Here is a 113141-nt window from a genome sequence, read left to right on the forward strand (position 1 = left end):
CGGACGAAGTGGCCGGAAGAGGTTGCAGTCGTGACGAAGGGCCCCCGGACCGGACGGTCCGAAGGCCCCTGAGAGGTACGGGAAAGGCCTTACTTATGGCTTCGTCGTGTCCACCACCTCATCCTCAGGCTCCCGTCCCGGAGTCTTGAGGTCGAACTTGGTGATCGCGAAGCGGAAGATCGCGTAATACACGACCGCGAAGCACAGTCCGATCGGGATGATCAGCCACGGCTTGGTCGCCAGATGCCAGTTGATGACGTAGTCGATCAGACCCGCCGAGAAACTGAACCCGTCGTGCACCCCCAGCCCCCAGGTCACCGCCATCGACACACCCGTGAGCAGTGCGTGGATCACGTAGAGCATCGGCGCGATGAACAAGAAGGAGTACTCGATCGGCTCGGTGATGCCCGTGATGAACGATGTCAGCGCGACGGAGAGCATCATGCCGCCAATCTCCTTGCGGCGGTTGGGCTTTGCGCAGTGCGCGATGGCCAGCGCGGCGGCCGGCAGCGCGAACATCATGATGGGGAAGAATCCTGAGGTGAACTGGCCCGCGTTGGGGTCACCGTTCAGGAACATGTTGATGTCACCGTGCACGACCGTCCCGTCGGGCTTGGTGAAGCTGCCGAACTGGAACCAGATGGGCACGTTCAGGAACTGGTGCAGACCGATCACCAGCAGCGCCCGGTTGGCCACACCGAAGACACCCGCACCCCACGCGCCCAGACTCACCAGCCAGTCGCTGAATGTCTGCAGAGCGTCACCGATCGGCGGCCAGATCCACAGGCACAGCGCGGCGAACGCGATGGCCACGAACGACATGATGATCGGCACCAGCCGGCGCCCGTTGAAGAAGCCGAGCCAGTCCACCAGCCTGGTGCGGTGGAATCGCTGCCAGAAGTACGCGGTCATCAGCCCCATGATGATTCCGCCGAAGACCCCCGGATTCTGGTACGTGAACGCCGCCACGGAGAAGTCGGGCGCCTGGCAGCCGATGTCCTGGATGACCTTCGCCTGCTGTGCGCAGCTCTCCGGGAACTCGTGCAGTACGCCGAAGTAGACGAGGAACCCCGCGACCGCCGCGAGCGCGGTGGACCCGTCCGCCTTCTTCGCCATGCCGATGGCCACGCCCACGCAGAACAGCATCGGCAGCCCGAGCTCGCCGTCCAGCAGCGCGCCGCCCGCGCCCTTCATCACCTTGGAGACGTTGTCCCAGCCGAGCCCGTCGGAGCCGAACACGTCGGGCTGGCCAAGCCGGTTGAGGATGCCGGCGGCCGGCAGCACCGCGATGGGGAGCTGAAGGCTGCGGCCCATCTTCTGCAGGCCCTGGAACAGAGTGTTCCAGCGGGCGCGTGCGGGTGAGACGGCGCTGTCGGCACTCATCGGCGTCCTCCCGGCAGGGCCGGTTTGGCGACTGCCCGCACACTGGTGTAGACCAGTTGGCGACCGGTCGCTCTGTCGTGACCGCCATCATTCGGTACGTACGACATGACCGCTCGCGAAGATGGGCCAACTGTGGGTTACTGCGACAAAGCGGTTCGGATCAGGGAGTAGGACATGGCCACCAAGGCTGAGAAGATCGTCGCCGGGCTCGGCGGCATCGACAACATCGAAGAGGTCGAGGGCTGCATCACCCGCCTGCGCACCGAGGTGAACGACCCCTCGCTGGTCGACGAGGCCGCCCTGAAGGCCGCCGGCGCCCACGGAGTCGTCAAGATGGGCACCGCGATCCAGGTCGTCATCGGCACGGACGCGGACCCGATCGCCGGGGAGATCGAAGACATGATGTGAGACCGGGGCTCTTCGACCTCCGGCTCGCACCTGAGGGGCTGCTTCCGTTACCGGCGGCAGCCCCTCAGCCGTATACGGCTAGGCTCATCCGCATGTCTCGAATCGACGGCCGCACCCCCGAACAGCTGCGCCCCATCACCATCCAGCGCGGCTGGAGCAAGCACGCCGAGGGCTCCGTCCTCGTCTCCTTCGGCGACACCAAGGTGTTCTGCACCGCCTCCGTCACCGAGGGCGTCCCGCGCTGGCGCAAGGGCAGCGGCGAGGGCTGGGTCACCGCCGAGTACTCCATGCTTCCCCGCGCCACCAACACCCGCGGCGACCGTGAATCCGTACGCGGCAAGATCGGTGGCCGTACCCACGAGATCAGCCGCCTCATCGGCCGTTCCCTGCGCGCCGTCATCGACTACAAGGCGCTCGGCGAGAACACCATCGTCCTCGACTGCGACGTCCTCCAGGCCGACGGCGGCACGCGTACGGCGGCCATCACCGGCGCGTACGTGGCGCTCGCCGACGCGGTCACCTGGGCGCAGGGCAAGAAGCTGGTGAAGGTGGGCCGCAAGCCGCTGACCGGAACGGTGAGCGCCGTGTCCGTGGGCATCGTCGGCGGTGTCCCGCTTCTCGACCTCTGCTACGAGGAGGACGTGAAGGCCGACACCGACATGAACGTCGTCTGCACCGGCGACGGCCGCTTCGTCGAGGTCCAGGGCACCGCGGAGGCGGAGCCCTTCGACCGCAAGGAGCTCAACGCGCTGCTGGACCTGGCGGTCGCGGGCTGCGACGAACTCGCGGCCATCCAGCGCGCGGCCCTGGAAGCGACGATCGAGGCAACCGCGCGTTAACCCTTCGCGTTCTTAGGGGTACGGGCGTACGGTCCAGCCGTGCGCCCCGCCGATCACGTCACGGGGCGAGCCGACCGCATCACCGGTCGAGCCGACCGCACCACGGGGTCGGACCACATCATGCCCACGGGGAGGGACCGTTCCATGGCCGCGCGCCACCGCCGCCGCACCGCCGCATTCGCCGTCGTCGCCGCACTCGTCGCCCTGCCGGCGGCCGTCGGCTGCGACGCCGTCAACAAGGCCCTGGACTGCGTCCAGACCGCCGACTCCATCGCCGACAGCGTCACCGACCTCCAGCAGGCCGTCGAGAACGCGGCGAATGACCCGACGCAGACCGACGAGTCCCTCAACTCGATCGAGAAGAACCTCGACAAGATCGGCGACAAGACCGACAACGCCGACGTCAACAAGGCGGTCGACGACCTCAACAAGGCCGTCGGCAATGTCCGTACGGCCATCAAGAACGGCGACAACACCCCCGACATCAGCCCGGTCACGGACGCGGCGGGCGAACTGACGAAGGTCTGCACGCCGTAAGAGCCGACGGGCGGACTCGGAGATACTGGCGACCATGACCCGCCTGATCCTCGCCACCCGCAACGCCGGAAAGATCACCGAGCTGAAGGCGATCCTCGCCGACGCAGGTCTCACCCACGACCTCGTCGGCGCGGACGCCTACCCGGACATCCCCGACGTCAAGGAGACCGGCGTCACCTTCGCCGAGAACGCCCTGTTGAAGGCCCACGCCCTGGCCCAGGCCACGGGCCTGCCCGCCGTCGCCGACGACTCTGGCCTCTGCGTCGACGTCCTGAACGGCGCGCCCGGCATCTTCTCCGCCCGCTGGGCCGGCCGCCACGGCGACGACAAGGCCAACCTCGATCTCCTCCTCGCCCAGCTCGCCGACATCGAAGAGTCCCACAGGGGCGCCCACTTCGCCTGCGCCGCGGCCCTCGCCCTGCCGGACGGCACCGAGCGAGTGGTCGAAGGCCAACTGCGAGGCACCCTCCGCCACACCCCCACCGGCACCAACGGCTTCGGCTACGACCCGATCCTCCAGCCGGAGGGGGAGACACGCACCTGCGCGGAGCTGAGCGCCGAGGAGAAGAACGCGATCAGCCACCGGGGGAAGGCGTTCAGGGCGTTGGTGCCGGTGGTGCGGGAATTGTTGGGCTGAGGCCACGCACGAGAACGGCCTGCGGATCCTTCGATTCGCAGGCCGTTTGCTGTGCGGCGGAAGGGATTCGAACCCTCAAGCCGTTTCACGGGCCACAGATCCTAAGTCTGCTGCGTCAGCCGTTGCGCCACCGCCGCTAGCCGTCTGACATCGTACCGGTCACGAGGCTGCTGGTGAGCAGCGGTTTCTGTCACGCCGTTTCCCGGCTTCGGCTGCCTCCCCTGCACCAGGTGCTGGTGATCGCATGACAGTTGGGGCACAACAGCCGTCGCCCCTCCTTCGACCGGCGGGGCGAGAGGTGAAGTGCGAAGTGTCGAGACCGTACTCGCTGATCCTGCGGCTGATGTTGGTGTGGTGGCCGCCGACAACTTCGAGGCCGAGGTGACGGAGTACGTCGTTCATTGACCCGCATGCCGCCACGGCGGGTGCGAGTACCTTTCTCCTCCAGCGCGTTCTTTCGCGACGAACGGGCTGCCTCCTCCAGTCGCTCGGGTGGTCAGGTCCCTTGGTATCCTGCTGATGAGCAGTCAGGCCTTCCGGGTCCGGACACATGTCCGCCGGGAGGCTTTTTTCATGCCCGAAAACCACAGGAGGAGGACCATGCTCGACATCACCGTGCGCCGCGCGAACGCTGCCGACCGTCCCGTACTGGAGCGTCTCTGGCCGCTGTTCCAGCACGACATGTCCGGGTTCCGGGGCGCGCTGCCCAATCCGGACGGGACGTTCCGCAGCGAACGGCTGGAGGCGGCGTTCACCGACGCCGACCGGGCGCCGTATCTGGTGGCGAGCGGGGAACATCCGGTCGGCTTCGCCTTCGTGCGCGGCCTGAACGGCCCGACCCGCGTACTCAACAGCTTCTTCGTCGTGGGCGGAGCCCGGCGGCAGGGGGTCGGACTGCGGGTTGTCCGGGAAGTCGTCGCCCGGTACCCGGGCCCCTGGGAGGTCGCCTTTCAGGACAACAATCCGGCCGCCGTGTGCTTCTGGCGCCGTGTCGCCGTCGAGATTGCCGGCGACGACTGGACCGAGGAGCGCAGGCCGGTGCCGGGGCGACCGGACCTGCTTCCCGACGTGTGGATCTCCTTCTGACCCCGGATCCCCGGAGCCGGACCTCAGATCCCCAGATCCTTGATGATCTTCGCCACGTGGCCCGTCGCCTTCACGTTGTACAGGGCCCGCTCGACCTTGCCCTCCTCGTCCACGACGATCGTGGAGCGGATGACGCCGACGTACGTCTTGCCGTAGTTCTTCTTCTCGCCGTAGGCGCCGTAGGCCTCGATGACGCTCGTGTCGGGGTCGCCGACAAGCGTCACCTTCAGGTTCTCCTTCTCGCGGAACTTGGCGAGCTTCTCGGGCTTGTCGGGGGAGACGCCGATGACGTCGTAGCCGGCGCTCGCGAGGACGTCGAGGTTGTCCGTGAAGTCGCAGGCCTGCTTCGTGCAGCCGGGGGTCAGGGCGGCCGGGTAGAAGTAGACGATGACCTTGCGGCCCTTGTGGTCGGCGAGGGAGACCTCGTTGCCGTCGGCGTCGGGCAGGGTGAAGGCGGGGGCGGTGTCGCCGGGCTGAAGTCGCTCGCTCATCGGTACCTCACGTGACCGGGGGATGGATACGGATACGGAACGAGCGTAATGGGGGGTGCCAAGGGGTGCGGCCCGGTCCGAGCTGACAGACTGTCGACTGTAGGACTCAGACACGACCACGGAGGCAGCGCGGTGTCGGATACGTCGAGAACGTCGGATACCAGGACTCCGGCGCAGATCGAGGCGGACATCAAGCGCCGCCGCGAAACGCTCGCCGAGACGCTCGACGAGATCGGCGTGCGCGTGCACCCGAAGACGATCGTCGGGGACGCCAAGGCAAAGGTCGTCTCCAACATCGATCACACATTGGGGCGCGCCTATGTCGGCGTCAACCGTGTCGTCAGCGATGTGAAGGGCCAGTTCGTGACGGAGGACGGCGCGCCGCGGCTGGAGCGCATCGTGCCGGTGGCCCTGGTCGTGGTGGGGGTCGTCGGACTGCTCGCCGTGGGCTCGCGGCGACGCAAGGGCTGACCCACCGACGTACGAAAGCGGCCGAGGCAGGTAGGTTCGGGGCGTGAGCGCCAATCGGGAAAAGCACAGCACCCAACACGACAAGTTGCCCATCCGCATGCTGCACGACCGCGTGCTGGTGCGGCAGGACGCCGCCGAGGGCGAGCGGCGTTCCGGCGGCGGCATCCTGATCCCCGCGACGGCGGCCGTCGGCCGGCGTCTCGCCTGGGCCGAGGTCGTCGCGGTCGGGCAGAACGTCCGGACCGTGGAGCCGGGCGACCGCGTCCTGTACGACCCGGAGGACCGCGCGGAGGTCGAGGTGCGCGGGATCGCGTATGTGCTGATGCGTGAGCGGGATCTGCACGCGGTGGCCGCGGACCGGTTCGAGGGGTCCGAGGACTCGACCGGGCTGTACCTGTAAAACGACTGACTTTGCCTGTGGATCGCAGGTGAAAGGGGCTGGTGACCCTCGCCACCAGCCCCTTTTGCCGTTTCTTTGCTACCTTTGAAGGACCCCGACGAGACGCGCCGTACCGGGCGGAGAGCCGAAGAGCCTCCGGGCAAAGACGACGCACCCCTGTTGATCGATCACGGAGGTGCCGCTCATGGCCTGGGTCCTGTTGCTCGTCGCCGGTCTGCTGGAAGTCGGCTGGTCGATCGGTATGAAGTACACCGACGGATTCACCCGGCTCGTCCCGAGCGTCCTCACGGGCGCGGGCATCGTCGCGAGCATGGTCCTGCTGTCGTACGCCGCCAAGTCCCTGCCCATCGGCACCGCCTACGGCGTCTGGGTCGGCATCGGCGCGGCCGGGGCGGCGGTGCTCGGCATGGTCGTGCTCGGTGAGCCGGCGACCGCCGCCCGGATCTTCTTCGTCTGTCTGCTGCTGGTGGCCGTGGTGGGGCTGAAGGTCACCTCCGGCCACTGATCGGCCGGGCCCGGCCTTGCTCAGTGTCCCCGGCCGTCCTCAGTGTTTTCGTGAGGTGAGCCCGCTGAGCGGCCCCGCCCCGGCGGTGGTCCCCGTCGTCCCGCCGTCCGTGCTCCCGCCGTCCGTCGTCCCGCCGTCCGTCGTCCCGCCGTCGGTGGTCCCGCCGTCCGTGGTGTCCCCGGTGGTGCCGCCGTCCGTCTGTCCCTGGGTCTGGCCCTCGGACTGCCCCTGGGTCTCGCCCTGGGTCTGCCCCTCGGTCTGTCCCTGCGTCTGCCCCTCGGTCTGTCCCTGGGTCTGGCCCTCGGTCTGTCCCTCGGTCTGGCCTTCGGTGTCCTGGCCGCCGGTCGCCGTGCCGCCGTCGTCCTGGCCGTAGGTGGGGGGTGTGCTGGGTTCGAGCGTCGGGAGCTGCTGCTGCTCGGCGCCCGGCTGGAGCTGGAGGTCGAAGCCCGTCGCGGGGGTGCCCTGGAGGGCGGCCTTCGTGAACTGGGCCCAGATCTGGGCGGGGTAGCCGCCGCCGTTGATGCGGTTCTGGCCGAGCGCGCCGTACAGGGACTTGTGGGCGCCCGTCTCGGGGTCCTGGCCCATGACGGAGACGACGGTGGCGAGGTCGGGGGTGTAGCCCGCGAACCAGGCGGCCTGGTCCTCCTCGGCCGTGCCGGTCTTGCCCGCGGCGGGGCGGCCGGCGGCCAGCGCGGCCGTGCCGGTGCCGCCCTCGACGACGCTCCGCAGGATGGACGTGGTCGTGTCCGCGGCCTCCCGGCTCACCGCCTGCTTCGTGTCCTTGTCCGGCAGCTCCGCATCCGCCGCGCCGTCCTTGCTGATCTTCTCGATGAGGGTGTACGTGCCGTGCTTGCCGTGGTTCGCGAGCGTGGCGTACGCCTCCGTCATGTCGAGGACGCTGGCGGTGGCCGAGCCGAGCGCGATGGAGGGGGAGGCGGTCAGGTCGGGGGTGTTGGACGGGATGCCGAGGCTGACGGCCGTCTGCTCGACCTTGTCCGAGCCGACGTCCACGGCCATCTGCGCGTACACCGCGTTCACCGACTTGTCGGTGGCGGTGCGCACGGTGATGTCGCCGTACGAGCGGCCGTCCTCGTTCTCGGGCGCGTAGTAGCCGCCGCTCCAGCCCTGCACGGGGCGCTTGTTGGTGCCGTCGTAGATGGTGTTCGGAGTGATGGTGCGGCCGTCCTGGGTCGTCGAGCCGTTCTGCACGGCCGAGGTGAACACGAACGGCTTGAAGGTGGAGCCGACTTGGTAGTCGCGGCGGGTCGCGTTGTTGACGTACTGCTTGGTGTAGTCGATACCGCCGTACATCGCGACGACCTTGCCGCTGGACGGGTCGATGGCGACACCGCCCGCGCGGACGTAGTTGTCGACCTTGCGGTTCTTCTTGTCGAGCTTGTCCATCACCTGGTCGTTGACGGCCTTCACGAAGGCGTCCTGTCTGGGCTTCTGCAGGGTGGTCGTGATGCGGTAGCCGCCGGTGGCGAGGGTGTCCTCGTCGAGGATCTTGTTGCTCGTCAGGTAGTCCTTGACGGCCTGCACCAGATAGCCGCGCTGCCCCGACATGCCCGCCGAGCCCTTGGCCTGCTTCGGCATCGGGAACTTGACGTTGTTCCGGTCCGACTGGGTCAGCCACTTCTTCTTGACCATGCCGTCGAGTACGTAGTTCCAGCGGGCGACGGCCGCGGACTTGTTCTCGGGGTGCGCGATCACGTCGTACTCGCTGGGCGCGTTGAGGAGCGCGGCGAGGTAGGCCCCCTGGCCGACCGTCAGGTCCTTGGCGTCGACGCTGTAGTACGCCTGGGCGGCGGCCTGGATGCCGTACGCGTTACGACCGAAGTAGCTGGTGTTGAGGTAGCCCTCGAGGATGTCGTCCTTGCTCTTCTCGCGGTCGAGCTTGATGGAGATGAAGAACTCCTTGAACTTCCGCGTGGCGGTCTGTTCCTGGCCCAGGTAGTAGTTCTTCACGTACTGCTGAGTGATCGTCGAGCCGGACTGTTTGCCCTTGCCGGTGGCCGTGTTCCAGGCGGCGCGGATCATCGCCGTCGGGTCGACGGCCGACTCGGAGTAGAAGTCGCGGTCCTCGGCGGCGAGGGTCGCGTGCTGGACGTCCTTGGAGATCTGCGCGAGCGACACGTTCTCCCGGTTGACCTCGCCGTCGCGGGCGAGTTGGCTGCCGTCCGCGTACAGGTAGACGTTGCTCTGCTTGGTTGCGGCGGCGTTCGCGGGCGGGATCTTCACCAGGTAGTAGCCGAGCGCGAAGAGGCCGAACAGGAGCAGTGTCACGCCGAGGAACGTGCCGAGCACGATCCGCCAGGTCGGGACGAGCCGGCGCCAACCGGTGCGCTTCCGCTTCTGCTTCTTGCCGGGCTTGCCCGGTGCACCCTGCGGTCCCGGTGTCGGGGCCGGTCCCGGTTCCGGTCCCGGTGCCAGATCCCTGGGTGCCCAGCCCTGGCTGGTCGGCTGCGGCTTGTTACTCATTTGTCGCCGGACTCCTGTTTCGCGTGCGTACGTTCCAGTACGCCCTCTTACGCCTTGTGCGCCCCCTCTTGAAGACTGTCGCACCAAGCGTTCCGTTCCCTCGGCCCGGCGCGCGTCGCGCCCGGAAAATGCTTGGCGGACCACGTCAACTCGGGGCTAGGCTCCTGCGCTTTGGCTCAACGCGGCGAACAGGGGCGGAGTTGTGGGCACAGGGCGGTTGTACGCGGCCGTCGCGGCGGGCGGGTTCCGGCGCTTCGCCACCTATCGGACGGCCACCGCGGCGGGGGTGTTCACCAACACGGTCTTCGGGCTGATCCTGGCGTACGTCTTCATCGCGCTGTGGGACACCAAACCGCACCTCGGCGGCTACGACCAGGCGCAGGCGCTCACCTATGTGTGGCTGGGCCAGGCGCTGCTCATGGTGGTGGCGGTGATGGGCGGCGGCTTCGAGGACGAGCTGATCGAGAGAATCCGTACGGGTGACATCGCGATCGATCTGTACCGGCCGGCCGACCTCCAGCTGTGGTGGCTGGCCCAGGACGCGGGCCGGGCGTTGTTCCACCTGCTGGGGCGCGGGGTGGTCCCGCTCGCCTTCGGCGCGGTCTTCTTCGATCTCGCGCTGCCCGCCTCCCCGTTGACCTGGATCGCCTTCCTCCTCGCGGTGGTCCTCGGGGTGATCGTCAGCTTCGCCCTCCGGTTCCTGGTGGCGCTGTCCGCGTTCTGGCTCCTCGACGGGGCGGGTGCGGCGCAGCTGGCCTGGATCGCGGGGATCTTCTGCTCGGGGATGCTGCTGCCGCTCAACGTCTTCCCGGGCGCGCTCGGCGAGGTCGTACGGGCCCTGCCCTGGTCGTCGTTGATCCAGGCACCGGTGGACGTCCTGCTCGGAACCGCCGACCCCCTGGGCACGTACGCCTTCCAGGCCGCCTGGGCGGTCGGGCTGCTGGCGGCCGGGCGGCTGGTCCAGTCGGTGGCTACGCGCAGGGTGGTGGTGCAGGGTGGCTGAGCGTTCCCTGGAGCCGCTGAGCCCGGCGGACGAGCGGTACGCGTCATGGGCCCGGCAGGGGGCGTACGCCCGCCTACGGGACGGAGTGCGCGCCTACCGCATGATCGCCGCCATGTGGATCCGCTCCACGATGGCCTACCGCGCCTCCTTCGCGATGACCACCTTCGGCAACTTCGCGGCGACCGCCCTCGACTTCGTCGCGATCCTGCTGATGTTCTCCCAGGTCGACCGGATCGGCGGCTACTCGCTGCCCGAGGTCGCCTTCCTGTACGGCGTCGCGGGCACCGCCTTCGGGCTCGCCGACCTGGCGCTCGGCTCGATGGACCGGCTCGGGCGCCGGGTGCGTGACGGCACGCTCGACACGCTCCTGGTGCGCCCCGTGCCCGTCCTCGCCCAGGTCGCCGCGGACCGCTTCGCGCTGCGCCGCCTCGGCAGGATCACCCAGGGACTGCTGGTCCTCGGGTACGCCATCGCCGTACTCGACATCTCCTGGACACCGCTCCGGCTGCTGATGATCCCGCTGATGCTGCTCAGCGGCGGCGTCATCTTCTCGGCCGTGTTCGTGGGAGGCGCGGCCTTCCAGTTCGTCGCGCAGGACGCCTCCGAGGTGCAGAACTCCTTCACGTACGGCGGCAGTACGCTCCTGCAGTACCCGCCGACCGTCTTCGCCAAGGACCTGCTACGCGGGGTGACCTTCGTGCTCCCGCTCGCCTTCGTCAACTGGCTGCCCGCGCTGTACGTGCTGGGGCGGCCCTATCCGCTCGACCTGCCGACGTGGGTCGCCTTCACACCGCCGCTGGTGGCGGCGGGCTGCTGTGCGCTGGCCGGGGTCGCCTGGCGCGCGGGGCTTCGGTCGTATCGGAGTACGGGGAGTTAGGGGAGTTGGACGTGGTAGTCGGTGCGGACAGTGAATTCAGTGGCGTGGAGGACGACTTCATCGCGCTCGACGGTGTCGAGAAGGTCTTCGACGTGCGCAAGAAGACCGGCTTCCTGCGCAGTGAGCGGCGGCAGGTGCGTGCCGTCGACTCCCTCTCCTTCACCGTGCCGCGCGGTGAGATGGTCGGCTACATCGGCCCGAACGGCGCGGGCAAATCCACCACCATCAAGATGCTGACCGGCATCCTCACCCCGAGCGGCGGCCGGCTGCGGGTCGCCGGCATCGACCCGTCGCGCGAGCGGACGCGGCTCGCGCGGCGCATCGGGGTCGTGTTCGGGCAGCGTACGACCCTGTGGTGGGACCTCCCGCTGATCGACTCGTACCGTCTGATGCACCGCATGTACCGGATCCCGGACAGGCGTTACCGCGAGAACCTCGACCGCTGTGTCGAACTCCTGGAACTGGCCGACCTGTTGGACGTGCCCGTACGCCAGCTCTCCCTGGGCCAGCGGATGCGCGGCGACATCGCGGCCGCGCTGCTGCACGACCCGGAGGTGCTCTACCTCGACGAGCCGACCATCGGCCTCGATGTGATCAGCAAGGCGCGGGTCCGGGAGTTCCTGCGCGAGCTGAACGCCGAGCGCGGCACGACCGTCCTGCTCACCACGCACGACCTCACCGACATCGAGCAGCTGTGCCGACGGGTGATGGTCATCGACCGTGGGCGGCTGATGTACGACGGCCCGCTGACCGGGCTGCACGAGGTGGGGGAGAGCGAGCGGACGCTGGTCGTGGACCTGGAGCGGGAGCTGCCGCCGATCGAGGTGGAGTCGGCGAAGGTGGTGAAGGTGGAGGGGCCGCGGCAGTGGCTCGCCTTCCCCGCGGCTCGCTCGGCGGCTCCGCTCGTGGCGCGGATCGCGGCGGAGTATCCGCTGGTGGATCTTTCGGTGCGGGAGCCGGACATCGAGGCGGTCATTGCCAAGATGTACGCACAGGGCGGCGCGGAGAAAGCGGTCTCGTAGCGAGGTCTTCGCGGATTGGCGGGCCGCATGGCCCGCTGGCCGGGGAACTCGTAGGCTGCTGTACATGACCGACGACGAACTTCCGGAGCTGCGTGCCTCCGACGCCGATCGTGAACGAGTCGCCGAACAGTTGAGGGACGCCCTCGCGGAGGGCCGCCTCGACATGGAGGAGTTCGAGGAGCGGCTGGAGGCGACGTACAAGGCACGCACGTACGGAGAGCTGACGCCGATCACCCGTGATCTGCCGGGCCCGGCGGCCGCGGCTCCCGTCTCCATGGTCAAGGAGCCTGTGCAGAGCGGGAGTTGGGCGGGGCGGATCGTCGGCGGCGAGGGTTCGTCGTCGTGGGGTGTGGCGATCCTGTCGGGGTTCGAGCGCAAGGGGCGCTGGACCGTGCCGCGGCGCTTCAACTCCTTCGCCTTCATGGGCGGCGGCGAGATCGACCTGCGCGAGGCGAACTTCGCGGACCGTGAGGTCGTCATCAACTGCGTCGCCGTCATGGGCGGGATGAACGTCGTCGTACCGCCCGGCGTCGAGGTCGTCGTGCGCGGCATCGGCATCATGGGCGGCTTCGACCACCGCGAGGAGGGGCAGCCCGGGGAGCCCGGCGCCCCGCGCGTGATCGTCACGGGCTTCGCCTTCTGGGGCGGCGTCGGCGTCGAACGCAAGCTGACCCGCGCCGAGCGGCTCCGCATCAAGGAGGAGCGCCGCCAGGAGAAGCTCGAACGGAGGGCGGCCCGCAAGGAGTTGCAGGGTTCCCAGGGGGCTCGGAGCGACGGTATGGACGACATGTACGACGCGCTTGACGAGGCCCGCGACCTGATCCGCGAGCGCCACGAGGAGCGCCGCGAACGGCACGAGGAGCGCAGGGAGCGCCACCGGGAGCGCCGGGAGGAGCGCCACCGCAGGCACTTCGGCGACCATTGACTCCCGGCCGGCCGGCGCGCTCCGTCGGGGGCGTGGGGCTGGAACATCATGCGGCTCCGCCGCGTGGGCGCGATCGGCCCCAGCCGACCCGCAGCCGAAAGAGCCGCTACAGCTCAGCCGGGACCGACCCCTTCAAGTCACCCAGGTCAAAGACTTCCGCCATCCGCTTGTACCCCTTGTCGCTGGGGTGCAAGTGATCCCCCGAGTCATAATCGCCCCGCAGCCGCCGGGGGTTGTAAGGATCACGAAGCGCCGCGTCGAAGTCGACGACGGCGTCGTACACCTTCCCTGCCCGAATCTCCGCGTTGACGGCCTGCCGCACGGCGTCCCGCGCGTCCGTGTACCCCCGGTGCCCCTGAAACGGCATCAGGGTGGCGCCGACGACCCGCAGTCCGCGGGCATGCGCCTGCCGCACCAGCTTCCGCAACCCGTCGGTGACGGTCCGGGGATCCACCTGATTCGGGTTGCGCAGAATGTCGTTGACGCCGAGGTCGATGACGACGGCCTTGACGTTCGTACGGTCGAGCACGTCACGCCCGAAGCGGGAGAGGCCACTTGGGTTGTCGGCCGGGCGGCCGAGCCCCGCGGCAAGGATCTGGTTCCCGCTGATGCCCTGGTTGACGACGCTGTAGCGCGGCACGTCGTCCGACCCGGCCGCGTCGCGCAGCCGGTCCGAAAGGACGTCGGTCCAACGGCGGTTGGCCCCGACCGAGGAGGTGATGCCGTCGGTGAGCGAGTCGCCCAGCACGACGACGGTGCCCGCCGACTCGTCGCTCAGCACGTCGAGGGCGGTCAGATAGCGCCAGTACTCGCTCTGCTCGGTGTACGCGGTGCCGGTCACGTCCTCCGTGCGGTCGCCGTCGGCGACGTACGACATCTGCCGCGCGTGCGGGTGGTAGGTGACCGGGCCGGACTGGCTGGGCGTGTACGTCGTCACCAGGACGTCCGAGCCGTGCGGGATCCGCACGCGTACGGCGTCGCTCATCACCTGCTCTCCGGCCGGGATGATGACCGAGGTGCCGCCGCCGAAGGTGAGGCGGCGCATGGTGTCGGTCGCGGCGGCGGCGTTGTTCACGGTCGCGGCGACGGCGATCGTGGCGTGGGTGATGTTCAGCGGCTGCTGCCCGTAGAGGTTGGACAGCGTGACGCGGGCGCTCGTACCGCCGGTGCTCGCGTGCACGACGTTGCGTACGGAGCGGCCCGCCATGCCGGTCGTCTCGGTACCGGGCTCGGCTCCGACGGGGGAGGCCGACCAGGCGCCGACCCAGGTGCCGGTGGAGGCGGGGGCGGCGGAGTTGTGCGGGGTGCGGCCGCTGGCGAGGTTGTTCTGGTCGCCGCCCTCGTCGGCCGAGACGCCGACGTATATGGCGCCGGAAAGAACCACGATCACGGCGATGATCGCGGCGAGCATGGCGCCGTGCCTCGCGGGGGACACCCCCGCACCCCCGGCGTGACGCTTGGTCATGCGGTGCGTGTCTCCTCGGACGATGGGAGCCCGAGGCTCCGATGTGATCACCCCATGATGCGTCATGGGGTGGGAGGACACCGACAGCGCCCCTAAGGGTCCCCCCGGACTTTTCCCCGTCCGAACAGACGCCGGGAACTCCTGTTCCGTTCCAGTAGTCGGTCAGGAAGGGACAATGTGTACGAGGTCACCGAACGGGTGGAGCGGATGGAACGTACGAAACGGGAAGAAGTGGGTGCCGAAGGGCAGCATGCCCGGCCGGGCGCCGCCGTGAACCCCGCGGTGACCGCCCCCGGGCCGCCGGGCCGGGCGATGACCTCCTTCAGCCCCGCCGACGAGGAGAAGCGCCGGGGCGTCCGCCGGATGAAGATCACGGCGACCGGCCTGCTGCTCTTCGTCGCGCTGGTGTACGTCCTCGCCAAGTGGGCGCAGAACTCCGGAGCCGGCGCCTGGGCGGGCTATGTCGCCGCGGCCGCCGAGGCCGGCATGGTCGGCGCGCTCGCCGACTGGTTCGCGGTCACGGCACTCTTCCGCCACCCGCTCGGCCTGCCCATCCCGCACACCGCGATCATCCCCACCAAGAAGGACCAGCTGGGCGTCTCACTCGGCGAGTTCGTCGGGGAGAACTTCCTCTCCGAGGAGGTCGTACGACAGCGGCTGCGTGCCGTCGGCATCGGCAGCCGGCTCGGCGCCTGGCTCGCCGAACCGGAGCACGCCGACCGCGTGACGGCGGAGCTATCCGCTGCCCTGCGCGGCGCGCTCACCGTGCTCCGCGACTCCGATGTGCAGGCGGTCGTCGGTGAGGCGATCACACGGCGTGCCGACGCCCAGGAGATCGCGCCCGGCATAGGGAAGATGCTGGAGAAGATCGTCGCGGACGGCGGCCACAAGCGCGTCGTGGACCTGATCTGCGTCCGCGCCCACGACTGGCTGGTGCTGCACGACGAGCAGGTCATGGACGCGATCGAGGGCGGCGCGCCCGGCTGGACCCCCCGTTTCGTCGACAGGAAGGTCGGCGAGCGTGTCTACAAGGAGCTGCTCCGCTTCGTCACCGAGATGCGCGACGCCCCCTCCCACCCGGCCCGCGGCGCCCTCGACCGCTTCCTCACCGACTTCGCCTCCGACCTCCAGTCCGACACGGACACACGGGCCCGCGTGGAGCGACTGAAGGGCGAGGTCCTCGGCCGCGGCGAGGTTCAGGACCTGATCGCCTCCGCCTGGACGGCCGTGCGCTCCATGATGGTGTCCGCCGCGGAGGACGAGCGCAGCGAGTTGCGGCTGCGGGTCCGGGCTTCCCTGCTGTCCCTGGGCGCCCGGATGTCCCTGGAGCCCAAGCTCCAGGCCAAGGTCGACAGCTGGGTCGAGGGCGCGGCGGTGTACGTGGTGACGACGTACCGCAAGGAGATCACCTCGCTCATCACCGACACCGTCGCGGGCTGGGACGCCGAGCACACGACCCGGAAGATCGAGGCCCACATCGGCCGCGACCTGCAGTTCATCCGGATCAACGGCACGGTGGTGGGCTCACTGGCGGGGCTGCTGATCTATCTGGTGTCGCGGGTGGTGGGGGCGTAACCGCACCTGGGCGGGGAACTCGGGCGGCGTTCGCTCAATGAGAGGGAGCCATGACCGCACCCGACTCACCGGCGTCCGTACCGGCCTCCACCGGAACCATCACGACGAACGTGCCCGCCCGCCTGGACCGGCTGCCGTGGTCCAAGTGGCACTGGATGATCGTGATCGGCCTGGGAACCGTCTGGATCCTGGACGGCCTGGAGGTCACCACCGTCGGCAACATCGCGAGCCGGCTCTCCGAGGACGGCAGCGGGCTGTCCATCTCCTCGGCCCAGGTCACAGGTGTCGCGGCGGCTCTCTACGTGGCGGGTGCCTGCGTGGGCGCGCTCTTCTTCGGCTGGCTGACCGACCGCTACGGCCGCAAGAAGCTCTTCATGGTGACCCTCGCCGTCTACCTCTCCGCGACCGCGCTGACCGCGCTCTCCTTCGACGCCTGGTGGTTCTTCACCTTCCGCTTCCTCACCGGCTTCGGCATCGGCGGTGAGTACGCGGCTATCAACTCGGCGATCGACGAGCTCATCCCCGCCAGGTTCCGCGGCCGGGTCGACCTGATCATCAACGGCAGCTACTGGCTCGGCGCGATCGGTGGCGCGCTGTTGTCCATCCTGATGCTGAACACCGACATCTTCCCCAAGGACCTCGGCTGGCGGTTGACCTTCGGCCTCGGAGTGGTCCTCGGGCTGGTGATCTTGCTGGTCAGGCGGCATGTGCCGGAGAGCCCGCGGTGGCAGTTCATCCACGGTCGCGGCGAGGACGCGCAGGCGCTGGTCAGCAGGGTGGAGCGGGAGATCGAGGAGGAGAAGGGCGAGCCACTGCCGCCCCCGCAGAGCGAGATCACCATCCAGCAGCGCAAGAGCATCGGCTTCGGCATCATCGCCAGGACCGTCTTCAGGCGCTATCCGAAACGGGCCGTGCTCGGCCTCGCCCTCTTCATCGGTCAGGCCTTCCTCTACAACGCGATCACCTTCGGCTTCGGCGCCATCCTCACCAAGTTCTTCGACGTGCCTTCCGGGGGAACCGGCTACTACTTCGCCGTCATCGCGGCCGGCAACTTCCTCGGTCCGCTGCTGCTCGGCAAGCTCTTCGACACGGTCGGCCGCCGGGTGATGATCTCCTCGACGTACCTGATCTCGGGTCTGCTGCTCTTCGGCACGGCGTGGCTCTTCGACCGGGGCTCGCTGAGCGCGGTGACCATGACGGCATGCTGGTGCGTGGTGCTGTTCTTCGCGTCGGCGGGCGCCTCCAGCGCGTATCTGACCGTCTCCGAGATCTTCCCGATGGAGACCCGAGCGATGGCCATCGCCTTCTTCTACGCCATCGGGACGGCCGCCGGAGGCATCAGCGGGCCGCTCGTCTTCGCCGACCTCACCGCGTCCGGAGTCGTCGGCGACACGGCGCTCGCCTTCCGGATCGGCGCGGGCCTGATGTGCGCGGCGGGCCTGGTCGCCGCGTTCCTCGCGGTGAACGCCGAGCGGCGCTCCCTGGAGGACATCGCCACACCGCTGTCGGTGGTACCGGCCGAGACCGCCGCGTCCTCCACGCCGGCGTCCTGACGTGAGTCGCCGGGCGTCGCTGAGTAGCGACTGAGTATGCGGTTCTGAGTACGCGTACTCTGTCGGCCCGCCGCCCGGGCGGGGACCCTCGTACGCATGACCGAGAAGCTGCTCCGCCCCTTGCGAACGCGCCCTTGGCCGGAACGCTGGCTGACGCGCGTGCTCGGCGCCGCCCTCTCCGTGGCGGCGTATCTCCTCTGCCTGCCCTGGGACTTGCGCAACCGCCCCGAGACGGCGGATTCGACCGTCGAGACGACGCCGGTGACCGGCCTGGGCGTCGTGTTCCTCGCCCTGATCCTGCTGGTCCTCGCCGCCTACTTCGGCCACCGGGACGCGCTGGCCTGGCCGTTGTTGCTGGTGGCGGTGCCGCCGGCGACCCTGCTGTACGTGTCCCTGCGCGCGCACCCCGGTCCGCCCGACGGCTTCGCGAACGCGTGGCCGCTGGCGTGGGCGTTCTTCACGCTGCTGGGGGCCGCCGGGGCACTCGTCGTGGCCGCGGTGGCACGGCAGTTCAGGGCGGACCTGGTGGACGAGGAGCTGAGCCTGGCCCACCACATGTGACACGAGTGGAGCCGCCGGGGGCGCCCGCGGGCCTCCCGCCGGCCGCCCACCGACGTCTCACTGGCCGCCCACCGACGTCTCACTGGCCGCACACCCACGGCTTACTGGCTGTAGAAGTACTGCGACCCCTTCTCGATGAAGTACGAGGCGTAGACGCGCCCGAGGGCCGGCTTGCCGCGGTACATGCCCACGTACTGGCGCGCGCTGTCGACCACGACGGGCCGCGTCATACAGGCGAACTTGATGCGCTGCTGCTCCTCCGCCCACCGCACGGCGGCCGGATCGACCCGGTCGCTGACGAGCAGCGGGAAGGCGCCGACCCCGTTCTGCATGCCGACGGGAAGGCCGCCCTTGGTGTCCTTGGCGTACGTCATCACCTGATCGGTGAAGGCGGAGATGGCGGGGACGGTGATCTCCGGAACCGCCGCGGCCACGGTGAACAGATGCAGCTTCGTCGCCATCCAGCGCATCTTGAAGTCGGCCCGCCGCCCCACGAGGACGGGCACCCCGGCCCAGTTCTCCCACCGGGTGGCGCATCCGTCGGCCGTGAGCCGACTCTCCACCGAGGCCAGGTAGGCCTGCGCGGAGGCCGGCTGCTCGTGCTGCCCGTACATCTGCCCATGCATGAGCGGGATCCTAAGCCCCCCCGTGCCGGGCGCTCGTCGTCGGTGTGCTCGGCTGGACTCACCAGGTGCCTGTCGCGCACAGCGTGCGGCAGGCCCGTTTCGTGCCCGCCACTGGAATGCTTCCATATCCGAAGAGAGGTGCGACAAGCGTGATCCCGATTCCTGCCGACCGTGGGATCGAAGAGTTCCTGCGCGTGGTTCCGCGAGCCCGCACCGTGCTCGAAGGCGTTGCCGCCTCCGATCCCGAGCGCTACGGCGCCTGGCTGGAGGGAAAGGCCGACGACCTCCTGCAATTCCTCCTTGAGGCGTTCACCAGGCCGATTCTGCTGCCCCTGCTGCGCGAGGGCGCCCCGTCGGCGACGGACGAGGCAGCGATCCGCGCGAGCTTCGAGTACGTCGAGGGCCTCGCGCTCAGCGACAACTCATACGTCGCCGGTTCGCTGCACTTCGGAATTCTGGAACAGTTTCTGGAGGGGGAGGAAATCATCCGCCGCGCCTGGCGGCACAGCCTTCCGGTGACGCGGGCGAAGCTCGTGTCGATGCTCGAGGAATATCCGGAGACGTTTCGCGGGCTGCGCGCGGAATTCTGAAATGCCGGGTGCCTGCGCATCGGGATTCTGACATGCCCGGTGCCTGCGCATCGGGCACCTTGTGAGTGGTTCGCCGTGCGGGGAGCTACGCCCCCGTGGTGGACCCCGGTCGAATGATCATCAGGATCGTGACGGTGGCCCAGAGGAGGTTGAAGATCCCGGTGAACATGGCGAGCCGAACGGTCGCGTTCCGAGCAACCGTGACCTCCCCGCCCCCGGCATCCCAGACACCCTCCGCGATCGCCGCCTGCCCGGGCAGGACCAGTGCGATGAGCACGACCGCGGCGACGGCCGTCAGCGCGATCGAGATGATCAGCCAGGTGTCGCCGAGTACACCCATGTTGCTCGCCGTGGCGAACCCGAAGACGGGAACGACGACGCCGACGGTGGCGTACACCCGGCAAATGCGGTGCAGCAGCCGCACTGTCGACACGGCCTGGGTGTTTTTCGGCTCGGCGAGGGCCTTGCGTGCGCTGGGCGGGAACATGCTCGCGGCGACGGTGACGGGCCCGATGGCGATGATCGCTGCGAGGACGTGAACGGCGAGGAGGAACTTGGTCACAGGGTGACGCTATGGGCGGGGCGGATCTTGGAGAAGTGGCGGTTTTGCCAGTACTCAACGGATTCTCGCCATCACGTCTGTGAAGCGGCTGAGAAGTGGCGAAGCGCCCGCGAAAGGTTCTCACCCCGGGCTTTCAAGGCTGATGGCGCTGACCGGATCCCGTCGTACCCCTACTCTCTAGCCGTGCACACCGTGGCCGTACTGGCGCTCGACCAGGTCATCCCGTTCGACCTCTCCGCACCGATCGACACCTTCGGCTGGGCCCGGTTGCCGGACGGCCGGGCGGCGTACCGGATCCGGGTCTGTTCGGTCGCGGCGGACGAGGAGGTGAGCGCGGGCCCGTTCGCGGTGCGCGCCCCGTACGGTCTGGAGGCGCTGGCGGAAGCGGACACGATCGTCCTGCCCGGCGTCGCCGACCCCACCGTCCCACTGCCGCCGGGCGTGGCGGAGGCGCTGCGCGCGGCGGCCGCGAACGGCACCCGGATCGCCTCGATCTGCGTCGGCGCCTTCGTCTTCGCCGCCACCGGCCTGCTGGACGGGCTGCGCGCGACGACCCACTGGATCGCGGCCCAGGACCTGGCGGCCATGTACCCGGCCGTGACCGTCGATCCGAACGTTCTCTACGTCGACAACGGCCAGTTCCTGACCTCGGCGGGCGCGGCCGCGGCCCTCGACATGTGCCTGCACATGATCCGCAAGGATCACGGCTCCGCCGTCGCCGCGCATGCCGCCCGGATGTCCGTCATGCCGCTCGAACGGGAGGGCGGCCAGGCCCAGTTCATCGTCCACGACCAGCCGCCGGTACCGGCCGGCACCACGATGGAGCCCCTCCTCGCCTGGCTGGAGGAGAACGCGGGCCACGACCTGACCCTGGAGGACATCGCCGCCCACGCCGGCATGAGCACCCGTACCCTCAACCGCCGCTTCCGTGAACAGACCGGCACGACGCCCCTCCAGTGGCTGCACCGGGCGCGGGTGCGGCGCGCCCAGTACCTCCTGGAGACGACCATGTATCCGGTCGAACGCATCGCGGTCCAGGCGGGGTTCGGCTCGCCGACGGCGTTCCGGGAGCGGTTCAAGCGGGTGGTGGGAACGAGTCCGAACGCGTATCGGCGAGCGTTTCAGGGGGCGGGCTCGGTGACGGGGCCCGTGTCCGCGTCCGGGGCCGCATCCGTGTCGGAGTCCGGGGCCGCATCCGTGTCCGCCGCGGCGGCCTCGTAGGCGCGCAAGGTGTCGATGACCAGTTGGCGCTGATCCGGGGCCGCCGACCCGGCTGTGGCGTGGGCCGGGCTCAGCCCCGCCGGTCGGCCACGGCCCACGAGGCGAGGGCCACGGCCCCGGCGACGCCGAAGACGGCGGGCCAGGCGCCCACCTTCTTGGCCAGCGGATGCGACCCGGCGAAGGCGGCGACGTACGCGGCGGTCAGCGCCCCGGCCGCCTTCCCGCCCGCCTGCTGCTTCCACTGCTGCGCAGCGGTGGCACCGGCGACGGCCAGCACGACCCCACCCAGCTGCCGCTTCTTGGTCCAGCGGGCCACGCCGTACCCGCCGATGAGCCCACTCGCGGCCACCGCCGCGGCCGGTACCTTCGCCATTGCTGCCTCCCGCTGCTGCGTCTGTCGAACGAACCGAGGCTAACTCGCCCGTGCTCGTCGACGGACGCCCACCTGGTTATGCCTGGCCCGCGCCGTAGTCGCCGCCGTTGGGGGTTCGGAACTGTTGCCGTTTGACCCTGCACGAGTGCGCTTTCGCGAGCATGAGTGAGCGCTGGTGTCGTGGCGGAGGCGTACGGACGGGTTGCCGGGCGACGGGAACGGGAGTTTGTCCGTCGAATGCGTGACCTTTGCGCGTGGGGTTCGTTGGGCGGGGTGAGGGGATGTTGCGGCGCCGGGCGGGGGTGGCGGGGTGGGTGGGTTGCGGGAGGTGGCCGCGTCGTTCGTGGTGCCCGGTCCCTCGGGTGTGGCGATCCGGGCCCGGTTGCGGGTCTCGCAGCCGGATGCCGCGGTGCTGGCCGAGGTGGGGGTGTTCCTGGGCGGACTGGCTGCGGGTGATCTCGCGGTGCGTTCTGGGCAGGGCCTGGATCACGGCAGTGCGACCTGGCCGGTGCGCAAGCGGGGGTTGACCGGGGTCTCCTCGGCCAGGTGGGCGGGCAGTATCACCAAGGCCACCCATGATCAGGGCGGTGGCGGTGGCATTGGGGAGATAACGCGTATCGCCGCAGGTGGCAGCGCGTCTAGCCTGTTGGTCATGCATCAGGACCGAAGGCGAGACCGGCGGCCAGCTCGTCGCGTGGGACTGGCGCGGGCCCGACACCAGGCTCCGGTCTTGGCGGTCGAGGGGGCCGAAGTCGTGATCGTTGGCTACTTCCCCGGCAAGCAGAAGGACTTCGCCGCACTGATGGATTCGGCGGTGCAGGAGATGACGGCGCATGGTGCACGGGTCGTGGGCCGGATCTTCCAGCGGCGTGGCGTCTCCAGCGGCGGGGCCAAGAAGATGGCCCTGCCCTATTCCTCGCGGACTCTCCTGAGCTACGGGAAGGTCCGTGAAGTAGTCGCGGTCTACGAGCAGACCGAAGCTGACGCGGCGGTCTTCTTGGCACCTCTGACGGAGCGTCAGCGTCGTGTGCTGACGGCCATGCTTGGCTGCCCCGCCGTGAGCCTCGCCGACGCCCAGACAGCGGACTGAGCTTGTCGTTCAGTCTCGGATCTCGAACAGTGAGTCGAGAACCGTGGCCCTCCACGCCCTGGCCTGCAACCGGCGGAAGAACGTGCAGCTCTCGGCGGCGAGTTGGGCCTGGTCGTGGGTCCGGCTACTCATCGCCAAACGCGACAGCGGTTGGTGCGCAAGTGTCGAGATACAGTTCGATCGCGATCTGATCTTCGCGCAACGTTCTTGCGGCTGCGCGGGCTTGCATATGGGGGAACTAATGCTTCGTGTCAATCGTGGTCTGGCGACGCTGGCCGCTGTCGCCGTCGGCGTCATCTTCGCTTCAAGTCCAGCTTCGGCCGCTGGTACCTGGCAGCCGGGACGGTACCTCGGCGAGTCCAACTGGTACTGCTCAACCTCGAAGACCCACTCCGTCTCCGACCATGTGCAATACCGAGGCTGCCTCGTGACCAACCGCAGTGGTGGAGCGCAGATCGCGCTGATTGCGACCCTGGACACCACCAAGGCCGTGGACATCAGCGGTTCACTCAACAGCAGCTTCGGCAGCAGCGCTGTCTGCACCAAGGAGCGGTACCTCGGCCAGTACAGCCTGATCTGCTATTCGCCGACCCGGCCTGTGGGCGTGTGCGACAAGCTCACGGGAGAGACGTCGATGATCGTCAATGGTGTCTCCAACTACACGCGAACCGACACGCGACCCCGGCCGGCCGCCTGCGACAACGCGTAGGCGCGCCGCTTGAGCCCGCGCGTATCACGCCCTACGGGAGACGGCGGTCGGCTGGCAGCCCAATCCGGCCGCGGATGCCGCTCAGACCGGTAAGCCGGTGCTGCCGGGACGCGCGGGCTACCAAAGGAGACCGCGGCGAAGGAGACGGCGAGGAAGTCGAAGCGCAGCGCCTCCTGAACCGAAGCGGAAGTGGTTCTGAGTCGTTGATCCGCGCCTGCCGAACTGATCTGGGAGGCACGGCAGCTGTCACCGCAGGCACAGGAAGCGTTGCGTCTGCGGGCGGTGGCCGCGTTGGCGTCGTGCCGGGATCGCGAGGATGTCGCGGCGGTCTTCCAGGTCTCGCCCAAGGCGGTGGTCGGCTGGTGGGCCAAGTGGCTGGCCGGCGGACGTCAGGTGCCGCTGGCTCAGCCGCGCGGGCGGCGCCTGGGCGAGTGCGGCCTTGGGCGCCCCGTAAACAGAGTCCAGCCGTCTCCCCTCACCAACACCACCCCTCAGAAGCCATCCGCTTACCGATCAATGGGCTTGTCTGGTCGAACGGGGGTCCTGGTCGGGTGTCGGCGCATGAGGGCAAGGCCTCGCGGTCCAAGGCGAAACGACTGGTGGAGCGGGTGTGGGCCCTCCAGGTGCGGCCCGGGGTGTTCACCGCGCTGGCGACACCGGTCCGCTGAAGGCATCTGGGCGGGGTGGCGGCTGCTCATGAGCATGGTCATCGACCACAGCACCACCGCGTCGTGCATGGCGAGAAGCGTCTCGACATCGCGCACTAGGCGGCGCGAGCGCATCAGCCACCACCGTCCAGGTCGATGGTGCACGTCGTGCTGACCCCACCGCTGGACGCGGACCGGCTCCATACGCGGCCGTGGCGGCGGGCCTGCGGGCCGCAGGGCGGCCTCTTCGTCCGAAGAACTGTCCGTGGACTAGGCGCGGTGCTGGTGGGCGGCCGAGATCTGGCCGACCAGGACGGCGAACGGCATGTCCAGAGCGGCATAGACCGCTCCGGCTGCCGGGTCTGCGTTGTCGGCGAGGGCCTCCACAATGAGCGTGGCGTAGTCGCTGACGATGACTCCGGCCTGTTGCATGCGCAGCAGGCCCGCCTCCCGCTTGGCCTGGCTGAAGGTGCCCGACGCGTCCACGGCCACATAGGCGTCGTACCCGGCGGCCGTGGCCGCGTAAGCGGGCAGGGCCGCGCAGACCTCCAGCGACACTCCCGCGAAGATCAGCTTCTGACGGCCGGTCGCCACGATGGCCTCACGGACCCGGTCGTCGTGCCAGGCGTTGACCGTGCTCCTGTCGATGATCTTCTGCCCGGCGGGCAGCGCCTCGACCAGCTCGGGTGTGGTCGGCCCCCACAGGCTGTCGGCCGCCGTGGTGGTGACGACCAGCGGGATGTCCAGCGCGGTCGCCGCTCGTGCAAGGGCCGCCACGTTGTGCTTCAGCTCGCCGACGGGAATGTCGCGCACTCCGGACAGGAGGCCGACCTGATGGTCGACCAGCATCACGGCTGCGTTCTCCCGAGTGATCGGGTCCAGGAACTTGCTGCGCTCGTTCATCTTTCCGCTCCTTGAGTCCTGTTGCGCCCACGAGCAATGTAGTCATTAATCTTGATAGTCAAGATTCGTGACTTCCTAAATGTAGGCCGACTTCGTGCCGGATCGCAAGGGCCGACAGCCGGGGCGCGAGTCTCCCGGCCGTTGGCGCGGAAGCTGAGGGCGGGCGGCGGGCGGCGACTAAAATCGCCGGTCGCAGGGGAGAGCGGCGGGCGACTGCCGGGACGGGAGAAGGCGTTGACCGGGCTAGAAGCCAGGGATCCGGACATCGGCGTGCTCGCCGCACGACTGCTGTTCTCCGTCCAGCGAGAGCTGTACGCCTCACTCGCTGAGCAGGGATTCGACGACATCCAGCCCCGCACCGGAGCCGTACTCGCCTACCTGAGGGCAGACGGCATCCGCGCCAGCGAGCTGTCGCAGCTCTCCGGGCAGCACAAACAGATCATCGGGACACTCATCGATGACCTGGAACGGCTCGGCTACGTCGAACGCAGACCCGACCCCGCCGACCGCCGGGCCAAACTCATCTGCCCCACCGACCGCGGCCTGCTCCAGATGCAAGCCGCCGCATCCATCATGCGCGCCATTGAAGAACGCCACGCGCAAGCACTGGGCGAACCGGAATACACCGCATTCAAAACAGCACTCCGCCAGGTCGCCGACCTCCAGCGCGAAACCCGTTGACCCGACGGCCGCGAGTGTGGACTCGCAATCGGTGCGGGCAGCGGCGGACATCCCCCGCCCGACATCCGGGTGGGACGGCGGGGCGAAGGTGGGCGGCCGCAAGCGACACGTCGTGGTGGACTGCCTCGGCCTGGTTCTGGCCGTGCTCGTGACCGCGGCAAGCGTGCAGGACCGCGACGCCACCGTCCCGCTGCTGGAGCGGCTGCGCACGATGTACTTCTCCATCCGCCCGGTGTGGGCGGACGGCGGCTATGCCAGGCGGCTGGCCGACTGGGCGGCCGAGAAACTCCGGCTCACCCTGGAGGACCGCGCCCGGCGCCGGCTCCGCGACTGCGGAAGGCGGCTCGGCCAGTACCTCGGCCACCGTTGCACGGGCATCTGCCAGCCGCTGAAGCGCGCGTTCCGCGTCGCCGAGCGCGGCCTGCACCCGCTCGGCCTCCTCCCGCAACCGCGCGATCTCTTCCCGGACCCTCTCCTCCCGAGCCTCCAGCAAACCAAGCACCGATGGCACCAGCCACCTCCACTAGCGAGACGAGCGGACGAACCATGTACATCTCTCCCGCCGCCGACCGGAGTTCCTGCCCGCCCACCCCGAACTAGACGATCACGTTCGGAAAGCGGACGGCATCTAACTCCCGATAAACGGGCGGCGCATTGCTGTACGTATGGCCGGTGGGACTGGTCCAACGGGCAATCCCCGTATGCGGATCCCGCGTCACCTTCCATCCGGGATGGTGAGTCTTGAGCCGATGATGTCGCCGACACAGTGGCTGCAGATTCTCCGGAACCGTCAGGCCACCTGCCTCAGGATGCTTGTGATCAAACGGCTCGACGTGATCGACATCGCAACGATGGGCAGGCATACGGCAACTGGGAAAGGCGCAGTACTGATCGCGTGCGATCACCTGCCGCTCGGCATCGGCCGTAGGCCTGTAGGTCGTGGGATCGACCTTCACGAGCAGCCCATTGCCAGGATCCGTAATGAGCCGCCGCCAGATGGTGCCCGGCGCAAACGCGATCTCGCGCGCCTGCCCGGCCGTGATCGGCCCGTACCCCTTCAGCTCAGCAGGCCCGTCATCGGCCCCGATCAAAACATCGAGAGGCACCGTGACCTGTACGACGGCAGCAGCTCGCCCACGCACCGGCCCACCGCAATCTCCCACCGCCCCAACCCGGTTGACGACAAGGTCGTACAACGCATCGGCGCGCTTTTGCACCAGAGTCCGCCCGTCATTGTCGAAGGTGGCTGCATGCGCGTCGACGGCCTGCTCCATCTGCGCAGCCTGCTCAGCAGGTAATACGGCACCGAACAGAGCCATGCCGTCGTCGCGCGGATAGCAGACCGTCTCCCGATCCTGCTTGCGCCGCCGATGACGCTCCTCCGCCCCATCCGGATCGGCCTTGTGGATCTGCCGACGCAGCGCAGCCCGCGTCTGCCCAACGGCCAGCTCAGGCATCTTCGTGAGCATGACGGCCTCAACCTGCCCGGCCGTCTCCGGCTCAAGAACGCCACACAACTCCGTGACGGCCTGTGCCTGCAGATAAGAGATGTCTCCCAGCTTGAGCAACTGCAGAGTCGCCGGATACCGCGCGCACAACTGCTGCGCTACATCGAGCCGCCGCGAAGCAGTGTCACTGGCCAGCCGCAACGCACAGGCGACTTCATCGCTCGCGGACTCCCACTCCCGCAACTGCCGAGTGTCGAAGTCCTCACTGGCAGAGGCAGCGTCCGACCCGGATTCCGCATGCTCCCCAATGGCCGCCAAGACCTCGACCTGCAGCCCCTGCAACCAAGCGATATGCCGCTCGAATACGGCCAGGGCATCAATCCGCCCCCGCGCCGAGACCCGCTCACCAGTCAACGCGACCAGCAGCTCCAGGGTCTCTACCGAAGGCGCGCACTCCCGCAATTCAGCGACCCACTCATCCGTCCCCCCGGACGGCACATCAACTTCGGACTCCACCGCAACAGCCATCGCGCTCACCCCCGTCCCCATGAGAGCGCCGAACCTCACCTAACTGCCAACGATCCGACCTCTCCATTATCGCTTACAGAGAGTGATACTCCCAGCTCAATGCTGCATTTCACCCATCCGAATGATCCACTCCGGAACCAGGAACTCCACAGACCCACGCCCCGCCCCAGGCAAGCCCGCCCCAGACCGCGAGCCGCCAAGAGCCCCGCCACAAAGCCAGACGCGACCGCGCCCCACCCACGAACCGCGAGCCGCCAAGCGGACCCGGCGTGCGCAGACGACCTAAATGCGCCCCCGAAGCCATAAACCCCCAGCACCCGGCAGCGTCGAGAAACCCCACCCCTGCTTCCCTAGCCGCCCCCCTTCGGGCCGCCCGGCCAAGAGAAACCCGCGGTGGAGGGGCGAGAGTCAAGAGTGGAGCGAAGCGGAATCGGCGCAGCCGACGCCCGAAGGGCGCTCTTGACGCTCGCTCCGGAACCGCCACACTCGGCAAACCCGGGCGGCCTTGGGCGCCTTGTAAACCGACTTCACTGAAACTCAGGCCCCGGCCCTGCGGGCGAGAATGAGGCAAGCAGCAGCAGCGCCACATAACGCGGCGATGACGTCCAGCGCGCTGATCACGAGGCGCCACCCCCGGGCAGTTCCCACGCAGGCCCGTCGGGCACGTCGTACGAGACGGTCTGCCGACTCGGGGTGATGGTCACGCGGAACTCATCGCGATGAGGTACGCCGTGGAAGACGGCGGCGAGATCCTCCACGACATCCCACAAGCGGCGCGGCCCGATCTGCCGCACCGCGCCGGACACGTGGGCGGTCGCCGTTGAGCCGTCCTCGGTCCACAGACCAACGGCGGTGAGTTCGCCGTCGTCGTCGCGCCAAGAACACGAGTTGTGGCCGGGCAGGGCGATGGACAGGGGGAACCGCAGGCGGTCGAGGATGTCGCCCGGGGCCGCCTTGGTATCCGTGGGTTCCACGCTGCGCACGGCATCGAATGCGGGGGTAACGGTGCGAGTGCGCCGGGGCATGAAGTGAGCGGGTGTAGGGAGGAACCGTCCGGTCGCGTGACCGGGGGCGGTGACGGTGGCGCGCAGCACTCCGTATCCAATGGGGGCAACGATCACCGAGCCGGGCGTGGCCTGGTCGAGAAACGCCGCCGGTAGAGCCCGCAGCGCGGCGGTGGCGATGAAGCGCGAGTAGGGAGCACGCTGTGACCAGCCGCGAGCGCCGTCTCCGGTGGTGATGAACGGGCGGTAGCCGGCCTTTTCGAGGCGGTGGGCCGCAGCCTCGACGAGGATCGGGTCGACGTCGAGACTGGTCACGTTGTCGTCGCCGAGCCGGTGCGAGAGCAACGCGGCGTTGTAGCCGGTCCCCGTCCCGAGTTCAAAGACGGTGTCGCCTTCTCGGGCTTCGAGGGCGTCGAGCATTTCCAGCATGAGGGCGGGTTCGCTCGATGAACTGGTGGGGATGCCCTGTTCGTCAAGCTGGGTGGTGAGCGCCTGGTTCGAGTAGACGGTTTCCAGGTAGCCCGGGTCACCCCAGTTGACGGCCCGCCAGGATCTGTCGTGGGCTTGGGTGTAGAAGCGGGGAACGAAGATGTGCCGGGGGACGGCCGCGAACGCGTCGACCCATCCTCTGTCGAACTGCGGGTCGAGTTCCGCGGCGAACTTCTGTCGCAGCGCGGCCGACACCCGGGTGTCCGGCCAAGTCATTCGGTGTCTCCTTGCAGGTGGTCGGCGTGCGCAGCAGCGATCGGCAGGCCGGTTCGGTTTTCCACCCATGCCCAGGTGCCGGCGGGGTTGTTCTCGAAGAACACCCACTCGCCTTCGGGCGTCACGGCGAAGTCGAACGATCCGAACACGATCCTGTAGTGGGCCAGGAAGCGGCGTACGCCGTTGACAATGTGGTCGGGTACGGGGGTGGTGCCGTACTCGATGTGTTCGTAGTCGGTGCGCCAGTCGGTACGCGCCTGTTCCGAGGTGGTGTGAAGCGTTCCGCCGAACACCTGGCTGCCGACGGCGACAAGGCGCACTTCGTACGCCTTGTCGCTGGCCTCTTGGAAGTAGTGGGCGGTGGTGCGGATGCTGTCGTCGAAGTCTTCCGGGTCGACGTAGTGCGTCGCCACCATCAGGGAGCGGCCCTCATCGATTGGGAGGCGTCCGCCGAGGACGGGTCTAACCCACGATCGCGCGAAGACTGCCAGCACGGCCGGGGTCGGGCCAACTGATGCGATGAAAGGAGCGAGAGGCCCCGCCCTCCTTCATCGCGGCAACGGACAGCGTTCCAGGGCTCCTCGGGCCAAGGCCTCCAGAAAGCTGTTCCAAGCAGCAATCCGAACAGTGACGATGGGACTGCTGTGGTCCTTGGAGTCACGTATCAGCGTGTCATCGCCGGCGTGCGCACATTCGACACACTCGCCGCCCGCGCCATTGCTGTACGAGGACTTGAACCAAACCAAGTGATCGTGGAGGACAGTGGGACCCGCAATGGTCATCGCGCGTATTCCTTCAGAACCGTTTTGATCAACTGGGTGGACCGCTGAGGGCTCAAGGCTGCGGCCCGCAAGCCGTCGAAGGCCCGCGTGTACTCCCGCACATGGTGTTCGCCCTCCAGATACATGGCATCGGTGATGCCGTCCCGATACACGATGTCCTGGTCTTCCGGATCCGGGAAGCCAAGCATGGTGAACGAGCCGGTGGCCGGGTAGGTACCGGAGTCGAAGGGCAGGATCTGCAATGTGACAGTGGGCAACTCTGCTGACTCCAGGATGCGTTCGAGCTGCTCACGCATCATCGCCCGGTCCCCGATGACATTACGCAAGGCGCCCTCGTTCACGATGAACCAGGCGTCCGGGGCTTTGGGGCGCGTGAGCATGGATTGGCGTTCCAGCCGGACGTGCACGGCGCGGTCGATGTCGGCAGGTGTCATGTGTGCGCCGGTCTTGTGGAGTTCCGAGGCGTAAGCAGTGGTCTGCATGAGGCCGGGCAGCAACTCGCACTGGTACTGGCGAATCGTGGAGGCGTCCTGCTCCAAGCCGATGTAGATCGAGAACCACTCGGGCACGCCGGAGCCGTGGACTTGCCACCATCCACGCGTCTTGGCCTGCCTCGCCAGGGACTTGAGGAATTCCCGCAGCTCGTCGCTGGTGTTGTAGAAGCGGCACAGGGCATCGATGTCGGACGGCTGGATGCGGCCACTGCCGGTCTCCATGCGATTGACCTTGGACCCACTCCAGTCCAGAGCCTCGCCGACCTGTGCGCAGGTGAGTCCGCTCTTCTCTCGGAGCTTCTTGAGCTCGATCGAGAGACGACGACGGCGTGCCGTCGGTGAACCGGCCATCTCAACCCTCTTTCGGATATCGGGTGTTCAGTCTCACGCCAAGGGATGTGCTTGCCAATCACTCGGAAGTGGGAATCCCGCCGTGCACATTGCACGGAGGGATGTGTCACCAGCATCCTGACAGAGGTATAGCTCACATCACAGAGAGGGGTTGTGCATGATTCAGCAGGCATGCATGGTGCGGAAGCCATGGGACTTGGCCTTCACGGCCGAAGCCGAGGAAGTAGCCGCCCTGCGCCGCATCATGCGGCTTCAGCTCGGCCTCTGGGGTCTGCACGAGGCCATCGACCCGGCTCAACTCTGCGTCAACGAACTGGTCTCCAACGTCATCACACACGTGGGCCCGGGTACCCCGACCACGCTCGCCGTCTCCATGAACGGCACTCGTCTGCGCATCGAGGTCCACGACCCCGACACGCTGGTCTTGCCGACACTCCTGGAGGCGGGCGTCGACTCCGAAGGTGGTCGAGGAATGGCACTCGTCGACACCATTGCCGACTGCTGGGGTGTCCAGCTCCACCCCGACCGAAAGGTCACCTGGTGCGAACTGCCCACCGGTCTGAACTCGCCCCACGGCCACAGTGGGGGCGCGCCTGTGGCAAGAGCAGGAGCGATGCTCGGTGTCTACGGCGCAGTGAAGCTGCCCGGCAACCCGGGCCCAAGCACGCTGAGCGCGGCTGTAGCGCAGGAGGCGGCGATCAACGTCATCGCTGACCTCCTCCACTGGCTTCGCGTGCATGGTCTTGATGCCGATGAAGCCCTCGATCGAGCCCAGATGCACTTCGAGGCGGAGGCGGAGTAGACAGGCAATGAGGAGTGAGGATCAACCGGCAGCAATGGCGGAGTATGTCCACACGTCCGCCGGGGACGTCTCCGATGTCTGGTTCTGGGACTCCCAGTGGAAGAGTGACAGCGGCCACCAAGAATTCCCAACAGGCGGCCAGTTACGGATGTGACGGTGCGTGAGCATCTGCGGTTCGGTGGCCTCTCTGCCGACCGCCCGTGGCGCTCCCGGCTCGGCCGTGGCCGCACTTGGCGGGACCAGTTCCAGTCAGTGCCAACGGTGCATGCCAGCCGGTGGATGAGGCGGAAAGCCACGTGGGGGAGAACTGCGGGCGCAGTGTGATGCGGCGGGGACTGGAAAGGGAGCTTCAGCTACCGCGCCAGTCCCCGGCCCTACCGAGACGTCGTGGTACAAGGCGCCGATCTGTGTCGGTGTCCCACGGTCAGCCGGATGTCACTGCTCCAGTACGTTCGCGAAGAAGCCCAGATGAGGATCGTCCGGGGTACCGACGAGCAGTGCTCGGTCCAACAGGATGTTGTTGTGCTCGCAGCTCGTCTCCGGGAGCATCACGCAGGCGTGGCAGGCGGCGAGGTTGGTGCCGCCGGTGCCGGATGCCTCGGACTCGACACAGAGCGGGTCGGAGGAGCACCACTCGGCACGGTGGACGGCCGAACGCACCGCGCGGTCGAGAAGCTCCGGTTCGCCCTGCGCGACGAGACCGCCGAGGCTGCCCGCCGAGTCGCTCGTCGCCGTGTAGATGAGCAGCCCGGCCATGTCGTCGGCGGCGTACAGGCGCTCGCGCAGGGAAGCAGCCGGGTAGCCGGCTTCCAGACTCCACTCGTTGATGAGGACGTGGGCCAGGGTGTGCAGCAACACCATGCGAGGAGTGGCCGGGGAAAGGACGGCCCGGCTCGGGTCGTCGGCCCGCTGCTCCAGCACCCGCTGGTGAGCGGCACGCATCCGGTCGACCCTGGCGGCCACCGTCATGACCTTCTCCCAGGCGCCGAGTCGATCCTCGTCCAGGCGGAGGAAGACTCCCTCGCCACGCACCTCCATGGCCGGGAGCCATCGCAAGGGACACTCAGAGAGAGGCATCTCCTTGGAATCGGTCGTCGACTCGGCGTCGATGAGCCGGGTGAACGCCTTCAGGGCACGCACCTCGCGGAGCTTCTTGACCAGCATCGGACCGGTGACCCCGAGCGGACCGAGGACGCTCTGGTCGCCCAGCGGGGTCTCGCAGACGAACTGCTCGTCGCGGGAGTGCTCGCTCTCGTCGTTGCCCGAGCGGAGACGCTCGTACTCCTTGTTACGCAGGGCGCGATAGCGGTGGTCGAAGGTGGCGGCGGCCTCACCGTCGGGGTCTTCCTCGCGCTCCGCGGCGAGCAGCGCCATCACCTCGTCCAGGGAAACGGGCCACTCCTCGTCGAAAACAGCGTCGAGGTAGATAGCGACGGCCGCGCGGTCGTCGTACTTCCTGAGCTTTTCCCAGTGGCCGTCGAGGGGATCCTCGCGGCGGTTGCTCCACGGGGGGATGGACAGAGCCGACTTCAGCACCGGCTGCCATACGGAAGAAGAACCGCGCTGGAGCGTACGCAGGGGGAGGCCGCACTCCTGAGCCGGGGCAGACGCACCGAGCCACGGGCGAGTGCCTCGGCACTTGAGGCCCAGGTCCCCCAGCGCGTTCCTGCGGAAGGAACCCTCCATCGAGACCTCGGGCGCCTGGCCGCAGGTGCAGGAGACGAGGATCGAGCGGAGCGAGGACGTACGCCCGGACGAGCGCAGCTTGAGCCTCCCCCCGCACTTTCCGACCGTCGTGGAACCACGGTCGGGAGAGCGATGCGTCCACTGCCAGTAGGGGAATTCGCCGAGGTGTCCGGCCTCGCAGGCGACGACGAAACGGGAGGGGACGAGGTCGACCTCGCACGTGCCGCAGACGCTGCGCCCGGCGGGCGGGTTGAAGTCGCCGTGTCGCTGCAGTTCGGTGCACTCGGGGCAGGAGTGCATCAACGGGAAGCGCCGGACCCGAAGACCGTCCTTGCTGGTGTCGTCCGACGCCGGCGGCAACCGGAAGTGGTCGACGCCGAGCAGTCGGGCCAGGCGTCGTTCGCTGATCCGCGGGGATTCGTCGGCATTCCAGCTCTGGTCTGCCTCGTCCAGGCCCGAGACGATGAAGGACTCCTGGTCGACGGCGATGAGCGATCCCACGCCGTACGTGGTGATCGCCTGGGCGCGGCGGACCGCACCCCGCCGCGGAAGATTGTGGGCGGGCGTACCGCCTCTCGCGGTGGTCCGGCGACGACGGGCGGGGGGCGGGGTCATCGGGTTCCCTCCATGAACAGGGCGGTCTCGGCATCGACATCGCGCAGACTCCACAGCGTGGGGTACGCCTCGGTGTCCTCGGACTCGTCGTCGTACGCCTTCAGGAGCGAGGGGGCGCGATTGCCCCGTTTCGGTTCGAAGAGCAGGCCACTGTGGTTGCTGGCTTCCTTGCGCCACCACTCGACGAACTCGTCGAAGCCCTGGGACACGGCGTCGGTCTCCTCCGGGGTGACCGCGCTCACGCGGCTCATGAGCACGGGCTTGATGCGGCCTTCGAGGATGTTCACGTAGGACTCGACCTTGCCGGCGTTCTCGTTGGGTCGGGCGGCCGGGATCATGATGCGGGCGAGGGCGACGATCACCGCGTGCAGACCCCGTTCGCGAGCGCGGGCGGAGAACGGGGTGACGGAGGTCGACTCCACCTCGCGGTACAGGGCCGAGTGGAAGTGCTGGAAGCTCTCGTAGTGAGAACGGTCCCGGGACCGCGACGAGTTGAGCATGACCGCCACCAGTCCGGGGTGCGCGCGGCCGACCCGGCTGGTGGCCTGGATGTACTCGGCGGTTGTCTGCGGCTGACCCATCACGGCCATGAGACCGAGGCGATCCACGTCCACGCCTACCGCGATCATGTTGGTGGCGAGCAGGACGTCCACGGTGTCCTCGTCTGGGAGCTTCCGCTCGATGCCCTTGAGACGGGTGGGGATCTCACTGGCGTCGATCCGGCTCGTCAGTTCCGAGTCGTTGGCGACCGAGCGCACCGTCACGCCTTCGCGCTCGGCAAGCAGTTCCAGGTAGGCCACCACGTCGTCGTGGACCTGGAGCTCGGCCGCGGAGAGCAGCCTGAGGCTGTTGAAGTAGCCGACGAGACTCCAATACGCGTCGCGCACCTCGTCCTTGGTGTCTGCGTGCTTGGCTCGGTGCAGCAACGTGGCATACGTGCGGATCAGCAGGGTGGACTGGCTCGTGCCGGGGGCCAGGAGCCCGACGTAGCGGCGGCTCGCCTTCTCCTCCCGCGGAGTCTCCACGGCGAACCACGAGTCGCGAGAGTCCAGACCGGCGGGCGGGAACTGCCGTACGTCACGGGCGAAGAGGTGAAGCCCCTGATCGGCGGCGCGACGGATGGTCGCCGTGGAGGCGATCACCTTGGGACAGTCGGCGAGCGCGTCCACCGCGGTCTCGTACAGGCCGGTGAGGGTTCCCAGCGGACCCGAGATCAGATGAAGCTCGTCCTGGACGATCAGCTCCGGGGGAGGTGTGCCGTCGTCCGGGTCGTCGAGGTTGAAGAGAGCGGAGGTCGCCGGCCGCCACGGCATCGAGGCGAACTTGTCGACGGTGGCGATCACCAGCGTCGGTCGGGCGTCGTATACCGCCTCGTCGATCAGGTGGACGGGCAGGCCGTCGGCGAAGTCGCAGCCTGCGCCGGGGCAGCGGACGTGCATACGCTTGGCGTCCTCGTCTACCTCGTAGTTCCGGGCGTCGAGGCGGGTCCCGCACCAGGGGCAGGCGTGCAACTGGACGGGGTTCTCGGTGGCGAGGCGCTTGTCGAGGTTCGCTCGCAGCTCGTCGAGCTTGAGGTCGGCCTCGATCAGCGTGTTGGGAGTGGCTGAACGCCCCACCCACATGCCGACGGAGAACGGCTCATCGCCCAACTCAGGTGTGCGGTGTCGCAGGTGCTCCATGGCACAGAGCAGGGTCGCCGCACGCTCGAACTGTTGAAGGGTGAGCAGCCGCAGCGTGTAGCGCATGAGGACAGTGACACCGCCGCCGTCCCTGCCCTTGCGGATGCGACGCAGGAAGGACGTCAGGGCGATCAGCCCGAGGTAGGCCTCCGTCTTGCCACCACCGGTGGGGAACCACAGCAGGTCGGAGATCTTCCGGTCGCGGTGCTTGCGATCGTCGATGCCGGCCATGCAGAGCAGCACGAAAGCGATCTGGAACGGGCGCCATTCGCCGGCCGCGGGGTCGGGGGCACCGACGCGTCCTTCCTTCACCCACCTGCTGTGGGCACGCTGGTCGGCCATGGCGCGGTTGGCGAGCCGGAACGCCCTCATCAGGTCGGGCTTGGCCCGTAGCAGCTCGATGCCTTCGAGAATCCGGTCGAGTGCCTCGCGGCAGGCCCTCACCTGGTCCCGCGCGGGCTTCTCATGGGTGTCGCCCGTCAGAGCGCCCGCCTCGGCCGACTTCCGGTCGATCCAGCGTTCGTAACCCGTGGCGAGCCCTTCCAGAGCGGCCAGGATCTCGGCGTCGGAGTCCTCGGCCAGCCCCAGCATGGACAGCGTCGAGCTGTCGATCTCCGGGTTGGAGTCGGTGAGCAGAACCTCCATGCTGGGCACGAACTCGCTCCGTACCTCGGCCACGGCGGCCCTGACGGTGTCAGTCATACCGATCGGCGGCGGGGTCCAGTCCCACGCGGCGGAGCAGCCGTGTCCAACGGCGAACGTCGGCGCGTGGCGGTGCAGCAGCCGACTCGTGGCGATCTCCGGGTCGTGGGCGGCAGTCGGGGCGGGACGCTCGACGAACGCGGTGGAGCCGTCGGCGGCCCGGACCGTCAGGCCGCACTGGAACAGGGAGAAGGCATCCTGGAGATCCCGTTCGCCGATCTTCTGCTCGTTGATCAACGTGACTGTGACCGTGACCGTGTCGGTCTTCCGGTCGGGGCGACGGACGATGACGTGCAGTGCGACCTTCTTGTGAAGGAGTTCGATCGGTTCGGCCGGCGCAGTTACAGTCACGTCGATGAGCTGGTCCGGGAGCTGAAGTTCCCTGCGTCGCCACCGCTCCCGCTGCTCGGCGGTGGTGCGGGCCTCGGCCCGGCGAGCGGGGACCGGGTTGCCCCCGGCGTCGGTGGGCTCGTAGACGGCCGCGCGGGCCGAGACCACGATCGTGTCGCTTATGGCCGGGTCGACCGCGAACGTCAGGCCCACGGAGGAGGGTCGCCTGTCTCCCGCCGCTCCGACATCCTGCGCGGTGCCGGACTCCTCGGCGTCGTCGCGGGATGGTACGGGCGTGGTGTCCGTGCCGTTCTGCTCGGCGGCGATCTCGACCTTTCGCTCCTTTGAGGCACGCGGGTACAGCACGCCGGTGAGATAGCGGTCGATCGGCGCGTCCTGGGTGAGGACTTCGTCCCTGTCGTCCGGCGCGGCGTCCGGTGCGGGTCCCAGGAGCTCGCGGCGGAGCCCCACCAGGAGTTCCTCGTCCCGGACCCGATAGTGCTCGGAGTGCCGACCTGCTACGTTCGTCATGCGCGCTGCTCCTCGTCGTTGTTGGCACGCCGATACCTTCCGATGCTTGTGATCCGGGGGACGATCCACACGCCTCGGTCGCCGAGGCCGGCGTTGGCACCGGCGGCGGTGCTGCCCGTCACGGTCTCCAGGGTGTCCACCCGTATTCCGTGGATCTCGTCGGGCCACCAGGGGTCCCACGTCCGGTTCACCTTCTGCACCTGGAACAGCTCCTCGCGGAACCGTTCCGACGCTTCACCGATCTCCCGCCCGTCGTGCATCAAGGCGTACGGCGGGCTCTGGTGCTCGCCCATGGGCAGGTCGTGCCGCTTGCGCCACACCACTTCCTGCCCGGGGCCGACCCGCTCCAGGAGATACGCCTGGGTCGCCACGGCGTCGGTCTCGTGGCCGGGCGGGTTGTCCCGGGAGACGTCGCCGGCCTCGGCGACGACTCCGTACCTGTCGAACGACCGCCACCCGCCCACGTACCGGCGGCCGTTCTTCCTGCCACCCGCTCTTCTGAGAATCGGCAGCTCGGGGGAGACCGCGTGGTAGAGATCCTGGCGGGCGCGCGTCATCGCCACGTACAGGGCTCGGGCCTCGGCCGGGAGGTCCAACTCGTCCTTGTACTGCTTGTGGAGCTCGGCGACGGTCGGCGGGGTCAGGACGATCACCCGGTCGAACTCCAGGCCCTTGGCACGGTGCACTGTGGAGACGACGATCCGGGTGGTCTCCTGGTCGGCCGCCTCGTCGGGGAATCTGCTGTCGGCGACCGAGCGGCGCAGCCGCTCCAGATCGAGCACATTGCGCCCGGTCCCGTGTGCGGCGCGACGCAGCACCGTCCACAGGGCGGTCGCGTTCGGCTCGTACGGCAGAGGGATCGCCGTGAGCAGAAAGCGGAACCGGTCCTCGGTGAGGCCGGTCGCCTCGGTGCGGCGGAGCAACTCGGCCACCCAGTAGGGCACTGGCCGCTCTTCCAGGGGGCGCCGCAGCCGGTGCTCCACGCCGTGCTCGTGGAGCAGGCCGGAGACCACCAGCGCTTGGCGGTTGTCGCGGGTAAGGATCGCGCAAGTGTCGGGGAACGACCGCAATCCGTCCAAGGTGAACGGATCGGTGAGGTCGCCCATCGCGTTCGCCGGATCCAGGAGCAGGTCGCGCAGTTCCTCGTAGAGCGTCGCCGCCTCGTCCGCGTCGGTGACCTGCTGGAGCCGAGGCCCGTGCGGGAGTGCGATCCGGGCCTCGGGGGTGACGGCCCGGAAGTTCTCGGTCAGGTGCAGCTCCACCAGGTCGTCGGGGAACGAACAGCGCAGCCACTCGAAGAACCGGCCGGTCTCGGCAGCGCGTTCGTCCAGGTTGTCGATCTGGAAGCCGTAGACGGACTGGGCGGCGTCGCCGACCAGGGTGAAGCCGCAGCTGTCCTGGTACCGGTCGAGCAGTGCCTCCACCAGTTCCCGGCGGTCGCCCAACAGATCCTGCACTTCGTCGATCACCACATGGGTGGGCGGAACGGCGTCGCCGGCCTCCAGCGCACCCTTCTCGATCGCCTCGGTCGCGGCCTTGATCCGCTCGTCGAAGCTGGCCGTACCCCACTCGCCGTCCGGGTACGCCTGGCGGAGCAGTCCGTAAGCCCAGGCGTCGAAGGTCTGAGCCCGGACCCGGCGGGCCCGCTCCCCGTGCCGGGCGATCCGTTCGCGCAGCTCGCGCGCGGCGGCCCGGGAGAAGGTGAGCACGAGGATGTCGGCGGCCTCCAATGCCTCGTCGGGGTCCTCGTGCCCGCACAGCGCGTCGAGTCGACGCACCAGGGTGTGCGTCTTGCCGGCCCCGGCTCCGGCGGTGACCAGGACACGGGCGTCCCAGGGCTGCTCGACCACGGCCCGTTGCTCGTCGGTGAGCGGGGGACTGTCGAGGTAGGCGTCGGTCACTTCCGGCTCCAGAGGTGCTCGAACTGGGCGAAGGCGAGCTGCGTGTCGTAGTTCGCGATGTTGTCGCTGACGTTGAGGATCAGGCAGGTCTTCTTGCCGCCGTTCTTGGGGCCACGCAGACCGCGTCCGATCATCTGCTGGTAGACGTTGGTGCTGTAGACCGGGCGGGCCACCACCACGACTCGGGTGGCGGGCGCGTCGAAACCCTGGGTCAGGACGCCGTAGTTGGTGAGCACTCGGATCCGTCCCGTGCGGAAGTCCTCGATGCGCCGGCGCCGGTCCTGAGTGCTGGTGGTCGAGTCCACGGCGGCGGCCCGGATCCGACGGTCGTTCAGCATGGCAGCCAGGTACTTGGCGTGGTCCACGGAGGTGGCGAAGAGCAGGGTCGGCCAGTCTTCCGGCAGCCCGGCGACCTCGTCGACGATACGGCGGCTGCGCGCGTGGTCGTCGGCGAGGCGCTGCTCGGCGGCCCGGGAGAGCATCGCCATCTGATCGGCATGTGCCCTCTCGTCCCGGGTCAGCTCGATCCGACCGCCCTCCAGGGTCCGGTGTTCGACCTGCGCGAGCATCCCCCAGTCCTGAAGGTCCCGGTACGGATCACCGGACGGGAAGACGCCCTCGTCGAGCCGTCGGTTGCCGAAGCGGTTGACCAGCCGGCGGGTCTCCTCCTCGTTGGTGTTGCGGAACGGGGTGGCGGTCAGACCGAGCAGGTGTCGCCGGGTCTCGTACTGGGTGAGGCCCAACTGCCCCAGGATCCCTGTGTACCGCTTGGAGATGGCGGTGTGCGCCTCGTCCACGATCACCAGCGCGGCCTGTCGCAGCCATGCGTACTGTTCGGATTCCAGGCACCGCTCCAGTTTGGCGTCCGTGGCCACCACCAGGTGCGGATGGTCGGTGACATCACCCACCTCGTTGGTGCTCCACAACCGGCTGATGGTGAGCGGTCGCTCCGCTCCCACCTTGCTCCAGACGAACTTCCAGCTTTGCACGGCCTGTTCGCACAGCTCCTCGGTCTGCGCGATCCACAGCAGAGGGCCTTCCAGGTCTCCCACCTGCTTGACCCAGCGGATCACGGCTTCGGCGGTGACCCGGGTCTTGCCGGCGCCGGTGGGCAGCGACAGCATGCCGCGCTGCGGGGTCAGCCGGTCGAGCAGGTGGGAGATGCTCCGGACGAGGTCCTCCTGATAGTCGTGGAGATGGGGGAAGTCCTGCGGGCCGTCCACGGTTTCGAACGCGGGCGGTACCGGAGTCCTGGAGCCGGCGAAGGATCCCGGCAGCTTCAGGTCCGACACGAAGGCGATGGCATTTGACGAACCCCCGTATGCCACGGGTGCGTTGGGGAATCTGGCCTGGATGTCCCGGGCGTGTTCCTTGAGCACCCCGTCGCCGTGCGCGTTGAACGCCATCTGCGCGATCCGTCGCCCGGACGGTTCGACACCGCCGGTCTCCCGCAGCTCGGCCTCCATCAGCCCCTCGGGCAGCCCGGACCGGAGTGCCTCGGCCCCGATCAACAGCTCGATCTTGGCGACCACGTCCTCGGCCTCGCGTACAGCCTTCAGAGCCGCCTTCATCTCGCTGTCCCGTGCCATGCGGTCCTGGTGCTCCAGCACTGACCGGCAGCCCGCTGCGCCGAGCCCGAGTCCCAACTCACGGTCGATCAGGCGCAGCATCGGCTCGGGGTCGAGGGGAACGCGGACCTTGACCGTGTCGCCCTGACGCATGGCGTCCAGGGGAGTGGCGTGCACGCCGTTGGGGGTGCGGGTCACCTCCTCCAGCTCGGTGCACCGCTGCACTGTGCTGCCGCGGTTGGCGTTGTTCAAACGCTGGCGCAGAGCGGGATACAACTCCACCAGGGGCACTGGGTCGCCGTTGGGGACCTCGCGGGTCTCCCGGGTGATCACGTCGGCGTAGCGGAGCATTCCCCACTTCTCGGCCATCAGCTCGGCGTCCTCGAAGGTCGCCACGAGCAGCGCGGGAAGCTGTTCGGCACGCAGCGCCCGATACTCGGTGTCACCGACGGCGACCGTGATCTCGTCGTCGGGGCGCGTGTCCCAGATGTCGCCGATTCGGCAACGGGTCAGGGAGTCCTCGGGGAAGTCCGCTCCGAACCGGGTCAGCATCACGTAGGTGGCGCCAACAAAGGCGTCGTCCTCGCTCCGGGGCACCTCGGCGAGAAGCGCCTCCCAGCGGTCGCCGGGCACATCGTCGACCGTGGTCGGTAGTCGCAGCTTGCGGGCCTTCTCCGGAGAGATGTCGGCGACCGGCAGCACGTCATGGTAGGCGGAGAGCTGCGGGCCGACGGCCTCCCTCAGGGGCGTGATGCCCTGAGAGGTGGCGACGGTCCCGTACTTGTTGAGCATCCAACGGATCGGCGAGACCACGGCTTGTCGGGTGCGGGTCTGCCCGCCGATCTGTCGGGTCCAGTTGTCCACGACGGCGTCGTCGGGCAGCGCCTTCAGGAAAGCCGCGCGGGACTCCTCCGAGAGCGAGCGGAACAGGTGCAGCGGGCCGCCGATCGCAGCGCCCTCCACCTTCAACCGGTTCAGGGAAGTTCGTGGCGCGTGCTGGTCCAGGCCGCGCAGGTAGGCGGAGTGGACTGCCTCGCGGTACTCCTCGAACCAGGCCTCGCCCTCCGGGCGTACCCCGATCGAAGGCCTCTCCCGCAGGCCGATCTCCCTGAAGAAAGCGAGGTCGTCGGAGTGGAACTTCATGTCGACGGCGATGCTCGGGTCACGCCGTACGTCGACCACCGAACCCGGCAGCATGCAGTCACGCACCGGCCGGAACTTCCCGTCGGCGGTGCGCACGCGCAGGGTCTCTCGATGAGTCGGCACCCGCTCCAGAACCTTGTGGGCCAGCCGGCGTACGCCGGCCTGCCTGAACAGCTCCCAGAACCGCTCCCACTCGGTGTCCCCGTAGCCGTCGAAGCCCTGGTCGAGCACGCTAATGAATCGGCCCTCGACGTCGGCCTCCTGGATGCCGAGGACGTTGAGCGCGTGTCCGAGCGACGGGTCCTGGGCGATCCCGTCGGCCACGTACACCAGGGACTCGCGCAGCCCGCCCTGGTCGGCGCGGCGGAACACCCGGCCGGGCTCGGGGGCGACGAGGCCGTGCGCCTCGGTGAGCACGATCTCCGCCTTGCGCGCCTCCTCGGCGTACGGGGAACGGATCTCGATCATGTCCGCGAGGATGCGGATCGCCACCGCCGACGCCTCGACGGTGCCGCTTTCGACCAGCGCCTCCAACCATGTGCGGACGTCGGTCCGCCCGTGCCCGGCCGCACCGAGGATGTGCTCGACCTTGCCGGAACGCAGGACGTCGACTTCGACGCTGGGGTGCAGCCAGTTCGAGGGACGGTCGGGGCAGTCGTGCCACATCCGCAGCCAACGGGTCAGCCGCTTCTGGTCCTTGTCGAATCGGGGGTGGACGCGCAGCTCGGTCGGGACGCGCAGTGCCCCGTCCTGGTCCGGCAGCGAGGGGCGGACCGCGCTTCGAGCCCAGATCTCCTGGGTGAGGAACTCGTCCGCCCAGCTGATCGCCTCCTTGACGCGGCCGGGTAGCAGAGGGAGGTAGGCGGCCGGATCCTCGGTGGCGGCCAGGCCGGGGAGGGAGTCGACGACCAGCGCCGCCGCCACCTTGATCATTTCCTGGTTGAAGGGAGAGGAGTCCAGGAGGTTCTGCCGGTCCTCGTTGGTCTTCCAGGCCCCGTTGAGGATGCCGCTCAGCGACATCTCGTACTTGGTCGGGAAGAAGGACCAGAAGCGGCCCCGGCCACGGGCCTTCGGGCTGACGTGCAGACCGCTTTCCGGATCCTTCTCCAGGTCAGGCACGGCCCAGGCGAGGTCGAGCGAGAGCCGGTCGTGGAGTTCACCGGCATCGGCCCGGGCCGCCGGGCCGGGCTCGTGGGTGACCGAGAAGACCCGCCAGCGGTCGGCGACGGTGGGCTTCCCGGTCCGCTCCTCGATCACGGTGTGCAGATCACCGGACTGCTCCGCGGTGAGCACCCGACGGGCGCGCGGACGAGGGCGCCGGTCCTCCAGGACGACCTTCGCCACGTGCGGAGAGAAGAGCTGGAATCCGGTCGGGAACTCCTCGCGCTGCTGCCCGTAGTTCCGCGCACGCCCGCCGTGCATGTCCAGGCCGAGTCGGTCGTCCGCTCCTTCCAGCAGCTTGAGTCGTACGACGGTGGTCGCCCGGGTCAGCAACTCGTCGAGGATCGGGTCGGCCGAGCGCTCCCGGTGCTCGTCCAACGGTCGTGCCATCCGCAGCACGGGAGCGTCGAAGTCATGGCCGTACCGCTCCACGACCCCGGGTACGGACCGGATCTGCTCGTACGACCAGGCACGGTCGAAGCCGAAGCTGCCGGTGCGGCTGAAGAATTCCGGGGCGTCGGTCACGACGAGCACCGACTTCACGCCGACCCCGAAACGTCCGATCTGACCACCGCGCTTCCCCGACATGCTCATTCGGAGAATCGTCTCTGCGCCTTCGGGGGTGACAGGGTCCCCCTCGTTCGCGCAGTAGAGATGGGCGTCCGTGAGAACGACGTGGACGGAACCACCGGGCTCGGCGGCGATTTCGTCCGCGGCGTTCTGGACGAGCTCGAAGAGCTGTCGGTCGCCATATCCCCCCTGAGTGATCCGTCTTTCTCCGTTGGCATGCTCCGGAATGAGGCCGGGATCGACGGCGTACGTCTTGAGAACACGGGAGGACTGATCGAGCACGGTCTTGAGCACGGGGGTCAGTTCGGGAGACACAGGACTCCGATCCTGAAGCGATTGACCTGACGGAAGGACGTATGTGGGGGACCGTGTTGCCGAAGCGACGCCTGATTTGACGTTCGGTCAGGCGTCGTGAGATGTACGGGTGATGGCATGGAGGCTGGTCCGGTGGCGGTGGTTCCGAGGGCTCCGAGGGAACGGAAGTCGGCGAGAATTGCGCGTGAGTAACGGGAGCCGCAATCGGGCGTGCGAAGCCGTCGGGGAATTGCGCGAGGGGGAGACGGCACACTTCTACCAGAGATTCGGAGAATGCTTTCTTCCGAGACGGGTGGGGCCGCTGACGGGACGTTACCCGGCTGATTCGGAGGTGCGCAAGGGGGTTCGATAAGAGAACTACGGAACGGAAAAAGGGGCAAAAAGGGAGGAAGTGAATGGATCCGTCTTGCACCGATGGCTGGGTGGCCCGGCGTCCTGTCAAAGAACGTTTGACAGGAGGTGCTCTGTCAAACATGCGGGTAGGATGGCCTGGCTGTCCCACGTATGTGAGCAGGACCCGAGAGCAGGTGAGGCGTGGAAGCAGGCGAGGACTTCGGTCCATGGCTGGCGCGGCAGTTGAAGCTCGCCGACATGACACAGACCGAGTTGGCTCAGGCTGTTGAGGTGACGCGTGCGGCGGTTTCCGCGTGGATCACAGGACGGGCCACTCCGCGTTCCGAGACGATCGAACGCATCGCGCGGGCCTTGAACACCGACCTGGCCACGGTGCACACCCGTACCACCGACACCCAGGCCGGCCTGCCCATCGGCTGGTACCACCGCCCCGGACACGCAGACGGTGGCCGGGAGTTGGGCAACGCCGCCGCGTTCGCCTTCGACGCCGACGTGTCGGTGCTGGCTCGAGAGACCTGTCAGAACAGTCTCGACGAGCGGCTCACCGCCAACGGGCAACCCGTGCGCGTGCGTTACACCCTGCACGAGCTCACCGGTGAGACGCTCGCGAGGTTCCGCGAGGCCATCCAGTGGGACGACCTCTTCCCGCACTACGAAGCGGCGGCCGGCCAAGGGCAGAAGGTCGGCCGGGTCATCAACGCGGGGCTGCGGGACATGTACGAGCACGACCGTCTCGTCCTGTTGCGGGTGGACGACTACAACGCCGCGGGTCTGACGGGCGACGACTACGCCGACGGCCGTTTCGCGGCAGTGGTGAGGCGTCAGCTCGACAGCCACAAGTCCGGTAGTTCGGCGGGCGGTTCGTACGGACTGGGCAAGGCCACTCTGTGGGCCACCAGTCGACTCGGCCTCGTACTTATGAACTCCACACTGTCCGAACCGCACGAGGGCCGCACCGAGCGCCGCCTCATCGGGCGCCTCGACCTGCCGTGGCGCGAGGTCCACGACAAGGCGTGGGCGGGGCCGGCGTGGTTGGGTCGGCCCGACCCCGACTCGCCTGGAGCCGCTGTGGCACGCTCCTGGTGGGCGGACGAAGAGACCGTCGAGTCGCTTCACCTGAAGCGTGAGAGCGGTGAACCCGGGACGTCGTTCCTGATCGTGGGGGCCCACGACGTGGCGAGCCTCGCGGACGACAGTCCCGCATCGGACAGCGGCGAGGGCGAGGACGACGACAGCATTCAGCGAATGCATCGAAGGCTCGTCCGGGCCCTGGGCAAGAACTTCTGGGCCGCGATGACGGGCGGCGACGACCGACTGCCGCTGTTGGAGGCTTCCGTGCGCACCCTGCGCAACGGTGATGTGGTCCTCCCGGAGGAGCGCGTCGATCCCGTCGTCGCTCAGCCGTCCCGCGCACGCGCCCTCAAGGCGTTCCTGAACGGCACCACTGTCGAACGGCTGGCCGAGGCCGGGCAGGTGGCCATGGCGAGGGTGCCGTTCAAGCTGCCAGGTCACGGCGGCAAGCACACCACTCTCGGCGAACACCAGGCGGTGCTCCTTGTCACCGAGGCCGAGGACGCCGACGACGAGTGGAACCGACTCGTCGCCATGCGGGGCAACCGGATGACCGTCCGCGACGCAGTGGTGCCCGAACTGCCGCCGTCAACCAACCCGTTCCAGGCGGTGCTGCTCACCGGCCGGGCCGCGGGCCCGGCTGCCCCGTACGCCGACGAGGCTGAGGCGTTCCTGCGTGCCGCCGAACCTCCCGAGCACAACAAGTGGGGTCAGACGGAGGAGTTGACCCTCGTCTACTCCTCGTCTGCGCACCGCCGGATCAGCACGATGATCCGTGACGCCAACAGGACCGTGAAGGAACTCGTCGTCCGTCCGAAGGCCGAGAGGAAGGCGGGCGGCACGAACCTGGGCAAGAAACTCACCGTCGGGGCGAAGAGAGCGAAAGCCCGGCCCACGGCCGGCAACCAGCCGCAGCTTCAGAACGTGGACGCCGAGGTGTTGGCGACCGGAGCTTGGCAGGTCACGGGCGAGGTCAAGATCCCGTCCGGGGGCGATGCCTGGCAGATGGCACCGGTCGCCAAGTTCGAGGTTCGCTCCGGCGCTCGCCCCGTACTGGCCTGGGCCGAACTTGTCGGCGTGAACGGCTGCGAGGTCGTTGACGGCGTGTTGCGTTTCACCCCGGGTGCGGGCACCGCCACCTTCCGGGGGGTCACCGACCCGGCCACCCACACCGTCCGGACGAGCCTGAGCGGGCTCGTCGTCGAGTTGCGCGCCGGTGAGGGAGAGCCGCGGTCATGAAGGTGTACCCGTACAAGAGGCTGCCGGGCGCGGTTGCCCTGCGCGTCGACGCGGTCACCGTGCGCGCGCAGGGGGAGCCCCCCGAGCAACTCGACGCTCGGGCCCGCTCCGTCGTCGAGCGCGCGGTGGCGTTGGGGCAGGCGGAGACCGCCGGGTGGGACACCGCGAAGCTGACGGTCTCGGTGACCGTGCCGTCCGGGGCCACCGAGCCCGGTGGGCCGTGGACGGACGTGGCCGTCGTCACTGTGCTGACCGAGCGGGCCACCAACACGCGGGTCACGGCGCTCCTGGAGCCGAGCGAGGAGGGCGGCCGTGAATGGCGTGGTGACCTGTCCCTGCTCCGCGCCGACGTCTACGACCGAGCCACGCTTTCGGCGCAGGTCGTGGCCACCGTCGACGGGGTCCCGGGGCGAGCCATCGCCGAGACCAGCGACGACTGGATCATCGACGTGCGGTCGGACGACGCAGTGCGCGAGCGGCAGTTCGACATCCGCGAGGTCGGCTTCCGTACAGGGCCGTCCGCACTGCGGCCGTTCGCCGACGTGCCGTGGAAGGTCAGTGCGTCCGGACGGCTTCCCGTGGTGCACATCAACACCGACTTCGAGGGGATGACGGGCCTCCTCGCCGCCGAGGGACGCACACCCGCGGGACTCGTCAACGAGTTGCTGGTGTCGCAGATGGCCGCCGACGTGTGGACGGCCGTCTTCCACGCCGCGGTCGGGGACCTCGAGATCGAGGAGGACGGTTCACCGATGTTCCCGCACGACTGGCGGGGCGAGGTATTGCGGGAGATGCTGCCCGACGTCCTGCCGAATCTTTCGCTCGAGGACGCCCTGCGCGCCGTGCACCGACGGCGCACCGGTGCCACGGGTTGGACTGAGCTCCAGCCGAACATTCATGCCGCGGCGGCACGCCGGGCCGAGGTGCCCAAGGCACTTGCCACGACCCTGCTCGGCCTGGACCGATTCAACCGCAAGGACGCCGAGGCGTGACCGAGAAGCCCGACTATCTCCCCGAGTACCTGGCGAGACTCTCCGACGACGCGGCTGCCCCGTTCCTGACCGAGGGTTTGCTCGGCGGCAAGGAGAACGTCCCGTCCATCGAGTTGCACAAGAGCGTTGATTCGCTGCCCGAGGGGGAGCGCTGGCGGCTGGAACCGATCCGGGACCTCGTCGACGACGCGTTGTTCGAGTTCCGCGATGAGACACCCTCGCGGGCCGACGCATGGCTGGCTCCTCGCCTCCACGCGACGCTCCGGCTGACCCGCGCGGAGGCCGCCGACCGGGCCCTGTGGAACTACCTGGCGTTCGCCGTGGCGCCGGACTACGTTGTGTGGCGCCACCTCTCTCGGCCGCGTCAAGGCCGACCTTCCGTCAACAGCGACTGTTTCAGGGGGAGTTACCACAAGCAGGCGTTCGCCCGGCTGTGGTGGGCGGCCGAACTGTTTCGCGATGGCCCCGACTACGAGCCCGTGGTCACCGCGTGTGGCCTGCAGGACATGCTGAACCAGACGCTGCGCTACGGCAGCCTCATCGATCACCGGCCGACGTCCCAGGCCCTGGTGCGCCTGCTCGAGAACGGCACCGTGCCCGGCGGCCGAGAGATGAACGCCCTGACCAAAGCTGCCAACGCCGCGGCTGTCACGGTGGCGTTCGACGTGCTGGCCCCCGACGTCTCCCGTGACGCCGAAGCAGTACAGGACTGGATCGACGCCGCCGGGCACACCGGGCCGGTGCCGCGCCGCCGACTCTTCGATGGGCCGCCGGAGGAGAAGGTTCCCGAATCCTCGGTGCGATTCCTGACGGACTACTTCGCCGACCTCTTCACCGACGTCCCGGTGCGGGGACGCGACACCGCGGAGGAGCCGGAGGAGGACTGATCGTGGGGGTGTCCGCTCGGGCAACCTGTCTCGTGGCCGCACCCCCTGGTCCGAAGCTCGGCGATCCGTGCTGCGTCGACGGGGCCGCCCCACGTGAGGTTGAAGCTGTCGGGGGTGTACGGCTCCCGGCCGATCGCGGCGCCGAGCACATGTATGCCGAACAGAGGCGGAACGGCGTTGCCGACCTGCTGGGCCTGGTCGTTGCCGGACCAGGGGAAATCCCCGGGGAAGGACTGAAGGACACCGGCCTCGTGGATGGTGAACCGCGGCAACGGGTTTCCGTTCCCGTCCATCGGGCGATTGCGGGAAACCTTTCCCGTCACAGTGAACGAGGGCTGATTCCAATGCCTGATCCCGCGCTTCTTCGGGTCGCCGCCGGAGCCGTAGTTGGAGACCACGTAGAATTTTCGCTCGCGAGGAATCGCATCATGCGAGTCGGCCAGTTCTGATGCCGCCTCCTCCAAGGCGGCGTGCATGGATCGCCAGGACCTTTTCTCGGGCTTTTTGTCGCTCCGTGAGAATCCGGGAAGAGTGTCGCCTTCCTCCTGAATCCTTGCCCCACGTGCGCCTTCGAAAGGCAGGTGCGTGGGAGCCGGAAGCTCTAGCGAGGCGCCCGGTTCGCTCTTCAAATGCGCGACGAGCACAGCCCGCTTCCGGGTCTGCGGGACCCCGTACTCCTCGGTACGCAACACGTCGCAGTCGACGACGTACTCGATCGGCCGGTTGCCCTCCCCGGGCTGGAGCTTGGTGAGTCCTTTGCCGGTCAGCACCCTTTGGTAGGCCTTCCAGACCTGGTACACCGCGGGCACCTGCTCGAGAACGATGGTCTGGTACGGGCCTCGTCCGGAGGTGATCGCCTTGAGCAGGTAGCGCAGCGGCTCCAGCACCAGTCTGGTACGCGGATCGAGGTCGGCGAGTTCTTTGTCGATGCGCTCGTCGTCGGGGTCCTCGATCAGTTTGTCGATCAGTTCCGTCACCTTGGCGAGTGCTTTCCGGCCCGCACCATTGCCCGCGATGGAGAAGGACTGGCACGGTGGTCCGCCCGCCAGGACTTTAGTGTGCGGAATTTCCTCGTAGCGCTCCTCGCGCATGACGGTCACGTCGGCGTGAATGGTCGGCAGACCGGCCCGATAACGTGTCTCGCAGGCGTTTCCGTCGAGTTCGATACCGATGCTCGTGAGGCCCAGAAAATGTGCGGCGACATCCAGTCCACCAGGACCGGCGAAAAGGTCGAGGACGTCGAATTCCTCGGGAGTTTGCGTCTGTGCTTCCGGGCTGCTCATGTTGCCGAAGTGTAGCCGGCGTTCACGTGTGATCGCCCCACCAGTGCCTCGGCCACCGCCCGGCCCAATGCCTCGCCCACGGCGGGAGGGGCGGCGCTTCCCACCTGCCGGTACCGCGCGGTCTTGCCGCCGGCGAAGTGCCATTCCTCGGGAAAGCCCTGGAGCAGAGCCGCCTGTCCCACGGTGATCTTCACCAGGCCGTCGTCGCCGAGCGCCGGATCCCAGATGAAGTCGGGACCGGGCACCTCGTTCCCGAAGGACTTCGTGTAGACACCCATCCGGTGCCACTTCGCCTTCGTGCCGCTCGGCCCGAAATCCGCACCCCCGTGCGCCTTGGACCCACCCACGAGGGTCGGTGCCGCACTCGTCGCCTGGGCGGCCCAGCGGTCGGCGTCCCGCCAGCCGCGGGACCGCATCGACGGTGCCAGCGACTCCCCTACCGACACGTGCTCGTGGACCGTGGACCGAGGCGGTCGGAAAGCCTCCGCCCACCGCCGCTTGACGGCCACGAGGAAGCCCTGCTTGCGGTCCTGTGGGACTCCGAACTCGACGGCGTTCAGGACGAACCAGGTCAGCTCGTAGCCGAGGTGCTCCAATTCCTCGTACAGGAAGTCCCGCAGGGGCGCGAAGGAATCCTCGTCGACCAACGTGTGCACGTTCTCGATGATCAACGCGCGGGGTTGGACCGCGTGCACCAGATAGGCGGCGGCCTGGATGAGGCGGACCTCCATGTCCGACGAGTGGCGCGTCACCGTCGCGCTCGACCTCACTCGGGGAAGCCCGGCCGACAGCAGATCGACGTCGTACACCTCCGGGTGGTCCACGGGGTCGAAGTCGAGGAGATCCGCCTCCAGGACGTTCCACTGCGGCCGGTTGGCCTTGAGCGTGTCGCAGGCGTGCCGCTCGATGTCCAGGAGGAGCCGCGGCGTGAAGCCCGCCCGCTCCAGCCCCAGTGCCAGGCCGCCCGCTCCCGAGCACACATCGACGAATGTCAGCCCGCTCACCGAGCCCTCCCCTTGGATTGTCTTCGTTCATCGGCCGTACGTCGTCGCCGCACCGCCTCCGCAACGCGAGCGGCAACCGCCTCGGGCGCCTCATGCTCCCAGAACCGCAGCACTGTCCACCCTGCCGCGAGCAGATGCTCGGTGGTCTCCCGGTCGCGGGCCATGTTCCGGTCCAGCTTGTGGCGCCACCAGTCCGCGTTGGCCTTCGGCTGAGTGGCGTGCTGAGGGCAGCCGTGCCAGAAGCAGCCGTCGATGAGGACCGCGACCTTGGCCCGGGGGAACGCCACGTCGATCCGCCGCCGAGGCATGCCCGGCACGGGGTACTCCACGCGATAACGCATCCCGGCCGCGTGCAGCAGCCGTCGCACGGCCAGTTCGACACCCGTGTCCTTGCTCGCCTGCCTGCTCATGCGGGCCGAGACGTCGGGAGAGGAAGGCGTCATGCTGTTCACTGTCGTCGAGCCTCACGAACGCTTGTCGTCACGGTCGATGATCGCCACTTCCGCCCTGGTCGAGTCGATCGCACGGAACCGCACCAGGGGACGTTCGCCCTGAGCCGTCGACGGCGGGGCGACGAAGGCGAAGGCCATGACGAGGTCACGCGGATCGACCGAACCGTCGGACATCATCCGGGGTTCGGATTCCACCACGGGATAGAGCATCAGCGCACCCCGACGCGGACGGACGTTCTGTTCAACGGTCGTGTTTCCGGTCAGGTTCGTGGCCCCCGCCAGGCGCATCGCCGCTGCGACGTGCTTGGGGTCACGGATCGCGCCGAACAGAGGCCCTCGGCGCCGCTTACGGCGGGCGAGGGAGAAGGGGCCGTGCCCCAGAATGCGCGCCTCGTTCCGGCCGGCCTGCATCGGAGCGATCACGAACCAGTCGTCGATCGTGCCCGGTTCCCGCCCGGCGCCCAGCAGGAACTCCAGGTGGGGCGAGAACTGCTCCGGGGTGGACCAGCGCAGGTCGCACAGCACCGTGAGCAGGTCCTGGTGTGACACCGTGCCCACCCGCGCGTCGTACTGCGGGCTGCCGTCCACGCAGAGCGAGATGGGAGCATGCGACAGAGTTCCGAGGATCGGCACCCAGCACTCCGTGTTGTGACGCAGGGCGTCGGGTTCGTCGGGGTAGGCGGTGGGCTCCTCCCAGACGCCCGGCGACCGCACCTCCACCAGCTCCGCATTGAACATCTTGTTCCGAGCCGACGGCTTCACCCACAGCAGGTGCTGGGCCACCAGTGGCGGGATCTGGGCGGGGGTGACCTGGGGGCGACCGTCCACCAAGGGGGCGTAGCGGGTCAGTTCGGCGCGGAAGAGTTCCTCGTCTCGGCAGATCGCCTCGAAGGCCTCGTACAGGTCGACCGTCTTGGCGTTGCGGCCGCGGCCGAGGGCCTCCTCGCGGCCGATGTAGAGGCGCACGAGATCGCGGTAGCCGGGCCGGAAGCCGAACCAGCGGCCCATCTGCATCAGGGTGTCGGCCTGCTGTGTCGTGCGGCGGTAATACGTGATCGTCAGGCCCTCGACCGTGAAGCCGCGGGACAGCTTGGTGCCGCCGACGAGGATTTTCCAGACGTTCGGGGTGCGGTCGAAGTCCAGGTCGGGCTGGGCGTAGTCGCGCTCGCTATCGCCGTTGACGACGATGACCGGTGTGCCGCCCCTGCTGATTCGTTGGTGGGCGCCGGAGACGTACGGCTTGAGGTCCGCGTACGTCGTGGGGGTGGGGAGAGAGCTGTCCGCGTGGGTGCGGAAGTCCCGCTCGAAGAGGGACGCGAGGCGGGCGTGGCCCTCGAGGCCCATGTACGCGGCGTTGTGCCACATGGTGTTGATGCGCAGGGCGAGCGCGGCGTGTTCGGCCATGCGGACCGATTCGTGCACGAGCATCGTGTGGTGCCGGAACGGGTCGGAGACGCCGTGATCGGTGCGGTAGAGCTTCAGAGCGCCCGTGAGCACGAAGGCGTCCAGGGCTTCCTGGAGGCGGTCGCCCGTGGAGTCGTAGATGCCTCGGACGTGCTTCTTCTCGGCCTCGCCTTCGCCGTCGTCGACGCTGTCCAGGTCATGGAAGTCCTGTACGCCCATGTACTCGGTGGGGCGGGGGAGGGAGATCAGGAAGTCGCGCGGGAAGAGGTCCTCCTCGTCGCCCGGGTCGATGAAGACGTTGGCGAAGGGAGTCGCGGTGTAGCCGACGTACTGGGCGCGAGGCAGGAGCTTGAGGAGCTTGCTGATCTGGCCGTTGATCGCGGTGCGGGTGACCTTGCCGTCCTCCCACTTCTTCGGGTCGGTCGTGTTCACCGAGGCCTGGTCGGACTCGTCGTCGATGATCAGGGTCGGTATCTCGCCGAGGATCGGGCCTATCTTCTTGAGGTCCTTGACAAGCTTCTCCAGCACCGACTTGTTCTTCTTCACGACCATGACGCGGGCGCGGGCCGTATGCAGGTTCGCCGGGTCGTACAGGGGACGGGTGCGGTCCGGCTTCTCGAACTCCAGGGCGCTGATGCCTCGTTCCAGCGTCATGTAGTCACGGTCGCGAGAGGTCAGGCGCTCGATGTCGAAGGCGCCGAGCACGGAGGGCCGGGCACCGAACGAGACGAACTTCGCGGGCCAGTCCTCGTCGTCCTGGTAGTCGATGCCGACCAGGGCGTCCGGGTCGTTCGGGTCGGCGGCGCCCAGGATGTTCTCCTGGCCGATCAGTTCCATGTCGAGACGGCGCTGGGTCTGGCCGCGCAGCAGGTTCAGGGTGCCGCCGAGGACGATCACGAGGCGGTAGCCCGCGTCGATCGCCTTCGCCGTGACACCGGTGAAGTTGGCGGTCTTGCCGGACTGTACGTAGCCGACGACCAGTCCACGCGCGCCGTAAGGTTCGTCACGGGTGGGGTCGGCAAGCCGCTCCACGACCGCATGGGCGGCCTCGTCCAGACTCGAGACCGCCGCGTCGTTCCAGCCCTTGCGGCGCAGCAGCCGCTCGTACGAAGTCCAGTAGAAGGAGCGGTTCGCCGCCTGTTCCCGGGTGTACCAGGGCTGGAACTCGCGGCTGATGGTGACGGGACCCGGTTCTACGTGGACAGGGACGGCTGCGTCGAGCGCTTTGCGTAGATCCGCGCCGAACGCGAGCTTGTCGTAGACCTCGGCACGGCGCTTCGGGGTGCGAGGCGCGGTGGCCGACCACATGGGGGACTGTTCGAAGTCCCATGCGGTGAGCTTGCGGCGCCAGAGGGCGAGCAGCTCGTCGCCGGGGCCCGCGGTCAGGACGCGATCGCGGAAGTGGGGCATGTCCGTGTCGGCCGGTTCGTCGGTGTCGGCGAGCACGAAGGCGAGCTTGGCGAAGTGCTTGGGGCCGCGCCGGCTCATCGCGTCGAGGACCTCGCCGTGGAGATCGATGAGGTGGTCGGGAGCGGGCGTGTTCTCTGCGGTCACGGCGGCTGGGTGGCCTCTCTGGCGTACGGGAGGATGCGGGGGAGACGGGTGGACTAACCCTCGGAGCGGGCGAGTTCGGCCCGTACCGCGGTGACGAGCACGCTGTTCCACAGGGCGACCTTGTCGGTCTGATTGGCCCAGACCCGCTCCTTCTGGAAGATCTCGTTGAGCATCAGATAGAGAAGGCCTTTGAGGACCGGAGCGTCGTTGGAGCCCCCGCGCCGGCCGCCGTTGAACGCGTGCCGGTAGTCCTTGTTGAGGACGACGAGGCGTTCCTTGTGGTCGATCGTGAAGAGCAGTTCGGCGGAGTCGACGCCGGACGGCACGTCGAGCTTGGCCCAGGTGAAGGTGATGGGGTCATCGCCCTCCAGCTGCGGCAGTTCGTCCCGCAGCGTTCGCTTCAGCTTCGGGTCGATGCCCTTGCCGGGTGGGATGACGGCCATGCGCTTGACCTCGGTACGCCGCTTGGCGGCGTCGCGGTAGGTCGCCTCGGCCTCGTGGACGTACTCGGCGAAGGTATGGCCGGTCGTTCGGTCGGCCGCCTTCTCAAGCCCTCGGGCGAACGCCGGTGTGACCTGGACGCCGTCCTTCTTGACGGTCAGGGCGAACACGTCGTTGGGCTCGGGCGGCAGGTCCACGGCGATCCGGGCGAGGGCGAGGTGGCCCTCCGGGCTGCGCGTGTCGTTCCAGCCGCCGGCTTGGACGAGTCGGTCGTTGCGGTAGAGGTAGAAGCCCTGGCGCTCGGCGAGCGGGCCGATGCCTCGGTAGGCGACGAGCGGCGATTTGGGCGGCCATATGTGCGCGGTGAGCGCGACGTCGCCGACGCCCTCGACGGGCGCGACGTACGTACGGGGAAAACCGGCGCGGCCCGGAACGCGGTAGCCGAAGGGGTCGATGGGCTCCACGCCCCGGTGGTCCAGCTCCTCCCGGGTGTGGACGTCCTCGACGACGATGTCGACGTGGAAGCCGTCGCGGGCGAGGAAGCGGTGGACATAGAGACCGAGGTGGGTCTCGAGCCGTTCGATCGCGTCATTCAGGTAGCGGTCGGTCTGCCCGGCCGTGATGGTCTCGAACGCGCGGACCTGGTCCCAGCGCACGATCGTGCCGTGCCAGCCGATGACGCCGTCGTAACGGTCGACCAGGTTCTGGCAGTACGTCGCATCGACGATGTCGCAGGTGAAGTCGGCCTGCGCGCGGGCGGTGAGCCAGCGGCGGCCGGCCGACGGGGTGCGCTTGGTCCGGCTGATCACGGTGAGCGCGTCGGCGTGCGAGAGCGAGGCGGCCTTCAGGCCAGCGCCGAAGTGCCCGAGGGCGCCGGTGGCGTACCTCTCGCGCCCGCCGACGGTCATCGCCGTGTCCAGGCTCGCATCGTCCATGCCATGGCCGTCGTCGATGACGAGCAGGCCGACGAGACGGTCTCGGCCGCCGCGCTCACCGGTGTCCCGCAGGAAGCTCACGACGACGTTGTGGGCTCCTGCGTCGATCGAGTTGTCGATCAGGTCGGCGATGGCCGCCTCGAAGCCGTAGCCCTGGTGCGCGAGCGATTCGAACGACCTGGCCGCCGGGGGGAGCCGCTTGCTTCCGCTGGTGGGTACGTCGAATTGCCAGTCCGAAGACGGCTGGTAGGGCGGCATACAGGTGTTCCTCGCGGGCCGGGACATGTCCGGGATGCGAGCGGGCATGCCAGTTCAGCTGGTTGTACGTGACGTTAGCGCGAACGAGTTGTGAAGGAGTAGCGGGGTCGGGACAAATGGGGTCGCCGCTCCGGAAAGCGTTCCAAGGGGCGAACCCCAGGAGCAGGGACGCCGTCTGCGTCAGGTTTGCGTGGCCCCGTGGCACGTCGCGTACGCGTTGCCCGAGCCGCACCAACACCCCGCCCCCCTCTGCGGCGGCCAAGCCACAGCCCGCCCCCGGGCCGCCAGCGTCGTCGCATACTGCGGCAGCAGCGTTGCGTCGGCGGGCGACGACGCCTCCGAGGCGGCGAAGGCCTCGTAGGACGGGACCGTGCCCGTCACGATGCCGAGGTTCGGGGTGCCGGAGGCCGCCAGCTCGCGTAGGGAGGCCTCTATGGTCGTGAGGTGCTCGTCGTGGGAGGAGTACTCCGCGGACAGGGGCGGGTACGCCGTCAGAAGTTCCGCCAGTTCGTTCGTCGGCCAGTGCAGGACTGCTACCGGGAATGGGCGGGAGAGGGCCTCCCTGTATTTGCCCAGCTCTGCCTGGAGGCGGCTGATCTCCGCTTGGAGTTCTGCCGGGTTGTCCGAGCCCAGGGACCAGACCCGCTTCGGGTCGTGTAGTTCGTCCAGGGAGATGGGGGACGAGTGGAGGGTGTCGGCCAGGATGTCCCAGTCGTCGTGTGGCATGCCCAGCATGCGGCGGACGCGGTGGCGGCCGAAGAGGAGGGGGTGGGTGGAGTAGGGGGGCTCCGACACGTCTGTCAGGAGGAGCTGCGCGCCCTGCGTGAAGGTTTCCTGCGCCTGCTCAAGCTCGTCGTGGGACTCCAAGGACTCCGCCACGATCACCCAGGGGGCAGGGTCGCGGGGGGACGCCGTCCTGACTCCGTCGATGATCGCGCGGGCTTCCGCCTCGTGACCGTATTCCCAGAGGTTCGACGCCTTGAGGGCTCGTACCAGGTGGGGGTTCTCGAGAGAACCAGGAGAGTCCGGGGACGACAGCAAGCGGTCGTAGAGCGCTGTCGCGGATGGGCGGTCGCCGGACAGTTCCAGGTGGGCCGCGGCCTGCAGCAGCAGGTTCTCCGCGTCCTCCGGGTACAGGCCGGCAGTCCGCTCGAGGCGTGCTGCTTCCGCGGTGTGGTCGACGTTCTCGGCAGGCGTGTCGGGGCGCATGGGGGACACCGTACTGCCGCCGAACGACAAAGAAGAGAGATCTGCTGGCCAGAGGGTCCGGGAGCGGCGGGAGCGAGGCCCCCGTCATAAAGTATTGATCATGGACACCTCAGCCCAGTACCAACTCGGCAGCGACCTCCTTCACCAAGGCCGCCGCGAGGAGGCCAAACACTGGCTCGTACCGCTGGCCGAGGCCGGGCACGCGGAGGCGGTGCGCCGGTTGGCCTGGAGCGCCAGCGCACTCGCGTACAAGGACGCCCGCTACGAGGCGGAGGCCGAGCACTGGCTGCGGCGCGAGGCCGAGGTACGGCAGGACCCCGACTGGCTGGTCACGATGGCCCAGGAGATGCGCCGCTGGGCATCGGGACGGGTGGCCGAGGCCGAAGACCTGGTGGCCGGGATGGCGCGGGCGGGCAGCGCACGCGCCGCCGGTCAGCTGGGCTACTGGAAGCGGCGGGACGGCGACCCGGCGGCCGCCGTGGAGTGGTACCGCCTCGCGGTCGAGCTCGGGGACCGCTTCTGCTGGCGGGACCTCGGCTGGTGTCTGAGGACCCTGGGCCGTTACGCCGAGGCGGAGGCGCTGTACCGCCCGCACGCCGAAGCGGGCGATGTGGTGGCCCAATACGAGCTCGGGGCGCTGCTCCACGCACAGGGGAAGGGCCCGGCGGTGACACCGCCACGGCCGCCCAGCCTCTAGCCCCACGGGCGGGCGGCCTACCGAGGCCGCATCGACCGCAGCTTCCCCCACACCGCCAGCCGGTACTTGGACGTGTACTCGGGAGTGCACGTGGTGAGCGTGATGTAGTACCCGGGCTCGCTGTATCCGTACGACGGCCGGACGGTGCTGCGCGGCACGCTGCGGATGACACCGCTGTCCCGCGCCGAGGTCTGCGGCAGGGTCTTGTCGACGACGTACGTGTAGAGCGCGGTCTTCGTCTCGACCGTGATCGTGTCGCCGCGCTTGAGCCGGTTGATGTACCGGAAGGGCTCGCCGTGGGTGTTCCGGTGCCCGGCGAGCGCGAAGTTCCCTGCCTGGCCCGGCTGTTGGGTGCCCTTGTAATGGCCGACGTACCCCTTGTTGAGGACGTTCTGCTTGCTGACGCCCTCGGCGACGGGGACGCGGAGGGAGAGGCGGGGGATGGTGAGGATGGCGTAGGCCTGGGACCAATGGGGCCCTGACTGGGCGCTGTTGACGGTGGCCTGCCGTTCTGGCGAGGAGGGTTTCTGTGCGCCGCCGGAGTCGTCGCCGTCCTCCTCGCCCTCGCCCGAGTCCGTACTCGGCGCGGCGGTGGCCCCCGGCGCCTCCCACTCCCTCTCCAGCGCCTGCACCTTGCGCGCGGCGTCGTGCCGGGCCTCCCGGTTGGTCCACCACAGCTGGTGCAGGACGAGAAGCAGGAGCACCACCCCCACGGTGACGAACACCTCGGCCCCGCTCCACACCGCCCGCCGGTACGCGGCGCGCCGCCGCCGAGTGCCGTGGTGCACGATCCCGGGAGCCCGCATCCGTACGCCTCCTTCGCCGGGCCCGCACGATAGGTGCTGCCTCCTCAAGTCACCAGCCCCGTACACCCCGGCGCCCCACCAGGGCTTCATACACCGGTTTTAGAAAGGGGTGAGAAATGGGCGTCGCAACCCTCGACAACCCCACCCGCCACACCCGATGCTGCCTGATGGCGTCAGCGGGAGGGCCGGTGCCGCCGGCGTGACGGGCAATTGAGCCGACGGGCCGTGTCGGTGGCGTGACCGGCAATTGAGGCGATGGACCAACGCCGCTGGGGTGACCGGCGACCGAATCGACGGGCCAACGCCGGCAGGACGACCGGCGATTGAGCGGGACGGAGAAGCCATGATCCGACGTAGAACACTGCTGGCGGCCGCGGGCGGTACGGTCCTCGGCAGCGCCCTGGCGACGGGCACCGCACGCGCGGACGCGACCATCGCCGTCAACCCCGCTGCGACGTACGGGAAATGGGAGGGCTGGGGTACCTCGCTGGCGTGGTGGGCCAATGTGTTCGGCGCCCGGGACGACTTCGCCGACATCTTCTTCACCACCAGGTCGACGACGTACAACGGCACTTCGCTTCCCGGCCTGGGCCTGAACATCGCCCGCTACAACCTTGGCGCGTGCAGCTGGAACAGCGTGAACGGCGAAAAGATGGTCGCCTCCGCCAACATCCCCTCCTTCAAGCAGATCGAGGGCTACTGGCAGGACTGGAACAACGAGGACCCCACCTCCTCGGCCTGGAAGTGGACGGCCGACGCCACACAGCGGGCCATGCTGCTGAAGGCGACGTCACGGGGTGCGACGAGTGAGCTGTTCGCCAACTCCCCGATGTGGTGGATGTGTCTGAACCACAATCCGTCGGGCGCGTCCGGCGGCGGCAACAACCTCCAGTCCTGGAACTACCGACAGCACGCGTCCCACCTGGCGGCAGTAGCTCTCTACGCGAAGAACAACTGGGGCGTGAACTTCTCCACCGTCGAGGCCTTCAACGAACCGTCCTCCAGCTGGTGGACCGCCACCGGCACCCAGGAGGGCTGCCACATGGACGCGTCGGTCCAGGCGGCCGTTCTCCCGTACCTGCGCGGCGAGTTGGACAAGCGAGGCCTGACAGCCACGAAGATCTCGGCATCGGACGAGACGAGCTACGATCTGGCCCGTACGACCTGGAGCTCTTTCAGCTCGACAACAAAGGCGCAGGTCAACCGTGTCAACGTGCACGGCTACCAAGGTTCGGGCGGCCGCCGCGACCTCCTCTACACGGACGTGGTGACGACCGCCGGCAAGGGCCTGTGGAACTCCGAGTACGGCGACAGCGACGGCACCGGCCTCACCCTCGCGAGCAACCTCTGCCTGGACTTCCGCTGGCTGCACCCGACCGCCTGGGTCTACTGGCAGGTCATGGACCCGTCGTCGGGCTGGGCGACGATCGCGTACGACGCGAGCACCCTGACGCCCGGGGCGGTCCAGACGAAGTACTACGTGATGGCCCAGTTCACCCGCCACATCCGCCCCGGAATGACGATCGTCGACACGGGAGTGGACTACGCGGCAGCGGCGTACGACGCGACGGCGAAACGCCTGGTGATCGTGGCCGTGAACAAGGCGTCCTCCGCCCAGACCCTGACCTTCGACCTCTCCCGCTTCACCACGGTGTCGGGCGGCACGGGCGGCCTGGTCCCCCGCTGGAACACCCTGACGTCGGGGTCCGGGGACCGTTACGCCTCGCACTCGGACACGTACCTGAGCGGCAAGTCGCTGAGCGTGCCGTTCGCGGCGGGGGCGGTGCAGACGCTGCAGGTGGACGGGGTGGTGGTGTGAGGCGGGGGTGAGGGCCCGCCTCACGAAGGCCGTCGAAGTCAGCCCCGCTCCCGAAGGGCCAGCACGCTCACCGCCGCCACCCCAGCGAGTCCCGCCGACACGGCGATCGCGATGTCCCAGCCGTGCGCGACCCCGCCGGAGGAGGTCACCAGCGCGATCGTGAGGGCGACGCCGGCGCAGGAACCGATGTAGCGGAACGTCTGCTGCGCGCCCGAGCCCATCGCGGCGCGGGTCGCGGGGACGGACTCGACGGCGAGGTGCGGAAGGGCGGCGTTGAGGAGGCCGCTGCCCACGCCGGAGACGATGAAGCCGGGGAGCAGGCGCGCCCAGGAGCCGGCGCCGAGTGCGCCGAGCATCGTCAGGATGCCGACCGCGTGCAGCGCGAAGCCGAGTGCGAGCTGGTGGCGTGGTGAGACCCTGCCCGCGAGGCGCCGCGCCTGCAGGGCGACCACGAAGGACAGCCCGGACCAGAGCAGGACCAGCCATGCCGTGTCCAGCGCGGACAGGCCGAGCGTCCGCTGGATCAGCGCCGGGAGGAAGCTGAACACGCCGATCACCGCGACGCCCGTGAACAGCCCGCCCGCGGATGAGGCGAGGAAGCGGCGGTGCCGGAACAGGCCGAGGTCGATCATGGGCGTACGGCTGCGGCTCTCGATGACGACGAACACGGCCATCAGAACGAGGAACGCCGCCAGCAGCAGGCCCACCGGGGCGCGCAGCCAGCCGTCGCGGCCCAGGGTGAGCGCGGCCACCAGAGCCACCAGCGCCAGGCCGAAGGTCAGGGCTCCCGCCAGGTCGGGGCGGCCGCCCCGGGGTGCGCGGGATTCCGTGAGAGCGCGGGTTCCCAGCGCGGCGACGATCAACGCGGCCGCGCCCAGCACCGCGTACGCCAGCCGCCAGTTCCACTCGGCCATCCCGCCCGCGAGCAGCGGGCCCACCGCGATGCCGCCGCTGACGAAGGCGCCCCAGACGCCGGTCGCGTGCAGCCGCCTGCGCGGGTTCGGGAAGGCGTGGACGATCAGCCCCAGGCTGCTCGCGAGGATCGCCGCGCTCGCCGCGCCCTGTGCGATGCGGGCCAGCGTGAACAGCCAGGTCGAGTTCGCGAGCGCGCCCAGCGCCGTGGTGATGCCCAGCGCGACCGTGCCGGCCAGGAAGATCCGGCGGCGGCCGTAGTCGTCCGCGAGGCTGCCGGCGACCAGGAGCAGCGCGGCCAGGCCCAGTGGGGTGCCGTTGAGCAGCCAGGCCTGGGCGGAGACCGAGGTGTGCAGCGCGGCGGCGGTGTCGGGGAGCGTGACCAGCGGCGCGGTGTACGTCATCAGAGCCACGGCGGTGGCGGCGCTGGTCAGGGCGAGGGTGGGGGCCGCACGGGGGATGACCTCGGTCGACGAGGGTGCGGCGGGTGTGTCGGGCGCCGGGTGCGTGGTGATGTCGGCGGTCCGGTCGAGCCGGGTCATGTGGCCTGCCCCTTCGGAACGGGTGAGTTCGTTAAATGAACCTGTGTAGGTCTCGACCGTAACACCTTAGGTTCGTTCACTGAACCAATAAGTCGAAAAGTGGCTACAGTGGGGTCATGGCTCTGGGCAAGGACTACGCGACACAGGAGTGCTCGATCGCCCGCGCGCTCGAAATCGTCGGCGAGCGCTGGACGCTCCTCGTCATACGCGACGCGCTCTACGGCGTACGGCGCTACAACGACTTCCTCGTCCACCTCGGCATCCCACGCGCCGTCCTCGCGGCCCGTCTCCAACTGCTCACCGCCGAGGGCATCCTCGAAAAGCGCCGCTACCAGGAGTCGCCGCCGCGCGACGAGTACGTCGTCACCGACCGTGGCATCGCGCTCTGGCCGACCCTGCGCTCGCTCGGCCTGTGGGGCCGCGAGCACTTCAGCGAGGCTCAGCTGCGCTCCTTCCGGCACGCGGCCTGCGGCACGGAGCTCGGCCGGTACGGCGAATGTCCCGCCTGCGGAACCTTCGTACCCGTCCCGGACGTCGAAATGGTGCCGGGACCGGGACTTGATCCGGACCCGACGGATCCGGTCAGCCGGGCGCTGCTCAAGCCGAAGCGGCTGCTGGAGCCGATCGAGACGGCTCCTGTATAACGAACGGCAGGGCAGGCCGGTATGAGCAAGCCTCTATGAGCAAGCCCATATGAGGGGGAGGGAGCAGCCGATGATCCGGAGCTGGGTGAACATGCGCCCCGCCGCCGTGCTGCTGCTTCTGCTGCTCGAAGTCGCCCTGCTCGACACCGGCAGTCTCTCCGCCGCCGTCGCCGTGGCCATCGCCGCGACTGCCGGGGCCGGCTCCGCGCTCGCCATCTGCGCCCTCATCGGCTCGCGCTGCGCGCCCGCCGTCCCCCGTACGAGGGTCCGGACGGCCATTCGCGACCGTGAGCACCGTACGGCCTTCCTGCCCCAACGTGATCCCGACGCGGCGGGGCGTACGCGCCCCCGGGCGCCGGGGCGTGCCCTCCTGACGGCCGCCGCGTAGGGGAATCCCCATAGCCGGACCCCGCGCGGGTCGTCATGCCGCATTCCGAAACCCCGGCACGACGAGACCCCCCGGAGGGCTCACCCATGTCCACGTTCATGTCCGCTTTCGCGAGCCTGGTCGAGCGGCTCGCCGACCTGCTCCAGCCCCTGTTCCACGCCTCGGCGGCGGCCGCCGCGATCGTCCTGTTCACCGCGCTCGTACGACTTCTCGTGCATCCCCTGTCGCGGGCGGCGGCGCGCGGTCAGCGGGCGCGCGCCGAGCTCCAGCCGAAGGTCGCGGAGCTGCGCAAGAAGCACGCGAAGGATCCCGAGAAGTTGCAGAAGGCGGTGCTGGCGCTGCACGCGGAGGAGAAGGTGTCGCCGCTGTCCGGCTGTCTGCCCAGCCTGCTCCAGCTGCCGGCCTTCTTCCTCCTCTACCACCTGTTCTCGAACTCCACGATCGGCGGCGAGGCCAACGCCCTGCTCGGCCACAAGCTGTTCGCCGCGCCGCTCGGCGACCGGTGGGCGGACGCGCTGGGGGACGGGGGAGTGTTCGGGGCGTCGGGGCTCGTCTACCTCGGGCTGTTCGCCCTCGTCGCCGCGGTCGCGACGTTCAACTACCGTCGTACGAAGCGGATGATGGCCGCCTCCGCTCCGGTGGCCGACGGTGATCAGCAGTTGCCCGGGCTCGCCTCGGTGAACAAGATCATGCCGTTCATGTCCTTCTTCACGCTCTTCACCGTGGCCGTGGTGCCGCTGGCCGCCGCGCTGTATGTGGTGACCAGTACGACGTGGAGCGCGGTGGAGCGGGCGGTGCTGTACTCCGGGCCTGTGCAAACGCCTGAGCGGTCCGGGCCCGTTCAGACGGCCTGAGCGGTCCGGGCCTGGTCGAACGGCCTGACGGAATGGTTACGGTCCAGTCCGTGAACGGGGTATTGCGGACTGGACGGCAAGCTTGGAGGATCGACCAGTCCTCCGATGGCTGCACCCATCGGTCGACTGCCGCGATCGAGGGAGATTGTGATCATGAAGCTGCTGCGAGTCGGTACGGCGGGGTCGGAGCGGCCCGCGCTGCTCGACGCCGAGGGGACCCTCCGGGATCTGTCGGGCATCGTCCCGGACATCGACGGGGCGCTGCTCGCCGACGACGCGGCGCTCGGCCGGATCCGTTCCGCCGCCGGTGGGGGCACCTCCCATGCCCTTAAGGCTATGGGGGACGGTGAGCTGCCCGCGCTGGACGCGACCGGCCTCCGCGTCGGGCCACCGCTCGCCCGCATCGGCAAGGTCGTGTGCATCGGGCTGAACTACCACGACCACGCCCGCGAGACCGGCGCCGAGCCGCCCGCCGAGCCGGTGATCTTCTTCAAGGCGGCGGACACGGTGGTCGGCCCGAACGACACGGTGCTCGTGCCGCGCGGGTCGGTGAAGACCGACTGGGAGGTCGAGCTGGCGGTCGTCATCGGCCGCACGGCCCGCTATCTGGAGTCCGGCGAGGAGGCGCTCGCGCACGTCGCCGGGTACGCGGTGGCGCACGACGTGTCCGAGCGCGAGTTCCAGATCGAGCGCGGCGGCACCTGGGACAAGGGCAAGAACTGCGAGACGTTCAATCCGCTGGGGCCGTGGCTGGTGACGGCGGACGAGGTGCCGGATCCGCAGAACCTGTCGCTGAAGCTCTGGGTCAACGGCGAGCTGAAGCAGGACGGCACGACCGCCGAGCAGATCTTCCCGGTGGCCGAAGTCGTGCGGTACGTCAGCCAGTTCATGACCCTCTACCCCGGTGACGTCATCAACACGGGTACGCCGGCGGGGGTTGCCCTCGGGCAGCCCGAGCCCAAGCCGTTCCTCCGGGCCGGAGATGTCGTGGAGCTGGAGGTCGAGGGACTCGGGCGTCAGCGCCAGCAGTTCAAGGACGCCTGAGCCCCCCGACTTCAGATCAAGAGGTCGGCCAGCCTGTGCCATACCTCCCGCTGCAGTCCGTCCCTCGGCCCGCCGTCCACCACCTGGATCGCCACATGGTCCGCACCCGCCTCGTGGAAGGCGTTGACGCGGTCACGGATCCGGTCCTCGTCGCCCCATGCGTACAGCGCGTCGATCAGGCGGTCGCTGCCGCCGTCGGCCAGGTCGTCCTCGGTGAAGCCGAGGCGCAGGAAGGTGTTCGTGTAGTTGGGGAGGGAGAGGTACATGGCGAGGGCCTCGCGGGCCAGGGCGCGGGCGCGCGTCGGGTCGGTCTCCGGGACGACCTTGAACTCGGGGGCCAGCAGCGGGGCCTCGCCCAGGATCTCGCGGGCCTGGGCGGTGTGCTCGGGCGTGACCAGGTAGGGGATCGCGCCCGCCGCCCGGTCGGCGGAGAGTTGCAGCGTCTTCGGACCGAGGGCCGCCAGGACCCGGCGCTCCGCGGGGACCCCGGCCGCGTCCAGCGCGTCGAGGTAGTCGACCAGGGCCGAGTACGGGCGGCGGTACTGGTCCGCGAGCTTGGCGTGGCTCACCCCGAGGCCGAGCACGAAGCGGCCGGGGTGGGCCGAATCCACCTCGGCGAAGCCCGCCGCGCTCGCCTCGGCGTCGTACTGCCAGATGCTCTGGATGCTGGTGCCGACCGTGAGCCGCGAGGTGGCTTCCAGCAGGGGTACGGCGTGGCGGGCGGCGCTGCTGCCGCCCAACCAGACGGTGCCGTAGCCGAGCTGCTCCAGCTCGGCGGCGGCCTCGGCGATATCGGCGCGCCTGTCCGGGTCCTCCGAGCGGAGTCCGACGCTCCAGATGCCGTACCGGCCGACTGTTTCCTTCAGGGCGGTGCTCATGGTTCCGTTCCCTCCGGGTGGGTGTCGTTCCATGATCGCTGTCTCGTACGACAGTCCCAACCGGAGGGTGCCTCGAGTTAATCCCGCCGGTGCTGTTCGGCCAGGAACTGCTCCAGCGCCTCCACCACCATCGCGTGGTCCTCCACCTGCGGGAGCCCGGAGACCACCACCGTGCCGATCACGCCCGCGCCCTCGACGGCTATCGGGAACGCGCCGCCGTGCGCCGCGTAGGTGTCCGGGTCGAGGCGCGAGGACTCCTCGAAGGTCGTGCCCTTGGCGCGGAAGCGCGAGCCGACCAGGAGTGATGAGCAGCCGTAGCGCTCGACGACGCGGCGCTTGCGGTCGATCCAGGCGTCGTTGTCCGGGGTCGAGCCCGGCAGTGCCGCGTGGAAAAGCTGCTGGCCGCCGCGGCGGATGTCGATGGCGACGGCGGCCTGACGGTCCCGGGCCAGCTCGACGAGGAGTGTGCCGAGGGTCCATGCGTCGTCGTATGTGAAGTGGCGGAGCGTCAAGCGGCGCTCCTGCACCTCGAGTTCGGGGATCTCCGGCCCGTTCACAGGGACACCACCACTCCCTCGCGGGCGGAGCGGCGGGCCGCCTCCAGGACGTCGAGGGCGGCTGCCGCCTCCAGGGCGGTCACCGGGTTCTCGCCCGTGCCCCGGAGTGCCGCGGCGATCGCCGCGTAGTACGAGGGGTACGCGCCGGGGAGCGTGGGCTCGGGGCGGCCGCCACCCGTCAGCGGGGATTCCCCGGCGCCGACGCGGCCCCACAGGGACTCGGGCTCGACACCCCACTCGGCCGACGTGCCGGGCCGCTTGCCCTCGCGCAGGTCCGCCTCCTGCGGGTCGAGGTCGTACTTCACGTAACCGGCCTGCGAGCCCAGCACGCGGAAACGCGGGCCGAGTTGGGCGGTCGTCGCGGAGACGTAGAGGTGGGAGCGCACGCCGTTCGCGTGCGTGATCGCGATGAAGGTGTCGTCATCGGCCCGAGCGCCGGAGCGGCGGATGTCCGACTCGGCGTACACCGAGGTCGCGGGGCCGAACAGGACCAGCGCCTGGTCGACGACGTGGCTGCCGAGGTCGTAGAGGAGACCTCCGATCTCTGCCGGGTCGCCGGACTCGCGCCAGCCGCCCTTGGGCTGCGGGCGCCAGCGCTCGAAGCGGGACTCGAAGCGCCAGATGTCGCCCAGCTCGCCCTCGGCGAGCAGCTTGCGGACGGTCAGGAAGTCGTTGTCCCAGCGGCGGTTCTGGAAGACCGAGAGGAGGAGGCCGCGTTCGTCGGCCAGGGCGGCCAGCTCGCGGGCCTCCGCCGCCGTACCGGCGATGGGCTTGTCGACCACGACCGGGAGGCCCGCCTTGAGGGCGGCCGTCGCGATCGGGACGTGGGTCTTGTTCGGGGACGCGATGACGATCAGGTCCAGTTCGTCGGCGCGCGCCCAGAGCTCGTCGGGCGTGGCGGCGAACCGGAGGCCGTCGCCGAACTCGGCGCGGGCCTGCTCCTGCCGCTCCGGGTTGGACGTGACGACCGTGTCGAGGGTCAGCCCCTCGGTCGCGGCGATCAGCGGGGCGTGGAAGACGGAGCCCGCGAGGCCGTAGCCGACGAGGCCCACATGGAGGGGGGTATCAGTCATGCCTGTCATGGTCCCCACTTTCGCAACGCTGTTGCCAAAGTGCAAGCGCGGGGGACAATGGGGGACGTGAACAGGAGCGATGCGGGCGATGGGAACGCTGTGGGGTCGGGTGCAGCGGTGCCGGGGATGGGCCGGCGGCAGCAGCAGGGGCGTGGTCGGGTCGTGGAGGCGGGTGTGAGCGTGGCGGCGGGAGCTGCCTCGTCCGGCTTGCGGGGCCGTAACGCGGAGGCCGGACCCGGAGTGAATCTGCTCGCCCTGCGCAGTCACAACGCCGCGCTCGTGCTGGATCTACTGCGTACGGCCGGGCCGTCCGGGATCAGCCGGCTCGAACTCGCCGAGCGGACCGGGCTGACCCCGCAGGCCGTCAGCAAGATCACCGCCCGGCTGCGGGCGGACGGCCTCGCGGTGGAGGCGGGGCGCCGCGCCTCCACCGGCGGCAAGCCCCGTACCGTGCTGCGGCTCGTCCCCGAGGCCGGGCACGCCGTCGGGCTGCACCTCGACCGGGACGAGTTGACGGCGGTGCTCTGCGATCTCACGGGGGCCGTGGTGGACGAGCGGAGGGCTCCACTGGATCTGGGGGCCGGGGCGGAGGCGGTCGTCGAGGGGGCGGCGGGCGAGGTGGAGGCCCTGGTCGCGGGGGCGTCCGTGCTGGGCGTGGGGGTCGCGCTGCCGGGGCCTCTCGATCACGTGCGGGGGGTTTTGCACCGGGTCACCGGGTTTCCCGAGTGGGACGGTTTTCCGTTGCGGGACGCGTTGGCGGGGCGGTTGGGGATGCCGGTGGTGGTGGACAAGGACACGAACGCGGCCGCGTTGGGGGTTGCGGTGGGGGGTGGCGCCCCAGCGGGCGCTTGGACCGCCGAGGTTGCCGGGGCCGTCGGGGGGTCCTTCGCGTATCTGCATCTGGGCACGGGGCTGGGGGCCGGGCTTGTCATCGGTGGGGGCGTGCATCGGGGGGCCCGTACCGGGGCGGGGGAGTTCGGGCATCAGGTCATTCAGCTGGACGGGCCGGTGTGCGGGTGCGGCAACCGCGGGTGCATCGAGGTGTTGTGCCTGGAGGCGGTGAGGCGGGGAGCCGTGGATGAGGCGGCGCGGGTGCTGGGCGCGGGCGCCGCGAATCTCGTGGGGCTGCTGGACATTGATCTCGTGCTGCTGGGCGGGCGCACTGTCGCGGCCCATCAGGAGGACTTTGTGCGGGGGGTCGGGGCTGTGCTGGAGGAGCGGGCTCGGCGGGAGGGGGTGGATGCGGCGGTGCCCGTGCGGGTTGCTCCCGGTGGGGCGCGGGGGGTTGCGGAGGGGGCGGCGCAGTTGTTGCTGGCGCCGTTGTTCGGGCGGGCGGAGGGGTGACGGTTGGGCGGGGGGAGGGGTGACGGTTGAGTGGGGGCTGAGGTGTGGGGTTTCTCGCCCCCTCCGCCCCTACCGGTCCCGTATCTGGGGGCTGTGCCCCCAGACCCCCTGGGTTGCCTTTTGGGTGCGGACGGGTGGGGGGCTCGTCGCGCAGTTCCCCGCGCTCCTTGCGGCCGAACGGGGGGTGCGGTGGGCGTGGCGGGGCGGTGGGGGCGGGTGGGTGTGGCAGCGTCATGGGTGCCGTTGCCCGTTATCGCCTGATGTTTCCGGTCCCGATTCCTCCTGTCCCCGATCGGCCGAAGGCCCTCTCATGCGACTGCGCAAGTCCCTCCCGCTCGCTCTGACCGCCGCCCACGCCCTGGCCCTTGTGCCTGCCCCCGCTCTCGCGCTCACCCAGCCACTCGTCCCCGCGAGTCCCCGTCCCACCTGTGCCGCCCCCGACACCAGGGACTTCCCCATCAAGACCCGTATCCACGATGGTCCCGCCACCTATGACGTCGGCGGTGACTTCCGGACCTGGTACATCGACCTCACCAACACCACGGCGCACTCCTGCGGGGGCATTCACCCGATCGTCGTGCTCGTGGACGCGAAGCGGGTGTTGCGGCCGGGGCAGGCGCGGTTGGAGTTCTACGAGGGGGAGCGGTCGCATCCGGTGACGTTCGAGACGAGTGACGCGGCTGAGAGCGTGGGGGCGTTCGACGACGGGTTCCCGGGGTTCACCGTGGGGCCCGGGAAGACGCTCACCGTGAAGGTGCGCCTCTCCGTGACCTCCGACGCGACCGCCCCGAACGACGTCGTCGCGAACGCGGCCGTCGTGCAGCGGCACAACGACGACGGGGACTGGGTGGGGGAGTCGAACGACTACCGGTTCCGCATTCAAGACGAGGGACAGAGCGAGAGCGAGATCGGGAGCGAGAGTGAGAGCCCGAGCCCGAGCCCGAGCGAGAGCACCGGCCAGGACGCCGGCACTGGGGTCGCGCCCAGCGCCGGCTCGGGCGGCGGCGATGGGCGTGGTGGCAACACTACGCAGAAGCAGGCCCCGTCCCCGGACGAGTTGGCCCGCACCGGCCCGGGTGCGGCGCACCGGCTCGGCGTGACGGCCGGCCTCGTCCTGTTCGCCGCGGGAGCCGCCTTGCTCGCCGTGACTCGCCGGGTACGCCTCCGCCGTCGCTGATCCCTGTGCCGCCCTCTGCGTCACCGTGTCGCCTCTGCCACCTGTGCCACCTGTGTCACCTCTGCCACCTTCTGCGTCACCCGTGTCGCCTGTGCCACCTGTGCCGTACGTGTCACCTGTGCCACCTTCTGCGTCACCCGTGTCGCCTGTGCCACCTGTGCCGTACGTGTCACCTGTGCCACCTGGAACTCGTGGCGCGCACCCCATCTGCGACGATCCCCCCGTGGACTACCCGAACGACCAGGCCCCCGGCGCCCCCGTCCGCTCCGGCATCCCGGAGCACGGCCGTATCCCGAAGTACTACGCGGTGAAGGCGCACATCGCCCTGCTGATAGAGGAGTTGGGCGAGGGGGGCCTCCTTCCCACCGAGCGTGATCTCGCGGAGAGGTACGAGGTCGCCCGCGAGACCGTGCGCCAGGCCCTGCGCGAGTTGCTGCTCGAAGGGAGGCTGCGACGGCAGGGGCGCGGGACGGTCGTCGCAGGACCGAAACTGGAGCAGCCGCTCTCCCTCGCCAGCTACACCGAGGGCGTTCGGCGGCAGGGGCGCACCCCCGGACGTACGCTCATCTCGCTCGACCGCTTCCCCTGCCCCGAGGCCCTGGCCGCCGAGGCGGGGCTCACGCTGGGCGAACCCGTGTGGCACATGGAGCGCGTTCTGCTCGCGGACGACGAGCGGGTCGGGCTGGAGAGCACGTACGTCGCCGTGGCGCGCGTGCCGGGGCTCGACCGTGACTTCGACCCGGACTCCTCCTTCTACGCGTACCTCCATGAACGGCTCGGCATCGCGTTCGGCGACGCCGACGAGCGGATCGAGACCGTGCTGGCCACCCCGCGCGAGGCCCTGCTCATCGGGACGCCGCCCGCGCTGCCGATGCTGCTGATCCACCGGGTCTCGCGGGACACGGAGGGGCAGCCGCTGGAGCGGGTGCGGACGCTGTACCGGGGGGATCGCTTCTCCTTCACGGCCCACCTCGGCGGTCACCCGGGCGGTCACCGCGGCGGTTGATTCCGGCCGTTTTTCCGCTGGTTTCTGCTAGTTCAAGCCGCGATCGGGCGGGCTTCGGTCCGCCCTCTTTTATAACGACAAGATAACGGGTCTAGCCCAAACGTGATGGGCAGTTCACCATCTGGTTGCCGGTCGGACCCTTCCGATTCCCTCGTCCCGAGGAGCGTTGCCGTCGTGAGAGTGATAGTCGTCGGAGCCGGAGTGGTGGGCACCCTGCATGCCTGGCATGCAGTGGAGCGCGGCCACGAGGTCGTACAGATCGAGCGTGAGGCGGAGGCCCGCGGGGCCTCGCTGCGCAACTTCGGGCAGATCTGGGTGAGTGGTCGCGCCGGAGGAGAGGAGCTCGAAACCGCCCTGCGGGCACGGGAGTTGTGGGAGGGGATCGGGGCGCGCGTCCCGGGGCTCGGGTTTCGGGCGTGCGGGTCGCTGACCCCCGTACGGGGGGACCTCGAACTGGCCGTCGCCGAGGCCGCTCTGGCTCGCCCGGACGCTGCCGCACGCGGCTACAAGTTGCTCACGGCGCACGAAGCGCGCGCGATGAACCCGGCGCTGCGGGGCGCGTTCGACGCCGCCCTGTACTGCGAGCGCGACGCCGCCGTCGAGCCGCGTACCGCCCAACTCGCCCTTCGCGAAGAGCTGTTGCGGTCCCCCAACTACACCTTCCTGCCGGGGCGCGAGGTCCGTGACGTCGTCGGTGAGAACGCCGTGCGCGACGACCACGGGGACGTGCACACCGGTGACGTCGTCGTGCTGTGCACGGGGGCCTGGCTGAGCGGTCTCGTACGGGAGTTGGCGGGGCCCGAGCTGCCCGTGCGGCGCGTACGGCTGCAGATGATGCAGACCGACCCGCTCGGTGAGCCGCTCACCACCTCCGTCGCCGACGCGGACAGTTTCCGCTACTACCCCGCGTATCGCAGCCCCGCCCTCGACGAACTCGACGCGCACCAGCCGCAGGCCGCGACCGCCACCGCGCACCGGATGCAGCTGCTCATGGTGCAGCGCGCGGACGGCGGGCTGACCATCGGCGACACCCACGAGTACGAGCACCCCTTCGCCTTCGACACCCTCGAAGACCCCTACGACCACCTCATCGAGGTCGTCGAGTCCTTCCTCGGACGGCCGCTGCCGAAGATCCGGCGCCGCTGGGCCGGGGTGTACGCGCAGTGCACCGACCCGAGCCGGGTCGTGCACCGGCAGCGCGTACGGGACGGGGTGTGGCTGGTCACCGGGCCCGGTGGGCGCGGTATGACCTGCTCGCCCGCCATTGCCGAGACAACCGCCAACGAGCTGGGATGGTGACCGAGTTGAACCCCATACGTCTTGTCGTCCTCGACATGGCCGGCACCACCGTCGCCGACGGCGGGCTGGTGGAACAGGCCTTCGCCGTGGCCGCCGGGGAGCTGGGCGTCGAGCCCGGCTCCGCCGACCACGCCGAGAAGCTCGACTACGTCCGGGCCACCATGGGCGAGTCCAAGATCTCCGTCTTCCGGCATCTGTTCGGCGAGGAGGCGCTCGCCCAGCGGGCCAACTCCGCCTTCGAGAAGGCGTACGGGGAACTGGTCGACGGCGGCCGCATCGAGCCGATCGCCGGGGCCCGCGAGGCGATCCAGGCGCTCGCCGAAGCCGGGCGGACGGTCGTGCTCACCACCGGGTTCGCCCGCGTCACCCAGGACGCCATCCTCGACGCCCTGGGCTGGCGGGACCTGGTGCCGCTCACCCTGTGCCCGGCGGACGCGGGGGGCCGTGGGCGGCCGTACCCCGACATGGTGCTGGAGGCCATTCTGCGGACCAAGGCCGCCGAGGGCGTTCAGCAGGTAGCCGTCGTGGGCGACACCTCGTACGACATGCTCAGTGGCGTCCGCGCCGGGGCGGGGGTCGTCGCCGGAGTGCTCACCGGCGCCCACGACGACCGGGCGCTGCGCGCCGCCGGGGCCGGGCACGTGCTCGGTTCCGTAGCCGAGCTGCCCACGCTGCTCGACGGGCCCGCGCTGCGCGACGGAGGCGGGCGATGAGCAGCGGTATCCGCTTCGACCGGGTGTCCGTCGCGTACGAGGGCAACACGGTCCTCGACTCGCTCGACCTCACCGTCGGGCCCGGCGAGGTGATGGCGCTGCTCGGGCCGTCCGGGTCCGGGAAGACCACCGCGTTGCGGGCCGTCGCCGGATTCGTGCGGCCCGCCTCCGGGCGGGTGTTCATCGGCGACCGCGACGTGACCGATCTGCCGCCGTACCGGCGCGGGATCGGCATGGTGGTGCAGCAGTACGCGCTCTTCCCGCACCTGCGGGTCGAGCACAACGTCGCCTTCGGGCTCAAGGCGCGGAAGGTGGCCAAGGGCGAGATCCGCGGGCGGGTCGCCGAAGCGCTGGAGATGACCGGGATGGCCGCGTACGCCCGGCGGTATCCGCGTGAACTGTCCGGCGGGCAGCAGCAGCGCGTCGCCATCGCGCGGGCGCTTGCCATCCGGCCCGGTGTCCTCCTCCTCGACGAGCCGCTGTCCGCGCTCGACGCGCAGCTGCGGTCCGGGATGCTGGCCGAACTTGCCCGGCTGCACCGGGAGTTGCCCGATGTGTCGATCCTGTACGTCACTCATGACCAGGTCGAGGCGCTGACCCTGGCCGACCGGATCGCGGTCATGGACAAGGCGCGGTTGCAGGATGTCGGGACGCCGCAGGAGTTGTACCGGGCGCCGCGGACCGAGTTCACGGCGTCATTCGTGGGCAACGCGAATCTGCTGCCCGTGACCGTGGCTGCGGACGGGGTTTCCTTCGGCGGGGTCGAGCTCAAGGTCGATACGGGGGGTGCGGCGCGGGGCGCCTCGGCGACCCTGTGCGTACGGCCCCACCTTGTTGGGCTGGGGGCCGGGCCCAACCAAGTCGTCGGGACCGTCGGTGAGATCCAGTGGCGGGGGGCCACACATCGGCTGTACGTCGATGTGGGGGGCCACCGGGTGATGGCGGACCTCCGCGAGCTGCGCACGCCTCCGGCGTTGGGGGATTCGGTCGACTTGCACTTCGCGCCCGAGGATGCCGTGCTGCTGGCCGCAGGGGTGACCGATGGGTAGGTCCAGTGAGCCCCCGATGACAAGTGACCCGGCGCTGGTGGCTGTGCCCACCCGTTCCGCCCTGCGGAACGATTGCCCACAGCGGGACCAGCGGGATCGGCAGGACCAGCCGGACCAGCGGGACCAGGCGGATCGGCAGGATGAGCGGGATCGGCAGGATGAGCGGGACCAGCGGGACCAGCGGGATCGGCGGGACCAGGCGGACCAGCGGGACCAGGCGGATCGGCAGGATGAGCGGGATCGGCGGGACCAGCGGGATCGGCGGGACCAGCGGGATCGGCGGGACCAGGCGGATCCGCAGGAGCAGCGGGACCGGCGCCCCCGGCCGTATCAGCCGTACCTCTGGGCCCTGCCGCCCGTCCTGGCCCTCTCCCTCGTCTTCCTCTACCCCCTGGCCCTCGTCATCCAGCAGTCCTTGCAGCCGGACACCGGGGGGACCTCCCTCCAGCCGTACGGCGATGTCTTCGCGTCCGACGCTTTTCGGGAGGCGCTCTGGACGACCGTCTGGATCGCCGTGGCGGCGACCGCCACGTGTCTTGTGCTCGGGTTCGTACTGGCTCTGGTCATCGCGTTCGTGCCGTTCCCCGGGGGGAAGGCCGTGGCCAAGTTCATCGACGTGTTCCTCTCCTTCCCCTCCTTCCTCATCACGCTCGCCCTGCTGTTCATCTACGGCACCGTGGGCATGGCGAACGGGCTGTGGACGGACGCGACCGGGGCCGCCGAGGGGCCGTTCCAGTTCCTCACCACGCCGTGGGGTGTGCTGCTCGCCGAGGTCACGTACTTCACCCCGTTCGTGATGCGGCCGCTGCTCGCCGCCTTCTCGCAGATCGACACCGCGCAGTTGGAGGTGGCGTCCTCCCTCGGGGCACGGCCCGCCCGGATCGTGCGGCAGGTGATCCTGCCCGAGGCGCTGCCCGCGCTCGCGGCCGGCGGCAGCCTGGTACTGGTCCTCTGCCTCAACGAGTTCGGGATCGTGCTGTTCACCGGGGCCAAGGGGGTCACCACCCTGCCGATGCTCGTCTACAGCAAGGCGATCCTGGAGTCCGACTATCCGGGCGCGTGTGTGGTCGCCGTCGTCAACGTCCTTATTTCCGTGGGGCTCTACGGCCTCTACCGGGTGGTGAGCCGCCGTGTTGGTGCATAGCCGCAAGGGGAAGTGGGCCACCTGGGCCGTCTTCTTCGTACTCTTCCTGCCCTTGTTCGCCCTGCCGCTGCTGGTCGTCCTCGCCGCGTCGTTCGCCACGAACTGGTCGAGCGCGTTCCCGTCCGGCTTCACCACCGGGCACTACACGGCCGCCACCCGCGGCGAATCGCTCCAGGCGCTGACCACCAGCCTGGTCACGGCGGTCACCGCGAGTCTGCTCGCGCTGCTCGTCGGCACCTGGGCGGCGCTCGCCGCGCACGCGCTCGGGAAGCGGGGCAGGCGCGTTCTGGACGCCCTGTTCATGCTGCCGGTCGCCGTGCCCTCGGTCGTCGTCGGTCTGGCGATCCTGGTCGCCTTCTCCAAGCCGCCGATGCTGCTCAACGGCACCCGGTGGATCGTCATCCTCGCGCACACCGTTCTTGTCACGGCCTTCGCCCACCAGTCGGTGTCGGCCGCCATCGTCCGTCTCGACCCGGCGTACGAACAGGCCGCGGCCTCGCTCGGCGCCCGGCCCTCGTACGTGCTGTGGCGGGTGCGGCTGCCGCTGCTGCTGCCCTCGCTGACCGCCGCCGCGGGGCTCTGCTTCGCCCTGTCCATGGGCGAGTTGAGCGCCACCATGATGCTCTACCCGCCGGACTGGACCCCGCTGCCGGTCCAGATCTACGCGGCCACCGACCGCGGGGCGCTCTTCACCGGCTCCGCACTCGCGGTGGTCCTCATGACCGCCACGGTCGTCGTCCTGTTCGTCGTCTCCCGGATCCGCACCAAAGCGACCTACCGCTGATCCATCAACCCTCGCGACGACAGCGACTTGCCCACCGCTGATCCACCAACCCTCGCAAGAAACACGAACGCAAGGAGTTCGCCTCGCCATGCCCAGAAACACGCGCCTCAAGCCGATCGCCGCCGTCCTCGGCAGCCTCGCCCTCGCCTCCTCCCTCACCGCCTGCGGCGGCGACTCCGCCGCCTCCGACGCCAAGGTCGTCACCGTGTACAGCGCGGACGGCCTCAAGGGCGAGAACGGCGACGGCTGGTACGACCAGGCCTTCAAGGACTTCGAGAAGGAGACCGGGATCAAGGTCAAGTACGTGGAGGGGGGTTCGGGCGAGATGGTCCAGCGCGCCGTCCGCGAGAAGACCAACCCGCAGGCCGACGTCCTCGTCACCCTGCCGCCGTTCATCCAGCAGGCCGACGGCAAGGGGCTGCTGCAGAAGTATGCCCCGAAGGGCTCCGACCAGGTCGACGGCGCCGACAAGGCGGCCGACGCCACCTGGACCTCCGTCGTCAACAACTACTTCGGCTTCGTCTACAACAAGAAGGAGCTCAAGCAGGCGCCCACCACCTGGGACGAACTGCTCGACGCGAAGTACAAGAACAAGCTCCAGTACTCCACCCCGGGTGTCGCCGGCGACGGAACCGCCGTGCTCATCAAGGCGATCCACGACTTCGGCGGCAAGGAGCCGGCGCTGGCCTACCTGAAGAAGCTCCAGGCCAACAACGTCGGCCCTTCCGCCTCGACCGGCAAGCTCGCGCCCAAGGTCGACAAGGGCGAACTCCTCGTCGCGAACGGCGACGTCCAGATGAACTACGCGCAGTCCAAGGACATGCCGAACCTGAGCATCTGGTTCCCGCAGGCCACCGACAAGGCCACCGACGCCGCCGGAAAGCCCACCACCTTCGCCCTCCCGTACGCCGCGGGGCTCGTCACCAAGGCCCCGCACTCGGAGAACGGCAAGAAGCTCCTCGACTTCATGCTCTCCGCCAAGGCCCAGCAGCAGGTCAGTGAGATCGGCGGCGGCTTCTCCGCCCGCAAGGACGTCAAGGCCACCGACGCGAACGCCATCGCCCTGACCAGGCTCATGGACGGTGTCGAGGTCTTCGAGCCGGACTGGGCCGACATCGACAAGAACCTCCAGTCGTACGTCGAGGACTGGAAGTCGGCCACCGGCAGCTGACCTCTCGCGCACAGCGCTCCACCCGGCAACGCCCCTGGAACCACCGGGGGCGTTGCCATGCCCGAACACGCCGCAGCCCCTCATCCGTGCCCCACACCGCCCCCTTCAACGACCCCGGCGGCTCCAGCCGGCCCGAGCGGCAGACCTTCCTGATCGCGACCGGGCCCACGCCGGCCGCCGGTTCGGTGCGGTACGACGTCAAGATGCCGGACATCGCCGCCTCCGCCCTCGCCCACCTGGGCATCGCGATCGACCCGGTCCGGGGCCTCGACGGACGGCCCGTGCAGCAGCCGGCTCCGGCGGCAACAACTGGTACTGGGTGATAGACGGAGTCGCGATCAAGCAGACCTGACCGGACTGGGACCGTACGGGCCTGACTAGGCTGGGGGCGTCGGCACAGCGACGTTCCGGCGCCCCCGGATCGTGTGCGTACGTACGCCAGGACGGCAGGAGATCCAGCACATGGCAGAGCGCAAGCCCATCGAGTCGTGGCTCACCGACATGGACGGTGTGCTCATCCACGAGGGTGTGCCGATCCCCGGCGCCGACGCCTTCATCAAGAGGCTGCGGGAGTCCGGCCGGCCCTTTCTGGTGCTGACCAACAACTCGATCTACACCGCCCGTGACCTGCACGCCCGGCTCCAGCGCATGGGGCTGGACGTCCCGGTCGAGAACATCTGGACGTCCGCGCTGGCCACCGCCAAGTTCCTGGACGACCAGCGCCCCGGCGGCACGGCGTACGTCATCGGAGAGGCGGGCCTGACCACGGCGCTGCACGACATCGGGTACGTCCTCACCGACCACGACCCGGACTACGTGGTCCTCGGCGAGACCCGTACGTACTCCTTCGAGGCGATGACCAAGGCGGTCCGGCTGATCAAGGGCGGCGCCCGCTTCATCGCCACCAACCCCGACGAGACGGGCCCGTCCACGGAGGGCCCGCTGCCCGCCACCGGTGCGGTGGCCGCGCTGATCACCAAGGCGACCGGCAAGCAGCCGTACTTCGCGGGCAAGCCGAACCCGCTGATGATGCGGACCGGCCTGAACGCCATCGGGGCGCACTCCGAGACCAGCGCGATGATCGGCGACCGGATGGACACGGACGTGCTGGCCGGTCTGGAGGCCGGGATGGAGACGTTCCTGGTGCTCACGGGGCTGACCACGCCCGCGGAGATCGAGCAGTACCCGTACCGGCCGTCGAGGATCGTGGACTCGATCGCGGACCTGGTCGACCGGGTCTAGAGCGCGCACCGGGCGGGATCCGGAGTGCGCAGCCGATCCTCTCGGCTCGGCCGCGGCTAAACCATTCACAACTCGTACGGAGCAGTCGTGCCCCTCTGAAGATGCGCCCCGCCGCCCCGAGGGGGAGTCTCCAGGTATCTGGAGGTTTCACGATGCGCTCAATGCGACTCACTCTCTGTGCCGGGGCGGTGGTCGCGGCCGCGTGCACACCCCTCGCGTACGCGGCCGACGCGGGCGTCTCCGTGGCGCCGTCGTCCCCGGCCCCCGGCAGCGACATCCAGCTGCGCGCGACGGGCTGCACGGGCCAGGCGGGCACCGCGAAGTCGGCTGCCTTCGTGGCGGACGCGCAGCTCACCGGCCAGGGCGGCGGTGCACTCCTCGGCGAGACACGCGTGCCCACCTCGCTCACGCCCGGCACGTACGAGATCAAGGTCAGCTGCGACGGCGGCGACGGCAAGGTCAGCGGCACGGTCGTCGTCGTACCGCAAGGCGGTTCGAACACGGCCGGGCCGGCCTCGCCGGTGGCGCCCGTGCACGCGGGCGGCGGCGGCACCGCGCACTTCGCCTCCGTGGACGCCAAGGCGACCGGACCCGGCACCAAGCAGGCGGTGATCGGCCTCGTCCTCGCGAGCGTCGCCGCCGTGGCCGTGGCGGTGCGCAGCGCACGCCGGGGCCACGACAGCCGCGACTGACATGTCCGAACGGGAGCGTTCCTCCGGCACCGGGCGGCTGATCACCGGTGTCGCCTGGGTCGTGCTGCTGCTCGGGCTGTGGCTGTGGGGCCGCGAGGTGACGGACGTGCGCGGGATATCGGCGCCGACCACGGGGGACATCGCGGCCGTCGGACGGCCACCGGAGGTGCAACTGCCGCCCGCGGTGAAGCCGCTGGGCAACGCGCGGCCGCAGCGCATCGACATCCCGTCGATGGGGGTGCAGGCACCCGTCGTGGCCCGCGGGCTCGACACACGGGGCGCGATCGATCCGCCGCCGTTCGACCAGCCGGGCGTGGTCGGCTGGTACTCGGCCGGGGCGAAACCGGGGGCCGCCGGGACCGCGCTCTTCGTGGGGCACGTGGACACCGAGACGCGGCCCGCGGTCTTCTACAAGCTCAGCACGGTACGGCCGGGCGAGAGCGTCCGGGTGATCCGCGACGACGGTACGGTCGCCGAGTTCACCGTGGACGACGTCCAGGTCCTCCCGCGCGACGACTTCGACGCCCAACAGGCCTACGGAGTACGCAAGTCGGGGCGGGCCGAGCTGCGGCTCATCACCTGCGGCGGCACGTTCGACCGGGCGAGCCGCACCTATACGGCGAACGTGATCGTGTCGGCGTACCTCACAGGAACAGGCCTCTGACTCCCACCGAAAGCCGACGGCGAGCCGGATGCGAGTCCTGTGCGAGCCGTACCTGGCCCGGTCGACGGCCCGCTCCCCCCGAAACCGCCGACCGGGCTGGTCCTCGACCGCGCGCGCACGGGCTGCGGGAGTAACCCGGCGACCGGCGCGGGAGGTTCTGGGGGCCGTCTGCGATGGGCGGACGGCGTAATTGGCCGGGGGCTGGGCCCGTTTGAGGCAACTGTAGAACGGATGAGTGTTCCGGCCTAGAGGTTGTTTGACGCCAAGTCGACCATCGGTGGCTGTGTGTCATCCGTGCAGGTGGAGGGTGCCTTATTCAAGCTTTCGCGAACGCCGCGACGGGCTTTCGCGAACGCCGCGGGGGCTTTCGTGAACGCCGCGGCAGGCTGATGCGAGTACCGCGGCAGGCTCTTATGGCGATCGCGGCGCCCCGCCCCCCAGATCGTCCCGGTCCACCGAGCCTTCGATCACCCCCGTCGCGACCTCGTCCAGCGGGAGCCGGTGCCGGCGCGCGTACTGGCGCAGTGTCATGAAGGCCTGATCGACCCCCGTGCCCCAGCGCTCCGCGAGCATGCCCTTCGCCTGTTCGATGCGTACGCGGCCGGAGAGGGCCATCTGCAACTGCTCGGCCAGGGTGCGGTACTGCGCGTACACCCGGTGGTTCTGCAGCCCGACGGCGGCCGCGTCGGCGAGGACCTGGGCCAGCCGTACGCTTCCGTCCTCCTCGGGCGGCGGGTCGTACTCGGGAAGGGTGGGCACGAAGACGTTCAGCGCGCCGAGCAGCGTCTCGCGGCGGCGCAGCGGGACCGCGAAGGTCGCGGCGATGTCGTGGCGCAGCGCCCGCTCGGTGAAGTCGGGCCAGCGGGAGGCGGCATGGGCCACGCTGATCGAGACGGGCGGTACGGGCCGTCCCGTGCCGTAGCTGTCGAGGCAGGGACCGCCGTGGTACTGGACGGCCAACAGGTCGAGCGCGACCTCCTGTTGGCGACTGCTCACCGCGAGCGACACCTCCTCCCCGCCCTTGATCACCATGATCCCGGCGGCTCGTGCGCCGAGGATCTCCACGCAGTGATCGGACAGGCGTTGCAGATAGCGCTCGGCGTCGAACGTGTCGGACAGCGTGTCCGAGGCCTCCAGCAGGGCCGACGCCAGCAGCATTTCCCGGCTGCCGTGGTGCATGTCCCGTACCCCGATTCTTCTGTCCCCGTCCCCCTCGCTCAGCAGCGCCTACCCGGGGGGCCGGTGCTGTAACAGCTCTCCGACAAGGGTCGGGGCGACCTCGTGGGCGACGCGAGACGTATGTCAGGATTGAGACTTAGGACGGTGCACCCAAGGGGGAGTTGGATGTACGGCACGAGGGGGGCCGGGGCACGGGCGTCCGTTGCGGTGGCGGGGGCGGCACTGCTGCTCGCGGGGTGTTTCTCCTCCGGGGGCGACAGCGACAAGGGCGACGGTTCCGGCTCCAAGGTCACACAGCAGCCCAAGAACTCGGACCCGTTCTGGGTCAATCCGGATGGGAACGCGGCCGAGCAGGTCGCCACGTATGTGCAGGCGGGCAAGAAGGACGACGCCGAGCAGATCCGCAAGATCGCCGAGCAGCCGACCGGCGAGTGGATCGGGCCGGAGAACCCGGAACAGGAGGCGCGCGGCTTCACCGAGGCCGCCGAGAAGGCCGACCGCGCCGCGATCCTGGTCCTCTACAACATCCCGCATCGCGACTGCGGCCAGTTCTCGCAGGGAGGCGCCGCGGACGGCAACGCCTACCGGGCCTGGATCGACGGGGTCGCCAAGGGCATCGAGGACCGGCCGGCCACGGTGATCCTGGAGCCGGACGCGATCCTGCACCTGGTCAACCAGTGCACCCCGGACGAGTACCACGAGGAGCGCTACGACCTCCTCAAGGGTGCCATCGCCAAGCTCAAGGCCCTGAAGAACACCAAGGTGTACCTGGACGCGGGCAACGCGGGCTGGGGCCATCCCGACCAGATCTTCCAGCCGCTCCAGTGGGCGGGCATCGACCAGGCCGACGGTTTCTCCGTCAACGTCTCCAACTTCTACTCGACCAAGGACTCCATCGCGTACGGCAAGCAGCTGTCCGCGAAGGTGGGGAGCAAGCACTTCGTCATCGACACCAGCCGCAACGGCAACGGCCCGTACACGGGCGGCAAGGCGGACGAGAACTGGTGCAACCCGCCGGGCCGCGCGCTCGGCGAGACCCCGACGACCAAGACAGTCGATCCGCTCGTCGACGCGTATCTGTGGATCAAGCGGCCCGGCGAGTCGGACGGCACCTGCAAGGGCGGGCCGAAGGCGGGCCAGTGGTGGGCGGACTACGCGCTCAAGCTGGCCAAGGCCTCCGACTAGTGCCGTAGTCCGACCAGTGCCGTAGCGGGCAACGTACGCCCTGTTGTGAGCGATGCGCCCGGGCGACGGCCGGGGCCCGGGCCGCCGGGCCCCGGCTCGGGCGCGGACGGTAATCCCGAACTGGGTCCGCATCCGCCGTAGCTCCCACAGCGGGACGGCAGTCACCGACAGCGGCCCGCCCAGCAGGGAGCAGAACTGGGCCGCCGGCGGGCCCTCCGGCATGCCGTTGGCTGCTGTGTCGCACCGCGACATCGCGGGAGTTTAGTCAGCCGGTACATGACGGGGGGCGCCCTCCGTCGAGAAGGGCGCCCCCCGTCACGTAACTCTCGCTGAATCAGGGCACCTTGACCCACTGCGCCTTGCTGGGCGTCCCCTGATCGTCCGTCACGAACAGCATGTACCAGCCGGATTCGACGAGGTTGCGGTTCTTCGGCACGGTCACCGTGATCCCGTTCTTCGTCTTCTGGAAGTCCAGGGCGATGGACCGCTGGTCCACGTCGGTGACGTGGGTGGACGCGCTCGGCCGGATCAGCCGGGCCGTCTTGATGGACGAGGCGTGCTGCGAGGTGAACGTCGCCGAGGCGCCGCGGGCGATCGTCTTCGGGCCGCCGGAGAGCGAGGGCCGCGAGTCGCGGAAGAGGTACGGCGGCGTGTAGATCTCGATGCGCTGCTCGAACGTGGCGGGCTTGGTGTTGGCCTTGTCCGCGTAGAGCGAGTTGGAGCCGAAGAACACCACGCGGCCGTCGGGCAGCAGGATCGAGCCCGAGTGGTAGTTGCGGCCCACCAGCGGGTCCGCGACCCGGTCGAAGGTGTTCGACGTGGGGTTGTAGATCCGCGCCTGGAGGATGTTGGAGTCGCTGCGCCCGCGGTAGTCCTCGGAGCCGCCGGACACCAGCACGGTGTCGTCGGGCAGGATCGAGGACTGCGGATAGCGGGTGCCCTTCTCCAGCTCGGGCCCGTCGACGAACTTCGGGTTCTTGGCCTTGAGGTCGATCAGCCGGGTCTTCTTGCTGGACAGCTTGGACTCGCCGACCCCGCCGCCGCCGATCACCATGTACTTCTCGTCCTGCGCGGGCGGCAGCAGCACGGTGCCGGAGGTCTCCATCATGTTCGGGTCGCTGAGGCCCTTGAGCTTGGTGAACTTGTTGGTGCCCAGGTCCCAGACGCCGGGGTCGCGGCCCACGTCGTCGGGGCCGTAGCCCGCGTTCGAGCCCGAGTAGAAGAGCTTGCCGTTCTGCATCAGGGAGATCGCCGGATAGGTCGGGAACTGCCGGATGCCCTTGGTGTAGGTCCACTTCTTGGTCTTCGGGTCGAAGACCTCGTTCTTGCCCGGGACCAGCTGGCCGATCTCGTCGAGTCCGGAGAGGCTGAGAACCTTGCCGTCCGACAGGGTGGTCAGCGTCGGGTACCAGCGGGCCTCGTTCATCGGGTCGACCTTGATGTACCTCTCGGCGACCGGATCGAACTCGTACGCGTCCCGGATTCCCTGGAAGTCCTTCTTGTCCAGGGCGAGCTTCTGCGCGATGCCGTACGTGTTGCGGGCGTCCGCGCCCGTCAGGCCCTGGATGCGGTAGTTGTCCTGGGTGCCCGTCTCGTACTTCTGGCCGCTCTTCTGCGCCTCGACGTAGATACGCCCGAGACCCGGGTCGTTGCGCAGGAACTTGCCGGTCGCCTTGTCGAAGACCTTCTTGGCACGCGGTACGAGCACCGGGTCCTTGGAGACGAACGTCTTGCCGTCCTTCTTGCCGGTGAACTTGGTGCCCGCGGGCAATGTGATCGGCTTGTCCGGGTTCTCGTTGTGGACCACCATCAGGCCGCCGGCCTTGGTGACATCACCCTTCAGCGTCTCGTACCGCTTGGTGCCACCGGCGATCAGCAGATTGCCGTTGGCGAGCTGGGTGTGGCCGGTGCAGAACAGGTCGGCCGGCGTCGGGATCTTCTTGATGGTGCCCTTGACCGGGTCCCAGATCCGCGTGTCGAACTTCTTCGCGTCGAAGTTGTCCTGATTGTTGCCCGAGCCCGCGATCAGCAGGATCTTGCCGGTGTGCAGCAGGGCCGCGTGGATCGTGTTCAGCCGGTACTGCTGGGGGAAATTGATGATGTCCCAGTGACCGTTGGCGGCTTTGTACTCCGGCTTGTTGATCGTGTACTGGTGGTACTTGTCCGTCCCGAAGCGATACAGCCACGGCCCGTTCATCCCGGCCAACGCGAGCACCACCACCCCGGTTATCCCGAGGCGGCGGGCGCGGCGGCGGCGGGCACCGTCTTTCATTTCTTACTTCCCCCAAGGGTGATCTGCATCGTCTGGTCGTTCCCGCCGGTCGCGGCCCAGGTGGGCTTGTGCTGCGGCGAATGCGGGGCGTGCTGTTCCTGCTGCGGCACGGAGGCCTGGGGAGGAACGGTTACGGCTTCGGGCGGCGCCGGGGGCTTCTTCCGCTCCTGGCGCATCGCCCAGCGCCAGGCGAAGATCGGCGAGGCGGTGATCAGCAGGGCGAAGGTGGCCCAGGTGATCATCGCGGGGTGGGAGTGCCCGAGCATGACGCCGGCGACGATGGAGCCGGCGAAGACCAGAATGAAGAACAGGTGGATCCGGAAGGTCCCGAACAGCGTGTCGGGGCTCGCCGAGTCACCCTTGGGTGTCACCACGAACTTGCTCTTGCGGCGCAGCACGGCGTCCAGGAGGGACCGCGCGTAGATGGGCGCGGAGAGCGCCGACATCACCATGCCGGCCACGCCGCCCGAGCCCTCGGGCTCGTGCGGGGAGACGTTGTGGCGGCGGTTCCAGATGTACAGGCCGATCTGCAGCGCGGACGCGTTGCCGTACAGCATCAGCCAGACCGTCGGGTCGATGTTCACACCCGAGGCGCCCAGGCCCAGGAACAGCGCACAACTCAGCGCGGCCAGAATCCAGTTGAGGGCCGACATCGGGTAGAAGATGATCATCATCGTGTAGTTGAAGAGCTTGCTCGGCGGCAGCGAGTAGAAGCCCTTCCAGTACTGCTTGAGGATCGTCTCGTACGTGCCCCTGGACCAGCGCAGCTGCTGGGTGAAGAAGTCCGTCCAGGCGTTCGGGCCCTCGCCGACCGCGAGCACGTCCGGGGTGTAGACCGAGCGCCACTTCTTGCCCGTGGCGGGGTTCTTGTGGCGGTGGATCTCGAAGCCGGTCGCCATGTCCTCGGTGATCGAGTCGTACAGACCGCCGATCTGCTTCAGCGCCTTGATGCGTACGGCGTTGGAGGTGCCCACGAACATCGGCGCGCCGTAGGCGTTGCCGGCCCGCTGGATCAGCGCGTGGAAGAGGAACTGCTGGGACTCGGCGGCCTTGGTGATGGGGTTGTCGTAGTTGCCGTACACCTGCGGGCCGATGACGAAGCCGACGTCCGGGTCGCGGAAGAAGCCGAGCATCCGCTCCAGATAGTTGGGCAGCGGCACATGGTCGGTGTCGACCGAGGCGAAGTAGTCGTATTCGTCGCCGTGCGCTTCCAGCCAGGCGTTGTAGTTGCCGTGCTTGGTCTTGGCGCGGTGCGGGCCTTTGGCCTGGTTCCACTTCGCGATGCCCTTGCGGGAGAAGTGGTGCACCCCCAGGCGCGCGCACACTTCCTTCACCTCGGGATCGTCGCCCTCGTCGAGGAGCCAGATGTGCAGAAGGCCCCGGTGGCGCAGCTTGACGGCCGCCTCCAGGGTCTTCGTCACCATGGCGAGGGGCTCCTTGCCGGGCACGAAGGAGGTGAGGAAGGCGACTCTGGTGCCGGTCTCGGGCACCACCGGGATGGGGTCGCGGGCGACCAGGGTGGCGTGCGCGTTCGACAGCACGTTCATGCAGCGGAAGAACTCGATCAGGCCGATCGAGACCAGCATCACGATGTCGAGGGCCGGCAGGAAGTCGTAGGCCGGATAGTCGCGTTCGGTCCAGTGCTCGGGCTGGAGCAGCCAGCCGAGCAGGATCAGCGAGAGCAGCGGCGCGGCGCCCAGCATGAGCGCGGCCCTTATGCGGTGCGGCTCCTGCGACAGCAGCGAGCGGTACTGCACCTTGTACGGCTTGCTCGGGTCGGGCTGTGTGAGGGGGCCCGCGAGCCGGCTGTAGTGCTCGTAGTCGTATCTCGGAAGCGACTTCTTGATCCTGCGGAAGCCGCCCGTCCGGTGCGATGGCACCCTGAGCTGGGTCGTCTCAGACGGGTCGAAGTTCTGCCGGGCGCCCGTCGGCGTCGACGTCATGAGTCATCCCCCCGCACGCACGGTCAGGTGCGTGTTCGTCGGTTCCTGTCGCCCGCTCGGGTCCCCCTCGACCGTCACAGGCGCATCACTGGCAGGCCAGCGTCACCACATCATCTACACCTTATAGACATGGAACGACGGCCTTCCGGTTGCATGATGCCCCCCTCGGCATCTGTTCATGAACGGGGCCCCCAACCCCCCATGTCCGCAACCGGCCGTGCCCCCAACTGTCATGTATCGACAGTCCCTTGAAGCCCAGGGTTCTACGCCGTTCATCATGATCGCAAGATGCGAAACGCGGTGTTAACCGGTCATACGCGCTCATTGGGACGCGTGTACGGGGCTGGGATCGGCGGGCGCGTACGGCGATGGGGGCCCTCGCAGCTGCGAGGGCCCCCATCGGTCGGTGCGCCGCCAGGGACTCGAACCCCGGACCCGCTGATTAAGAGTCAGCTGCTCTAACCAACTGAGCTAGCGGCGCCTGCTGACCCGGGAACTCTACCCGACCCGGGCGGGGTGCTCCGGACCAGCGGGGAGGGCTCCGGGCCAGGTCGGAGGGGTCCTGTACATCATTCGGACCGTCAACATGCGACACCGGAGGACAGTTGAGAAACTGGCGACTGTGCAGAACTGCGGACATTTCCACCTGGAGTGTGAGGGGATTCGCATGGCGGCTCCGGTATTCGAGGAATTCGATCCCGCGAGCGACTGTGACTGCCCCGGATGCGTTCACTGGCGACGCGTCATGCCGTATTCCTCGCTTTCGGGGCCCTTGGGCCATCCGGCGGCCCGCAAGGCGCTCGTCCTCGCCGCCGCGGCGGGCACCGTCCTCGGTGTGGGCCAGTCGGCACCGGCCGTCGCGGTCGCGCACGGGCCCGCCCGGCCGGGCATTCCCGCAGGTGACGAGCCCGACACCCCGCAGGGCGGCAAGGCCCCGCTGCACGGGCCGGCCGGCAAACCGGCAAAGCCGGGAAAGCCCTCGACCGTGGCGAAGGTGCCCACGACGACCCGGGCTGAGATCATCAACCGGGCCAAGAAGTGGGTCGCCGCGCAGGTGCCGTACAACATGTACGCGTACCGGCCGGACGGGTACCGGCAGGACTGCTCCGGCTTTGTCTCGATGGCCTGGGGCCTGCCGGGAAACGAATGGACGGGCAGCCTGGGCACCTTCGGCGTGCGGATTTCCCGCGACCAGCTGCAGCCCGGCGACATTCTCCTCTTTCACAATCCCGCCGATCCCGAGAAGGGCTCGCACGTCGTCCTTTTCGGCGGCTGGACGGACTACACGCACAGCTATTACCTCGCGTACGAGCAGACCCGCCCGCACACCCGGAAACAGGCCACCCCGTACGCGTACTGGAGCAACTCCGACCGCTATGTGGCCTATCGCTACAAGGGGCTGACCGATGGTGCGAGCGGCGCGAGCGCGTCCTCGTCGGACGCCAGGAGCACCCGCTATCCGGGGGACGCGTACTTCGGTCCCGGCGCGAACAACGCCCACGTCACCCAGCTGGGCCGCCTCCTCGTGGAGCGGGGCGCGGGGCGCTTCTACACCACGGGCCCCGGACCGCGCTGGTCGGACGCGGACCGGCAGGCCACCCGGGCGTTCCAGCGGGCGCAGGGCTGGGCCGGAGCGGACGCGGACGGGACGCCGGGGCCCGAGACGTGGTCGTACCTGGTGGGAAAGAAAGGCAAGGACATTCCGGGTGCGGCGACGGGTGACCCCGGGATCGAGGGGTCTCCCGGGGCGAAGGGTTCCGCGGAGGGCTCCACGGATACGTCGGGCGCCTCCTCGCACGGGGTGCCCGGCTATCCGGGGCGCGCGATGTTCCGGCCGGGCGCGCACAACACGTACGTCACCCGGCTCGGAAAGCAGCTGGTCAAGAAGGGGTTCGGCAAGTACTACACAACGGGTCCCGGACCGCGCTGGGACGAGGCGGACCGGCGCAACGTCGAGGCGTTCCAGCGCTCCCAGGGCTGGCGCGGCGGCGCGGCGGACGGTTATCCGGGGCCGGAGACATGGCGGCGGCTCTTCTCCTGAGCACCGATTCGAGTTCGTGCGAAATCCCGGGTTCCGGGCGATATCCCGAACTCGGGCGAGATTCCGAACTCGGTGCCATCGCGCGTTCGGGCGACATCCGAGTTCTTACGAAACTTCCAGGCGCGGAGGCATGGAGGCACGTATGAGTACGACGACTTCACACACCCCGGAGTCCGAAGGGGCAGAGGCGGGGCCGGACGCATCGGCAGTGGCACCGGTATCGGCGCCTGTATCGGCAGCGGCAGCCGCCGCAGCGGCACCGGTATCGGCATCTGCGTCGGCGTCGGAGGGCGGCGGTACACGGTCCGCACGGCTCATCCAGAACGAGGCGACCACCGAGATCCCCGTCCACCTGCTCTTCCGTGACGACCCCGAGCCGGTCTCGGTGCCCCTCGCGCCCGCGGTCGTGGGCCGGCGGCGCGGCACCGGCGAGCAGCCGCGGATCCGGCGGCCCGCACCCGGCAGGGCCCCGCGCCCGGTCCCGGAGGTCGACCCCGAACTGGTCGAGCGCCCCGCCCGGGTGTTGCCTGGAGTGACGGGAGTGCTGGCCGGGGCCTGTGGTGTGGCCGGATGTGTGCTCACCTCGTGGTGGACGGGCGCGCTGCCACCGCCCGTGCTGCACGCGCTGGAGCTTCCGCGATACGCCGGCGCCGGGCTCGGACCCGCGCAGTGGGCCGCGTACGCCGGGGCCGGGGCGCTCGGCCTGTTCGGCTTCGGCGGGCTGGCCCGCGGCCAGTCCGGGCGGGCATGGGTGCTGGGCCTGTTCGGGCGCTACCGCGGCACGGTCCGGCGCACCGGACTGATGTGGGTCAACCCGCTGGTGCTGCGCCGCCGTGTCGACGTCCGGCTGCGGCACTGGCGCAGCGAGCCGATGTCCGTGGTCGACGCGAACGGGGTCGCGCTGCGGGTGGTCGTGCTCGTCGTCTGGCGCGTGAAGGACACCGCGCGCGCCACGCTCGGGGTCGAGGACCACCAGACGTATCTGCGCGAGTGTGTGGAGGCGGCACTCTCCCGGGTGCTCTCCCAGCTCCCTGCCGAGGTGCCGCCGGCCGTCGTCAAGGACGTGACCCTGCGCAACACGGACGCGGTCGGCGAGGCGCTGACCCGGCTGATCGCCGCCGACACGGCACCCGTCGGGCTTCAGGTGTTCTCGGCCCAGCCGACCCGGATCGAGTACGCGCCCGAGGTGGCCGCCGTGATGCAGCGGCGCCGGATCGCGGCGCTGGACGCCCAGCACCGCGACACCGTGCTCACTTCCGTCGTCGACTCGGTCGAGGACGCGGTGACCCGGCTGACCATGCGGGGGCTGGTCGAACTCGACGACTACGAGCGCAAGGCGTTGGTGAAGGACCTGACGGTGGCCTTCTACACGGGGCGCAGGGAAAGCTCACCGTGATTGGTATGGACATGTTCAACTAACGGCAATAATCTGGGACTTGGTCTAGACCTGAACGTCGCGCGCACAGCTCACGAGAACTTCCCCCACGTCCTCCAGGAGCGGCAGCATGCGCAAAGCCAAGTTCTACGCGGCCGCGCTCGGCCTCGCCACCGCGGGCACCTTCGTGCTCTCGACCGGCGGTGCCAGCGCTCATGGCTACACCGACCAGCCCCTCAGCCGGCAGAAGATGTGCGCCGCCAACGGCGGCACCGTCGCCAACTGCGGTGACATCCAGTGGGAGCCCCAGAGCGTCGAGGGCCCGAAGGGCTTCCCCGCGGCCGGTCCCGCCGACGGCCGGATCTGTTCCGCGAACCACACCAACTTCAGCCAGCTCGACCAGCCCAAGACTCCCGCGGGCACGGCCTGGCCGACGACCAAGGTCACCAGCGGCCAGAGTTACAGCTTCCGCTGGCAGTTCACGGCCGTGCACGCCACGACCGACTTCAAGTACTTCATCACCAAGACCGGCTGGAACCAGAACCACGCGCTGACCCGCGCGGACCTGGAGACCACCCCGTTCCTGACGGTCCCCTACAACGGACAGCGCCCCCCGTCCACGTTCTCGCACACCGGCTCGCTGCCGACCGGCAAGAGCGGGCACCACATCATCCTCGGCGTGTGGACGATCGCGGACACCGCCAACGCGTTCTACTCGTGCGCGGACGTCACGTTCTGACGGCGCCTGATTTCTGAGGATCCCTTGAGGCGCGGCCCCGGTACCCGCGGGTATGTTCCCTGCACGTCGACATGACCATGACGGCGTGCAGGGAGCGGTAGCGAACACGCGAGTACGCGAACATGGGGGAATGTCATGGACGTCTTCTTCTACGCCATACCAGGACTGATCATGGCCGTGGTGCTCCTCGCGGCGGCCAAGGTGATCCGCCGCTCGCTGGAGCTCAGGCGTGCCTGGAACAGCGGACTGACCGCCGAGGCGCGCTGCCTGCGCTCGTACACGACGACCAGCGGCGGCGGTGGCGACAGCTCCGTGACCACGACGCTGCACCACGTCTACGAGTTCATGACGCGCGAGGGCCGTACGGTCCGCTTCGAGGAGGGGAACGGCCCCTCGACCGTCGTCGAGGGCGACATCGTCACCGTGCACTACGCGGCCGAGCGCCCCGAGAAGGCCACGGCCCACGCGCCGAGCCCGGTCAAGTCCGCCGTGGGCACGGTCGGCATGCTGGTGTTCTTCGGCGTGGTCGTCGCCTTCTGTGTCGGCTTCATGGTCACGTACCACCAGATGTCGGCGCTGAGCGACGGGTTCTTCGGCGGGATCTAGGCGGTACGGAGGGTATGGGCGCCGCTGTACCCCTCCTCATCTGACGGTATGTCAATTATGGTGCGCCCCCATGGGGACCATGAGGCGTACCGTCGCGGAGCTAGTGCGGGAACGGTGGGACGACCACCGCCCGGGGCTGTGGTTCGAGGGGCGGGTCCTGAGCCACCACCGGGTGGCGGCGGGCGCGGCGGCGCGAGCGGCGCTGCTCGCCGAGCTGCTGCCGCCCGGCGCCGAACCGCACCTCGGGGTGCTGCTCGACAACACCCCCGAGTATCCGATGTGGTTGAGCGCGGCCGCCCTCGCCGGAGCCGCCGTCGCCGGGATCAATCCGACCCGGCGCGGCCCCGAACTGGCCCGCGACATCCTGCACACCGAGTGCCGCGTGCTGATCACCGAGCGGGCCCACCTGCCCCTCCTGGACGGCCTCGAACTCCCCGGTGTACGCGTCCTGGTGACCGACACGGACGCGTACGCCGACCTCCTCGCGTCGTACGAGGGCGCGAAGCCGGACGCTTCTGGGGCGACCCCCGACGACCGTCTCCTCCTCTACTTCACCTCCGGCTCGACGGGTGCTCCCAAGGCCGCGATCTGCACCCAGGGCAGGCTCGCCGCCGCCGGGCAGTCGCTCGTCGACCACTTCGGGGTGCGCCCGGACGACACGCACTACATCTGCATGCCGATGTTCCACGGCAACGCGGTGATCGCCGACTGGGCGCCCGCGCTGGCGGCGGGCGCGACGGTCGCGCTGCGGCGGCGGTTCTCGGCGTCGGGGTTCCTCGCCGATGTACGGGCCTGCGGGGCCACGTACTTCACCTATGTGGGCCGTGCCGTGCAGTACCTGCTGGCCACGCCCGCCCGCCCCGACGACCGCGACAATCCGCTGCGGATGGGCTTCGGCACGGAGGCCGGCGCGGTCGACGCGGCCGCCTTCGAGGAGCGCTTCGGGGTGCGCCTCGTGGAGGGGTACGGCTCCACGGAGGGTGGCGCGGCCATCCAGCGGGTGCCCGGCACCCCGGCCGGGGCGATCGGGCGGGCGGCGCCCGGCGACGACCTCGCGGTGGTCGACCCGGCCACCCGGCGCGAGTGTCCGCCCGCCGCCTTCGGCGAGGACGGGCGGCTGCTCAACGGAGCTGATTCGATAGGGGAGTTGGTGAACCGGGGCCCCAACCCCTTCGAGGGCTACTGGCGCAACCCGGCCGCCGATGCCGCCCGGCGGCGATGGGGGTCCCCCCGCTCGAGCGAAGCCGAGAGTGGGGGAGGCTGGTACTGGACCGGCGACCTCTTCTACCGCGACGCCGACGGCTTCCTCTACTTCGCCGGACGCACCGACGACCGGCTCCGCGTCGACAGCGAGAACCTCGCCGCCGCGATGATCGAGAACATCCTCGCCCGGTACGCGGACGCCGCCGCCGTGGCGGTGTACGCGGTGCCGGATCCGGTGGCCGGAGACTTGGTGATGGCGACGGTGGCCCTGAGGGCGGGCGTCTCCTTCGATCCGCTGGACTTCGGTGAATTCCTCCTCTCCCAGCCGGACTTGGGCACCAAGATGGCGCCCCGATTCGTGCGGATCGTGGAGCGGATGCCCGTCACCGCCACCAACAAGATCCATCGGGTGGGGCTGAGGCGGGAGGGTTTCCGGTGCGCGGATCCGGTGTGGTGGCGGCCGCCGGGGGAGTGCGCGTACCGGAGGCTGGTGGAGGCGGACGTCGCGGGGCTGATGGCCGAGTACCGGGCGCGGGGTCGCGAGGAGTTGCTGACCCGATAGGTAGGGCTGGGCCCACCCCCGGTACACCCGCTGCTCGTATGGTCCGTGTCGCCGGGCGCCGCCTACCGTGGCCGCATGATCCGCAGGAATCCGGTACGCCCGGTCGGGTATCTCGTCGGCGGCGTACTCGTCGGTGTCCCGCTGCTCGTCGGGCTGCTGGTGCTCGGCGTCGTCGGCGCCGCGCTGACACCCGTGCTCGTCGGGCTGCCACTGCTGGCGCTGCTCGCGCTGACGGGCGTGCCCGTGGGGGTGGTGGAGCGGTGGCGGCTGCGGCTCGTGGACCCGGCACCGGGGACCGGCCCCGCCACAAGTCCGGGGAACCCCCATCGCACGCCGGAAGAGCCGGGGCTCGCCGCCTGGGTCAGGCTCCGGTTCACCGAGCAGGCGACCTGGCGCGAGCTCGCGTACGCCGTCCTGCTGGCGTTCGTGCTGTGGCCGCTGGACCTGCTGGTGCTGGCGGGGGCGCTGGGCGTGCCGGGCGCGATGCTGGGGGCGCCCGTGCAGCTGGCCGTCTCCGGCGGCGACACCCGGATCGCCAAGCTGTGGCTGATCGACGCGTACGGGCAGGCGTTCCTGTGCGCGGCGGGCGGGCTCGTCCTGCTCCTCGTCCTCCTGTGGCCGCTCGCCCTGTACGCCCGTGCCCGCGCCGCACTCGCCCGGCTGCTCCTCGCCCCGCGCGAGCCCGAACAGCGGCTCGCCGAGGTGACGAAGTCCCGGGCCCGTCTGGTGGCCGCCTTCGAGGCCGAGCGGCGGCGGATCGAACGCGATCTGCACGACGGGGCGCAGCAGCGGCTGGTGGCGCTGAGCATGACGCTGGGGCTCGCGCGTCTGGACGCGCCGCCCGAACTGGCGGAGCGGCTCGCGGCCGCGCACCAGGAGGCGGACCAAGTCCTCGGTGAGCTACGCGAGTTGATTCACGGCATCCATCCGCAGGTGCTCGCCGACTACGGCCTCGGGGACGCGATCGCCGACGCCGCCGACCGGTCCGCCGTACCCGTGGAGGTGGACCAGACCCTGAGCGAGCTGCCGCGGTTCGCCGAAGCCGTCGAGTCCGCCGCGTACTTCGCGGTGCGGGAGGCACTCGCGAACGTGGGCAGGCACAGTGGGGCGGGGCGGGCGTGGATCAGCGGGCGGTACGGCGAGGACCGGCTGCGGATCGAGGTGCGGGACGACGGGAGTGGAGGAGCCGACCCGGGGCGGGGGTCGGGGCTCACCGGTCTCGCCGACCGGCTGGCGGTCCTCGATGGGACACTGACCGTCGACAGCCCGCCCGGCGGTCCGACCGTGCTGCGTATGGAGATCCCTTGCTGAGAGTCGTGCTCGCCGAGGACAGCGTGCTGCTGCGTGAGGGGCTGGTGGGGCTGCTGGCCCGTTTCGGGCACGAGGTCGTGGCGGCGGTCGGCGACGCGGCGGCGCTCACGGAAGCCGTGTCCGCGCACGCGCCCGACCTGGTCGTCACCGACGTACGGATGCCGCCCGGCTTCCAGGACGAGGGACTGCGTGCGGCCCTCGCCCTGCGGACCGCGGATCCGCGCCTGCCGGTGCTCGTCCTCAGCCAGTACGTCCAGCGGGCGTACGCAGCCGAACTCCTCGACACCGGGGACGGCACCGGCGTCGGGTATCTCCTCAAGGACCGTGTCGGACAGGTCGAGCAGTTCGCGGAGGCGGTGCAGCGGGTGGCCGTGGGCGGGACGGTCGTGGACCCCGAGGTCGTACGGCAGTTGCTGCGCCGTCGGCGTGACCCGCTGGAGGCGCTGACGCCGCGCGAGCGCGAGGTCCTCGGCCTGGTGGCGGAGGGAAAGTCCAACGGTGCGATCGCCCGCCAACTGGTCGTCACCGAGGCGGCCGTCGGCAAGCACATCGGAAACATCCTGGGCAAACTGGACCTTCCTCCGGCCGAGGACACCCACCGGCGGGTGCTGGCCGTGCTGGCCTATCTGCGGAGCTAGTTGAGGTCTTTCGAAAGACGGCAAGGGGTCTCGGAAGAGCTCTGTCGAAGGACATGAAGGAGAGGAATTCCTCCCGCTCCTCGGGGGGAGGATGGACCCGGACACCTGTGTCGAGGGAAGAGGGAACATGCGGCGCCTGATCCGGGTCACAGACATCGAAGCCGTCGACGGTGATGCGGTGTGGGGTCGTACGGCCCCCCGGGGACGGCTCGTGGTGCGTTGCCCGTGACGGCCGACGGGCGCTATCGCGTCCTGGTCGCCGGATACTCCGTCTCCTCGTACGGCACCTTCCTCAACATGGTGGCGCTCAATCTGTTCGTCTACGCCACCACCGACAGCGCGCTCGCCATGGGGCTGTTCATGGCGGTGCGGCTCGGGGCGGGGTTCCTGGCCGGGATGGTCGCGGGGCGGATGCCGGCCCGGTTCGCAGTCAAGCCGGTGATGCTGTGGGCCAATGTGGTGCAGGCGATTGTCATGCTCCTGCCGGTCGTGACGCCGGACGGCGGGCCCCGGACCGGGGTGCTGTTCACCGTGTCGGCGGTCGTCGGCGCGTGCAGCACCGTCTTCATGGTCGCGCTGCGCAGCTCCATCCCCGACCTGGTCGGGGCGGACCGGCGCGGCTGGGCCAACTCCCTGATGGTGGGCGGGCGTTCGCTGGCCATGGTCGCCGGGTTCGCCTCGTCCGGTGTGGTGGTGCCGTGGCTGGGTTTCACCGCCGCGTTTCTGGTGGACGCGGTGAGCTTCCTCGTGTGCGCGGGGGCGGTGGCGTGGCTGCCCGGGGTGGCGCGGACGGTCGTGTCCGAGGAGCCGGTGCCGGACGGTGAACTCCGTGAACGGAAGGGCGTGTTCGGGGCGGCGACGGCCTTGACCGCGGTGCCCGCGCTCGGGCTGATGGTGTCTCTGCGCGGGATCGACGCGCTCGGCTCCTCCTCCCACAACGCGGCCCTGCCCGTCTATTCGAGTGCGCTGGACCCGGACGATCCGGCCGCGTTCGTCAGCCGCTTCTGGCTGTTCTGGGCACTGGGCAATGTGCTGGCGCAGCAGGTCATCCAGAGCTGGGCCAAACGCACCGGCCGGTCCGTCGGGGCGCTCGGCTTCGGCCTGGGCACGGTGGTGATGTCGTCCGCGTTCATCCTCGGCTTCGCCGGCTTCCCGATGGCGGCGACGATCGGGATCGCGCTGACCGCGGGCGCGGCGGACGGACTCACCGAGGTGTCGTACACCTCGCATCTGCAGACCCTTCCGGAGACCCTGCGCGGCCATGCCTTCGGCCTGTCGGCCACCCTGGAGAACCTCGGCTTCGGGCTCGGCATGATCGCGGTGTCGACGGCCCTCGAATCGTTCTCGGCGTTCACCGTTGTGGCCTGGTCCCACGGGGTCGCCATCGTGATTGCGGGGATCTACCTGCTCAGGTTGTACGCCGTCCGAGGAGCAGAAGCGGAGGGGGCGAGTGGTGCGTACAGCGGTCGTCGGGATGGCGCTGAGGTTCCCGGGAGCTGACTCGCCCGCCGCGTACTGGCGGGACATCCGGGCCGGAGTCTCGCACGTACGGCGATTCAGCGACGCCGAGCCGGCGGCCGCCGGCCACCCGCCCGAAGAGTACGGCGCCCCCGACTTCGTGGCCGCGAGCGCCCCGCTGCCCGGGATCGACGGCTTCGACGCGGCCTTCTTCGGCATGAGCGCGCGCGGCCACCGTCGCCGACCCTCGGCAGCGGCTCTTCCTGGAGTGCGCCCACCATGCCCTGGAGCACGCGGGGTACGCGCGGCCGCGGGCCGGCTCACCCGGCTTACGGATCGGCGTGTGCGGGAGTGCGGGATTCCGGCTGTACTCGCTGCCCAGCGCTGCACAGCCGCCGCGCGGGGCCGCCCGCACGGTCTGCCCGAACCGGCCACCCCGTGCCCGGACTACGCGCGCCGGTTGCGGGAGAACGCCGACCCGGCGCGGGAGGCGCGCAGGGCGGCGTACTGGACCCGGTACCTGGACGGGATACCCGCGAGGGCCGAGATACCCGGCGACCGGCCCCGCCCCGCCGAGCCGAGCGGGCGTGGCGACACCCTGCGCGGCTCGGTCCCTGGTGAACTCCGCGTCGCCGTCAAGGAGTTGGCGGCCGACCGGCACGCGACGCCGTTCGGGGTGGCCGTCGCCGCGCTCGGGGTGCTGCTCGCCCGCCGGTCCGGGGAGCGGGCCATCGTGATGGGCACGCCGTACGCGAACCGGGAGCGTGGCGCGTTCGAGTCGCTGGTCGTGCTGACGGCGACCAGCGTGGTCGTCCGGGTCACGCCGGACCCGGAGGAGACACGGGGTGGGCTGGTGGAGCGCACGGGCGCGGGCGCGCTGGAGGTGACGGCCCATGTGCTGCCGACGGCCCGGATCGTCCGGGCGCTGCGCGAGAGCGGCGCGTTCGAGTCGCTGGTCGTGCTGACGGCGACCAGCGTGGTCGTCCGGGTCACGCCGGACCCGGAGGAGACACGGGGTGGGCTGGTGGAGCGCACGGGCGCGGGCGCGCTGGAGGTGACGGCCCATGTGCTGCCGACGGCCCGGATCGTCCGGGCGCTGCGCGAGCGCGGCGGGTTCGAGTCGCTGGTCGTGCTGACGGCGACCAGCGTGGTCGTCCGGGTCACGCCGGACCCGGAGGAGACACGGGGTGGGCTGGTGGAGCGCACGGGCGCGGGCGCGCTGGAGGTGACGGCCCATGTGCTGCCGACGGCCCGGATCATCAGGGCACTGCGCGAGAGCGGCGCCCGCGAGGTGCCCGAGCGCTTCCCGCTGACCATCGCCTTCCAGAACTCCCTCGACACGGAGATCGAGATCCCCGGACGCGACGTCGAGGTGAGCGACCTCGCCCCGCCCGTGTCCCGCGCCGACCTCTGCTTCGGACTCGCCCCGTGCCGCGACCCGGCCCGGGGCTACCGCACGTTCCTGGAGTACTCCACCGACCTGTGGGACCCGCCACCGCGCGGGCACTCGTCCACGACCGGATCGCCGTACCGGCCGAACTGTGCACCCGGCCGGACGACCCGGTAGCGCCCCTCCTCCACCCTCAACAGCACCTGAAAGGCACTCATGTCCCCCACGCATGACACTCAGGACACGCAGGACAAGCAGGACACGAACGGTGCGTACGACCGCGCTCACAGCGACGATCTGCTCACCTTCGTCAGGGCCAGCCCCTCGCCGTACCACGTGGTGGCGAGCGCGGCGCAGCGGCTGGAGAAGGCGGGCTTCGAGGAGCTGCGCGAGACGGACGACTGGACGGCCGGTGCCGAGGGCGGCAGGTATGTCGTACGAGGGGGAGCGCTGCTCGCCTGGTACGTCCCCGAAGGTGCCCCCGCCCGCACCCCGTTCCGGATCATCGGCACCCACACCGACTCGCCGAACCTGCGGGTCAAGCCCACGCCCGACACCAGCTCGGCGGGGTGGCGGCAGATCGCCGTGGAGATCTACGGCGGTGTACCGCTCAACACCTGGCTCGACCGCGACCTGGGCATCTCGGGGCGGCTGACCCTGCGCGACGGCTCGACCCGGCTCGTCTGCGTCGACAAGCCGCTGCTGCGCGTGCCGCAGCTGGCCATCCACCTCGACCGGACCGTGAACGAGGGCCTCGCCCTGGACCGGCAGCGGCACATGGCCCCGTTGTGGGGGCTCGGCGGCACTGAACCCGGCGCCCTGCTCCGCCGGATCGCCGACGAGGCCGACGCCGGCTTCGCCGAGATCCTCGGCTGGGACCTGATGCTGCACGACATCCAGTCGCCCGGATACCTGGGCGCCGACGAGGAGTTCATCGTCTCGCCGCGCCTGGACAACCAGATCTCGGTGCACGCGGGCGTCACGGCCCTGGTCGCCGCCGCCACCTCGCGGCCGCCCGCGCACATTCCCGTGCTCGCCGCCTTCGACCACGAGGAGGTCGGCAGCGGTTCGGAGTCCGGCGCCCAAGGTCCGCTGCTGGAAAGGGTGTTGGGCCGCAGTGTCGCGGCGCGCGGCGGCAGCGGCGAGGACTTCAGCCGGGCCCTCGCGGGAGCCTTCTGCGTCTCCGCCGACATGTCCCACGCCGTGCACCCCAACTACGCCGAACGGCACGACCCGGACCACCACCCGCTGCCCAATGGCGGCCCCGTCATCAAGGTCAACGTCAACCAGCGGTACGCCACCGACGGCACCGGAGTCGCCGCCTTCGCCGCGGCCTGCGAACGGGCCGATGTGCCCTGGCAGCCGTTCGTCTCCCACAACACCATGCCGTGCGGCACGTCGATCGGTCCGATCACCGCGGCCCGCCTCGGCGTCACCACCGTGGACGTGGGCGTACCGGGGCTTTCGATGCACTCGGCGCGGGAGCTGTGCGGGGTGCGGGACCCGGGGCTGCTGGCCCGGGTGCTGACCGAGTTCGTGACCTCGGGGTGAGGCGTCGGAGCAAGGCATCGGGGTGAGGCACCGTCCGTCAGTGGAGCGGCCCGAGGGAGAGAAGACTGTGGAAGAGACCCATCTCATCAGCCTGTCCTTCGCCGGGGCGGGCGGGTCCTTCTTCAAGCCCTGTATCTGGGTCGGCCCGAGCTCACGGCCGAGCGGTTCGTGACCGACCCGTACGGCGGCGGGCGGCGCTACCGCGGCGGCGACCTGGGGCGGCTGCGCGCCGACGGTCCGCTGGAGCACCTGGGCCGGATCGGCAGCCAGGTGAAGGTGCGCGGTTTCCGCATCGAGCTGGACGAGATCCGCTCGGTGCTGCTGGAGGATCCGGCGGTCACGGCGGTCACGGCGGTCACGGCGGTCACGGCGGTCACGGCGGTCGCGGCGGCCGCGGTGGTGCTGAGCGGGGATGCCCTAGAGGACGCGGCCGGGGTGCGGACCGACGCGTATGTCGTGGTCGACGGGGGCGAGACCGGGGACGTACGCCGTCGGGCTGCCCGGCTGCCGTCGGATCACATGCTGCCGACGACGGTCATCGCCCTGCCCGCCCTGCCGCTCACCCCGAACGGCAAGCTCGACCGGGGGCGGCTGCCCGCACCGGCGGCGGGCGTCCCCGTACCGACGGCCGCGCCCGTCGGGCGGCTGGTCGCGGTGCTCACCGAAGTCTGGGAGGAGATCCTCGGCGTCCCCGTCCGCCCCGACGACAACTTCTTCGAGCTCGGCGGAACCCCCTCCACGCCCTCCGGCTCGGCGCCGCCCCGCGCGCCCCCGGCCTGCCCCCGCTTCCGCTGCGCCTGCTGTCACGACCCCGACGGTGCGCGCCCTGTCGGACGTACCGGGACATGCGTGAAGGCCCCCCACTGCTGTGGAGGGCCTTCACCAAGGTGCGCCGCCAGGGACTCGAACCCCGGACCCGCTGATTAAGAGTCAGCTGCTCTAACCAACTGAGCTAGCGGCGCATGACTCCCGCCTCCCGCTCTCGCGGTCGGCGACAAAAGAAATACTACCTGGTCCGCAGAGGTGCTCCTGACCACCCGGCCGCGCGCTGGATCGCCGGGGACGGACGGCCCGGGCGTGATCCGAAGGACAGGCCCTAGATCGCCAGGGACAGCAGGACCGGGGTCGCCCCCCGGTTCAGCGTGTCCGCGGCCTGCCGGAGCCGGTGGGCATGCTCGACCGGCAGGGACAGGGCGAGGCAGCCGACGGAGGAGCCCGCCGTGATGGGGACGGCGGCGCAGACCGTGCCGACCGCGTACTCCTGGAGGTCGAGCACCGGCACCGTAGGAGGCTGGGCCTCCAGACGGGACAGCAGGAGCCGCTCGCTGGTGATGGTGCGCGAGGTGAGTCGGGCCATCTTGTGGCGGGCTAGGTGGTCACGCCGGCCCTTGTGGTCGAGCTGGCCGAGCAGGCTCTTGCCGACCGCGCTGGCGTGGGCGGAGGAGCGGAAGTCGACCCACTCGTTGACCGCGGGGGTCGCGGGGCTCGTGGCGCACTGGGTGACGTGCACCTCACCGTCGATGTAGCGGCTGATGTAGATCGCGGCGCCGACCGAGTCGCGCAGCCGGTCGATGGTCTGCTGGAGCTTCTCGCGCAGCGCCTGGTCGCGGCCGTGGGCGGAACCGAGCCGGCTCAGGGCGGCACCGGTGACGTACGCGCCGTCGGCGATCTGCTCGACGTACCCCTCCCGGCGCAGCATCCGCAGCAGCGCGGTCAGGCGCTCGGTGCCGAGGCGGGTCTGTCGGGCGAGTTCGGCGTCGGTGACACCGGTGGAATGCCGCGACACCGTCTCCAGGACGCGGAGGGCGTCCTGGGCCGAGTGGTACGGCGCGGTCGGTTCGTGCATCAGCGCCACGGTTTCCCCCTGCGCTTCATGGGCCCGGCTCGAACAAGACACAGCCCGGAGAACCGGGCTCCCTCAACGATAACCACCAAAGCGATTGCTGTGAGCGTGTGTTGACGAGATTCATGGCGCGCTCCAACTCTCTCAGCAGGAGCGCGCCACTCTGGCATATGCCAGCGTCATGGCACGTGGGGCATGCCCCACGTGCCGGACCTCGCGGCTTCCCGCGCCCGTTCGCATGCACTCCTCGTAGTCACAGAACCGCGCTGAGAAATTCCCGGGTCCTGTCGTGCTCCGGATCGCTGAAGATCTGCTCCGGTGAACCGGCCTCGATCACGCGGCCGGAATCGAACATCAGGACCTGGTCCGAGATGTCCCTGGCGAAATTCATCTCGTGGGTCACACAGAGCATCGTGATGTCCGTGGTGCGGGCGATGTCACGGAGGACGTCGAGGACCCCCGCGACCAGCTCGGGGTCGAGCGCGGACGTCACCTCGTCCAGGAGCAGCACCTGCGGACGCATCGCCAGCGCCCGGGCGATCGCCACGCGCTGCTGCTGGCCGCCGGACAGCCGGGTCGGGCGCTCGTCGCACTTGTCCGCGAGGCCCACCAGGTCGAGCAGTTCGCGGGCCCGCGCCTCGGCCTCGTCCTTGGACAGGCCGAGCACGGTGACGGGCGCCTCGGTGATGTTCCTCAGCACGCTCATGTTCGGGAACAGGTTGAACTGCTGGAAGACCATCCCGATCTTCTTGCGCACCTCACGGATCTGCTTCTCGCCCGCCGGGAAGAGCCGCTCCCCGGCGACCGTGATCGTGCCCTCGTCCGGCTTGGCCAGGGTCATCAGCAGCCGCAGGATCGTCGTCTTGCCCGAGCCGGACGGGCCGATCAGAGTGACGTGCTTGCCGGAGTCGACGCGGAAGTCGAGCCCGTCCAGAACGGTGTTGCTCCCGAACCGCTTGGTGACCTTGTCGAAACGGATCAGCTCGGCGCCGTCCACCGGGGGATTGGCGTGCGCGTCGGGGTCTTTCATCAGAGGGGTGTCAGCGGACAAGACGTCGCTCCAGGGCTCGCATGAGGAGGGAAGCCGGATAGGAAATGAGGATGAAGGCCACGCCGATGACCGTGAGCGGCTCGGTGAACTGGAAGTGCTGCTGCGAATACAGCCGCGCCTCCCCGAGCATGTCCAGCACGGTGATCGCCATCAGCATCGGTGTGTCCTTGAGCATCGAGATGACGTAGTTGCCCAGCGCGGGCACCACACGGCGGATCGCCTGCGGCAGGATCACCGCGGTCCAGGTGCGCCGCAGGGGCAGACTGAGTGCCGTGGCCGCTTCCCATTGGCCGGACGGCACGCCCTCGATGCCGGCCCGGTAGACCTGCATCGTGTACGTCGAGTAGTGCAGGCCGATCGCGACGACACCGGTGGTCAGCGCGGAGAACGTGATGTTCCACTCGGGCAGCACGTAGAAGAGGAAGAACAGCTGCACCAGGAGCGGGGTGTTCCTGATGAACTCGGTGACGACCCCGACCGGCCAGCGGACCCATCGTGTCGGCGTGCGCATCAGCAGCGCCCACACCAGTCCGAGGGCGAACGAGATCAGCGAACCGAGGGCCAGCGCCTGCAGGGTGACCAGCAGCCCGTCCCAGAAGTGCGGCATGAAGTCGCCGACCGCGCTCCAGTCCCAGTTCATGCGGCACCTCCGCTCGCCGCGCCCACGCCGGCGGTCTCTGCGCGGCGCAGTTCACGCTGGGACGGCCCGCGCTCCGGCTCCTTGCCGATCCCGGCCTTCAGCCGCTTCTCCAGGCCGCGCATCATCCGGGTGAGCAGGAAGGCGATGACGAAGTAGATCAGCAGGATGTACGAGTAGATCTCCGCGCTCTGCTGCAGCGCGAGCCGCACCAGATTGCCGCTGAAGGCCAGATCGCCCATCCCCATGATGGAGACCAGGGCCGTGCCCTTGAGCAGCTCGATCAGCAGGTTGCAGAAGGAGGGGATCATCTCCGGCACCGCCTGCGGCAGCAGGACCAGCCGCATCCGCTGCCAGGGCGTGAAGCTGAGCGCGATACCGCCCTCGCGCTGCGCGGGGTCGACCGCGTTCAGGGCGCCGCGCACGATCTCACTGCCGTACGCCCCGTACGTCAGTCCCAGCGCGAGCGTGCCCGCCCACATCGGCACGAGCTGCCAGCCGAAGGCGAGCGGCAGCACGAAGTACACCCAGAAGATCATGATCAGCGCGGAGGTGCCGCGGAACACCTCGGTGTAGAAGCCTGCGAGGAAGCGGACTATCCACAGCCGGTGGGTGCGCGCGATCCCTACGACGAAGGAGACCGCACAGGCCAACAGGGCGCTGTAGACCAGTAGTTGGACGGTGATCCAGATCCCTTTGAGTACGAGTTCCCAGAGTCCCGAGGTCATCCGCCGCAGAGCTCCTTCGCGGTCATGTCGGTCATCTCGGCCTTGGTGAAACCGAAGGGCCTGAGGATGCGGAACAGTTCGCCGCTGTCCTTCATCTTCTTCAGCTCCACGTTGAAGGCGTCCCGCAGCTTCGTCTCGGCCGACCGGAACGCGAAGCCGCCACCGTCGACGTGCGGCTTGCCCTTCACCAGGGGCGCGAAGGGCTTGGTGCTCTCCGCCTTGCGGGACTTCTTGACCACTTCCCGTGTGGTCAGCGCGGTCCCCGCGAAGACGTCGGCGCGCCCCGCCTCGACCGCGTTCAGCCCGGCCACCTGATCCGGCACGATCAGGATGTCGCTCTCCTTGTATCCGGCCTCGACCGCGTACTGGATCTCCGCGTACCCCGTGCCCGTCGCGAACTTGGCCTTCTTGGCGACGATGTCCTTGTAGTCGTGCAACCCCTTCGGATTGCCCTTGCGCACGATGAACGCGTCGAGCATCTGGTAATCAGGGTCGGCGAAGATGACCTGCTGGCAGCGCTCGGGGTTGATGTACATCCCGGCGGACACGACGTCGAACTGCTGCGAGTTGAGCCCAGGAATGAGTGAGCCGAACTCGGTCGGGACCGGCTGGACGCGATCGACCCCCAGCCGCTTGAACACGGCCTTCGCGAGTTCGGGCGCCTCGCCGGTCAGTTCGCCGTTCTTGTCGATGTAGCCGAAGGGGATCTCGCCCGCGATGCCGAGCCGTACGACACCCTGAGCCTTCAACCGGTCGAGGAGATCACCGCCGTTGTCGGACGCCGTGGCGACCCGGCTGCAGCCGGCGGCCCCCAGCGCCCCGACCGCACCGAGCGCGGAGGCGCCCGCGAGCAGCGACCGCCGGCTCGGCCCTCGTTTCTCTGTGTCATTCCCAAGTGGTGGAGCCATGGCCGCGCGACTACCCGGGGTCATGCGAAGTATTCGGATCGATTTGAGCCCCGTCCGCTGCCGAGGCCACCTTGACCGCCGCGGGACCATGGAATGCATGGACGATCGCTTTATCGAAATCTCCCTGGTCAAGCGGGGAGTCCACTGCACGGCGAAGCTCCTCGACGACAGGGCGCCGATCACCTGCGCGGCGGTGTGGGACGCGCTCCCGCTGGGCGGCGACGTCTACCACGCGAAATACGCTCGCAATGAGATCTACGCGCTTTTCCCGCCTTTCGCGAAATCGGAGCCACCCCTGGAAAATCCGACAGTTACCCCGATTCCCGGAGACCTCTGCTATTTCGCCTTCGCGGGCACGGAGCTGGGCACCAAGTCCTACGGCTACGACACCGACGTACGCCCCGGCACCACCGTCGTCGACCTCGCCCTCTTCTACGAGCGCAACAACCTGCTCCTCAACGGCGATGTGGGCTGGGTGCCGGGCATCGTCTGGGGCCAGGTGGTCGACGGCCTCGACGCGATGGCCGAGGCCTGCAACGACCTGTGGCGCTCGGGCGCGCTGGGCGAGACGCTCAGCTTCCGGCGGGCCTAGGCCCTGTCGTGGCCGCGGGAGTCACTCCCGCGGCTCCCGCCTCGTACAACGTGTGCGCCGTCCGCAGGACGAGGTCGTCCCGATGCCGGGCGGCCACGATCTGCAGGCCCACCGGGAGGCCGTCCGCATCCACCCCGACAGGGACCGTCGCGGCGGGCTGCTGCGTCATGTTGAAGGGGTACGTGAACGGGGTCCACCCCGTCCATCGACGCTGCCCGGAGCCCTTGGGGACCTCGGCGCCCGCCTCGAAGGCCGTCAGCGGCAGGGTGGGCGTCACCAGGACGTCGTACGACTCGTGGAAGCGCCCCATCCGCCGCCCGAGCTCCATGCGGACGTCCGCCGCGGCGAGATAGTCCAGCGCGCCGAAGCGGGCGCCGATGCCGCAGATCTCGCGGAGACCGGGGTCGAGCAACTCCCGCTGATGGGGCCCGAAGTGCTGGGTCACGCGGGCCGCCCCGCTGAACCAGAGCGTGTGGAAGGCGTCCACCGGATCGGTGAAGTCGGGGTCGGCCTCGGTGACGTACGCGCCGAGGCCCGCGAGCCGCTCCACCGCCCGCCGTACCGCCGCCGCGACGGCGGGCCGGACCGCGACCTGCCCGCCCAGCGAGGGCGAATAGGCGACCCGCAGCCCCCGCACCCCGCCCTCCAGCGCGTCCACGAAGGACCCGCCGACCGGCCCCAGTGCGGACCAGTCCCGCGCGTCGGGCCCGCTGATCACGTCCAGCATCAGCGCGGCGTCGGCGGCGTCCCGGGTCATCGGCCCCACGTGCGAGAGCGTCCCGAAGGCGCTCGCGGGATACAGCGGCACTCGCCCGTAGGTCGGCTTCAGCCCGAAGATCCCGCAGAAGGCGGCCGGGATACGGACGCTGCCGCCGCCGTCCGTGCCGAGGGACAGCGGGCCCGCGCCGAGTGCCACGGCCGCCGCGCTGCCGCCGCTGGAGCCGCCCGCCGTGCGCGAGACGTCGTACGGATTGCGCGTCACCCCCGACAGCGGCGAGTCCGTGACGCCCTTCCAGCCGAACTCGGGCGTCGTCGTCTTGCCGAGGAAGACCGCGCCGTGCTCGCGCAGCCGGGCCACGGACGGCGCGTCCTCGTCCCAGCGCCCGTGCGGATCAATGGTTTTGGAGCCGCGCAGGGTCGGTGCGCCGCGCATGAGCAGGATGTCCTTGACGGTGACCGGGACGCCGTCCAGCAGGCCCGCGGGCTCGCCGCGCCGCCAGCGTTCCGCCGACTCCCCGGCCCGGGTGAGGGCTTCGTCCGCGTCGAGGCGTACGAACGCGTTCACGGCGGGCTGGACGCGATCGGCCCGTTCCAGGGCCGCGCGTGTCGCGTCCACGGGGCTGAATTCGCCCTTGCGGTAGCCATCGACGAGTTGTACGGCGGTCAGCTCGGTGAGTTCCGACATCGGCCCCTCCAAAGGGAGTTCACTGTCCCGGCACGTACCCACGTTTCTTGTCGACGACGTTCGGCAGCGGCTTTCCCGCCGCCCAGCGCTCGTACAACTCCACGAACTGCGTGCCCAGTGCGTCCCGCCAGCCGGCCGTGTCCCCGCTCATGTGGGGCGACACGATCAGCCCGGGCACCTGCCACAACGGGCTGTCGGGGCCGAGCGGTTCGTGCTCGAAGACGTCGAGGGCCGCACCCGCGATCCACCGCTTCGACAGCGCCTCGGCCAGCGCGTCCTCGACGACGAGCTGCCCGCGCCCGACGTTGATGAAGCGCGCCGACGGCTGCATCACCCCGAAGCGCCGCGCGTCGAACATGCCGCGCGTGGCCTCGGTGAGCGGCGCCGCGCACACCACCCAGTCGGCGCGGGCCATCAGCCGGTCCAGCTCCTCCGGGCCGTGCACGCCGCTGCGCGCGGCGCGCCCCACCAGCGCCGTTGTGACGTCAAGTGCCTTCAGCGTCCCGACGATCGCCCGTCCGATCGGCCCGGAGCCGACCACGCAGGCACGGGTGCCCGCCACCCGCTGCGACTCGCGGTGCCGCCACTCCCGCTGCCGCTGCAGATCCCAGCTCCGCGGCAGATCCTTCGCCATGGCCAGCACCAGCGCGGCGACGTACTCCGCGATCGGCTGATCGAAGACCCCGCGCGCGTTGGTCACCACCGTCTCGGACGCGGCGAGCTCGGGGCACATCAGATGGTCCACGCCCGCGCTCGCCGTGTGCACCCAGCGCGGCCGCGGACCCTCGCCGGGCCAGTCACGGCGTACGGCGTGCGAGGTGAAGTCCCAGACCAGCAGGACGTCCGCGTACGGCAGCCGCTCGGCCAGCGTGGACTCGTCGGCGTGCTCGATCCGCACCTGACCGGTGAGCCTGCCGAGGCGGGGGAGGGGGTCGGCGTCGAGGACGAGGAGGGTGGTCATCGGGGGCAACCGTTTCGCAGGGCGGGTCCGCTTTTCGGGGGCGGCGCGGACCGCGCGGGCGGGGAGGGATCAGGTCCGCTTTCCAGGGTTTTCCGGAGAATGAGGGGTATCTGGGTAGGTGTGAGAGGAAAGGTGCGTGCGAGCCGTCTGAGATGCGCGGATTGACCACGCTCGCACCGGAACCTACCTTCGTCAACACGGGCTCGCGTACGGTCCGTTGCCCACCCGTTTCTGTTCGTGAGGCCGGTGCCTGCCATGGATGTCTCCTTTCTGGGCGGCCCCCGCCCGCAGCGCGGCATCGGCGTCGTCGCCCCCTTCGACTTCGCCCTCGACCGGGAGCTGTGGCGCTGGGTGCCGGACGACGTCTCCCTGCACCTCACCCGCACGCCGTTCGTGCCGGTCGAGGTCAGCCTGGACCTGGCCCGCCTGGTCTCCGAACACGAGACGCTCGGCGACGCGGTGCGCGCCCTGACCGCGGTCGCGCCCGAGGTCGTCGCGTATGCCTGCACCTCCGGCAGCTTCGTGGGAGGCGTGGCCGGGGAGCGCGCGATGTGCGAGGCGATGACGCGGGCGGGAGCGGTCGGCTCGGTCACCACGTCCGGCGCTCTCCTCTGCGCGCTGGAGGAGCTGGGCGCCCGCCGTATCGCGCTGGTGACCCCGTACACGGTCTCGGTGACCCAGTCGCTGGAGGAGTATGTGGCCGAGGCGGGCATCGCGGTGACGGGCCGCGCCTTCATGGGCCTGACCAGGCACATCTGGAAGGTCCCGTACCGCGATGTGGTGGAGATGGCCCACCGGGCGGTACGGGGTGAGGTGGACGCCCTGTTCATCAGCTGCACCAACCTTCCGACGTACGACGTCATCCCCCAGCTGGAGGCCGAACTGCGCATCCCGGTCCTCTCGGCCAACCAGGTGACGATGTGGGCGGCGCTGCGTCAGCTGGGTACCCGGGCCGTGGGTCCCTATCAGGCTCTGCTCGACGAGTCCGCTCGTCGGGGGCCCGTACTGCCGGAAGGGCCCGTACTGCCGGAAGAACAGGAAGGTTGGGCATGACCGCACTCGGATTCCTCTACCCCGGTCACTCGGGCGAGGACGACTACCCGCGCATGGAGCAGTTGCTCGGCAGCGACATCCGGCTTCCCCTCGTCCACACGGAGATCGGCGAGGACGCGCACCGGGTCGACGCGCTCCTCGAGATGGGCTCGGCGGCCCGGCTCGCTGCGGGAGTGGAGGAACTGCGCCTCTCCGGTGCCGAAGCGATCGTGTGGGCCTGCACCAGCGGCAGCTTCGTGTACGGCTGGCAGGGCGCCCATGAGCAGGTCCGCGCGCTCGCCCGGACCGCGGGGCTGCCCGCCTCCTCCACGTCCTTCGCCTTCGCGCACGCGGTGCCGGAGATCGGTGTCCGGCGGGTCGCGGTTGCGGCGACCTATCCGGAGGATGTGGCCGCGCTCTTCGCCGCGTTCCTGAAGGACGCGGGGGTGGAGGTGGTCTCCGTGCGCGGCGCCGGGGTCATCACCGCCGCGGAGGTCGCCACCTGGGGGGCCGAGCAGGTCCTCGCCCTCGCCCGGGAGGCCGACCATCCCGACGCGGAGGCGATCCTCCTCCCCGACACGGCCCTCCATACGGCATCCCACATCCCGGCCCTGGAGGCCGCTCTCGGCAAGCCGGTCCTCACCGCGAACCAGGTCACCGTCTGGGAGGGCCTGCGCCTGGCGGACCGCCGCGTGAACGCCCCCGAGCTGGGCACGCTGTTCACGAGGGAGCCGATCGTGCAGGTGTGAGGGGTTTTCGCCCCCGCCGCCCCTACCCATTCCCGACCTTGGGGGCTCCGCCCCCAAACCCCCACCGGCCGTCAGCGCGACAGCAGGGAGTCTGGGGGCGGCAGCCCCCAGGTACGGGACAGGTACGGGCGGAGGGGGCGAAACAAACCCCTAGCACCCACCCCGCGCCGCACCCGGGAATAACCGGAGACCGCCTCCTGTTACTACTCGCCGGACAGTATCGCGCACGTATCTGGAGGCACCCCGGTGGACGAGACGGACGAGATCCGAGGCACGGCGACGGGCACCGCCCCCGTACCCCTGTCGGTCCTGGACCTGGTCACCGTAGGAGCGGGCCGCACCGCGACCGACGCCCTGAGCACCAGCGTCAAGCTCTCCCGCCTCGCGGAGTCCCGCGGCTTCCACCGCTATTGGGTCGCCGAACACCACTCGATGCCGGGCGTGGCATCGTCCTCCCCCGCGGTGATCCTGGCCCACCTGGCCGCCCACACGACCCGCATCCGCCTCGGCTCCGGCGGCGTCATGCTCCCCAACCACGCCCCCCTGGTCATCGCGGAGCAGTTCGGCACACTGGAGGCGATGGCCCCGGGCCGTGTCGACCTGGGCCTCGGCCGAGCCCCGGGCACGGACGGCGCGACCGCGGCGGCCCTCCGCCGCACCGACCGCCTCAACGAAGGCGCCGACGACTTCCCCGAGCAACTCGCGGAGCTCACCCGCTTCCTGGACGACGACTTCCCCGACGGCCACCCCTACGCCCGCATCCACGCGGTCCCCGGCCCCGTCCAGTCGACGTCCCCCGGCGGTGTGCAGTCCCCGCACCGTCCTCCGATCTGGCTCCTTGGCTCCTCCGGGTTCAGTGCCCGCCTCGCCGGAGTCCTGGGCCTGCCCTTCGCCTTCGCCCACCATTTCTCGGCTCAGAACACGATCCCGGCGCTGGATCTCTACCGCGAGTCCTTCCAGCCGTCAGAGGTCCTGTCCTCCCCCTACGCCCTCATCGGCGTCGCCGCCCTCGCCACGGACGACGAGAAGGAGGCCCGCCGCCAGGTCATGGCCGCCGCCCTGAACATGGTCCGCCTGCGCACCGGCCGCCCGGGTCTGGTCCCGACGCCCGAGGAGGCGGAGGCGTACGAATTCAGCTCCATGGAGCGTGAGTTCATCACCAGCTGGAACGCCAATGTCATTCACGGCACCGCCGACGAGGTCCGCTCCGGCCTCGACGACCTGCAAAAGCGCACCGGCGCCGACGAGTTGATGATCACGGGCAACGCCCACAGCGGCGACGTACGCCTGCGCTCCTACGAACTCATCGCGGACGCGTACGGGTTGCCGAAGCCTCAGTCGCCCCAGGCCTGAGCGGGTCTCAGGCTTGACGGGAGTCGGTCGCCGTCAATAGTGCGGAGATACGATCCGGCGCCACCGGCCGCGAGTACAGCCAGCCCTGGCCGGTGTCGCAGCCGATGCCGCGCAGCCGGGAGGCCTGCGAGGCGGTTTCCACGCACTCGGCGGTGACCGTCAGGCCCAGCCGGTGGGCGAGTTGGATGAGGGCCTCGACGATGACCTCGTCGGCGGGGTTGGGATGAGCCCCCGTGTCTTCGTACTGGAAGCCCCGTACGAAGGAGCCGTCCAGCTTCAGGACGGAGACCGGGAGACGGCTGAGGTAGGCGAGGTTCGAGTAACCGGTGCCGAAGTCGTCGATGGCGATACGGACGCCCATGTCGCTGAGGGCCTGCAGGGCCTGGAGGGGGCGGCCGGCCGAGCCCATCACCGCCGACTCCGTCAGCTCCAGCTGGAGGAGGTGCGGGGCGAGACCGGTCTCCGCGAGGATGTCCGCCACGTCGGAGACCAGGTCGGAGTCCCAGACCTGGCGCACCGCCACGTTCACGCTGACGAAGATCGGCGGCGCGTCCGGGTGGTCCAGTTGCCAGCGGCGGGCCTGGCGGCAGGCGGTGGCGAGCACCCAGCGGCCGAGCTGCACGATCGAACCGTCTTCCTCGGCCAATCCGATGAACCGATTCGGCGTCAGCGTTCCGAACTGCGGGTGGTTCCAGCGGACCAGGGCTTCGACACCGCGTACGCCGCCGTCCTCCATGCCCACCAACGGCTGGTACTCCAGGGCGAATTCACCGCGCTCGACGGCCGCGCGGAGGGTTGAGGACAGGGCCTGGCGGGTCATCCGGTGGGCGTTGCGCTCCGGGTCGAAGAGGGTCCAGCGGCCCTTGCCGTCGGCCTTCGCCCAGTACAGCGTCGTGTCCGCGGCCTGCATCAGACCGGTCGCGCTGGTCCCGGCGGCGCGCCGCTCGACGACTCCGATCGACGCGGAGAGGGACAGCCGCTGACCCGAGAGGTCGAACGGCGCCTGGAGGACCTTCAGGACGGATTCGGCGAGGTCCGCCAACTGGTCCGTGCCCGTGGAGTCTTCGACCAGGAGCGCGAACTCGTCGCCGCCCAGTCTCGCCACCAGGGGAGTGGCGGCTCTCGCGTAACCCGCCTCGTCGGCGCAGCTCGTCAGGCGTTCGGCGACGGCCGCGAGCAGCCGGTCCCCGACGCGGTGGCCGAGCGTGTCGTTGACCGCTTTGAATCCGTCGAGGTCCAGGTAACAGAGCCCGATCCGGCCGGTGCCGCCCTCCTCGTACGCCTCCGCCTCCAGCGCGGCCGAGAGGCGCTCGAAGAACAGGGTGCGGTTGGGCAGCCGGGTCACCGGGTCGTGCATCTGCAAGTGGCGCAGCCGCGCCTGGAGTTCGCGCCGGGCGCTGATGTCGGCAACGGACAGCAGGACTGCCTGTTCCTGCGGGGGCAGCGGCGCCACCGTCACCTGGACCCAGAGGGAGTGCCCGTCGGGGTGCTTGAGGCGCCGGGTGCAGCGCAGCCGGGCCTGCCGGCCGCGCAGCACCTCGCGGTACGAGTGCCAGGTGCGGGCGTCCGACGCCAGGTCCACGAGATCGGCGGCGATCCGCCCGGTGAGCGCGTCCGCACCGCCACCGAGCAGCGTGCCCAGCGACTCGTTGGCCGTGACGATCAGGCCCTCGCGGTCGACAACGGCCATGGCGAGGGGCGCGGTGGCGAAGACGGCCTGGAAGGTACGGGGTGACGTTCCGTCGGGTACGGGCGTGTCGGAGGGCGTGTCGGCAGAGGCGTACGGGTCAGGAGGTGACCCGCGGGAGACAAGCGCGCCGGGAGACGACCCGGCGCACATACGAGGAGATGTGCCGATGTGACGCTCTGTAACGGCCGGCCGGACGAGGCCTGCCGAGGGCGCCGGCCCTTCGGACGTTCCGCTCACCGCTCGCTCCCGCAGTGCACTCGTTTTTCGTATAGGTCTCTCGGAGTGGTCGGCCGGTGCTGGACGGCCGAACAAGCCGTGTCCGTGCAGGAAAGTGTGCCGATCATAGAGGGTGGCCTCGGGGAGTTGCAGCCACTGTCCAGTGTCCCGGAACAACTGCCGGTTCTGACAGATCGTTTCTGCCTCCATCTGGACGGGTTACTTCCCCGGCCGATCGTATGTGACGTTCCGTGAGTGTTCGGGGTGTCGGCCTCGTGTGGCCCCTCACCCTTCTGGTGCAGACAAACAGGGCAAAGTAATACAAATTCGCCCAGGCTGGGTGCGGTGTCCCGAAGTCCGCACCCGGAGGTCGACGTGCCGCGTCCGCTCCCCCTGAGAGGTCTCACCCGTGAGGCCCTGCAGGGTTTCACCCGTGAGGCCCTGCGGAGCCTCACCCGTGACGGGACGCCACGCTGGCGCAGCACCGCGGCCGTGTTCACCTCGATGACCGCGCTCGCCGCGACCTCCCTGATGCCGGGCCCCGCGCTCGCCGAACCCCGCTGGGACCCGTGCGCCCTGGAACGGACCGAGGCACACCACTCGGAGGGCGTCGACACCTGGGACGCCGCCTATGTGCGCCCCACCCACGCGCTCGACGCGGTGTTGGTCTTCCTGTCCTTCCCGGACTCCACGCCGCGGACCACGCCCGCCGAACTGACCGCCGACTACTTCCCGGCCACCAGCGACTTCTTCGAGCGCGCCTCGTACGGCAAGTTCACGGTGCGGCCGTACTCCCTGCGCGACTGGATCCGGATGCCGCACACCTCCAAGTCGTACGCCATACAGCGTGACTGGAATTCCGCGCACCGCGCCGCCTATCTGCGCGACGCGCTCGCCGCGGCCGACCAGCAGGTCGATTTCTCGCGCTACGACATCGTCTACTTCGTGGCCGACCCGGACGCGCCGGGCGTCGACTCGGACGCCACGAAGGTCGTCAACCTCGAC

The 113141-nt window shown here is 69.4% G+C and carries 98 protein-coding genes, 3 tRNA genes, 4 pseudogenes and 1 riboswitch (1 of these 106 running past the window's edge); of the genes and pseudogenes, 62 read left to right on the forward strand and 43 right to left on the reverse strand.

Annotated features, from left to right (window positions below; all coding sequences use genetic code 11):
• Window positions 1-93: 93 nt before the first annotated feature.
• Window positions 94-1383, reverse strand: coding sequence for a PTS transporter subunit EIIC (locus ACZ4RZ_RS28685; RefSeq protein WP_467748838.1), 1290 nt, complete (start codon window positions 1381-1383; stop codon window positions 94-96).
• A gap of 174 nt (window positions 1384-1557) precedes the next feature.
• Here ACZ4RZ_RS28685 and ACZ4RZ_RS28690 point away from each other — a divergent pair, with 174 nt between their 5' ends.
• The 4 genes from ACZ4RZ_RS28690 to rdgB all read left to right on the forward strand — a co-directional run bounded on the left by ACZ4RZ_RS28690 (window position 1558) and on the right by rdgB (window position 3804).
• Window positions 1558-1791 carry a PTS sugar transporter subunit IIB gene (locus ACZ4RZ_RS28690; RefSeq protein ID WP_362501359.1) on the forward strand — a complete coding sequence of 78 codons (234 nt, stop codon included), beginning with the start codon at window positions 1558-1560 and terminating at the stop codon, window positions 1789-1791.
• A gap of 92 nt (window positions 1792-1883) precedes the next feature.
• Window positions 1884-2630, forward strand: coding sequence for a ribonuclease PH (gene rph, locus ACZ4RZ_RS28695; RefSeq protein WP_467748840.1), 747 nt, complete (start codon window positions 1884-1886; stop codon window positions 2628-2630).
• 144 nt (window positions 2631-2774) lie between these two features.
• A complete protein-coding gene (locus ACZ4RZ_RS28700; RefSeq protein WP_467748982.1) occupies window positions 2775-3167 on the forward strand; it encodes a hypothetical protein in 393 nt (130 codons plus the stop codon).
• Window positions 3168-3201: 34 nt separating this feature from the next.
• Window positions 3202-3804, forward strand: coding sequence for an RdgB/HAM1 family non-canonical purine NTP pyrophosphatase (rdgB, locus tag ACZ4RZ_RS28705; protein WP_467748841.1), 603 nt, complete (start codon window positions 3202-3204; stop codon window positions 3802-3804).
• A 52-nt stretch (window positions 3805-3856) separates the two neighbouring features.
• Here rdgB and ACZ4RZ_RS28710 read toward each other — a convergent pair.
• Together ACZ4RZ_RS28710 and ACZ4RZ_RS28715 are read right to left on the reverse strand one after the other, a co-directional pair.
• A tRNA-Leu gene (locus tag ACZ4RZ_RS28710) sits at window positions 3857-3941 on the reverse strand.
• Between the two features lie 53 nt (window positions 3942-3994).
• Window positions 3995-4084 (reverse strand): annotated as a pseudogene (locus ACZ4RZ_RS28715) (HNH endonuclease); the annotation flags it as partial.
• Window positions 4085-4404: 320 nt separating this feature from the next.
• Between ACZ4RZ_RS28715 and ACZ4RZ_RS28720 the strand changes: the two are divergent.
• Window positions 4405-4890 carry a GNAT family N-acetyltransferase gene (locus tag ACZ4RZ_RS28720; RefSeq protein ID WP_467748843.1) on the forward strand — a complete coding sequence of 162 codons (486 nt, stop codon included), beginning with the start codon at window positions 4405-4407 and terminating at the stop codon, window positions 4888-4890.
• Window positions 4891-4913: 23 nt separating this feature from the next.
• Here the strand turns inward: ACZ4RZ_RS28720 and bcp are convergent, their stop codons facing one another.
• Window positions 4914-5381, reverse strand: a complete 468-nt coding sequence (gene bcp / locus ACZ4RZ_RS28725; RefSeq protein ID WP_467748845.1) for a thioredoxin-dependent thiol peroxidase — start codon at window positions 5379-5381, stop codon at window positions 4914-4916.
• Window positions 5382-5513: 132 nt separating this feature from the next.
• Here bcp and ACZ4RZ_RS28730 point away from each other — a divergent pair, with 132 nt between their 5' ends.
• The 3 genes from ACZ4RZ_RS28730 (at window position 5514) to sugE (ending at window position 6757) form a co-directional block, all read left to right on the forward strand.
• Window positions 5514-5852: a DUF3618 domain-containing protein gene (locus ACZ4RZ_RS28730; protein WP_467748847.1), complete on the forward strand. Its 339-nt coding sequence runs from the start codon at window positions 5514-5516 to the stop codon at window positions 5850-5852.
• Window positions 5853-5949: 97 nt separating this feature from the next.
• Window positions 5950-6252, forward strand: a complete 303-nt coding sequence (locus ACZ4RZ_RS28735; protein WP_187285621.1) for a GroES family chaperonin — start codon at window positions 5950-5952, stop codon at window positions 6250-6252.
• Window positions 6253-6328: 76 nt separating this feature from the next.
• Window positions 6329-6407, forward strand: a riboswitch (guanidine-III (ykkC-III) riboswitch).
• Between the two features lie 29 nt (window positions 6408-6436).
• A complete protein-coding gene (gene sugE / locus ACZ4RZ_RS28740; RefSeq protein ID WP_266828021.1) occupies window positions 6437-6757 on the forward strand; it encodes a quaternary ammonium compound efflux SMR transporter SugE in 321 nt (106 codons plus the stop codon).
• A gap of 39 nt (window positions 6758-6796) precedes the next feature.
• Here sugE and ACZ4RZ_RS28745 read toward each other — a convergent pair whose 3' ends face one another.
• Window positions 6797-9238 carry a transglycosylase domain-containing protein gene (locus tag ACZ4RZ_RS28745; RefSeq protein ID WP_467748849.1) on the reverse strand — a complete coding sequence of 814 codons (2442 nt, stop codon included), beginning with the start codon at window positions 9236-9238 and terminating at the stop codon, window positions 6797-6799.
• A gap of 202 nt (window positions 9239-9440) precedes the next feature.
• Here ACZ4RZ_RS28745 and ACZ4RZ_RS28750 point away from each other — a divergent pair, with 202 nt between their 5' ends.
• The 4 genes from ACZ4RZ_RS28750 to ACZ4RZ_RS28765 all read left to right on the forward strand — a co-directional run bounded on the left by ACZ4RZ_RS28750 (window position 9441) and on the right by ACZ4RZ_RS28765 (window position 13065).
• Window positions 9441-10241 carry an ABC transporter permease gene (locus ACZ4RZ_RS28750; RefSeq protein ID WP_467748851.1) on the forward strand — a complete coding sequence of 267 codons (801 nt, stop codon included), beginning with the start codon at window positions 9441-9443 and terminating at the stop codon, window positions 10239-10241.
• A gap of 16 nt (window positions 10242-10257) precedes the next feature.
• Window positions 10258-11118, forward strand: a complete 861-nt coding sequence (locus tag ACZ4RZ_RS28755) for an ABC transporter permease (RefSeq protein WP_467748984.1) — start codon at window positions 10258-10260, stop codon at window positions 11116-11118.
• An 11-nt stretch (window positions 11119-11129) separates the two neighbouring features.
• Complete coding sequence (locus ACZ4RZ_RS28760; protein ID WP_467748853.1) at window positions 11130-12140, forward strand: ABC transporter ATP-binding protein; 1011 nt, start codon at window positions 11130-11132, stop codon at window positions 12138-12140.
• Between the two features lie 64 nt (window positions 12141-12204).
• The gene (locus ACZ4RZ_RS28765; RefSeq protein WP_467748854.1) at window positions 12205-13065 is read left to right on the forward strand and encodes a DUF1707 SHOCT-like domain-containing protein; all 861 of its coding nucleotides are present in this window, start codon (window positions 12205-12207) and stop codon (window positions 13063-13065) included.
• Between the two features lie 106 nt (window positions 13066-13171).
• Here the strand turns inward: ACZ4RZ_RS28765 and ACZ4RZ_RS28770 are convergent, their stop codons facing one another.
• The gene (locus tag ACZ4RZ_RS28770; protein ID WP_467748855.1) at window positions 13172-14530 is read right to left on the reverse strand and encodes an SGNH/GDSL hydrolase family protein; all 1359 of its coding nucleotides are present in this window, start codon (window positions 14528-14530) and stop codon (window positions 13172-13174) included.
• Window positions 14531-14707: 177 nt separating this feature from the next.
• Here ACZ4RZ_RS28770 and ACZ4RZ_RS28775 point away from each other — a divergent pair, with 177 nt between their 5' ends.
• From ACZ4RZ_RS28775 to ACZ4RZ_RS28785, 3 genes are all read left to right on the forward strand, one after another.
• Window positions 14708-16105, forward strand: a complete 1398-nt coding sequence (locus ACZ4RZ_RS28775) for a DUF445 domain-containing protein (RefSeq protein WP_467748857.1) — start codon at window positions 14708-14710, stop codon at window positions 16103-16105.
• Between the two features lie 50 nt (window positions 16106-16155).
• Window positions 16156-17658 carry an MFS transporter gene (locus tag ACZ4RZ_RS28780; RefSeq protein ID WP_467748859.1) on the forward strand — a complete coding sequence of 501 codons (1503 nt, stop codon included), beginning with the start codon at window positions 16156-16158 and terminating at the stop codon, window positions 17656-17658.
• Between the two features lie 96 nt (window positions 17659-17754).
• Window positions 17755-18219 carry a hypothetical protein gene (locus ACZ4RZ_RS28785; RefSeq protein ID WP_467748860.1) on the forward strand — a complete coding sequence of 155 codons (465 nt, stop codon included), beginning with the start codon at window positions 17755-17757 and terminating at the stop codon, window positions 18217-18219.
• A gap of 101 nt (window positions 18220-18320) precedes the next feature.
• Here ACZ4RZ_RS28785 and ACZ4RZ_RS28790 read toward each other — a convergent pair whose 3' ends face one another.
• The gene (locus ACZ4RZ_RS28790) at window positions 18321-18845 is read right to left on the reverse strand and encodes a levansucrase (protein ID WP_467748861.1); all 525 of its coding nucleotides are present in this window, start codon (window positions 18843-18845) and stop codon (window positions 18321-18323) included.
• A gap of 65 nt (window positions 18846-18910) precedes the next feature.
• On the opposite strand from ACZ4RZ_RS28790, the gene ACZ4RZ_RS28795 reads away from it, so the two are divergent.
• Window positions 18911-19435: a hypothetical protein gene (locus tag ACZ4RZ_RS28795; protein WP_467748863.1), complete on the forward strand. Its 525-nt coding sequence runs from the start codon at window positions 18911-18913 to the stop codon at window positions 19433-19435.
• An 85-nt stretch (window positions 19436-19520) separates the two neighbouring features.
• Here ACZ4RZ_RS28795 and ACZ4RZ_RS28800 read toward each other — a convergent pair whose 3' ends face one another.
• Window positions 19521-19997 carry a DUF2269 family protein gene (locus ACZ4RZ_RS28800; protein ID WP_467748864.1) on the reverse strand — a complete coding sequence of 159 codons (477 nt, stop codon included), beginning with the start codon at window positions 19995-19997 and terminating at the stop codon, window positions 19521-19523.
• A 183-nt stretch (window positions 19998-20180) separates the two neighbouring features.
• Here ACZ4RZ_RS28800 and ACZ4RZ_RS28805 point away from each other — a divergent pair, with 183 nt between their 5' ends.
• A complete protein-coding gene (locus tag ACZ4RZ_RS28805) occupies window positions 20181-21218 on the forward strand; it encodes a GlxA family transcriptional regulator (RefSeq protein WP_467748865.1) in 1038 nt (345 codons plus the stop codon).
• Between the two features lie 70 nt (window positions 21219-21288).
• On the opposite strand, the gene ACZ4RZ_RS28810 is transcribed toward ACZ4RZ_RS28805, so the two are convergent.
• Window positions 21289-21591: a hypothetical protein gene (locus ACZ4RZ_RS28810; RefSeq protein WP_467748866.1), complete on the reverse strand. Its 303-nt coding sequence runs from the start codon at window positions 21589-21591 to the stop codon at window positions 21289-21291.
• Between the two features lie 328 nt (window positions 21592-21919).
• Between ACZ4RZ_RS28810 and ACZ4RZ_RS28815 the strand changes: the two genes are divergently transcribed.
• Complete coding sequence (locus ACZ4RZ_RS28815; protein WP_467748868.1) at window positions 21920-22681, forward strand: hypothetical protein; 762 nt, start codon at window positions 21920-21922, stop codon at window positions 22679-22681.
• A 43-nt stretch (window positions 22682-22724) separates the two neighbouring features.
• Window positions 22725-23390, forward strand: coding sequence for a hypothetical protein (locus tag ACZ4RZ_RS28820; RefSeq protein WP_467748870.1), 666 nt, complete (start codon window positions 22725-22727; stop codon window positions 23388-23390).
• A gap of 917 nt (window positions 23391-24307) precedes the next feature.
• Here the strand turns inward: ACZ4RZ_RS28820 and ACZ4RZ_RS28825 are convergent.
• Window positions 24308-24940 (reverse strand): isochorismatase family protein, encoded by a 633-nt coding sequence (locus ACZ4RZ_RS28825; protein WP_467748872.1) that lies wholly within the window; start codon window positions 24938-24940, stop codon window positions 24308-24310.
• 234 nt (window positions 24941-25174) lie between these two features.
• Between ACZ4RZ_RS28825 and ACZ4RZ_RS28830 the strand changes: the two genes are divergently transcribed.
• A complete protein-coding gene (locus ACZ4RZ_RS28830) occupies window positions 25175-25621 on the forward strand; it encodes a MarR family winged helix-turn-helix transcriptional regulator (protein WP_467748874.1) in 447 nt (148 codons plus the stop codon).
• Between the two features lie 31 nt (window positions 25622-25652).
• A pseudogene (locus ACZ4RZ_RS28835) lies at window positions 25653-25847 on the forward strand (transposase); the annotation flags it as partial.
• A 370-nt stretch (window positions 25848-26217) separates the two neighbouring features.
• Here the strand turns inward: ACZ4RZ_RS28835 and ACZ4RZ_RS28840 are convergent.
• The 5 genes from ACZ4RZ_RS28840 to ACZ4RZ_RS28860 form a co-directional block, all read right to left on the reverse strand.
• Window positions 26218-27597 carry an HNH endonuclease signature motif containing protein gene (locus ACZ4RZ_RS28840; RefSeq protein WP_467748875.1) on the reverse strand — a complete coding sequence of 460 codons (1380 nt, stop codon included), beginning with the start codon at window positions 27595-27597 and terminating at the stop codon, window positions 26218-26220.
• 617 nt (window positions 27598-28214) lie between these two features.
• Complete coding sequence (locus ACZ4RZ_RS28845; protein ID WP_467748877.1) at window positions 28215-29306, reverse strand: methyltransferase domain-containing protein; 1092 nt, start codon at window positions 29304-29306, stop codon at window positions 28215-28217.
• Entirely contained in the window at window positions 29303-29722 is a 420-nt protein-coding gene (locus ACZ4RZ_RS28850; RefSeq protein WP_467748879.1) for an MvdC/MvdD family ATP grasp protein, read from the reverse strand. Before ACZ4RZ_RS28850 ends, ACZ4RZ_RS28845 begins: the two co-directional genes overlap by 4 nt.
• A 132-nt stretch (window positions 29723-29854) precedes the next feature.
• Window positions 29855-30088 carry a DUF397 domain-containing protein gene (locus ACZ4RZ_RS28855; protein ID WP_467748881.1) on the reverse strand — a complete coding sequence of 78 codons (234 nt, stop codon included), beginning with the start codon at window positions 30086-30088 and terminating at the stop codon, window positions 29855-29857.
• Window positions 30085-30933, reverse strand: a complete 849-nt coding sequence (locus tag ACZ4RZ_RS28860) for a helix-turn-helix domain-containing protein (RefSeq protein WP_467748883.1) — start codon at window positions 30931-30933, stop codon at window positions 30085-30087. Before ACZ4RZ_RS28860 ends, ACZ4RZ_RS28855 begins: the two co-directional genes overlap by 4 nt.
• Window positions 30934-31090: 157 nt before the next feature.
• On the opposite strand from ACZ4RZ_RS28860, the gene ACZ4RZ_RS28865 reads away from it, so the two are divergent.
• Complete coding sequence (locus ACZ4RZ_RS28865) at window positions 31091-31735, forward strand: ATP-binding protein (protein ID WP_467748884.1); 645 nt, start codon at window positions 31091-31093, stop codon at window positions 31733-31735.
• A gap of 435 nt (window positions 31736-32170) precedes the next feature.
• Here the strand turns inward: ACZ4RZ_RS28865 and drmB are convergent, their stop codons facing one another.
• The 4 genes from drmB to ACZ4RZ_RS28885 are packed head-to-tail and all read right to left on the reverse strand — an operon-like array spanning window position 32171 to window position 43936.
• Window positions 32171-34036, reverse strand: coding sequence for a DrmB family protein (gene drmB, locus ACZ4RZ_RS28870; RefSeq protein ID WP_467748886.1), 1866 nt, complete (start codon window positions 34034-34036; stop codon window positions 32171-32173).
• Window positions 34033-37278: a helicase-related protein gene (locus ACZ4RZ_RS28875; protein WP_467748887.1), complete on the reverse strand. Its 3246-nt coding sequence runs from the start codon at window positions 37276-37278 to the stop codon at window positions 34033-34035. The genes drmB and ACZ4RZ_RS28875 overlap by 4 nt, the downstream gene beginning before the upstream one ends.
• A complete protein-coding gene (locus tag ACZ4RZ_RS28880) occupies window positions 37275-39179 on the reverse strand; it encodes a UvrD-helicase domain-containing protein (protein ID WP_467748888.1) in 1905 nt (634 codons plus the stop codon). Before ACZ4RZ_RS28880 ends, ACZ4RZ_RS28875 begins: the two co-directional genes overlap by 4 nt.
• The gene (locus ACZ4RZ_RS28885; RefSeq protein ID WP_467748890.1) at window positions 39176-43936 is read right to left on the reverse strand and encodes a DEAD/DEAH box helicase; all 4761 of its coding nucleotides are present in this window, start codon (window positions 43934-43936) and stop codon (window positions 39176-39178) included. The genes ACZ4RZ_RS28880 and ACZ4RZ_RS28885 overlap by 4 nt, the downstream gene beginning before the upstream one ends.
• Before the next feature lie 534 nt (window positions 43937-44470).
• Between ACZ4RZ_RS28885 and ACZ4RZ_RS28890 the strand changes: the two genes are divergently transcribed.
• From ACZ4RZ_RS28890 to ACZ4RZ_RS28900, 3 genes are read left to right on the forward strand one after another with little or no spacing between them, the layout of a single operon-like run.
• The gene (locus tag ACZ4RZ_RS28890; protein ID WP_467748892.1) at window positions 44471-46600 is read left to right on the forward strand and encodes a helix-turn-helix transcriptional regulator; all 2130 of its coding nucleotides are present in this window, start codon (window positions 44471-44473) and stop codon (window positions 46598-46600) included.
• Window positions 46597-47592: a hypothetical protein gene (locus ACZ4RZ_RS28895; RefSeq protein ID WP_467748894.1), complete on the forward strand. Its 996-nt coding sequence runs from the start codon at window positions 46597-46599 to the stop codon at window positions 47590-47592. The genes ACZ4RZ_RS28890 and ACZ4RZ_RS28895 overlap by 4 nt, the downstream gene beginning before the upstream one ends.
• Window positions 47589-48479: a DUF6339 family protein gene (locus ACZ4RZ_RS28900; protein ID WP_467748895.1), complete on the forward strand. Its 891-nt coding sequence runs from the start codon at window positions 47589-47591 to the stop codon at window positions 48477-48479. The genes ACZ4RZ_RS28895 and ACZ4RZ_RS28900 overlap by 4 nt, the downstream gene beginning before the upstream one ends.
• Here ACZ4RZ_RS28900 and ACZ4RZ_RS28905 read toward each other — a convergent pair.
• The 6 genes from ACZ4RZ_RS28905 to ACZ4RZ_RS28930 form a co-directional block, all read right to left on the reverse strand.
• Entirely contained in the window at window positions 48407-49762 is a 1356-nt protein-coding gene (locus tag ACZ4RZ_RS28905) for a DNA cytosine methyltransferase (protein WP_467748897.1), read from the reverse strand. The two genes, ACZ4RZ_RS28900 and ACZ4RZ_RS28905, sit on opposite strands and share 73 nt — an antisense overlap.
• Window positions 49759-50766 carry a DNA cytosine methyltransferase gene (locus tag ACZ4RZ_RS28910; RefSeq protein WP_467748898.1) on the reverse strand — a complete coding sequence of 336 codons (1008 nt, stop codon included), beginning with the start codon at window positions 50764-50766 and terminating at the stop codon, window positions 49759-49761. Before ACZ4RZ_RS28910 ends, ACZ4RZ_RS28905 begins: the two co-directional genes overlap by 4 nt.
• The gene (locus tag ACZ4RZ_RS28915; protein WP_467748986.1) at window positions 50763-51176 is read right to left on the reverse strand and encodes a very short patch repair endonuclease; all 414 of its coding nucleotides are present in this window, start codon (window positions 51174-51176) and stop codon (window positions 50763-50765) included. The genes ACZ4RZ_RS28910 and ACZ4RZ_RS28915 overlap by 4 nt, the downstream gene beginning before the upstream one ends.
• Window positions 51177-51230: 54 nt before the next feature.
• Complete coding sequence (locus tag ACZ4RZ_RS28920) at window positions 51231-54110, reverse strand: Z1 domain-containing protein (protein WP_467748987.1); 2880 nt, start codon at window positions 54108-54110, stop codon at window positions 51231-51233.
• A gap of 119 nt (window positions 54111-54229) precedes the next feature.
• On the reverse strand, window positions 54230-55810 hold the full coding sequence (locus tag ACZ4RZ_RS28925; protein WP_467748989.1) for an ATP-binding protein: 1581 nt from the start codon (window positions 55808-55810) through the stop codon (window positions 54230-54232).
• Between the two features lie 180 nt (window positions 55811-55990).
• Window positions 55991-57019, reverse strand: a complete 1029-nt coding sequence (locus tag ACZ4RZ_RS28930; protein ID WP_467748900.1) for an SEC-C metal-binding domain-containing protein — start codon at window positions 57017-57019, stop codon at window positions 55991-55993.
• A gap of 100 nt (window positions 57020-57119) precedes the next feature.
• On the opposite strand from ACZ4RZ_RS28930, the gene ACZ4RZ_RS28935 reads away from it, so the two are divergent.
• Window positions 57120-57716 (forward strand): tetratricopeptide repeat protein, encoded by a 597-nt coding sequence (locus ACZ4RZ_RS28935; RefSeq protein ID WP_467748902.1) that lies wholly within the window; start codon window positions 57120-57122, stop codon window positions 57714-57716.
• Window positions 57717-57733: 17 nt separating this feature from the next.
• Here ACZ4RZ_RS28935 and ACZ4RZ_RS28940 read toward each other — a convergent pair whose 3' ends face one another.
• The gene (locus ACZ4RZ_RS28940) at window positions 57734-58522 is read right to left on the reverse strand and encodes a class E sortase (RefSeq protein WP_467748903.1); all 789 of its coding nucleotides are present in this window, start codon (window positions 58520-58522) and stop codon (window positions 57734-57736) included.
• A 343-nt stretch (window positions 58523-58865) separates the two neighbouring features.
• On the opposite strand from ACZ4RZ_RS28940, the gene ACZ4RZ_RS28945 reads away from it, so the two are divergent.
• On the forward strand, window positions 58866-60341 hold the full coding sequence (locus tag ACZ4RZ_RS28945; RefSeq protein WP_467748905.1) for a glycoside hydrolase: 1476 nt from the start codon (window positions 58866-58868) through the stop codon (window positions 60339-60341).
• A gap of 38 nt (window positions 60342-60379) precedes the next feature.
• On the opposite strand, the gene ACZ4RZ_RS28950 is transcribed toward ACZ4RZ_RS28945, so the two are convergent.
• Window positions 60380-61795, reverse strand: a complete 1416-nt coding sequence (locus tag ACZ4RZ_RS28950; protein WP_467748907.1) for an MFS transporter — start codon at window positions 61793-61795, stop codon at window positions 60380-60382.
• A gap of 116 nt (window positions 61796-61911) precedes the next feature.
• On the opposite strand from ACZ4RZ_RS28950, the gene ACZ4RZ_RS28955 reads away from it, so the two are divergent.
• From ACZ4RZ_RS28955 to ACZ4RZ_RS28970, 4 genes are all read left to right on the forward strand, one after another.
• Entirely contained in the window at window positions 61912-62439 is a 528-nt protein-coding gene (locus tag ACZ4RZ_RS28955) for a winged helix-turn-helix transcriptional regulator (RefSeq protein ID WP_467748909.1), read from the forward strand.
• Window positions 62440-62509: 70 nt separating this feature from the next.
• Entirely contained in the window at window positions 62510-62827 is a 318-nt protein-coding gene (locus tag ACZ4RZ_RS28960) for a DUF6412 domain-containing protein (protein WP_467748910.1), read from the forward strand.
• 98 nt (window positions 62828-62925) lie between these two features.
• Complete coding sequence (locus ACZ4RZ_RS28965) at window positions 62926-63681, forward strand: YidC/Oxa1 family membrane protein insertase (RefSeq protein WP_467748991.1); 756 nt, start codon at window positions 62926-62928, stop codon at window positions 63679-63681.
• A gap of 153 nt (window positions 63682-63834) precedes the next feature.
• Window positions 63835-64725, forward strand: coding sequence for a fumarylacetoacetate hydrolase family protein (locus ACZ4RZ_RS28970; RefSeq protein ID WP_467748912.1), 891 nt, complete (start codon window positions 63835-63837; stop codon window positions 64723-64725).
• 11 nt (window positions 64726-64736) lie between these two features.
• Here the strand turns inward: ACZ4RZ_RS28970 and ACZ4RZ_RS28975 are convergent, their stop codons facing one another.
• The 3 genes from ACZ4RZ_RS28975 to ACZ4RZ_RS28985 form a co-directional block, all read right to left on the reverse strand.
• A complete protein-coding gene (locus ACZ4RZ_RS28975; RefSeq protein ID WP_467748913.1) occupies window positions 64737-65603 on the reverse strand; it encodes an LLM class F420-dependent oxidoreductase in 867 nt (288 codons plus the stop codon).
• Window positions 65604-65680: 77 nt separating this feature from the next.
• The gene (locus ACZ4RZ_RS28980; RefSeq protein WP_467748915.1) at window positions 65681-66160 is read right to left on the reverse strand and encodes a heme-degrading domain-containing protein; all 480 of its coding nucleotides are present in this window, start codon (window positions 66158-66160) and stop codon (window positions 65681-65683) included.
• On the reverse strand, window positions 66157-67242 hold the full coding sequence (locus ACZ4RZ_RS28985) for a Gfo/Idh/MocA family oxidoreductase (RefSeq protein WP_467748916.1): 1086 nt from the start codon (window positions 67240-67242) through the stop codon (window positions 66157-66159). The genes ACZ4RZ_RS28980 and ACZ4RZ_RS28985 overlap by 4 nt, the downstream gene beginning before the upstream one ends.
• 117 nt (window positions 67243-67359) lie before the next feature.
• Here ACZ4RZ_RS28985 and ACZ4RZ_RS28990 point away from each other — a divergent pair, with 117 nt between their 5' ends.
• The 13 genes from ACZ4RZ_RS28990 to ACZ4RZ_RS29050 all read left to right on the forward strand — a co-directional run bounded on the left by ACZ4RZ_RS28990 (window position 67360) and on the right by ACZ4RZ_RS29050 (window position 79518).
• Window positions 67360-68577: an ROK family transcriptional regulator gene (locus tag ACZ4RZ_RS28990; protein WP_467748993.1), complete on the forward strand. Its 1218-nt coding sequence runs from the start codon at window positions 67360-67362 to the stop codon at window positions 68575-68577.
• A 310-nt stretch (window positions 68578-68887) separates the two neighbouring features.
• Window positions 68888-69754, forward strand: a complete 867-nt coding sequence (locus tag ACZ4RZ_RS28995) for a hypothetical protein (RefSeq protein WP_467748918.1) — start codon at window positions 68888-68890, stop codon at window positions 69752-69754.
• A gap of 223 nt (window positions 69755-69977) precedes the next feature.
• On the forward strand, window positions 69978-70760 hold the full coding sequence (locus tag ACZ4RZ_RS29000; RefSeq protein WP_467748919.1) for a GntR family transcriptional regulator: 783 nt from the start codon (window positions 69978-69980) through the stop codon (window positions 70758-70760).
• A 174-nt stretch (window positions 70761-70934) separates the two neighbouring features.
• On the forward strand, window positions 70935-72059 hold the full coding sequence (locus tag ACZ4RZ_RS29005; RefSeq protein WP_467748920.1) for a TIGR03364 family FAD-dependent oxidoreductase: 1125 nt from the start codon (window positions 70935-70937) through the stop codon (window positions 72057-72059).
• Window positions 72053-72772 carry an HAD family hydrolase gene (locus ACZ4RZ_RS29010; RefSeq protein WP_467748921.1) on the forward strand — a complete coding sequence of 240 codons (720 nt, stop codon included), beginning with the start codon at window positions 72053-72055 and terminating at the stop codon, window positions 72770-72772. Before ACZ4RZ_RS29005 ends, ACZ4RZ_RS29010 begins: the two co-directional genes overlap by 7 nt.
• The gene (locus ACZ4RZ_RS29015; RefSeq protein ID WP_467748922.1) at window positions 72769-73821 is read left to right on the forward strand and encodes an ABC transporter ATP-binding protein; all 1053 of its coding nucleotides are present in this window, start codon (window positions 72769-72771) and stop codon (window positions 73819-73821) included. Before ACZ4RZ_RS29010 ends, ACZ4RZ_RS29015 begins: the two co-directional genes overlap by 4 nt.
• Window positions 73822-73837: 16 nt before the next feature.
• Window positions 73838-74965, forward strand: a complete 1128-nt coding sequence (locus ACZ4RZ_RS29020) for a 2-aminoethylphosphonate ABC transporter permease subunit (RefSeq protein WP_467748923.1) — start codon at window positions 73838-73840, stop codon at window positions 74963-74965.
• Window positions 74952-75749: an ABC transporter permease gene (locus ACZ4RZ_RS29025; protein WP_467748925.1), complete on the forward strand. Its 798-nt coding sequence runs from the start codon at window positions 74952-74954 to the stop codon at window positions 75747-75749. The genes ACZ4RZ_RS29020 and ACZ4RZ_RS29025 overlap by 14 nt, the downstream gene beginning before the upstream one ends.
• Before the next feature lie 88 nt (window positions 75750-75837).
• A complete protein-coding gene (locus ACZ4RZ_RS29030) occupies window positions 75838-76920 on the forward strand; it encodes a 2-aminoethylphosphonate ABC transporter substrate-binding protein (RefSeq protein ID WP_467748926.1) in 1083 nt (360 codons plus the stop codon).
• Window positions 76921-77006: 86 nt separating this feature from the next.
• The gene (locus ACZ4RZ_RS29035) at window positions 77007-77243 is read left to right on the forward strand and encodes a hypothetical protein (protein ID WP_467748927.1); all 237 of its coding nucleotides are present in this window, start codon (window positions 77007-77009) and stop codon (window positions 77241-77243) included.
• Window positions 77244-77382: 139 nt separating this feature from the next.
• Window positions 77383-78162, forward strand: coding sequence for an HAD-IIA family hydrolase (locus ACZ4RZ_RS29040; RefSeq protein WP_467748929.1), 780 nt, complete (start codon window positions 77383-77385; stop codon window positions 78160-78162).
• 152 nt (window positions 78163-78314) lie between these two features.
• On the forward strand, window positions 78315-78854 hold the full coding sequence (locus ACZ4RZ_RS29045) for a hypothetical protein (RefSeq protein WP_467748931.1): 540 nt from the start codon (window positions 78315-78317) through the stop codon (window positions 78852-78854).
• A 1-nt stretch (window position 78855) separates the two neighbouring features.
• Complete coding sequence (locus ACZ4RZ_RS29050; RefSeq protein ID WP_467748932.1) at window positions 78856-79518, forward strand: class F sortase; 663 nt, start codon at window positions 78856-78858, stop codon at window positions 79516-79518.
• A 411-nt stretch (window positions 79519-79929) separates the two neighbouring features.
• Here the strand turns inward: ACZ4RZ_RS29050 and ACZ4RZ_RS29055 are convergent, their stop codons facing one another.
• Window positions 79930-80697, reverse strand: coding sequence for a GAF and ANTAR domain-containing protein (locus ACZ4RZ_RS29055; RefSeq protein WP_467748933.1), 768 nt, complete (start codon window positions 80695-80697; stop codon window positions 79930-79932).
• A gap of 165 nt (window positions 80698-80862) precedes the next feature.
• On the opposite strand from ACZ4RZ_RS29055, the gene ACZ4RZ_RS29060 reads away from it, so the two are divergent.
• The gene (locus tag ACZ4RZ_RS29060) at window positions 80863-81882 is read left to right on the forward strand and encodes a glycoside hydrolase family 6 protein (RefSeq protein WP_467748935.1); all 1020 of its coding nucleotides are present in this window, start codon (window positions 80863-80865) and stop codon (window positions 81880-81882) included.
• Window positions 81883-82216: 334 nt separating this feature from the next.
• On the opposite strand, the gene glxA is transcribed toward ACZ4RZ_RS29060, so the two are convergent.
• The 3 genes from glxA to ACZ4RZ_RS29075 form a co-directional block, all read right to left on the reverse strand.
• Window positions 82217-84154 (reverse strand): radical copper oxidase GlxA, encoded by a 1938-nt coding sequence (gene glxA / locus ACZ4RZ_RS29065; protein ID WP_467748936.1) that lies wholly within the window; start codon window positions 84152-84154, stop codon window positions 82217-82219.
• Entirely contained in the window at window positions 84151-86097 is a 1947-nt protein-coding gene (locus ACZ4RZ_RS29070; RefSeq protein WP_467748937.1) for a glycosyltransferase family 2 protein, read from the reverse strand. The genes glxA and ACZ4RZ_RS29070 overlap by 4 nt, the downstream gene beginning before the upstream one ends.
• A 407-nt stretch (window positions 86098-86504) precedes the next feature.
• Window positions 86505-86578 (reverse strand) — tRNA-Lys (locus tag ACZ4RZ_RS29075).
• Window positions 86579-86764: 186 nt separating this feature from the next.
• Between ACZ4RZ_RS29075 and ACZ4RZ_RS29080 the strand changes: the two genes are divergently transcribed.
• The 12 genes and pseudogenes from ACZ4RZ_RS29080 to ACZ4RZ_RS29135 all read left to right on the forward strand — a co-directional run.
• The gene (locus tag ACZ4RZ_RS29080; protein ID WP_467748938.1) at window positions 86765-88138 is read left to right on the forward strand and encodes a peptidoglycan-binding protein; all 1374 of its coding nucleotides are present in this window, start codon (window positions 86765-86767) and stop codon (window positions 88136-88138) included.
• Between the two features lie 142 nt (window positions 88139-88280).
• Window positions 88281-89534, forward strand: a complete 1254-nt coding sequence (locus ACZ4RZ_RS29085; protein WP_467748939.1) for an SPFH domain-containing protein — start codon at window positions 88281-88283, stop codon at window positions 89532-89534.
• A 109-nt stretch (window positions 89535-89643) separates the two neighbouring features.
• Window positions 89644-90252 carry a lytic polysaccharide monooxygenase auxiliary activity family 9 protein gene (locus ACZ4RZ_RS29090; protein ID WP_467748941.1) on the forward strand — a complete coding sequence of 203 codons (609 nt, stop codon included), beginning with the start codon at window positions 89644-89646 and terminating at the stop codon, window positions 90250-90252.
• A gap of 135 nt (window positions 90253-90387) precedes the next feature.
• Window positions 90388-90858: a DUF3592 domain-containing protein gene (locus ACZ4RZ_RS29095; protein WP_467748942.1), complete on the forward strand. Its 471-nt coding sequence runs from the start codon at window positions 90388-90390 to the stop codon at window positions 90856-90858.
• Between the two features lie 70 nt (window positions 90859-90928).
• Window positions 90929-92623 carry a long-chain-fatty-acid--CoA ligase gene (locus tag ACZ4RZ_RS29100; RefSeq protein WP_467748944.1) on the forward strand — a complete coding sequence of 565 codons (1695 nt, stop codon included), beginning with the start codon at window positions 90929-90931 and terminating at the stop codon, window positions 92621-92623.
• A 75-nt stretch (window positions 92624-92698) separates the two neighbouring features.
• Window positions 92699-93934 (forward strand): sensor histidine kinase, encoded by a 1236-nt coding sequence (locus ACZ4RZ_RS29105; RefSeq protein WP_467748945.1) that lies wholly within the window; start codon window positions 92699-92701, stop codon window positions 93932-93934.
• 5 nt (window positions 93935-93939) lie between these two features.
• The gene (locus tag ACZ4RZ_RS29110; RefSeq protein ID WP_467748995.1) at window positions 93940-94572 is read left to right on the forward strand and encodes a response regulator; all 633 of its coding nucleotides are present in this window, start codon (window positions 93940-93942) and stop codon (window positions 94570-94572) included.
• Window positions 94573-94869: 297 nt separating this feature from the next.
• Window positions 94870-96072 carry an MFS transporter gene (locus ACZ4RZ_RS29115; RefSeq protein ID WP_467748997.1) on the forward strand — a complete coding sequence of 401 codons (1203 nt, stop codon included), beginning with the start codon at window positions 94870-94872 and terminating at the stop codon, window positions 96070-96072.
• Window positions 96047-96344: pseudogene (locus tag ACZ4RZ_RS29120) on the forward strand (beta-ketoacyl synthase N-terminal-like domain-containing protein); the annotation flags it as partial. The gene ACZ4RZ_RS29115 and the pseudogene ACZ4RZ_RS29120, both read left to right, overlap by 26 nt.
• A gap of 29 nt (window positions 96345-96373) precedes the next feature.
• Complete coding sequence (locus ACZ4RZ_RS29125) at window positions 96374-97597, forward strand: condensation domain-containing protein (RefSeq protein ID WP_467748947.1); 1224 nt, start codon at window positions 96374-96376, stop codon at window positions 97595-97597.
• 39 nt (window positions 97598-97636) lie between these two features.
• Window positions 97637-98971 carry a M18 family aminopeptidase gene (locus ACZ4RZ_RS29130; protein ID WP_467748949.1) on the forward strand — a complete coding sequence of 445 codons (1335 nt, stop codon included), beginning with the start codon at window positions 97637-97639 and terminating at the stop codon, window positions 98969-98971.
• Window positions 98972-99103: 132 nt separating this feature from the next.
• Window positions 99104-99824 (forward strand): annotated as a pseudogene (locus tag ACZ4RZ_RS29135) (phosphopantetheine-binding protein); the annotation flags it as partial.
• A 35-nt stretch (window positions 99825-99859) separates the two neighbouring features.
• Here ACZ4RZ_RS29135 and ACZ4RZ_RS29140 read toward each other — a convergent pair.
• From ACZ4RZ_RS29140 to ehuB, 6 genes are all read right to left on the reverse strand, one after another.
• A tRNA-Lys gene (locus tag ACZ4RZ_RS29140) sits at window positions 99860-99933 on the reverse strand.
• A 134-nt stretch (window positions 99934-100067) separates the two neighbouring features.
• Entirely contained in the window at window positions 100068-100826 is a 759-nt protein-coding gene (locus ACZ4RZ_RS29145) for an IclR family transcriptional regulator (protein ID WP_467748950.1), read from the reverse strand.
• Window positions 100827-101067: 241 nt separating this feature from the next.
• A complete protein-coding gene (gene ehuA, locus ACZ4RZ_RS29150; RefSeq protein ID WP_467748952.1) occupies window positions 101068-101844 on the reverse strand; it encodes an ectoine/hydroxyectoine ABC transporter ATP-binding protein EhuA in 777 nt (258 codons plus the stop codon).
• A 10-nt stretch (window positions 101845-101854) separates the two neighbouring features.
• Complete coding sequence (ehuD, locus tag ACZ4RZ_RS29155; RefSeq protein WP_467748954.1) at window positions 101855-102505, reverse strand: ectoine/hydroxyectoine ABC transporter permease subunit EhuD; 651 nt, start codon at window positions 102503-102505, stop codon at window positions 101855-101857.
• Entirely contained in the window at window positions 102502-103230 is a 729-nt protein-coding gene (gene ehuC / locus ACZ4RZ_RS29160) for an ectoine/hydroxyectoine ABC transporter permease subunit EhuC (RefSeq protein WP_467748956.1), read from the reverse strand. Before ehuC ends, ehuD begins: the two co-directional genes overlap by 4 nt.
• Window positions 103227-104138, reverse strand: a complete 912-nt coding sequence (ehuB, locus tag ACZ4RZ_RS29165) for an ectoine/hydroxyectoine ABC transporter substrate-binding protein EhuB (RefSeq protein ID WP_467748958.1) — start codon at window positions 104136-104138, stop codon at window positions 103227-103229. Before ehuB ends, ehuC begins: the two co-directional genes overlap by 4 nt.
• A gap of 97 nt (window positions 104139-104235) precedes the next feature.
• On the opposite strand from ehuB, the gene ACZ4RZ_RS29170 reads away from it, so the two are divergent.
• Window positions 104236-104730, forward strand: a complete 495-nt coding sequence (locus ACZ4RZ_RS29170) for a DUF3830 family protein (protein WP_467748959.1) — start codon at window positions 104236-104238, stop codon at window positions 104728-104730.
• Here the strand turns inward: ACZ4RZ_RS29170 and ACZ4RZ_RS29175 are convergent.
• Both ACZ4RZ_RS29175 and ACZ4RZ_RS29180 read right to left on the reverse strand, forming a co-directional pair.
• Window positions 104711-106135 carry an amidase gene (locus ACZ4RZ_RS29175; RefSeq protein WP_467748960.1) on the reverse strand — a complete coding sequence of 475 codons (1425 nt, stop codon included), beginning with the start codon at window positions 106133-106135 and terminating at the stop codon, window positions 104711-104713. The genes ACZ4RZ_RS29170 and ACZ4RZ_RS29175 overlap by 20 nt on opposite strands.
• Window positions 106136-106154: 19 nt before the next feature.
• Window positions 106155-107096 (reverse strand): D-2-hydroxyacid dehydrogenase, encoded by a 942-nt coding sequence (locus ACZ4RZ_RS29180; RefSeq protein ID WP_467748962.1) that lies wholly within the window; start codon window positions 107094-107096, stop codon window positions 106155-106157.
• Between the two features lie 255 nt (window positions 107097-107351).
• Here ACZ4RZ_RS29180 and ACZ4RZ_RS29185 point away from each other — a divergent pair, with 255 nt between their 5' ends.
• The 3 genes from ACZ4RZ_RS29185 to ACZ4RZ_RS29195 all read left to right on the forward strand — a co-directional run bounded on the left by ACZ4RZ_RS29185 (window position 107352) and on the right by ACZ4RZ_RS29195 (window position 110230).
• Complete coding sequence (locus tag ACZ4RZ_RS29185) at window positions 107352-108149, forward strand: maleate cis-trans isomerase family protein (RefSeq protein WP_467748963.1); 798 nt, start codon at window positions 107352-107354, stop codon at window positions 108147-108149.
• Window positions 108146-108877, forward strand: coding sequence for a maleate cis-trans isomerase family protein (locus ACZ4RZ_RS29190; protein WP_467748965.1), 732 nt, complete (start codon window positions 108146-108148; stop codon window positions 108875-108877). The genes ACZ4RZ_RS29185 and ACZ4RZ_RS29190 overlap by 4 nt, the downstream gene beginning before the upstream one ends.
• Window positions 108878-109123: 246 nt before the next feature.
• Window positions 109124-110230: an LLM class flavin-dependent oxidoreductase gene (locus tag ACZ4RZ_RS29195; RefSeq protein WP_467748966.1), complete on the forward strand. Its 1107-nt coding sequence runs from the start codon at window positions 109124-109126 to the stop codon at window positions 110228-110230.
• A gap of 7 nt (window positions 110231-110237) precedes the next feature.
• Here ACZ4RZ_RS29195 and ACZ4RZ_RS29200 read toward each other — a convergent pair whose 3' ends face one another.
• Window positions 110238-112157, reverse strand: a complete 1920-nt coding sequence (locus ACZ4RZ_RS29200) for a putative bifunctional diguanylate cyclase/phosphodiesterase (RefSeq protein ID WP_467748967.1) — start codon at window positions 112155-112157, stop codon at window positions 110238-110240.
• Window positions 112158-112481: 324 nt separating this feature from the next.
• Between ACZ4RZ_RS29200 and ACZ4RZ_RS29205 the strand changes: the two genes are divergently transcribed.
• Window positions 112482-113141, forward strand: the 5' portion of a protein-coding gene (locus ACZ4RZ_RS29205; protein WP_467748968.1) for a M6 family metalloprotease domain-containing protein. Its footprint extends 1071 nt past the window's final position; the window shows 660 of its 1731 coding nt (coding positions 1-660); it begins with the start codon at window positions 112482-112484; its stop codon lies off the right edge, out of view.

This window comes from Streptomyces sp. NPDC027189 (assembly GCF_055566975.1).

Coding starts and splice junctions, on each gene's coding strand:
- ACZ4RZ_RS28785 (WP_467748860.1), top strand. CDS start 17,755: ATGACCGAGAAGCTGCTCCGCCCCTTGCGAACGCGCCCTTGGCCGGAA.
- ACZ4RZ_RS28810 (WP_467748866.1), bottom strand. CDS start 21,591: ATGGCGAAGGTACCGGCCGCGGCGGTGGCCGCGAGTGGGCTCATCGGC.
- ACZ4RZ_RS29060 (WP_467748935.1), top strand. CDS start 80,863: ATGTACGGCACGAGGGGGGCCGGGGCACGGGCGTCCGTTGCGGTGGCG.
- ACZ4RZ_RS28965 (WP_467748991.1), top strand. CDS start 62,926: ATGTCCGCTTTCGCGAGCCTGGTCGAGCGGCTCGCCGACCTGCTCCAG.
- ehuA (WP_467748952.1), bottom strand. CDS start 101,844: ATGAAAGACCCCGACGCGCACGCCAATCCCCCGGTGGACGGCGCCGAG.
- ACZ4RZ_RS28955 (WP_467748909.1), top strand. CDS start 61,912: ATGGCTCTGGGCAAGGACTACGCGACACAGGAGTGCTCGATCGCCCGC.
- ACZ4RZ_RS28720 (WP_467748843.1), top strand. CDS start 4,405: ATGCTCGACATCACCGTGCGCCGCGCGAACGCTGCCGACCGTCCCGTA.
- ACZ4RZ_RS28685 (WP_467748838.1), bottom strand. CDS start 1,383: ATGAGTGCCGACAGCGCCGTCTCACCCGCACGCGCCCGCTGGAACACT.
- ACZ4RZ_RS28990 (WP_467748993.1), top strand. CDS start 67,360: ATGGGCCGGCGGCAGCAGCAGGGGCGTGGTCGGGTCGTGGAGGCGGGT.
- ACZ4RZ_RS29045 (WP_467748931.1), top strand. CDS start 78,315: ATGCGCTCAATGCGACTCACTCTCTGTGCCGGGGCGGTGGTCGCGGCC.
- ACZ4RZ_RS29170 (WP_467748959.1), top strand. CDS start 104,236: ATGGACGATCGCTTTATCGAAATCTCCCTGGTCAAGCGGGGAGTCCAC.
- ACZ4RZ_RS29095 (WP_467748942.1), top strand. CDS start 90,388: ATGGACGTCTTCTTCTACGCCATACCAGGACTGATCATGGCCGTGGTG.
- ACZ4RZ_RS28925 (WP_467748989.1), bottom strand. CDS start 55,810: ATGCCGCCCTACCAGCCGTCTTCGGACTGGCAATTCGACGTACCCACC.
- ACZ4RZ_RS29115 (WP_467748997.1), top strand. CDS start 94,870: ATGGTGGCGCTCAATCTGTTCGTCTACGCCACCACCGACAGCGCGCTC.
- drmB (WP_467748886.1), bottom strand. CDS start 34,036: ATGACCCCGCCCCCCGCCCGTCGTCGCCGGACCACCGCGAGAGGCGGT.
- ACZ4RZ_RS28920 (WP_467748987.1), bottom strand. CDS start 54,110: ATGAGCCGGCGCGGCCCCAAGCACTTCGCCAAGCTCGCCTTCGTGCTC.
- ACZ4RZ_RS29055 (WP_467748933.1), bottom strand. CDS start 80,697: ATGCACCACGGCAGCCGGGAAATGCTGCTGGCGTCGGCCCTGCTGGAG.
- ACZ4RZ_RS28735 (WP_187285621.1), top strand. CDS start 5,950: ATGCTGCACGACCGCGTGCTGGTGCGGCAGGACGCCGCCGAGGGCGAG.
- ehuC (WP_467748956.1), bottom strand. CDS start 103,230: ATGACCTCGGGACTCTGGGAACTCGTACTCAAAGGGATCTGGATCACC.
- ACZ4RZ_RS29085 (WP_467748939.1), top strand. CDS start 88,281: ATGAGTACGACGACTTCACACACCCCGGAGTCCGAAGGGGCAGAGGCG.
- ACZ4RZ_RS28905 (WP_467748897.1), bottom strand. CDS start 49,762: ATGAGCAGCCCGGAAGCACAGACGCAAACTCCCGAGGAATTCGACGTC.
- ACZ4RZ_RS29080 (WP_467748938.1), top strand. CDS start 86,765: ATGGCGGCTCCGGTATTCGAGGAATTCGATCCCGCGAGCGACTGTGAC.
- ACZ4RZ_RS29185 (WP_467748963.1), top strand. CDS start 107,352: ATGGATGTCTCCTTTCTGGGCGGCCCCCGCCCGCAGCGCGGCATCGGC.
- ACZ4RZ_RS29180 (WP_467748962.1), bottom strand. CDS start 107,096: ATGACCACCCTCCTCGTCCTCGACGCCGACCCCCTCCCCCGCCTCGGC.
- ACZ4RZ_RS28985 (WP_467748916.1), bottom strand. CDS start 67,242: ATGACAGGCATGACTGATACCCCCCTCCATGTGGGCCTCGTCGGCTAC.
- ACZ4RZ_RS29130 (WP_467748949.1), top strand. CDS start 97,637: ATGTCCCCCACGCATGACACTCAGGACACGCAGGACAAGCAGGACACG.
- ACZ4RZ_RS28975 (WP_467748913.1), bottom strand. CDS start 65,603: ATGAGCACCGCCCTGAAGGAAACAGTCGGCCGGTACGGCATCTGGAGC.
- sugE (WP_266828021.1), top strand. CDS start 6,437: ATGGCCTGGGTCCTGTTGCTCGTCGCCGGTCTGCTGGAAGTCGGCTGG.
- ACZ4RZ_RS28960 (WP_467748910.1), top strand. CDS start 62,510: ATGATCCGGAGCTGGGTGAACATGCGCCCCGCCGCCGTGCTGCTGCTT.
- ACZ4RZ_RS29100 (WP_467748944.1), top strand. CDS start 90,929: ATGGGGACCATGAGGCGTACCGTCGCGGAGCTAGTGCGGGAACGGTGG.
- ACZ4RZ_RS28770 (WP_467748855.1), bottom strand. CDS start 14,530: ATGACCAAGCGTCACGCCGGGGGTGCGGGGGTGTCCCCCGCGAGGCAC.
- ACZ4RZ_RS29175 (WP_467748960.1), bottom strand. CDS start 106,135: ATGTCGGAACTCACCGAGCTGACCGCCGTACAACTCGTCGATGGCTAC.
- ACZ4RZ_RS29050 (WP_467748932.1), top strand. CDS start 78,856: ATGTCCGAACGGGAGCGTTCCTCCGGCACCGGGCGGCTGATCACCGGT.
- ACZ4RZ_RS28690 (WP_362501359.1), top strand. CDS start 1,558: ATGGCCACCAAGGCTGAGAAGATCGTCGCCGGGCTCGGCGGCATCGAC.
- ACZ4RZ_RS28875 (WP_467748887.1), bottom strand. CDS start 37,278: ATGACGAACGTAGCAGGTCGGCACTCCGAGCACTATCGGGTCCGGGAC.
- ACZ4RZ_RS28745 (WP_467748849.1), bottom strand. CDS start 9,238: ATGAGTAACAAGCCGCAGCCGACCAGCCAGGGCTGGGCACCCAGGGAT.
- rdgB (WP_467748841.1), top strand. CDS start 3,202: ATGACCCGCCTGATCCTCGCCACCCGCAACGCCGGAAAGATCACCGAG.
- ACZ4RZ_RS28865 (WP_467748884.1), top strand. CDS start 31,091: ATGATTCAGCAGGCATGCATGGTGCGGAAGCCATGGGACTTGGCCTTC.
- ehuD (WP_467748954.1), bottom strand. CDS start 102,505: ATGAACTGGGACTGGAGCGCGGTCGGCGACTTCATGCCGCACTTCTGG.
- rph (WP_467748840.1), top strand. CDS start 1,884: ATGTCTCGAATCGACGGCCGCACCCCCGAACAGCTGCGCCCCATCACC.
- ACZ4RZ_RS28765 (WP_467748854.1), top strand. CDS start 12,205: ATGACCGACGACGAACTTCCGGAGCTGCGTGCCTCCGACGCCGATCGT.
- bcp (WP_467748845.1), bottom strand. CDS start 5,381: ATGAGCGAGCGACTTCAGCCCGGCGACACCGCCCCCGCCTTCACCCTG.
- ACZ4RZ_RS28700 (WP_467748982.1), top strand. CDS start 2,775: ATGGCCGCGCGCCACCGCCGCCGCACCGCCGCATTCGCCGTCGTCGCC.
- ACZ4RZ_RS28780 (WP_467748859.1), top strand. CDS start 16,156: ATGACCGCACCCGACTCACCGGCGTCCGTACCGGCCTCCACCGGAACC.
- ACZ4RZ_RS28945 (WP_467748905.1), top strand. CDS start 58,866: ATGATCCGACGTAGAACACTGCTGGCGGCCGCGGGCGGTACGGTCCTC.
- ACZ4RZ_RS28970 (WP_467748912.1), top strand. CDS start 63,835: ATGAAGCTGCTGCGAGTCGGTACGGCGGGGTCGGAGCGGCCCGCGCTG.
- ACZ4RZ_RS28825 (WP_467748872.1), bottom strand. CDS start 24,940: ATGAACGAGCGCAGCAAGTTCCTGGACCCGATCACTCGGGAGAACGCA.
- ACZ4RZ_RS29070 (WP_467748937.1), bottom strand. CDS start 86,097: ATGACGTCGACGCCGACGGGCGCCCGGCAGAACTTCGACCCGTCTGAG.
- ACZ4RZ_RS29190 (WP_467748965.1), top strand. CDS start 108,146: ATGACCGCACTCGGATTCCTCTACCCCGGTCACTCGGGCGAGGACGAC.
- ACZ4RZ_RS28995 (WP_467748918.1), top strand. CDS start 68,888: ATGCGACTGCGCAAGTCCCTCCCGCTCGCTCTGACCGCCGCCCACGCC.
- ACZ4RZ_RS29015 (WP_467748922.1), top strand. CDS start 72,769: ATGAGCAGCGGTATCCGCTTCGACCGGGTGTCCGTCGCGTACGAGGGC.
- ACZ4RZ_RS28935 (WP_467748902.1), top strand. CDS start 57,120: ATGGACACCTCAGCCCAGTACCAACTCGGCAGCGACCTCCTTCACCAA.
- ACZ4RZ_RS28915 (WP_467748986.1), bottom strand. CDS start 51,176: ATGAGCAGGCAGGCGAGCAAGGACACGGGTGTCGAACTGGCCGTGCGA.
- ACZ4RZ_RS29030 (WP_467748926.1), top strand. CDS start 75,838: ATGCCCAGAAACACGCGCCTCAAGCCGATCGCCGCCGTCCTCGGCAGC.
- ACZ4RZ_RS28860 (WP_467748883.1), bottom strand. CDS start 30,933: ATGGCCGGTTCACCGACGGCACGCCGTCGTCGTCTCTCGATCGAGCTC.
- ACZ4RZ_RS29105 (WP_467748945.1), top strand. CDS start 92,699: ATGATCCGCAGGAATCCGGTACGCCCGGTCGGGTATCTCGTCGGCGGC.
- glxA (WP_467748936.1), bottom strand. CDS start 84,154: ATGAAAGACGGTGCCCGCCGCCGCCGCGCCCGCCGCCTCGGGATAACC.
- ACZ4RZ_RS28940 (WP_467748903.1), bottom strand. CDS start 58,522: ATGCGGGCTCCCGGGATCGTGCACCACGGCACTCGGCGGCGGCGCGCC.
- ACZ4RZ_RS28790 (WP_467748861.1), bottom strand. CDS start 18,845: ATGCATGGGCAGATGTACGGGCAGCACGAGCAGCCGGCCTCCGCGCAG.
- ehuB (WP_467748958.1), bottom strand. CDS start 104,138: ATGGCTCCACCACTTGGGAATGACACAGAGAAACGAGGGCCGAGCCGG.
- ACZ4RZ_RS29040 (WP_467748929.1), top strand. CDS start 77,383: ATGGCAGAGCGCAAGCCCATCGAGTCGTGGCTCACCGACATGGACGGT.
- ACZ4RZ_RS28895 (WP_467748894.1), top strand. CDS start 46,597: ATGAAGGTGTACCCGTACAAGAGGCTGCCGGGCGCGGTTGCCCTGCGC.
- ACZ4RZ_RS28855 (WP_467748881.1), bottom strand. CDS start 30,088: ATGACCATTGCGGGTCCCACTGTCCTCCACGATCACTTGGTTTGGTTC.
- ACZ4RZ_RS28840 (WP_467748875.1), bottom strand. CDS start 27,597: ATGGCTGTTGCGGTGGAGTCCGAAGTTGATGTGCCGTCCGGGGGGACG.
- ACZ4RZ_RS28950 (WP_467748907.1), bottom strand. CDS start 61,795: ATGACCCGGCTCGACCGGACCGCCGACATCACCACGCACCCGGCGCCC.
- ACZ4RZ_RS29010 (WP_467748921.1), top strand. CDS start 72,053: ATGGTGACCGAGTTGAACCCCATACGTCTTGTCGTCCTCGACATGGCC.
- ACZ4RZ_RS29090 (WP_467748941.1), top strand. CDS start 89,644: ATGCGCAAAGCCAAGTTCTACGCGGCCGCGCTCGGCCTCGCCACCGCG.
- ACZ4RZ_RS28845 (WP_467748877.1), bottom strand. CDS start 29,306: ATGACTTGGCCGGACACCCGGGTGTCGGCCGCGCTGCGACAGAAGTTC.
- ACZ4RZ_RS28930 (WP_467748900.1), bottom strand. CDS start 57,019: ATGCGCCCCGACACGCCTGCCGAGAACGTCGACCACACCGCGGAAGCA.
- ACZ4RZ_RS29020 (WP_467748923.1), top strand. CDS start 73,838: ATGACAAGTGACCCGGCGCTGGTGGCTGTGCCCACCCGTTCCGCCCTG.
- ACZ4RZ_RS28850 (WP_467748879.1), bottom strand. CDS start 29,722: ATGGTGGCGACGCACTACGTCGACCCGGAAGACTTCGACGACAGCATC.